Source organism: Pseudomonas sp. R1-18 (genome assembly GCF_051132095.1).
Taxonomy (GTDB): domain Bacteria; phylum Pseudomonadota; class Gammaproteobacteria; order Pseudomonadales; family Pseudomonadaceae; genus Aquipseudomonas.
Window position 1 is genome coordinate 399,742 of the sequence record NZ_CP071658.1, and the last position, 114,821, is coordinate 514,562.

At 60.0% G+C, this 114,821-nt stretch carries 99 protein-coding genes, 1 tRNA gene and 1 pseudogene (2 of these 101 only partly in view); 48 read left to right on the forward strand and 53 right to left on the reverse strand.

Annotation, left to right across the window (positions count from 1 at the left end; all coding sequences use genetic code 11):
- Nucleotides 1-587, reverse strand: partial view of an ArsR/SmtB family transcription factor gene (locus tag J3P77_RS01795; protein WP_434679213.1) — the 5' portion only. The gene continues 409 nt to the left of window position 1, outside the view; only the first 587 of its 996 coding nucleotides appear in the window; its start codon is at nucleotides 585-587; its stop codon lies beyond the left edge, outside the window.
- Nucleotides 588-843: 256 nt separating this feature from the next.
- Between J3P77_RS01795 and tkt the strand changes: the two genes are divergently transcribed.
- The 7 genes from tkt (at nucleotide 844) to fba (ending at nucleotide 7,298) form a co-directional block, all read left to right on the forward strand.
- A complete protein-coding gene (gene tkt, locus J3P77_RS01800) occupies nucleotides 844-2,841 on the forward strand; it encodes a transketolase (protein ID WP_434679215.1) in 1,998 nt (665 codons plus the stop codon).
- A 129-nt stretch (nucleotides 2,842-2,970) separates the two neighbouring features.
- Nucleotides 2,971-4,014 (forward strand): erythrose-4-phosphate dehydrogenase, encoded by a 1,044-nt coding sequence (gene epd / locus J3P77_RS01805; RefSeq protein ID WP_434679217.1) that lies wholly within the window; start codon nucleotides 2,971-2,973, stop codon nucleotides 4,012-4,014.
- A gap of 21 nt (nucleotides 4,015-4,035) precedes the next feature.
- Nucleotides 4,036-5,199 carry a phosphoglycerate kinase gene (locus J3P77_RS01810; RefSeq protein WP_434679219.1) on the forward strand — a complete coding sequence of 388 codons (1,164 nt, stop codon included), beginning with the start codon at nucleotides 4,036-4,038 and terminating at the stop codon, nucleotides 5,197-5,199.
- A 26-nt stretch (nucleotides 5,200-5,225) separates the two neighbouring features.
- Nucleotides 5,226-5,456, forward strand: a complete 231-nt coding sequence (locus J3P77_RS01815; RefSeq protein WP_434679220.1) for a hypothetical protein — start codon at nucleotides 5,226-5,228, stop codon at nucleotides 5,454-5,456.
- Between the two features lie 84 nt (nucleotides 5,457-5,540).
- The gene (locus J3P77_RS01820; RefSeq protein WP_434679221.1) at nucleotides 5,541-5,738 is read left to right on the forward strand and encodes a hypothetical protein; all 198 of its coding nucleotides are present in this window, start codon (nucleotides 5,541-5,543) and stop codon (nucleotides 5,736-5,738) included.
- A 53-nt stretch (nucleotides 5,739-5,791) separates the two neighbouring features.
- Nucleotides 5,792-6,118 carry an MliC family protein gene (locus tag J3P77_RS01825; RefSeq protein ID WP_434679222.1) on the forward strand — a complete coding sequence of 109 codons (327 nt, stop codon included), beginning with the start codon at nucleotides 5,792-5,794 and terminating at the stop codon, nucleotides 6,116-6,118.
- A 115-nt stretch (nucleotides 6,119-6,233) separates the two neighbouring features.
- Complete coding sequence (fba, locus tag J3P77_RS01830) at nucleotides 6,234-7,298, forward strand: class II fructose-bisphosphate aldolase (protein WP_434679224.1); 1,065 nt, start codon at nucleotides 6,234-6,236, stop codon at nucleotides 7,296-7,298.
- A gap of 258 nt (nucleotides 7,299-7,556) precedes the next feature.
- Here the strand turns inward: fba and J3P77_RS01835 are convergent, their stop codons facing one another.
- Nucleotides 7,557-7,976, reverse strand: a complete 420-nt coding sequence (locus J3P77_RS01835) for a DUF3010 family protein (RefSeq protein ID WP_434679225.1) — start codon at nucleotides 7,974-7,976, stop codon at nucleotides 7,557-7,559.
- 55 nt (nucleotides 7,977-8,031) lie between these two features.
- A complete protein-coding gene (locus J3P77_RS01840; RefSeq protein ID WP_434679226.1) occupies nucleotides 8,032-8,442 on the reverse strand; it encodes a lysozyme inhibitor LprI family protein in 411 nt (136 codons plus the stop codon).
- Between the two features lie 228 nt (nucleotides 8,443-8,670).
- Between J3P77_RS01840 and J3P77_RS01845 the strand changes: the two genes are divergently transcribed.
- From J3P77_RS01845 to J3P77_RS01870, 6 genes are all read left to right on the forward strand, one after another.
- Nucleotides 8,671-9,648: a dipeptidase gene (locus J3P77_RS01845; protein ID WP_434679228.1), complete on the forward strand. Its 978-nt coding sequence runs from the start codon at nucleotides 8,671-8,673 to the stop codon at nucleotides 9,646-9,648.
- Between the two features lie 81 nt (nucleotides 9,649-9,729).
- A complete protein-coding gene (locus tag J3P77_RS01850) occupies nucleotides 9,730-10,260 on the forward strand; it encodes a DUF5943 domain-containing protein (protein ID WP_434679229.1) in 531 nt (176 codons plus the stop codon).
- 15 nt (nucleotides 10,261-10,275) lie between these two features.
- A complete protein-coding gene (gene dgcA / locus J3P77_RS01855) occupies nucleotides 10,276-12,336 on the forward strand; it encodes a dimethylglycine demethylation protein DgcA (protein ID WP_434679231.1) in 2,061 nt (686 codons plus the stop codon).
- Between the two features lie 142 nt (nucleotides 12,337-12,478).
- Nucleotides 12,479-14,440, forward strand: a complete 1,962-nt coding sequence (gene dgcB / locus J3P77_RS01860) for a dimethylglycine demethylation protein DgcB (protein WP_434679233.1) — start codon at nucleotides 12,479-12,481, stop codon at nucleotides 14,438-14,440.
- Entirely contained in the window at nucleotides 14,440-15,660 is a 1,221-nt protein-coding gene (locus J3P77_RS01865) for an electron transfer flavoprotein subunit alpha/FixB family protein (RefSeq protein WP_434679235.1), read from the forward strand. The genes dgcB and J3P77_RS01865 overlap by 1 nt, the downstream gene beginning before the upstream one ends.
- Nucleotides 15,650-16,456, forward strand: coding sequence for an electron transfer flavoprotein subunit beta (locus J3P77_RS01870; RefSeq protein WP_434679237.1), 807 nt, complete (start codon nucleotides 15,650-15,652; stop codon nucleotides 16,454-16,456). The genes J3P77_RS01865 and J3P77_RS01870 overlap by 11 nt, the downstream gene beginning before the upstream one ends.
- 752 nt (nucleotides 16,457-17,208) lie before the next feature.
- Here J3P77_RS01870 and J3P77_RS01875 read toward each other — a convergent pair.
- Nucleotides 17,209-18,885, reverse strand: coding sequence for an ATP-binding cassette domain-containing protein (locus tag J3P77_RS01875; protein WP_434679238.1), 1,677 nt, complete (start codon nucleotides 18,883-18,885; stop codon nucleotides 17,209-17,211).
- A gap of 493 nt (nucleotides 18,886-19,378) precedes the next feature.
- The gene (gene gbcA, locus J3P77_RS01880) at nucleotides 19,379-20,677 is read right to left on the reverse strand and encodes a glycine-betaine demethylase subunit GbcA (RefSeq protein ID WP_434679239.1); all 1,299 of its coding nucleotides are present in this window, start codon (nucleotides 20,675-20,677) and stop codon (nucleotides 19,379-19,381) included.
- Between the two features lie 320 nt (nucleotides 20,678-20,997).
- On the opposite strand from gbcA, the gene gbcB reads away from it, so the two are divergent.
- Nucleotides 20,998-22,098: a glycine-betaine demethylase subunit GbcB gene (gene gbcB / locus J3P77_RS01885; RefSeq protein WP_434679241.1), complete on the forward strand. Its 1,101-nt coding sequence runs from the start codon at nucleotides 20,998-21,000 to the stop codon at nucleotides 22,096-22,098.
- A gap of 243 nt (nucleotides 22,099-22,341) precedes the next feature.
- On the opposite strand, the gene J3P77_RS01890 is transcribed toward gbcB, so the two are convergent.
- On the reverse strand, nucleotides 22,342-22,602 hold the full coding sequence (locus tag J3P77_RS01890) for a hypothetical protein (protein WP_434679243.1): 261 nt from the start codon (nucleotides 22,600-22,602) through the stop codon (nucleotides 22,342-22,344).
- A 179-nt stretch (nucleotides 22,603-22,781) separates the two neighbouring features.
- Here J3P77_RS01890 and J3P77_RS01895 point away from each other — a divergent pair, with 179 nt between their 5' ends.
- Both J3P77_RS01895 and alaC read left to right on the forward strand, forming a co-directional pair.
- Nucleotides 22,782-23,618, forward strand: a complete 837-nt coding sequence (locus tag J3P77_RS01895) for a 23S rRNA (adenine(2030)-N(6))-methyltransferase RlmJ (RefSeq protein ID WP_434679244.1) — start codon at nucleotides 22,782-22,784, stop codon at nucleotides 23,616-23,618.
- A gap of 154 nt (nucleotides 23,619-23,772) precedes the next feature.
- Nucleotides 23,773-24,987 carry an alanine transaminase gene (alaC, locus tag J3P77_RS01900; protein WP_434679245.1) on the forward strand — a complete coding sequence of 405 codons (1,215 nt, stop codon included), beginning with the start codon at nucleotides 23,773-23,775 and terminating at the stop codon, nucleotides 24,985-24,987.
- Between the two features lie 72 nt (nucleotides 24,988-25,059).
- Here the strand turns inward: alaC and J3P77_RS01905 are convergent, their stop codons facing one another.
- The gene (locus J3P77_RS01905) at nucleotides 25,060-25,779 is read right to left on the reverse strand and encodes a hypothetical protein (RefSeq protein ID WP_434679246.1); all 720 of its coding nucleotides are present in this window, start codon (nucleotides 25,777-25,779) and stop codon (nucleotides 25,060-25,062) included.
- 512 nt (nucleotides 25,780-26,291) lie between these two features.
- Between J3P77_RS01905 and glyA the strand changes: the two genes are divergently transcribed.
- From glyA to J3P77_RS01945, 8 genes are all read left to right on the forward strand, one after another.
- On the forward strand, nucleotides 26,292-27,545 hold the full coding sequence (gene glyA, locus J3P77_RS01910; RefSeq protein ID WP_434679247.1) for a serine hydroxymethyltransferase: 1,254 nt from the start codon (nucleotides 26,292-26,294) through the stop codon (nucleotides 27,543-27,545).
- 17 nt (nucleotides 27,546-27,562) lie between these two features.
- Nucleotides 27,563-28,813, forward strand: a complete 1,251-nt coding sequence (locus J3P77_RS01915) for a sarcosine oxidase subunit beta family protein (RefSeq protein WP_434679248.1) — start codon at nucleotides 27,563-27,565, stop codon at nucleotides 28,811-28,813.
- A 15-nt stretch (nucleotides 28,814-28,828) separates the two neighbouring features.
- Nucleotides 28,829-29,140, forward strand: a complete 312-nt coding sequence (locus J3P77_RS01920; RefSeq protein WP_434679250.1) for a sarcosine oxidase subunit delta — start codon at nucleotides 28,829-28,831, stop codon at nucleotides 29,138-29,140.
- Nucleotides 29,137-32,154: a sarcosine oxidase subunit alpha gene (locus J3P77_RS01925; protein WP_434679251.1), complete on the forward strand. Its 3,018-nt coding sequence runs from the start codon at nucleotides 29,137-29,139 to the stop codon at nucleotides 32,152-32,154. Before J3P77_RS01920 ends, J3P77_RS01925 begins: the two co-directional genes overlap by 4 nt.
- A gap of 164 nt (nucleotides 32,155-32,318) precedes the next feature.
- Nucleotides 32,319-32,951, forward strand: coding sequence for a sarcosine oxidase subunit gamma (locus tag J3P77_RS01930; RefSeq protein WP_434679252.1), 633 nt, complete (start codon nucleotides 32,319-32,321; stop codon nucleotides 32,949-32,951).
- Nucleotides 32,948-33,805, forward strand: a complete 858-nt coding sequence (locus J3P77_RS01935; protein ID WP_434679254.1) for a formyltetrahydrofolate deformylase — start codon at nucleotides 32,948-32,950, stop codon at nucleotides 33,803-33,805. Before J3P77_RS01930 ends, J3P77_RS01935 begins: the two co-directional genes overlap by 4 nt.
- A gap of 189 nt (nucleotides 33,806-33,994) precedes the next feature.
- Nucleotides 33,995-35,194, forward strand: a complete 1,200-nt coding sequence (gene fdhA, locus J3P77_RS01940) for a formaldehyde dehydrogenase, glutathione-independent (RefSeq protein WP_434679255.1) — start codon at nucleotides 33,995-33,997, stop codon at nucleotides 35,192-35,194.
- 241 nt (nucleotides 35,195-35,435) lie between these two features.
- Entirely contained in the window at nucleotides 35,436-36,002 is a 567-nt protein-coding gene (locus J3P77_RS01945) for a DUF2780 domain-containing protein (RefSeq protein WP_434679256.1), read from the forward strand.
- Nucleotides 36,003-36,009: 7 nt separating this feature from the next.
- Here the strand turns inward: J3P77_RS01945 and J3P77_RS01950 are convergent, their stop codons facing one another.
- Nucleotides 36,010-37,041 carry an RHS repeat-associated core domain-containing protein gene (locus J3P77_RS01950; protein ID WP_434679258.1) on the reverse strand — a complete coding sequence of 344 codons (1,032 nt, stop codon included), beginning with the start codon at nucleotides 37,039-37,041 and terminating at the stop codon, nucleotides 36,010-36,012.
- A gap of 72 nt (nucleotides 37,042-37,113) precedes the next feature.
- Complete coding sequence (locus J3P77_RS01955) at nucleotides 37,114-38,016, reverse strand: acyltransferase (RefSeq protein WP_434679259.1); 903 nt, start codon at nucleotides 38,014-38,016, stop codon at nucleotides 37,114-37,116.
- A gap of 204 nt (nucleotides 38,017-38,220) precedes the next feature.
- Between J3P77_RS01955 and J3P77_RS01960 the strand changes: the two genes are divergently transcribed.
- Entirely contained in the window at nucleotides 38,221-38,721 is a 501-nt protein-coding gene (locus J3P77_RS01960; RefSeq protein ID WP_434679260.1) for an ATP-dependent zinc protease family protein, read from the forward strand.
- Nucleotides 38,722-38,748: 27 nt separating this feature from the next.
- Here J3P77_RS01960 and J3P77_RS01965 read toward each other — a convergent pair whose 3' ends face one another.
- The 5 genes from J3P77_RS01965 to J3P77_RS01985 all read right to left on the reverse strand — a co-directional run bounded on the left by J3P77_RS01965 (nucleotide 38,749) and on the right by J3P77_RS01985 (nucleotide 43,732).
- The gene (locus J3P77_RS01965) at nucleotides 38,749-39,378 is read right to left on the reverse strand and encodes a glutathione S-transferase family protein (RefSeq protein WP_434679262.1); all 630 of its coding nucleotides are present in this window, start codon (nucleotides 39,376-39,378) and stop codon (nucleotides 38,749-38,751) included.
- A gap of 135 nt (nucleotides 39,379-39,513) precedes the next feature.
- A complete protein-coding gene (locus J3P77_RS01970) occupies nucleotides 39,514-39,687 on the reverse strand; it encodes a hypothetical protein (RefSeq protein ID WP_434679263.1) in 174 nt (57 codons plus the stop codon).
- Entirely contained in the window at nucleotides 39,684-40,817 is a 1,134-nt protein-coding gene (locus J3P77_RS01975; RefSeq protein ID WP_434679264.1) for a PepSY-associated TM helix domain-containing protein, read from the reverse strand. The genes J3P77_RS01970 and J3P77_RS01975 overlap by 4 nt, the downstream gene beginning before the upstream one ends.
- Before the next feature lie 270 nt (nucleotides 40,818-41,087).
- Complete coding sequence (locus J3P77_RS01980; protein ID WP_434679266.1) at nucleotides 41,088-41,801, reverse strand: 3'-5' exonuclease; 714 nt, start codon at nucleotides 41,799-41,801, stop codon at nucleotides 41,088-41,090.
- Nucleotides 41,798-43,732 carry a putative nucleotidyltransferase substrate binding domain-containing protein gene (locus tag J3P77_RS01985; RefSeq protein WP_434681834.1) on the reverse strand — a complete coding sequence of 645 codons (1,935 nt, stop codon included), beginning with the start codon at nucleotides 43,730-43,732 and terminating at the stop codon, nucleotides 41,798-41,800. Before J3P77_RS01985 ends, J3P77_RS01980 begins: the two co-directional genes overlap by 4 nt.
- 234 nt (nucleotides 43,733-43,966) lie before the next feature.
- Here J3P77_RS01985 and J3P77_RS01990 point away from each other — a divergent pair, with 234 nt between their 5' ends.
- Nucleotides 43,967-44,413, forward strand: coding sequence for a response regulator (locus tag J3P77_RS01990; RefSeq protein ID WP_434679267.1), 447 nt, complete (start codon nucleotides 43,967-43,969; stop codon nucleotides 44,411-44,413).
- 88 nt (nucleotides 44,414-44,501) lie between these two features.
- Here the strand turns inward: J3P77_RS01990 and J3P77_RS01995 are convergent, their stop codons facing one another.
- From J3P77_RS01995 to J3P77_RS02010, 4 genes are all read right to left on the reverse strand, one after another.
- The gene (locus tag J3P77_RS01995; protein WP_434679269.1) at nucleotides 44,502-44,957 is read right to left on the reverse strand and encodes a hypothetical protein; all 456 of its coding nucleotides are present in this window, start codon (nucleotides 44,955-44,957) and stop codon (nucleotides 44,502-44,504) included.
- The gene (locus J3P77_RS02000) at nucleotides 44,948-45,874 is read right to left on the reverse strand and encodes a DUF6402 family protein (protein ID WP_434679271.1); all 927 of its coding nucleotides are present in this window, start codon (nucleotides 45,872-45,874) and stop codon (nucleotides 44,948-44,950) included. The genes J3P77_RS01995 and J3P77_RS02000 overlap by 10 nt, the downstream gene beginning before the upstream one ends.
- Nucleotides 45,875-45,879: 5 nt before the next feature.
- Entirely contained in the window at nucleotides 45,880-46,464 is a 585-nt protein-coding gene (locus J3P77_RS02005; RefSeq protein WP_434679272.1) for a PAAR domain-containing protein, read from the reverse strand.
- A 260-nt stretch (nucleotides 46,465-46,724) separates the two neighbouring features.
- The gene (locus J3P77_RS02010) at nucleotides 46,725-48,902 is read right to left on the reverse strand and encodes a malate synthase G (protein ID WP_434679274.1); all 2,178 of its coding nucleotides are present in this window, start codon (nucleotides 48,900-48,902) and stop codon (nucleotides 46,725-46,727) included.
- A gap of 241 nt (nucleotides 48,903-49,143) precedes the next feature.
- On the opposite strand from J3P77_RS02010, the gene J3P77_RS02015 reads away from it, so the two are divergent.
- Complete coding sequence (locus J3P77_RS02015) at nucleotides 49,144-49,668, forward strand: glycine cleavage system protein R (RefSeq protein ID WP_434679276.1); 525 nt, start codon at nucleotides 49,144-49,146, stop codon at nucleotides 49,666-49,668.
- Nucleotides 49,669-49,889: 221 nt separating this feature from the next.
- Here J3P77_RS02015 and rarD read toward each other — a convergent pair whose 3' ends face one another.
- Both rarD and J3P77_RS02025 read right to left on the reverse strand, forming a co-directional pair.
- Nucleotides 49,890-50,777: an EamA family transporter RarD gene (gene rarD, locus J3P77_RS02020; RefSeq protein WP_434679278.1), complete on the reverse strand. Its 888-nt coding sequence runs from the start codon at nucleotides 50,775-50,777 to the stop codon at nucleotides 49,890-49,892.
- A 103-nt stretch (nucleotides 50,778-50,880) separates the two neighbouring features.
- On the reverse strand, nucleotides 50,881-51,855 hold the full coding sequence (locus J3P77_RS02025; RefSeq protein ID WP_434679279.1) for a serine/threonine protein kinase: 975 nt from the start codon (nucleotides 51,853-51,855) through the stop codon (nucleotides 50,881-50,883).
- Between the two features lie 201 nt (nucleotides 51,856-52,056).
- On the opposite strand from J3P77_RS02025, the gene J3P77_RS02030 reads away from it, so the two are divergent.
- The 6 genes from J3P77_RS02030 to J3P77_RS02055 are packed head-to-tail and all read left to right on the forward strand — an operon-like array spanning nucleotide 52,057 to nucleotide 57,647.
- Entirely contained in the window at nucleotides 52,057-53,115 is a 1,059-nt protein-coding gene (locus tag J3P77_RS02030) for a LacI family DNA-binding transcriptional regulator (protein ID WP_434679280.1), read from the forward strand.
- Nucleotides 53,099-54,100: an ABC transporter substrate-binding protein gene (locus J3P77_RS02035; RefSeq protein WP_434679281.1), complete on the forward strand. Its 1,002-nt coding sequence runs from the start codon at nucleotides 53,099-53,101 to the stop codon at nucleotides 54,098-54,100. Before J3P77_RS02030 ends, J3P77_RS02035 begins: the two co-directional genes overlap by 17 nt.
- Nucleotides 54,101-54,970: an ABC transporter permease gene (locus tag J3P77_RS02040; protein WP_434679283.1), complete on the forward strand. Its 870-nt coding sequence runs from the start codon at nucleotides 54,101-54,103 to the stop codon at nucleotides 54,968-54,970.
- Nucleotides 54,967-55,761, forward strand: a complete 795-nt coding sequence (locus tag J3P77_RS02045) for an ABC transporter permease (RefSeq protein ID WP_434679284.1) — start codon at nucleotides 54,967-54,969, stop codon at nucleotides 55,759-55,761. The genes J3P77_RS02040 and J3P77_RS02045 overlap by 4 nt, the downstream gene beginning before the upstream one ends.
- Complete coding sequence (locus J3P77_RS02050) at nucleotides 55,758-56,789, forward strand: ABC transporter ATP-binding protein (RefSeq protein WP_434679285.1); 1,032 nt, start codon at nucleotides 55,758-55,760, stop codon at nucleotides 56,787-56,789. Before J3P77_RS02045 ends, J3P77_RS02050 begins: the two co-directional genes overlap by 4 nt.
- Before the next feature lie 24 nt (nucleotides 56,790-56,813).
- Nucleotides 56,814-57,647, forward strand: a complete 834-nt coding sequence (locus tag J3P77_RS02055) for a phosphodiesterase (RefSeq protein ID WP_434679286.1) — start codon at nucleotides 56,814-56,816, stop codon at nucleotides 57,645-57,647.
- Between the two features lie 154 nt (nucleotides 57,648-57,801).
- Here J3P77_RS02055 and J3P77_RS02060 read toward each other — a convergent pair whose 3' ends face one another.
- From J3P77_RS02060 to J3P77_RS02070, 3 genes are all read right to left on the reverse strand, one after another.
- A complete protein-coding gene (locus J3P77_RS02060) occupies nucleotides 57,802-59,703 on the reverse strand; it encodes a PhoX family protein (protein ID WP_434681836.1) in 1,902 nt (633 codons plus the stop codon).
- Between the two features lie 117 nt (nucleotides 59,704-59,820).
- A complete protein-coding gene (locus J3P77_RS02065; protein ID WP_434679287.1) occupies nucleotides 59,821-60,585 on the reverse strand; it encodes a TOBE domain-containing protein in 765 nt (254 codons plus the stop codon).
- Between the two features lie 78 nt (nucleotides 60,586-60,663).
- Nucleotides 60,664-61,398: a phosphoribosyltransferase family protein gene (locus J3P77_RS02070; RefSeq protein WP_434679289.1), complete on the reverse strand. Its 735-nt coding sequence runs from the start codon at nucleotides 61,396-61,398 to the stop codon at nucleotides 60,664-60,666.
- Nucleotides 61,399-61,519: 121 nt separating this feature from the next.
- Here J3P77_RS02070 and bioB point away from each other — a divergent pair, with 121 nt between their 5' ends.
- The 10 genes from bioB to J3P77_RS02120 all read left to right on the forward strand — a co-directional run bounded on the left by bioB (nucleotide 61,520) and on the right by J3P77_RS02120 (nucleotide 72,657).
- On the forward strand, nucleotides 61,520-62,578 hold the full coding sequence (gene bioB / locus J3P77_RS02075; RefSeq protein ID WP_434679291.1) for a biotin synthase BioB: 1,059 nt from the start codon (nucleotides 61,520-61,522) through the stop codon (nucleotides 62,576-62,578).
- A gap of 28 nt (nucleotides 62,579-62,606) precedes the next feature.
- The gene (gene bioF / locus J3P77_RS02080) at nucleotides 62,607-63,797 is read left to right on the forward strand and encodes an 8-amino-7-oxononanoate synthase (RefSeq protein WP_434679292.1); all 1,191 of its coding nucleotides are present in this window, start codon (nucleotides 62,607-62,609) and stop codon (nucleotides 63,795-63,797) included.
- Entirely contained in the window at nucleotides 63,790-64,521 is a 732-nt protein-coding gene (locus J3P77_RS02085) for an alpha/beta fold hydrolase (protein WP_434679293.1), read from the forward strand. The genes bioF and J3P77_RS02085 overlap by 8 nt, the downstream gene beginning before the upstream one ends.
- Nucleotides 64,514-65,356, forward strand: a complete 843-nt coding sequence (bioC, locus tag J3P77_RS02090) for a malonyl-ACP O-methyltransferase BioC (RefSeq protein WP_434679294.1) — start codon at nucleotides 64,514-64,516, stop codon at nucleotides 65,354-65,356. Before J3P77_RS02085 ends, bioC begins: the two co-directional genes overlap by 8 nt.
- Nucleotides 65,353-66,033, forward strand: coding sequence for a dethiobiotin synthase (gene bioD / locus J3P77_RS02095; RefSeq protein ID WP_434679296.1), 681 nt, complete (start codon nucleotides 65,353-65,355; stop codon nucleotides 66,031-66,033). The genes bioC and bioD overlap by 4 nt, the downstream gene beginning before the upstream one ends.
- A gap of 154 nt (nucleotides 66,034-66,187) precedes the next feature.
- Complete coding sequence (locus J3P77_RS02100) at nucleotides 66,188-66,484, forward strand: pyrroloquinoline quinone biosynthesis protein PqqE (protein ID WP_434679297.1); 297 nt, start codon at nucleotides 66,188-66,190, stop codon at nucleotides 66,482-66,484.
- A 341-nt stretch (nucleotides 66,485-66,825) separates the two neighbouring features.
- Nucleotides 66,826-68,631 (forward strand): phenylacyl-CoA dehydrogenase, encoded by a 1,806-nt coding sequence (locus tag J3P77_RS02105; RefSeq protein ID WP_434679298.1) that lies wholly within the window; start codon nucleotides 66,826-66,828, stop codon nucleotides 68,629-68,631.
- Nucleotides 68,632-68,861: 230 nt separating this feature from the next.
- Nucleotides 68,862-70,160 (forward strand): diguanylate cyclase, encoded by a 1,299-nt coding sequence (locus J3P77_RS02110; RefSeq protein ID WP_434679299.1) that lies wholly within the window; start codon nucleotides 68,862-68,864, stop codon nucleotides 70,158-70,160.
- A gap of 224 nt (nucleotides 70,161-70,384) precedes the next feature.
- A complete protein-coding gene (locus J3P77_RS02115; protein WP_434679301.1) occupies nucleotides 70,385-72,163 on the forward strand; it encodes an acyl-CoA dehydrogenase C-terminal domain-containing protein in 1,779 nt (592 codons plus the stop codon).
- 332 nt (nucleotides 72,164-72,495) lie between these two features.
- The gene (locus tag J3P77_RS02120) at nucleotides 72,496-72,657 is read left to right on the forward strand and encodes a YqaE/Pmp3 family membrane protein (RefSeq protein ID WP_434679303.1); all 162 of its coding nucleotides are present in this window, start codon (nucleotides 72,496-72,498) and stop codon (nucleotides 72,655-72,657) included.
- Nucleotides 72,658-72,711: 54 nt separating this feature from the next.
- Here J3P77_RS02120 and J3P77_RS02125 read toward each other — a convergent pair whose 3' ends face one another.
- The 12 genes from J3P77_RS02125 to J3P77_RS02180 form a co-directional block, all read right to left on the reverse strand.
- On the reverse strand, nucleotides 72,712-74,535 hold the full coding sequence (locus tag J3P77_RS02125; RefSeq protein ID WP_434679305.1) for a S9 family peptidase: 1,824 nt from the start codon (nucleotides 74,533-74,535) through the stop codon (nucleotides 72,712-72,714).
- Nucleotides 74,498-75,658, reverse strand: coding sequence for a pyrroloquinoline quinone biosynthesis protein PqqE (gene pqqE, locus J3P77_RS02130; protein WP_434681838.1), 1,161 nt, complete (start codon nucleotides 75,656-75,658; stop codon nucleotides 74,498-74,500). The genes J3P77_RS02125 and pqqE overlap by 38 nt, the downstream gene beginning before the upstream one ends.
- A gap of 1 nt (nucleotide 75,659) precedes the next feature.
- A complete protein-coding gene (gene pqqD, locus J3P77_RS02135) occupies nucleotides 75,660-75,938 on the reverse strand; it encodes a pyrroloquinoline quinone biosynthesis peptide chaperone PqqD (RefSeq protein WP_434679307.1) in 279 nt (92 codons plus the stop codon).
- The gene (gene pqqC, locus J3P77_RS02140) at nucleotides 75,935-76,690 is read right to left on the reverse strand and encodes a pyrroloquinoline-quinone synthase PqqC (protein ID WP_434679308.1); all 756 of its coding nucleotides are present in this window, start codon (nucleotides 76,688-76,690) and stop codon (nucleotides 75,935-75,937) included. The genes pqqD and pqqC overlap by 4 nt, the downstream gene beginning before the upstream one ends.
- Nucleotides 76,691-76,736: 46 nt before the next feature.
- Nucleotides 76,737-77,648: a pyrroloquinoline quinone biosynthesis protein PqqB gene (pqqB, locus tag J3P77_RS02145; RefSeq protein WP_434679309.1), complete on the reverse strand. Its 912-nt coding sequence runs from the start codon at nucleotides 77,646-77,648 to the stop codon at nucleotides 76,737-76,739.
- A 94-nt stretch (nucleotides 77,649-77,742) separates the two neighbouring features.
- Nucleotides 77,743-77,817 (reverse strand): pyrroloquinoline quinone precursor peptide PqqA, encoded by a 75-nt coding sequence (gene pqqA / locus J3P77_RS02150; RefSeq protein WP_010444206.1) that lies wholly within the window; start codon nucleotides 77,815-77,817, stop codon nucleotides 77,743-77,745.
- Nucleotides 77,818-77,939: 122 nt separating this feature from the next.
- Nucleotides 77,940-80,441, reverse strand: coding sequence for a pyrroloquinoline quinone biosynthesis protein PqqF (gene pqqF, locus J3P77_RS02155; protein ID WP_434679310.1), 2,502 nt, complete (start codon nucleotides 80,439-80,441; stop codon nucleotides 77,940-77,942).
- 62 nt (nucleotides 80,442-80,503) lie between these two features.
- Nucleotides 80,504-81,304, reverse strand: a complete 801-nt coding sequence (locus J3P77_RS02160) for a carbon-nitrogen hydrolase family protein (protein WP_434679311.1) — start codon at nucleotides 81,302-81,304, stop codon at nucleotides 80,504-80,506.
- Nucleotides 81,305-81,319: 15 nt separating this feature from the next.
- Nucleotides 81,320-82,999, reverse strand: coding sequence for a flavin monoamine oxidase family protein (locus J3P77_RS02165; RefSeq protein ID WP_434679312.1), 1,680 nt, complete (start codon nucleotides 82,997-82,999; stop codon nucleotides 81,320-81,322).
- 144 nt (nucleotides 83,000-83,143) lie between these two features.
- Nucleotides 83,144-83,605, reverse strand: coding sequence for an Lrp/AsnC family transcriptional regulator (locus J3P77_RS02170; RefSeq protein ID WP_434679314.1), 462 nt, complete (start codon nucleotides 83,603-83,605; stop codon nucleotides 83,144-83,146).
- Between the two features lie 9 nt (nucleotides 83,606-83,614).
- Entirely contained in the window at nucleotides 83,615-84,688 is a 1,074-nt protein-coding gene (locus J3P77_RS02175) for an FUSC family protein (protein WP_434679315.1), read from the reverse strand.
- A 241-nt stretch (nucleotides 84,689-84,929) separates the two neighbouring features.
- A complete protein-coding gene (locus J3P77_RS02180; protein ID WP_434679317.1) occupies nucleotides 84,930-86,063 on the reverse strand; it encodes a Fic family protein in 1,134 nt (377 codons plus the stop codon).
- A 266-nt stretch (nucleotides 86,064-86,329) separates the two neighbouring features.
- Between J3P77_RS02180 and J3P77_RS02185 the strand changes: the two genes are divergently transcribed.
- Entirely contained in the window at nucleotides 86,330-86,581 is a 252-nt protein-coding gene (locus J3P77_RS02185; protein ID WP_434679318.1) for a helix-turn-helix transcriptional regulator, read from the forward strand.
- A 284-nt stretch (nucleotides 86,582-86,865) separates the two neighbouring features.
- Entirely contained in the window at nucleotides 86,866-90,417 is a 3,552-nt protein-coding gene (locus J3P77_RS02190; RefSeq protein ID WP_434679320.1) for an AAA domain-containing protein, read from the forward strand.
- 219 nt (nucleotides 90,418-90,636) lie between these two features.
- Here the strand turns inward: J3P77_RS02190 and J3P77_RS02195 are convergent.
- The 6 genes and pseudogenes from J3P77_RS02195 to rpsU all read right to left on the reverse strand — a co-directional run.
- Nucleotides 90,637-90,919, reverse strand: a pseudogene (locus J3P77_RS02195) (site-specific integrase); the annotation flags it as partial.
- A gap of 127 nt (nucleotides 90,920-91,046) precedes the next feature.
- Nucleotides 91,047-91,123: transfer RNA gene (locus J3P77_RS02200), tRNA-Ile, on the reverse strand.
- 15 nt (nucleotides 91,124-91,138) lie between these two features.
- Nucleotides 91,139-93,628 (reverse strand): EAL domain-containing protein, encoded by a 2,490-nt coding sequence (locus tag J3P77_RS02205; protein ID WP_434679321.1) that lies wholly within the window; start codon nucleotides 93,626-93,628, stop codon nucleotides 91,139-91,141.
- Between the two features lie 497 nt (nucleotides 93,629-94,125).
- Nucleotides 94,126-95,973, reverse strand: coding sequence for an RNA polymerase sigma factor RpoD (gene rpoD, locus J3P77_RS02210; RefSeq protein ID WP_434679322.1), 1,848 nt, complete (start codon nucleotides 95,971-95,973; stop codon nucleotides 94,126-94,128).
- 67 nt (nucleotides 95,974-96,040) lie between these two features.
- Nucleotides 96,041-97,996 (reverse strand): DNA primase, encoded by a 1,956-nt coding sequence (gene dnaG, locus J3P77_RS02215; protein WP_434679324.1) that lies wholly within the window; start codon nucleotides 97,994-97,996, stop codon nucleotides 96,041-96,043.
- Between the two features lie 454 nt (nucleotides 97,997-98,450).
- A complete protein-coding gene (gene rpsU, locus J3P77_RS02220) occupies nucleotides 98,451-98,666 on the reverse strand; it encodes a 30S ribosomal protein S21 (protein ID WP_002551877.1) in 216 nt (71 codons plus the stop codon).
- A 198-nt stretch (nucleotides 98,667-98,864) separates the two neighbouring features.
- On the opposite strand from rpsU, the gene tsaD reads away from it, so the two are divergent.
- Nucleotides 98,865-99,890 carry a tRNA (adenosine(37)-N6)-threonylcarbamoyltransferase complex transferase subunit TsaD gene (gene tsaD / locus J3P77_RS02225; RefSeq protein ID WP_434679326.1) on the forward strand — a complete coding sequence of 342 codons (1,026 nt, stop codon included), beginning with the start codon at nucleotides 98,865-98,867 and terminating at the stop codon, nucleotides 99,888-99,890.
- Between the two features lie 45 nt (nucleotides 99,891-99,935).
- On the opposite strand, the gene plsY is transcribed toward tsaD, so the two are convergent.
- On the reverse strand, nucleotides 99,936-100,505 hold the full coding sequence (gene plsY, locus J3P77_RS02230; protein ID WP_434679328.1) for a glycerol-3-phosphate 1-O-acyltransferase PlsY: 570 nt from the start codon (nucleotides 100,503-100,505) through the stop codon (nucleotides 99,936-99,938).
- A 74-nt stretch (nucleotides 100,506-100,579) separates the two neighbouring features.
- On the opposite strand from plsY, the gene folB reads away from it, so the two are divergent.
- Nucleotides 100,580-100,933 carry a dihydroneopterin aldolase gene (gene folB, locus J3P77_RS02235; RefSeq protein ID WP_434679330.1) on the forward strand — a complete coding sequence of 118 codons (354 nt, stop codon included), beginning with the start codon at nucleotides 100,580-100,582 and terminating at the stop codon, nucleotides 100,931-100,933.
- The gene (gene folK / locus J3P77_RS02240) at nucleotides 100,924-101,451 is read left to right on the forward strand and encodes a 2-amino-4-hydroxy-6-hydroxymethyldihydropteridine diphosphokinase (protein WP_434679331.1); all 528 of its coding nucleotides are present in this window, start codon (nucleotides 100,924-100,926) and stop codon (nucleotides 101,449-101,451) included. Before folB ends, folK begins: the two co-directional genes overlap by 10 nt.
- 62 nt (nucleotides 101,452-101,513) lie before the next feature.
- Here folK and J3P77_RS02245 read toward each other — a convergent pair whose 3' ends face one another.
- From J3P77_RS02245 to J3P77_RS02295, 11 genes are all read right to left on the reverse strand, one after another.
- Nucleotides 101,514-102,743, reverse strand: coding sequence for a multifunctional CCA addition/repair protein (locus J3P77_RS02245; protein WP_434679333.1), 1,230 nt, complete (start codon nucleotides 102,741-102,743; stop codon nucleotides 101,514-101,516).
- Between the two features lie 98 nt (nucleotides 102,744-102,841).
- On the reverse strand, nucleotides 102,842-104,401 hold the full coding sequence (locus J3P77_RS02250) for a SpoVR family protein (RefSeq protein ID WP_434679335.1): 1,560 nt from the start codon (nucleotides 104,399-104,401) through the stop codon (nucleotides 102,842-102,844).
- Nucleotides 104,398-105,669: a YeaH/YhbH family protein gene (locus J3P77_RS02255; RefSeq protein WP_434679336.1), complete on the reverse strand. Its 1,272-nt coding sequence runs from the start codon at nucleotides 105,667-105,669 to the stop codon at nucleotides 104,398-104,400. Before J3P77_RS02255 ends, J3P77_RS02250 begins: the two co-directional genes overlap by 4 nt.
- A 133-nt stretch (nucleotides 105,670-105,802) precedes the next feature.
- Complete coding sequence (locus tag J3P77_RS02260) at nucleotides 105,803-107,725, reverse strand: PrkA family serine protein kinase (RefSeq protein WP_434679337.1); 1,923 nt, start codon at nucleotides 107,723-107,725, stop codon at nucleotides 105,803-105,805.
- 283 nt (nucleotides 107,726-108,008) lie between these two features.
- On the reverse strand, nucleotides 108,009-108,329 hold the full coding sequence (glpE, locus tag J3P77_RS02265; RefSeq protein ID WP_434679339.1) for a thiosulfate sulfurtransferase GlpE: 321 nt from the start codon (nucleotides 108,327-108,329) through the stop codon (nucleotides 108,009-108,011).
- 20 nt (nucleotides 108,330-108,349) lie between these two features.
- Nucleotides 108,350-109,222, reverse strand: a complete 873-nt coding sequence (locus J3P77_RS02270; RefSeq protein ID WP_434679341.1) for a symmetrical bis(5'-nucleosyl)-tetraphosphatase — start codon at nucleotides 109,220-109,222, stop codon at nucleotides 108,350-108,352.
- Nucleotides 109,222-109,602 (reverse strand): Co2+/Mg2+ efflux protein ApaG, encoded by a 381-nt coding sequence (gene apaG, locus J3P77_RS02275; RefSeq protein WP_434679342.1) that lies wholly within the window; start codon nucleotides 109,600-109,602, stop codon nucleotides 109,222-109,224. Before apaG ends, J3P77_RS02270 begins: the two co-directional genes overlap by 1 nt.
- Before the next feature lie 116 nt (nucleotides 109,603-109,718).
- The gene (gene rsmA, locus J3P77_RS02280; RefSeq protein WP_434679343.1) at nucleotides 109,719-110,525 is read right to left on the reverse strand and encodes a 16S rRNA (adenine(1518)-N(6)/adenine(1519)-N(6))-dimethyltransferase RsmA; all 807 of its coding nucleotides are present in this window, start codon (nucleotides 110,523-110,525) and stop codon (nucleotides 109,719-109,721) included.
- On the reverse strand, nucleotides 110,522-111,511 hold the full coding sequence (pdxA, locus tag J3P77_RS02285; protein ID WP_434679345.1) for a 4-hydroxythreonine-4-phosphate dehydrogenase PdxA: 990 nt from the start codon (nucleotides 111,509-111,511) through the stop codon (nucleotides 110,522-110,524). Before pdxA ends, rsmA begins: the two co-directional genes overlap by 4 nt.
- Nucleotides 111,508-112,830 carry a peptidylprolyl isomerase gene (locus J3P77_RS02290; protein WP_434679346.1) on the reverse strand — a complete coding sequence of 441 codons (1,323 nt, stop codon included), beginning with the start codon at nucleotides 112,828-112,830 and terminating at the stop codon, nucleotides 111,508-111,510. The genes pdxA and J3P77_RS02290 overlap by 4 nt, the downstream gene beginning before the upstream one ends.
- Nucleotides 112,811-114,821: the 3' portion of an LPS-assembly protein LptD gene (locus tag J3P77_RS02295; RefSeq protein ID WP_434679347.1), read on the reverse strand. Its footprint extends 800 nt past the window's final position; only the last 2,011 of its 2,811 coding nucleotides appear in the window; the start codon falls outside the window, past its right edge — the gene reads right to left on this strand; its stop codon occupies nucleotides 112,811-112,813. Before J3P77_RS02295 ends, J3P77_RS02290 begins: the two co-directional genes overlap by 20 nt.

Sequence of the window (114,821 nt, forward strand, 5' to 3'; positions counted from 1 at the left end):
CTGTTATCCATGGCCGTGACGTGCTGGAAGCGGCGGGCCAGTTCCGGCAGGAATCCGCCATCACCCGGCCCGACTTCCAGCGCCGTCGCATCAGGCTCGAAGCTCAGTTTGTCGAGCAGCGCCAGCAGGCTTTCGCGGTATTGGGCAAGCCCCGCGATGAGATCCTGCTGGGCGCGGAATTTTTCCGCGGTGCGGGCGAAAAAATCCTGGCTGGCCAGTGCGCGCTGCCTATGCACCAGGCCGATCCGTTCCAGCACATCCGCGGGCAGTTCCAGCGAATCGACTTCGTCGAGCAGCGCTGCATGCAGTCGTCCGCCGGGCCGCCCGGTATGGGGCAGGGCGCGGCGGTAGAAAATTGCGTTGCCTTCGCGCCGGGTCGCGACCAGACCGGCCTGCGCCAGCACCTTGAGGTGATGACTCATGCCCGACTGGCCAATGGCGAAGATCTGCGCCAGCTCCAGCACGCCAAACGAATCGTTGGCCAGCGCTCGCAGAACATTCAGCCGCAGAGGATCGCCGCCCGCCTTGCACAAGGCAGAGAGGTCGTCGCAGTCATCAGGGCCGATTGCAGGTGCGCGCAGGTTCATGGAATCGCAGTCTAGAGAGCGATCCGGCGTGCCGCAAGGTCAATATCAAAAAGTTTTGATATTGGTCGATGGGTGGCGCCGGCCCGTTTCCTGACCAATGAGTCTGAGGGGAATACAGGCAACTACGACCCAATAACGACATCAACGCCGGAAAAAAGAACCTATGGTTACTAGTCTGTCATTGCCCCCGGGCAGCCCGTGAGGGAAAATGGCCGTCTTTTTCCGATCCCATCTCATACTTTCCAGGAGATCAGCGATGCCAAGCCGTCGTGAGCGTGCCAACGCCATTCGTGCCCTCAGCATGGATGCCGTGCAAAAAGCCAACAGCGGCCATCCCGGTGCCCCGATGGGCATGGCGGATATCGCCGAGGTTCTTTGGCGCGACTATCTGAAGCACAACCCGGCCAACCCGTCTTTCGCTGACCGTGACCGTTTCATCATGTCCAACGGACATGGTTCGATGCTGATCTACTCGCTGCTGCACCTGACCGGCTATGACCTGTCCATCGAAGACCTGAAGAACTTCCGTCAGCTGCACAGCCGTACGCCGGGCCACCCTGAATTTGGTTACACCCCGGGCGTGGAAACCACCACCGGCCCGCTGGGCCAGGGCTTCGCCAACGCGGTAGGTTTTGCGGCCGCCGAGAAAACCCTCGCCGCGCAGTTCAACCGTCCCGGCCACACCATTGTCGACCACAACACCTATGTGTTCATGGGTGACGGCTGCATGATGGAAGGCATCTCGCACGAAGTCGCGTCGCTGGCCGGCACGCTGCGTCTGGGCAAGCTGATCGCTTTCTACGACGACAACGGCATCTCCATCGATGGCGAAGTCGAAGGCTGGTTCACCGATGACACGCCCAAGCGCTTCGAATCCTACGGCTGGCAGGTAATCCGCAATGTCGACGGTCACGATGCCGATGAAATCAAGACCGCCATCGACACCGCTCGCAAGAGCGACCAGCCAACGCTGATCTGCTGCAAGACCACTATTGGTTTCGGTTCGCCGAACAAGCAGGGCAAGGAAGAATCCCACGGCGCGCCGCTGGGTGCCGACGAAATCGCCCTGACCCGCGCTGCCCTGAAGTGGACCCACGGCCCGTTCGAAATCCCGGCCGACATCTACTCGGAGTGGAACGCGAAGGAAAAAGGTCTGGCGGCCGAGGCCGAGTGGGACCAGCGTTTCGCTGCGTATTCCGCCGCTTTCCCTGAGCTGGCCAATGAGTTCATCCGTCGCATGAGCGGCGAGCTGCCTGCCGATTTCGCCGAAAAATCGGCTGCTTATATCGCGCAAGTCAATGAAAAGGGCGAAACCATCGCCAGTCGCAAGGCCAGCCAGAACGCACTGAGCGCCTTTGGCCCGTTGCTGCCGGAAATCCTGGGCGGTTCCGCCGACCTGGCAGGTTCCAACCTGACCATCTGGAAAGGCTGCAAGAGCATCACCGGCGAAGACGCCAACGGCAACTACCTGCATTACGGCGTCCGTGAGTTCGGTCAGGCCGCGATGATGAACGGCATCGCTCTGCATGGCGGTTTCGTGCCGTATGGCGCGACCTTCCTGATCTTCATGGAATACGCCCGCAACGCCGTGCGCATGGCTGCCTTGATGAAGAAGCGCGTGATCCACGTTTTCACCCACGACTCCATCGGTCTGGGCGAAGACGGCCCGACTCATCAGCCGATCGAGCAACTGACCAGCCTGCGCACCACGCCGAACCTGGACACCTGGCGCCCGGCCGATGCCGTGGAGTCGGCAGTAGCCTGGAAATACGCCATCGAGCGTAACGACGGCCCGTCCGCGCTGATCTTCTCCCGTCAGAACCTGCCGCATCAGGCGCGCGACGAAGCGCAACTGGCCGACATCGCTCGTGGCGGTTATGTCCTGCGCGACTGCGCCGGCGAGCCGGAGCTGATCCTGATCGCCACCGGTTCGGAAATCGGTCTGGCGGTTCAGGCATTCGATGCGCTGGCTGCAAAAGGTCGCAAGGTGCGCGTGGTTTCCATGCCATGCACCAGCGTCTTCGAAGCCCAGGACGCAAGCTACAAGCAATCGGTTCTGCCGCTTCAGGTCAGCGCACGTATCGCAATCGAAGCCGCCCACGCTGACTACTGGTACAAGTACGTCGGTCTGGAAGGTCGCGTGATCGGCATGACCACCTTCGGCGAGTCGGCACCTGCGCCAGCGCTGTTCGAAGAGTTCGGCTTCACGCTGGAAAACGTGTTGAGCACTGCTGAAGAGCTGCTCGAAGACTAAAGACGGCACACCGTAGGAGCGCGCTTGCCCGCGACCAGGGTTAACGCGAAATGTCAGACGATCCGCGTTGTATTTTGTCGCGGGCAAGCGCGCTCCTACAGGTTTTCAGCGAACACCCGCGAGACCCCCATGCCCCAGCCCCGCCCTTACAAAGTTGCTCTGAACGGTTACGGCCGCATTGGTCGTTGCGTCGTGCGCGCTTTGTGCGAGCGGGGGGCGAAGGCGGGTTTTGAAGTCGTTGCGATCAACGACCTGGCCGACATGGCCAGCCTTGAATACCTCACGCGCTTTGACTCCACACATGGCCGGTTCCCCGGCGAAGTGCGGGTTGAAGGCGATTATCTGCACATCAACGATCACAAGATCCGCGTGCTGCGCAGCCCGACGCCCGAAGGCATCGACTGGGCCGCGCTGGACGTCGATCTGGTTCTGGAGTGCTCCGGCGTCTACAACACCCGCGAAGACGGCCAGCGCTTTCTCGATGCGGGCGCGCCGCGCGTGCTGTTCTCCCAGCCGATGGCCAGCGAAGCGGATGTCGACGCGACCATCGTGTTCGGCGTCAACCAACAGAACCTGACCGGGCGTGAGTTGCTGGTTTCGGCTGCGTCCTGCACCACCAACTGCAGCGTGCCGTTGCTGCGCTTGCTGGATCAGGCACTGGGGCTGAATTACGTCACCATCACCACTATCCATTCGGCGATGAACGATCAGCCGGTCATCGACGCCTATCATCATGAGGACTTGCGGCGCACGCGCTCGGCGTTCCAGTCGATCATCCCGGTCTCCACCGGGCTCGCGCGCGGAATTGAGCGGCTGCTGCCGGAACTTGCGGGCCGAATTCAGGCCAAAGCAGTTCGCGTACCGACGGTGAATGTCTCGTGTCTGGACATCACGCTGCAAACCACGCGTGATACCGATGCTGTCGAGATCAACCGCATCTTGCGCGAAGCCGCTACTTGCGGCCCGCTCAAAGGCTTGCTGGCATACACCGAGCTGCCGCATGCCAGTTGTGATTTCAACCATGACCCTCATTCGGCCATCGTCGACGCCAGCCAGACCCGTGTCTCCGGCCCAAGGCTTGTGAACGTGCTGGCCTGGTTCGACAACGAGTGGGGTTTTGCCAATCGAATGCTCGACGTCGCGGACCACTTCCTGCGCGTCGCGGACCAATAACAGTAAAAACAGGAACGCCTCATGACCGTGTTGAAGATGACCGACCTCGATCTGCAAGGTAAGCGTGTACTGATCCGCGAAGACCTTAACGTCCCGATCAAGGACGGCGCCGTCAGCAGCGACGCACGTATTCTTGCGTCGCTGCCGACCATCAGGCTGGCATTGGAAAAAGGCGCGGCCGTCATGGTCTGCTCGCACCTTGGCCGCCCGACCGAAGGCGAGTTCTCGGCCGAAAACAGCCTCAAGCCGGTCGCCGACTACCTGAGCAAGGCCTTGGGCCGCGAAGTGCCGCTGGTTGCCGACTACCTGGATGGCGTCGACGTCAAGCCAGGCGACGTTGTGCTGTTCGAGAACGTGCGCTTCAACAAGGGCGAGAAGAAAAACGCCGACGAACTGGCGCAGAAGTATGCGGCGCTGTGCGACGTGTTCGTCATGGACGCGTTCGGCACCGCCCACCGCGCTGAAGGTTCGACCCACGGCGTGGCCAAGTTCGCCAAGGTTGCTGCGGCAGGTCCGCTGCTGGCAGCCGAACTGGACGCGCTGGGCAAGGCGCTGGGCGCGCCAGCCAAGCCGATGGCCGCGATTGTTGCCGGTTCCAAGGTCTCGACCAAGCTCGACGTGCTCAACAGCCTCAGCGCCATCTGCGACCAGCTGATTGTCGGCGGCGGCATTGCCAACACGTTCCTTGCAGCCGCTGGCCACAAGGTCGGCAAATCGCTTTACGAGCCGGACCTGCTGGACACCGCTCGCGCCATTGCTGCCAAGGTCAGCGTGCCGCTGCCGGTAGACGTCGTGGTAGCCAAGGCGTTTGCTGAAGATGCCGAAGCGACCGTCAAGCTGGTCGCCGACGTGGCGGATGACGACATGATCCTCGACATCGGCCCGCAGACAGCCGCCCGGTTCGCCGATTTGTTGAAATCTTCCAAGACTATCCTGTGGAACGGCCCGGTTGGCGTGTTCGAGTTCGATCAATTCGGCGAAGGCACCAAGACTCTGGCCAAGGCCATCGCTGAAAGCCCGGCGTTCTCCATTGCCGGTGGCGGTGACACGTTGGCGGCGATCGACAAATACAATGTCGCGCAGCAGATTTCCTACATCTCCACTGGTGGCGGTGCGTTCCTCGAATTCGTGGAAGGCAAGGTTCTGCCGGCGGTGGAAATGCTTGAGCAACGCGCCAAGGCCTGATGTGCGGCGGCGGCAAGGAGTGACACATGGTGAGGGCGTTACCGTTGTTTTTCATGACCGGCCTGCTGACCGGTTGTGCAAGCGGACCTGCGACTGACGAGGCAGAGCCTGTGCCCGAGACCCAACTGGCACAGCTGAGCTGCTACCAGGCGCGATGGCAGGCTGAAACCGTGCCTGTCATCTACAAGCGCGGCGGTCTCGAGGTTTGGGATCGGTATGAATTCATGCCGCAGGTCGGTAACGTCGCTTGTCGCTGAACCTGTTCTGAACTGTTGTCGGCAACATATACGGAGCCTGGCGGTCTTTAAGGGGTGGATTACTTTCCGGAAAGGAGTTTCGCCATGAAAATCGCCGCCTTGGCTCTTGTGAGTTGCTTTGTTGTAGCAGGCTGTACCGGTTCTGGCACCCATGCCAAGACCTGTGAAGTATTCAGCCCGGCTTCCGTGGATGTACCAACGACCGACAACACCCAGCGTGTCGAGGCGCGGGTCACCGGCGAGCCGGCCGATGATCGTAATCAGGAACAGAACTGCCCCTGACAGACTGAAGCGCTCGCAAGCGCCAGGTTTCGCCGGGCAGGCCAGGAGATGTGATGAAAGGCTTGTTTGCCCTAGCGGCACTGGCGGCGCTGGGTGGTTGCGCCAGCGGGAAAACTCCGCAGCAGGGCGATCCATGGAACCATTGGGTCTGTGACAGCAAGGCCGAGGTGCACTGGCGCTTCACCGATTCCAGCGAAAAGCAGGTCGACGTTCGACTGAACGAAAGCGACCAGGTGTTCCGCCTGCAGGCCCAGCCCGGCGCTGCCAGCGGCATGCTTTACAGCAACAATGTGTTGGCATTTGCCAACAAAGGCAGTGAAGGCGTTATCTATTGGGACGCCACCAATGATTTGATCGGTCGCGGCTGCAAGGCCAGGTAAATCGCAGCCGATGCCCCACCCGCACGGCTGAGTGGCCGCTGCGTATAACTTGAACAGCAGCCGCCACTACGGCAGGCTTGCACGATTAACGACCCTACCGGGAGAGAGACAGACAATGGCACTTATCAGCATGCGCCAGATGTTGGACCACGCAGCCGAATTCGGTTACGGCGTTCCAGCTTTCAACGTAAACAACCTGGAACAGATGCGCGCCATTATGGAAGCGGCCGACAAGACCGACTCCCCGGTGATCGTTCAGGCTTCGGCCGGTGCCCGCAAATACGCCGGTGCCCCGTTCCTGCGTCACCTGATCCTGGCGGCCGTCGAAGAATTCCCGCATATCCCGGTGGTCATGCACCAGGACCACGGCACCAGCCCCGACATCTGCCAGCGCTCGATCCAGCTGGGCTTCAGCTCGGTAATGATGGACGGTTCTCTGGGTGTGGACGGCAAGACGCCGACCACTTACGAGTACAACGTCGACGTAACCCGTCGTGTCGTTTCCTTCGCCCACGCCTGCGGCGTGTCGGTTGAAGGCGAGCTGGGTGTTCTGGGTTCCCTGGAAACCGGCATGGCCGGTGAAGAGGACGGCGTCGGTGCCGAAGGCGTTCTGGACCACAGCCAGATGCTGACCGACCCTGAAGAAGCCGCCGACTTCGTGAAAAAGACTCAGGTCGACGCATTGGCTATCGCCATCGGCACCAGCCACGGCGCGTACAAGTTCACCAAGCCGCCTACCGGCGACATCCTGGCGATCGAGCGCATCAAGGCGATCCACAAGCGTATCCCTAACACTCACCTCGTCATGCACGGTTCCTCTTCCGTTCCGCAGGAATGGCTGAAAATCATCAACGAGTACGGTGGCGACATCAAGGAAACCTACGGCGTGCCGGTCGAAGAGATCGTCGAAGGCATCAAGCACGGCGTGCGCAAGGTCAACATCGACACCGACCTGCGTCTGGCGTCCACCGGTGCCATCCGCGAATTCATGGCCAAGAACCGCAGCGAGTTCGACCCGCGTAAATACCTGGCCAAGACCGTAACCGCCATGCGCGACGTGTGCATCGCCCGTTACGAAGCCTTCGGCACCGCAGGCAATGCCTCGAAGATCAAACCGATCTCCCTGGACGCCATGTTCGAGCGCTACGCGCGCGGCGAACTGGATGCCAAGGTCAACTAAGTTGATGGCGTAATAAAAAACCCGCAGAGATGCGGGTTTTTTTATGGCTCGCTTGGGCGAGCGCGCTCCAGGGTTTTGTGCACTACTGTGGGAGCCAGCTTGCTGGCGAGGAGGCCGGTACGTCCACAAAAGGTGTGTCGCCTGGATTGTTCACATCGCCAGCAAGCTGCCTCCTCTGGGACAGCGACCGCGCTGCCTGAAATTGCTGCCGCTGCGCGCCAGATCGCAGGCAAGCCAGCTCCTACAGCCGTCGTGTGCTCAAGCGCTTTTCATCAGCCCCGCGCAAGCGGTCTTGAACGCTTCGTGCTGGTACTTGTTCAGGGTTTCGGGCAGCTGGAATGAATGTTTCTTGTTCTGGGCGTTGATGGTCTGGGGCGAGATTAGTGTCACGCTGCAATCGGAGATGAGCTGCAGGACCGTCTCGATCTTGAACGTGGTCGGGCCGCCGGCGAATTCGCCCTTTTTGCTGCGCTTCTTGATGGCGATATGGCTGATGCCGTTTTCCCGCAGGAAGCCGGCCACCTGGGTGGCGAACGCTTGAACGTTGGCCGCTTCGTCATCGTCCGCAAGCCCCAGTTTACGGGTCGCCAGGGGGACGTGAACGACGCTGCCGTTCTGGAGCGTCGCCAAAGCGAAGATCGCTTCGCTGCCTTTGATTTCTACACCGCAAATAATCATGAGAACGCCTGATACTTCTGGTTCAAGGATGAAACACAGGGTATCTCATTGCGGCTTATTCCTGCGCTATCGACTCCAGATACTCCGAACGCTCGTCGCTCATGCGCGCGATGCAGTCATTCTCGCTGATGGTATAGGCCTTGCTGCCCGCCGCGGAGGGGAAGACTTCAACCGCGCAGTCGGCATCACGCAGTTTTTCCCAGGCCTGCTGGGCGGTCTTGAGCTTGCTGGTGAAGTCGTTGAACTGGGTCTTGTTGGCGACGAATTGCGACTGTACGCGCGCCAGCAGGTTCTGGAAGTTTTCCTTGAGCAGCTCTTCGGCGGTGTGCCGGCTGTAGACCGAACATTCCAGGGTCTGGCTTTCGCTGTCGACGCCATCGCACGGCGTCGTTTCCGGGTCTTCAGCGGCATGGGCGACGGTCGCGGTCGTCGCCAGCAGGGCCAGGGTCAGAAAAAACGTTTTCATCGAGTCGCTCCGATCCATTGATGCGCTGGATTCTGTCTCAAGCGCGCGTTAAAGAACAGGTATACGACACAGCTCGATGCCGCACTGTCGTCGATTGTCGCGACTTGACGCTTTCGGCAAACCCCCTGTCGTTTTTGCACCCGGCTCGCCGCAGCTGGCGGCATATGCTGGCCCCAATAGCGCCGACAGCCGATTCGGTGCGCCAGCACTTGAACAGGGGACAGCCTGATGAGCCCAGCCGAACTGCACGCCGACAGCATCATTATCGACGGGCTGATTATCGCCAAATGGAACCGTGAGCTGTTTGAAGACATGCGCAAGGGCGGCCTGACCATGGCCAACTGCACCGTGTCGGTGTGGGAGGGCTTTCAGGCGACCATCAACAGCATCTGCACCAGTCAGAAGCTGATGCGCGAAAACAGCGATCTGGTCATGCCGGTGCACACCACCGCCGACATCCGCAAGGCCAAGGAGCTGGGCAAGACCGGCATCCTGTTCGGCTTCCAGAACGCCCATGCCTACGAAGACCAGATCGGCTACGTCGAGATCTTCAAGAAGCTCGGCGTCGGTATTGTGCAGATGTGCTACAACACCCAGAACCTGGTCGGCACCGGCTGTTATGAGCGTGATGGCGGCCTGTCGGGTTTCGGGCGCGAGATCGTCGCGGAAATGAACCGCGTCGGCGTGATGTGCGACCTGTCCCACGTAGGCTCCAAAACCTCCGAAGAAGTCATCCTCGAATCCAGGAAGCCGGTCTGTTATTCCCACTGCCTGCCTTCCGGCCTTAAAGAGCACCCGCGTAACAAGTCCGACGCCGAGCTGAAGTTCATCGCCGACCACGGCGGATTCGTCGGCGTGACCATGTTTGCGCCGTTCCTGGCCAAGGGAATCGACTCGACCATCGACGACTACGCCGAAGCCATCGAGTACACCATGAACATCGTTGGCGAGGACGCCATCGGGATTGGCACCGATTTCACCCAAGGCCATGGTCAGGAATTCTTCGAGTACCTGACCCACGACAAGGGCTACGCCCGGCGCCTGACCAGCTTCGGCAAGATTATCAACCCGCTGGGTATCCGCACCGTGGGCGAGTTTCCGAACCTGACCGAAACCCTGCTCAAACGCGGCCATTCCGAGCGCGTTGTCCGCAAGATCATGGGCGAAAACTGGATGAGCGTCCTGCAGAACGTCTGGGACGTCTGACGCCCCGCGCCACCTCACCGAACTGATAACCCCACCGCGCTTGAGCGATGGGCATGAACCCGAATGTCTGGAGTTTGACCCATGGCCAAGATCGCCCCGCAACTGCCCATCGAAGTCGATAGCGAAACCGGCGTATGGACGTCCGATGCACTGCCGATGCTGTACGTGCCGCGCCACTTTTTCGTCAACAACCACATGGGCATCGAAGAGGTTCTGGGTGCCGAAGCCTACGCCGAGATTCTGTACAAGGCTGGCTACAAGTCCGCCTGGCACTGGTGCGAGAAAGAAGCTGAATGCCACGGTCTGGAAGGCGTTGCGGTATTCGAGCACTACATGAAACGTCTGTCCCAGCGCGGCTGGGGCCTGTTCAAGATCCAGGACATCGATCTGGAGCGAGGCACCGCGAGTATCAAGCTAGAGCATTCCTGCTTCGTGTACGTCTACGGCAAGGTCGGTCGCAAGGTCGATTACATGTTCACCGGCTGGTTCGCCGGCGCAATGGATCAGATCCTCGCCGCGCGGGGCAGCCCGATCCGGACCGTGGCCGAGCAGGTCTACAGCGGCTCCGAACAAGGGCATGACGACGGTCTGTTTGTCGTTAAACCGGTGTAAGGCGAGGTTCGTGCTATGGCATTCGAAGCGATGTTTCAGCCTCTCCAGATCGGAAAGCTGACGATCCGAAACCGCGTACTCAGTACTGCGCATGCGGAGGTCTATGCGACTGACGGCGGCATGACGACCGAGCGCTACGTGAAGTACTACGAAGAGAAGGCCAAGGGCGGCATAGGCCTGGCGATCTGCGGCGGGTCCTCAAGCGTGGCTATCGACAGTCCGCAAGGCTGGTGGAAGTCCGTCAACCTGGCGACCGACCGCATCATCCCGCACTTCCAGAACCTGGCTGACGCCATGCACAAGCACGGCGCCAAGATCATGATCCAGATTACTCACATGGGCCGTCGCTCCCGCTGGGACGGCGATCACTGGCCGACCCTGATGTCGCCCTCGGGCATCCGCGAACCGGTGCACCGCGCGACCTGCAAGACCATTGAACCGGAAGAAATCTGGCGGGTGATCGGCAACTATGCCAGCGCCGCCGCCCGTGCCAAGGCCGGTGGACTGGATGGCGTCGAGCTGTCCGCCGTGCACCAGCACATGATCGACCAGTTCTGGAGCCCGCGCGTCAACAAGCGGACCGACGAATGGGGCGGCAGCTTCGAGAACCGTATGCGTTTCGGGCTGGAAGTCATCAAGGCCGTGCGCAAGGAAGTCGGCCCCGATTTCTGCGTGGGCCTGCGCCTCTGTGGCGACGAATTTCACCCCGATGGCCTGAGCCACGAGGACATGAAGCAGATCGCCAAGTACTACGACGATACCGGCATGATCGACTTCATTGGCGTTGTGGGTTCCGGTTGCGACACCCACAACACCCTGGCCAACGTTATCCCCAACATGAGTTATCCACCGGAGCCATTCCTGCATCTGGCCGCCGGCATCAAGGAAGTGGTCAAGGCGCCGGTACTGCATGCGCAGAACATCAAAGACCCCAACCAGGCTACCCGGATTCTGGAAGGCGGCTACGTCGACATGGTTGGCATGACCCGCGCGCACATTGCCGACCCGCACCTGATTGCCAAGATCAAGATGGGCCAGATCGACCAGATCAAACAGTGCGTCGGTGCCAACTACTGCATCGACCGCCAGTATCAGGGGCTGGACGTGTTGTGCATCCAGAACGCCGCGACCTCTCGCGAATACATGGGCGTGCCGCACATCATCGAAAAGTCCACCGGGCCGAAACGCAAGGTGGTGGTCGTGGGTGCAGGCCCCGCTGGCATGGAGGCCGCGCGGGTATCGGCCGAGCGTGGGCATGACGTGACGCTGTTCGAAAAGAAAGAGGCGATAGGCGGGCAGATCAGCACGGCAGCCAGAGCCCCGCAGCGTGACCAGATCGCCGGGATCACTCGCTGGTTCCAGCTTGAATTGGCGCGCCTGAAGGTTGATGTGCGCCTGGGGACTGCCGCCGACGCCGCCACCATCCTTGATCTGCGTCCCGATATCGTGGTGCTGGCGGTCGGTGGTCATCCGTTTCTGGAACAGAACGAACATTGGGGCGCAGCCGAAGGCCTGGTCGTCAGCAGTTGGGACGTACTGGACGGCAAGGTCGCGCCGGGCAAGAACGTGCTGGTCTACGACACGATTTGCGAATTCACAGGCATGTCCGTCGCCGATTACCTGGCCGACAAAGGCAGCCAGGTCGAGATCGTCACTGATGACATAAAACCGGGCGTGGCGATTGGCGGGACTTCATTCCCGACTTACTACCGCAGCATGTACCCCAAGGAAGTGATCATGACCGGGGACATGATGCTGGAGAAGGTCTATCGCGAAGGCGACAAGCTGATCGCTGTGCTGGAAAACGAGTACACCGGCGCCAAGGAGGAACGTGTGGTCGATCAAGTGGTTGTGGAAAACGGCGTGCGTCCCGACGAGGCGATCTACTACACGCTCAAGGAGGGCTCGCGCAACAAGGGGCAGATCGACATCGACGCCTTGTTCGCGATCCAGCCACAGCCCTGTCTCAGCCAGCCGGGTGACGGTTATCTGCTGTTCCGCATCGGCGACTGCGTGGCTCAGCGAAACACCCATGCGGCGATCTATGACGGGTTGCGCCTGTGTAAGGATTTCTAACGGCTTTTAGGTAACCCTGTGGGAGCGAGCTTGCTCGCGAATGCAATCTGTCAGTCGACATCAATGTGCCTGATCCACCGCTTTCGCGAGCAAGATCGCTCCCACAGAACCTCGAAATCATAGTGCCCCTGTGGGAGCCATCATGCTGAACACTATTCTCCCCATCCTGTTGTTCGCAGCCCTGGCCCTTGCGGTCCTTGGGGTGCGGAGGCGGGTCAGCCTGTGGCGCAACGGCCGGGCTGCAAAAGTCGATCTGCTCGGCGGGCTGCTGGCCATGCCCAAGCGCTACCTGGTCGATCTGCACCACGTGGTGGGGCGCGACAAATACATCGCCAACACCCACGTCGCCACGGCGGGCGGCGCAGCGGCATCCATTCTTCTGGCGGTGCTGGTCCACGGTTTCGGCATGCACAACCGCATTCTGGGTTATGCGCTTTTACTCACCACCGCGCTGATGTTCGTCGGAGCGATCTTCATCTATCGCCGCCGCATCAATCCCCCGGCCCGTTTGTCCAAAGGACCGTGGATGCGCCTGCCGAAAAGTCTGTTGGCGTTCTCCGTCAGCTTCTTTCTGGTCACGCTGCCGGTCGCTGGCGTTCTGCCGCAGGACTTCGGAGGGTGGCTGCTTGCTGCCGTCCTTGCGCTCGGCGTGGCCTGGGGCGTAAGCGAGCTGTTTCTGGGCATGACCTGGGGCGGACCGATGAAGCATGCGTTCGCCGGTGCGCTGCATCTGGCCTGGCATCGCCGCCCGGAACGCTTCGGCGGCGGTCGCTCCACCGGCCTCAAGCCGCTGGACCTGACCAATCCCGATGCGCCGCTTGGCGTGGACAAACCGAAAGACTTTACCTGGAACCAGCTGTTGGGTTTCGACGCCTGCGTGCAGTGCGGCAAGTGCGAAGTGGCATGCCCTGCCTTCGCGGCCGGCCAGCCACTCAACCCCAAGAAGCTCATTCAAGACATGGTCGTCGGTCTGGCAGGCGGCACCGATGCCAGGTTTGCCGGCAGCCCGTACCCGACACCTGACGGCAAGGGCAAGCCCATCGGCGAGCACGGCGGCAATCCGCATCAGCCAATCGTCAACGGACTGGTGGATGCCGAAACGCTGTGGTCCTGCACCACCTGCCGGGCCTGCGTGGAAGAGTGCCCGATGATGATCGAGCACGTCGACGCCATCGTCGACATGCGCCGCCACCTGACCCTGGAAAAAGGCGCAACGCCAAACAAGGGCGCAGAGGTGCTGGACAACCTGATCGCTACCGATAACCCCGGCGGCTTTGCGCCTGGTGGACGAATGAACTGGGCCGCCGACCTGAACCTGCCGCTGCTCGGCGAAAGGCAGACGGCAGACGTGCTGTTCTGGGTCGGTGACGGAGCCTTCGACATGCGCAATCAGCGCACTCTGCGTGCTTTCGTCAAAGTTCTCAAAGCCGCCAGTGTCGACTTCGCGGTGCTGGGTCTGGAAGAGCGCGACAGCGGCGACGTCGCCCGGCGCCTGGGCGATGAGGCCACATTTCAGATGCTCGCGCGCCGTAATATCCAGACGCTGTCGCGCTACAGCTTCAAGCGCATCGTGACCTGCGATCCGCACAGCTTTCATGTGCTGAAGAATGAATACGGTGCGTTCGGTGGCAGCTATCTGGTCCAGCATCACAGCACCTTCATGGCCGAACTGGTTCAGACCGGCACATTGAAGCTGGGGCAGCACAAAGGCACCAGCGTGACCTATCACGATCCCTGTTACCTGGGTCGCTACAACGGCGAGTACGAAGCGCCCCGCGCAGTGCTGCGCGCGCTGGGTATCGAGGTCAAGGAGATGCAGCGTTCCGGATTCCGTGCCCGATGCTGCGGTGGCGGTGGCGGTGCGCCGATTACCGATATTCCCGGCAGACAGCGGATACCTGACATGCGTATGCAGGACATCCGCGAAACCGGTGCCGAGCTGGTGGCCGTGGGTTGTCCACAATGCACCGCAATGCTTGAAGGCGTCGTCGAACCGCGTCCATTGATCAAGGACATCGCCGAACTGGTGGCTGACGCGCTGGTGGAAGAGGCGACCGTGAGCAAGCCCGTTCCGGCCAGACGTGAACCTGCGGAGGTGAATTGATGAGCGATGTTATCCGCCGCGATCCTCGTGCCGAATGGATTGCCCGTAACCGGCTGCACCCGCTGCATGCCGCCATGCAGCCGGCCCCGACTCGCTGGATGGGACCCAACGGCGTGATGCGCCGCAACGTTCATGGCATCGGTTTTATTGGCCCCAACGGCATCAAACGTATCGACCGCAGCGGCGCGCAGCAAGCCGCGGGTGGCAAGCGGTCGGTCACGGTCGAGGTACAGTTGCCTCTGCACCGGGTCCCGGAACCGGCGTTCCATATCTGCGTGGTTCCGGACATGGTCGGTGGCCGGCTTGGCAGCCATGATCGTGATCTGCTTGGGCTTGCCCGTCAGATGGCAGGCGACGACGGCGCAGTGCTTGCCGTGGTGTTCGGCGACCATAAGGAAGTCGCGTTCGACACGGCTGGCGTAGATCGCTTGCTGGTCATTGAAGGTGACGAATTCGACGGTTATGCGCCAGAACAGCGTGTACAAGGCTTGCGCGCTGTGGATAACCAGTTTGCCCCGCGTCATTGGCTGCTGCCTGATAGCCGAACCGGCGGCGGGGAGCTGGGAAGGCGTTTCGCGGCGAGTATGGGGGAGCGGCCTGCTACCCGTGTGTGGCAGGTCAAGGATGATCACTGCATCGGACGCGCAGGCGCCGGTCGTGAAGACATTGTGCGTCCGTTGGCCAAACTGATACTGGCCGCAGCCGAATGCGCCGAGCCGGTCAGCGAAACACGTCATGAAGTACTCGCCGTGGAGTTATCCACAAACGTTCCGCGCAGCCTCTCGCGTATCGAAGATCTGGGTGCTGTGGCAGTTGATCCGGCAGTTATCCCCATGGCGGAAGCCGAGTTCATCTTCTCTGGTGGCAACGGCGTCAAGGACTGGGAATTGTTCCACCGTACAGCCATGGCTTTAGGCGCGACCGAGGGCGCGTCGCGCGTCGCGGTGGACGATGGTTTCATGCAGCGGGACCGGCAGGTCGGCGCCAGCGGCACCTGGGTAACAGCGAGGGTCTACGTCGCCGTGGGTATCTCCGGCGCGATCCAGCATCTGCAAGGCATAGGCGCTTGCGACAAAGTGATAGCGATCAACCTGGATGCGGGCTGCGACATGGTCAAGCGCGCCGACTTGTCCGTAATCGGGGAAAGCGCCGGAATTCTTCAGGCACTGGTCACAGCGGTCGAAGCATGGCGCGGCGGGGAGAAACGTGATGCGGCTTGAGCAAACAACTGCAGTTGTGGATAACAATCCCGTACAGGTTATCAGCCTTGTATCCGTAGGCGCGCACCCGACTTCAGGCCGTACTCGAAGAGCGGAACAAGATGCGCGGGCTGTGGAACTTGGCTTGCGTCTGGTTGGGGATAACTTGCAGGTGCTGCACGCCGGCGAGGCTGATGAACCTGCGCTGCGCGCGTATCTTGGGATGGGACTGAGTGAGCTGCACATTCTGGAGCAGCCACCGGGCGCGGATGCATTGCCCGTACTCGCCGATTACATCAGACACAGCCCCGCGCAGATGGTACTTGCGGGCAGCCAGGCGGAAACCGGCGAAGGCTCCGGCATGCTGCCGTTTCTGCTGGCCGAGCAATTGGGCTGGCCGCTGGTGACAGGTCTCGCTGAGGTGGAATCGCTGGGTAACGGTACAGCCTTGGTGCTGCAAGCGTTGCCACGCGGGCAGCGTCGACGCCTCAAGGTTCGCCTGCCATTCCTCGCCACTGTGGATAACGCTGCACCCAAACCCCGACAAAGCGCCTACGGCCCCGCGCAACGTGGGACTCTGGATGTCGAGGAGGTGGAAATTCTGACCGACGATTTACTCACAGGCCAGGCATTGCAGCCGGCGAAGCCTCGTCCGAAGCGGCTGAAAGTCATCAAGGCAAAAAGTGGCGCGGATCGCATGAAAGCGGCCACCGCCAAGGCCAGTGGCGGCACAGGCCAAGTCCTCAAAGGCCTGACCCCTGAAGAAGGCGCAGCCGCCATTCTCAAGTTACTGATAGAAGAGGGCGTGGTCCGATAGCCACGCTCGTGGGGTCAGTTACACACATTGGCTGTGCGTCTCGCTGTGGATAAGGTGTTCGCGGGTTGCTGAACGCCTTGTGCTACGTGGCCTGTAGGCGGTAGATCATTTATTGATCACCCTAAGTGACGGATTTGCCGTGCTTTTTCTTCAGGTGGAAGGCCCGCTACCTTCGTAACTACCCACATTCTCTGTTGGCGCTTCTGTGGACAACTTGTTCGTGATCCTCCGCAGCTCCCGTGTCTAAAGGCGTTCAAGCAATTGATCATAAATTGATCACTACCCTTGGCTCATATGCATATCTCAGCCGAAGCATCGGTAAGACCCAGCTTTGGCAGGTTGTCCACAAACGAAATGCTGCCCAGGCGAAGTTGTACCCAAAGTCTGTTGGTCCTTCTGTGGATAAGATGTTCGTCATCCTCTGCGAGCCTTGCATCCATTGGCTTTTGTAGCCCTGGTCAAAAAACGTACAGCAACCAGCGGCTAGTTAAACCCTTGAGGAGATTGGAATATCTGCCGGATTGAAGGGATAACCACAAAGGTAATCCACAATTGCTGTGTGCTGCCGTGTGGATAACTTGTTCATGAAGCGAGGAACATCCAGTAGAAACGGACCTTCGCTACGGTTGGTTATTTTTTGACCACTTTCGATCCGGGAATCTGTTTACCTGGAAACCGCGCCGCGATCCTTGCGCGGCCCGCCGCTTGCCAGGAACGGCAGCGGTTCTGGCTCAAGGTCCGGCTCCTGAGCATCAACCGCCTCCTGCGATCTCTTTCACCGTTTCAGCAACCGGGCTATCGGTTACCAGTTCACTCCAGCGCCCATCTGCAATGACCTTTCCTTGGCTGATAACGATGACACGGTCGAAGCTCGGCAAGACTGCCAAATCATGAGTAGCGCAGATGAGCCCCCGACTGTTGAAAGAAGAAAAGATGACCTCCCAGACTTTCAACCTCATCTCTTCGTCCAGTGAGGCTGTGGGTTCATCGAACAAGTTGAACTCGCCCGGCCGATTGATCAGCCTCAGTAGCGACAGCCTTTTTGCTTCCCCGCCTGAGATGTTCTTGGCGCCTTCGGCAATGGATCGGTGCTCTACGACGTCTCGAAGCTTCAGCGCGTCGGTCGCGGACCTCACCGAAGGCGATATTTGCCGTCCGAAAAGCACTGAATGCTGAAAGGGTCCTTCAAGGAAAGTTGGATGTTGGGGGCAATAGCGGACGTGACCGAGATATTTGCCAATCTCGGATGAACCTATCTTCAAGCCGTCAGCGCTGAGGTGGCGACGTCCCGATGTCACGATTCCGGCCAATATCTCAAGCAGAGTCGTTTTCCCTCCACCGCTGGGCCCTGTGATCGCAACGGATTGATCGGCACGGAAACAAAGTGGTCGGTCGGTTACAGGAGGAAAGGCCGAAAGCTCAATATGCGAGAGAGAGTCCAGAAAAGCGGGCTCCGTGCTGTCGGCCAGGGCATCCAATGAAAGCGCCCTCTGAAGAGTTTTTTTATCCACGAGAAACTGATCCAGTGTTCTATAGGCCTCGGCCAGCGCACCAATATTGTTTACAAGCATTCCCGCAATCGAAAAGACAGCTATGAGTTCGCCAATCGTCAGCCGGGGCGCAGGCGATAACTGGTCATGGATGCCCCAGGCCAACAGCGCCGCAACGGTAAAACCAAGGTACAGAATTTTGACTGATCCCAGAATGGCGCCAATTCCTGCCACCTTGGTGGCAGCTCGCGCGTAACTTTCGTAGCTGGCGTAAAGCGGTTGAGGGGCACTGTCACAAGCCTGTTCCAGCTTGATGCTCTTGGCCGAATGAAAAGTTTCGTAAAGCTTCGATGACACCAGGTCTTCCTGCTCGTTTACGGCAAGCAAGAAAGGCCGCCGCCAATTGACCAGATGATGGTAGGTAAACAGGTAGCCGACCGACAGTAATGTCGTTATCAGAAGCGGTACGGTCCCTCCGATATAGCTGAAAATACACGCGATCAGAACGACCTCTATTATCAAAGGGAAGCCTGACGTTATCGCAAAGGTCAAAAATTTCTCATGGGCAGTGATTCCGCGCTCCAGCGATTTGATCAAACTACCCAGTCGAAGCGTTGAAAACTGCTCGAATTCTTTTCGCAATATAACGTCTGTCCACTGAATGGACTTGTCCTTCAAAGTGGTTTGTACGAGCTTGACCAATTGATAAGTTTGTAGTGGGTGAACTACCGATTGAAAGACGGCGGCAGCGCAAAGCAAAGATACAAGCAAGAAAGCATGCGACGTGTCTACCCCGTCGGGGACGGTCATGTTGTCAATGATTTTTCCAAGCAGCATCGCTGGCAAGATGGAAATTATTTTCAAAAGGACCGTCATGCTAGTCGCGGAAATAAACAGAGCCCGCTTGGCACGAAGCGTTTCGTTCAGGAAGTCAATCATGGTGGATGGTCTCTACACGAACGATTTATTCGCATGAAGCAGATGCTGCAGTACTGCAGTACTGCCGGCATGCCGGAACTGATCAGCGATAGGCGATGAAGAATCTATTAATAGCAGCCGAATATATCTGCGCCTAGTTCATGTCGCTTATTTGGCGTCTGACAATTCCGTAGGAGGATTCGCTGGTCGTGTAAGAGGGTTTTGGTAAATAACTGAATCTTCTAGATAACGCTTGTAGGACTTGCCTTTTGGCGGATTGAGTCCGTAAGGCGGAGAGAGTCTGAAGGTAGAGGCGAGGGCCTGATCGGTTTCTACGGAAGCTGACCCTGTGGGAGCGGATTTATCCGCGAAAGCTGCATTGCAGACGACGGAAATACCTTGGCTACAGCCGCCACTTCACGGACAAGCGGAGCGCCACCCGCTCCACTCTCACGGGTCCGCTCCGCTCTTGCATCGGTGAGGCAACGTCAATCACATCGAGCGGTTGCAGCACTCACTCGTGATTCACCGCCACGCCTCTCAGATACGGCGCAGGCTCGGCACCGAGGTTTGCCAGAACCCGGGCGCTGTACCAGTCAATGAAGTTCACCACGCCGAACTCGTACGTCTTGGAGTACGGACCTGGCTGGTACGCGGTGGAGTTGATGCCGCGCTGGTTCTCTTCGGCCAGCCGACGGTCCTGGTCGTTGGTCGCGTCCCACACTTCGCGCATGCGCTGCACATCGTAGTCGACGCCCTCAACGGCATCCTTGTGGACGATCCACTTGGTGGTGACCATGGTTTCCTGCGCGCTGATCGGCCAGACGGTGAACACGATGATGTGGTCGCCCATGCAGTGGTTCCAGGAGTGTGGCAAGTGCAGGATGCGCATTGAGCCCAGGTCCGGGTTCTGGATGCGGCCCATGAGTTTTTTGCAGCCGACCTTGCCGTCCAGGGTCATGGATAGCGTGCCTTTGAGCAGTGGCATGCGCACGATCCGGTTGCGTAGCCCGAAGCTTGCGTGGGCGTAAGGAATCTTTTCGGCGTCCCAGGCCGCTGCGGATGCGGCGACGTGATCCTTGAACGCCTGGTCGGCGCGCGGGTCGGTGACGTCGTCCCATTCGAGCAAGGTCTTCAACAGCTCGGGGTGCGAACCGTTGCAGTGGTAGCACTCGCGGTTGTTTTCCAGCACCAGCTTCCAGTTGGCCTTTTCCATCAAGGTGGTCTGCACCGCCACCTTGGTGTTTTCCATGTCGTAGGGTTCCATGTAGTGGCGCAGCGTCGACAGGAACTCGTCGATTGCCGGAGGGTTCTCGGCAAGGCTGATGAAGATATAGCCGCCCGCCGTCTTCACATGGATGGGCTTGAGGCTGAAGTTCTTCATGTCGAAGTCCGCGCCCATCTCCGTGCCGGCGTACAACAGACGCCCGTCCAGCTCGTACGTCCACTGATGGTAGGGACATACCAGCTTGGCGACCTTGCCCTTCTCGGCGGTACAGAGCCGCGACCCTCTATGCCGGCAGACGTTATGGAACGCATTGACGCTGCCGTCCGCGGCGCGCACCACCAGGATCGGGTTCTTGCCGATCTGCAGGGTCAGATAGTTGCCCTTGGCCGGGATTTCGCAGGTCATGCCCGCGATCAGCCATTCCTTGTGAAAGATCTCCTGCATATCGATTTCGAATACGCGTTCGTCGCAGTAGAACGGCTGCGGCAGCGAGAATGTGCGCTCACGATTCTGCAACATCTGCGCGGTTGCCTTGCGTGCAGGTTCAAGCGGATCGCCCAGGCTCAGGGTTGCGGTGACGTCCATTTTCAAAGTCCTCATGACCGCGCGTTTGGCGGCCTGCGAATGTGGCTGATACGGTCAGTGATTGCACGCAAGACGACCTGTGGTTCGTTCAGGCCTGTGAGTAAGGATTACGTAACGACCTGATGCGGAGTGTGGCGATGAGTGAAGCAAGAACCTTATCCATGGGCGACATGGCCGAATCCGTTCCCGACGCGGTAGCCCTGCTGGAGCGGGGCTGGTCGCCGTAAGCATGTGAATGTCGTTGATAGATAAATGGACCGCTCATGCGTTACGCAGAATTCGCTGCAAGAGAGGCCGATAGTCGGCCGTGGAGAGTCAGCATGTCTCAAAGTTTTCTCAGCCCGGTAACGACACAGACATGGGCCAACGGGCGCCACCTTGTCCGGGTCGTCAAAGTGATCCAGGAAACCTGGGACGTGCGCACCTTCTGCTTCATGGCGGACCAGCCGATCCTGTTCTTCTTCAAGCCCGGGCAGTTCGTGACACTGGAGCTGGAGATTGAGGGCATGCCGGTCATGCGCTCCTATACCATCTCCAGTTCACCGTCGGTGCCGTACAGTTTCTCGATCACCATCAAGCGCGTTCCGGGCGGTAAGGTTTCGAACTACCTGCACGACACTCTGCACGAAGGCCAGGAGCTGGCTGTGCACGGTCCGGTCGGGCTGTTCAACGCCATCGATTTTCCCAACCCGAAAATCCTCTACCTCAGCGGCGGGGTCGGTATCACGCCGGTCATGTCCATGGCGCGCTGGTTCTATGACACCAACGGCAACGTTGACATGGTGTTCGTACACAGCGCCCGCTCGCCCAAGGACATCATCTATCACCGCGAGCTGGAGCACATGGCGTCGCGTATCGATAACTTCAGCCTGCATCTGGTCTGTGAAAAGCACGGACTGGGCGAGCCCTGGGCCGGTTATCGCGGCTACTTGAACCAGAAGATGCTGGAACTGATGGCGCCGGATTTCATGGAACGCGAAGTGTTCTGCTGTGGCCCGACGCCTTACATGAACGCGGTCAAGCGGCTGTTGCAGGATAACGGCTTCAACATGGCGCAGTACCACGAAGAGTCCTTTGGAGCGACGCCGCCCGAAGCCCGCGCCGATGCGGTCGAGCAGGCCGAGATTGCAGCGGAGGCGCCGGATGTCGACGTGGCGGATCTGCATCAGGTGGAATTTACCGACACAGGCAAGAGCATCCGCGTTGCGCCGGGCGAAACGGTGCATGCCGCTGCGGCCAAGCTCGGGCTGATGATCCCCAAAGCGTGCGGTATGGGGATCTGCGGTACCTGCAAGGTCATGAAACTGAGTGGTGAAGTGGAGATGGAGCACAACGGCGGCATCACCGATGACGACGTGGCCGAGGGTTACATCCTCTCGTGCTGCAGCGTGCCGAAGGGCGATGTGCGAATTGAGTATTGAAAGGCGCCAGGCTGATCGGCGCATGCCTTGGAGCAACTGTGTTCTTGAGCCAGATGCGCGTCTGCCTGCAACGCCGCCTCGCCAGCAAGCTGGCTCCTACAGATTTGCGGCTCAGCACAAAACGTAGGAGCGCGCTTGCCCGCGACGAGGTCGGCCAACACCACACAGCTGCTGGTCAGTGCCGGCCCTTTCGCCAGCAAGCTGGCTCCCGCAAAAACAGGGTCGTTGCGTCCCCTCATACAATCAGGAGTGGGTTTGCTTATAGGCTGCCAGGGCGGGCAGCAATTGCTGGTCAATGGCCTGTCGCACGGCCGGCAGTATGGTTGCGCTGCCGGTCAGCAGTTGCTCGACCAGACGACGAAGCGCCGCCGCACGTTCGCTGGTCAGACCGCATACAGCCTGGGCGCAGGCCTGTTCCGCCGTGGCACCGCTGGGCATTTCGAAGCCCAGCGCGCGGAGCTGGCCCAGCAGGTCTTCCTGATCGATCAAATCGGCATGCATCATGGCGCAGGTTCCTGTCTGTCGGGTTTTGCTGATTCTGGTGGGCTCATATCGCTGCGGCAACCCCACCGCCGACTCATTGGCCGGAACACCTATGGTCAGGTCGTTTTCAGTTAAGTCGTGCCTGGCAAGATTGTTCCTGACCAAGTTTTGCTAAACTGCGCAGCCTTCCAGGAGTTGCCATGAATTACCGTCACGCCTTCCACGCCGGCAACCACGCCGACGTCTTCAAACATATTGTCCTGACCCGTCTGATCGCCCTCATGGCGCGCAAGGAGCAGCCGTTCGCGTATCTCGACACCCACGCGGGCCTCGGGCTCTATGATCTAAAGGGTGATCAGGCCACCCGCACCGGCGAATGGCTGGAAGGCATCGGCCGTCTGTGGGGCGCGTCGGACGTGCCATCGCTGGCCGCCGACTACCTTCAGGTGCTGCACGACATGAACCCCGATGGCGAGCTGCGCTACTACCCGGGCTCGCCGGAACTGGCCCGTCGCCTGACTCGCGAACGCGAGCGCGTGCTGCTCAACGAAAAGCATCCGGAAGACGGCCGGCTGCTCAAGGAGAACATGAAGGGCGATCGCCGCGTTGCAGTGCATCTGGGCGAGGGCTGGCATGTGCCGCGCGCCTTGCTGCCGGTAGCGGAGAAGCGCGCGGTGATGCTGATCGACCCGCCGTTCGAGCAGCTCGACGAAATGAAGCGCTGCGCGGTCGCGCTCAAAGAAGCCATAGGCCGCATGCGCCAGACAGTGGCCGCGATCTGGTACCCGATCAAGGACCCGCGCCAGCTCAAGCGCTTTTATCAGGATCTGGCCGAAACCGGCGCTCCAAAGCTGCTGCGCGTCGAACTGTACGTGCATCCGCTGGATACGCCCGCCAGCCTGAATGGCTCGGGGCTGGCCATCGCCAACCCGCCTTGGGGCCTCGAAGAAGAACTGCGCGAGCTCATGCCCTATCTGGCCGGCAAACTGGGGCAGACCCGTGGCGACTGGAAAATGGACTGGCTGATCGCCGAGTAAGCGTTCACTGATCCGCGACGAGCCCGAACCCTGCGCGACGGGCTCAAATCCTGATGGACAAACCCGGTCCACCCCAATTATCTTGCGCGGCAGGCCGCCTCATGTGGCCAACGTCGCTCGGACGGTTCCGGGCGCTTACGTACGCGAGATACTCATGGCAGACCAAGGTTCGCCGCGCCGCTTTGCGCGCATCGATCGACTCCCCCCTTATGTATTCAACATCACCGCCGAGCTGAAAATGGCTGCTCGTCGCCGTGGTGAAGACATCATCGACTTGAGCATGGGCAACCCCGACGGGGCCACGCCGCCGCACATCGTAGAAAAACTGGTCACCGTCGCCCAGCGCGAAGACACTCACGGCTACTCGACTTCGCGTGGCATCCCGCGTCTGCGCCGGGCGATTTCCAACTGGTACAAGAAGCGCTACGAGGTCGATATCGACCCCGAGAGCGAAGCCATCGTCACCATCGGCTCCAAGGAAGGGCTGGCGCACCTGATGCTCGCGACCCTGGACCAGGGCGACACGGTGCTGGTGCCCAACCCCAGCTACCCGATTCACATCTATGGTGCCGTGATCGCCGGCGCCCAGGTGCGGTCGGTGCCGCTGGTGCCGGGCGTGGACTTCTTCGCCGAGCTGGAAAAGGCCATTCGCGGCTCGATTCCCAAGCCAAAGATGATGATCCTTGGTTTTCCGTCCAACCCGACCGCGCAGTGCGTCGAGCTGGATTTCTTCGAGCGCGTGGTTGCGCTGGCCAAACAGTACGACGTTCTGGTGGTCCACGATCTGGCTTACGCCGACATCGTGTACGACGGCTGGAAAGCGCCGTCGATCATGCAAGTACCGGGCGCCAAGGACATCGCGGTTGAGTTTTTCACGCTGTCCAAAAGCTACAACATGGCTGGCTGGCGGATCGGTTTCATGGTCGGCAACCCGGAACTCGTTGGTGCATTGGCGCGAATCAAGAGTTACCACGACTACGGCACCTTCACGCCTTTGCAGGTGGCAGCGATTGCCGCGCTCGAAGGCGACCAGCAGTGTGTGCTGGATATCGCCGAGCAGTATCGCCAGCGTCGCAATGTGCTGGTCAAAGGTCTGCATGAACTGGGCTGGATGGTCGAGAACCCCAAGGCGTCCATGTATGTCTGGGCCAGGATTCCCGAGGCTTATGCGCATCTTGGCTCGCTCGAATTCGCCAAGAAACTGCTCGCCGAGGCCAAGGTGTGCGTCTCTCCGGGCGTCGGTTTTGGTGAGTACGGCGACGACCATGTGCGCTTCGCGCTGATCGAAAACCAGGACCGCATCCGCCAGGCCGTGCGCGGCATCCGCGGGATGTTCCGGGCGGATGGGCTGGTTGTGCAAAAAAGCTGAAAACAGGATGTGATCGGTCGCCAAGGTCGTGCCGGTGCCTTGGCGCGCCTTGGGTTTTTTAGCGATGGAACCTTAAGCGGGAAGCGGCCTGGCTGGCAGCGGCGTAGATTTAATGAACGGAGTAAACGGAGGTTCAAAGTGGGTGGTGACGCCGTACACGATGGACAATTCATCGGAGCCGCTATCCACGTAATAGTCGCCCGGTATTGCGCACCGGACAGCTTCAGCTTCCGTTACTGTTGTTGAGTAGCTTCGCCCTTCAACGGTACGGATGTTGACCGAGGCATGACGGTCTTCAGCAATCCTGATGGTTCTGTCCATCACAATGTCTTCTTCAGATGGACTTACGTAAAAAGTCGAGCCTTTAGGAAGATAAAGAGGCAGATCGGATTCAGTAGCGTCCGGTGCGACGGGTGAAGGTATTTCCCATACGTAGATATCTGATATCACTTCTTCATCCAAAGAAGAAACGACCTTGAAGATAACGGAGTGAAAGGCATCGTTCTGATGAACGATGTCTTGCGTGCTTGCGTAAAGCCTGGCCTCGGTTATAGAAACCGCGGTGGAGAACGTTTTCCCTGTGCCCTCAGTGTAGACGGTAATCTGCGCCTCAAGGCTCTGCAGTTCTTGAATGGTCCTTAGTTTGACGGCGCTAAGTAGTTCCGAATCATGAAGCACGCCCTGGGAAAGGAAGAGCAGTGGGTCAGTGGTGAATGCTCGATTGTTTTTTTGCGAAGTCAGCGTTCTCCATAGCGCCGGCGTCAAGATATGGGTTCTTGCGGTTGTGCCCATGATTGTCTCCTTCCTGGAGTGGCTGGTAGTCGATCCGTTGAACTAAAAATGGAATGGTCCAAAAACACTGTCGCATGACGGCAGCGGTTTTAAAGTTATTCAGACCTGATTCGTAAATAGAACAGGCATGGTTGTTACCGTGCCGTCGGCCTTTTTGCATAGACAGACTATGTTCCGATGCCTGACGCGTCTACTGTCAGAACTGGCAGGTCTTGCTTCCATGATCATGTTGTTCGCCAGTCATTACCGGACCGCACAGCGGCGGTAATCCTTGCACGCAGCTGGCTGGAGTGTCGAAACCGAAAGCATCGATATACGTCTGGGCCAGATACATGTGCATAACGCGCAGCATGAGGAACGATCAGCGTTTGGTGGTCCATGTCGTAAACGCGCCTTTGTGTGGCGTCCATAGGCAATTGACCGGTCCTGCCCAGCCCTACCATCGCTTGCAAAAGGGCACTTCATCGCCCCGATGACAAGCCAGGCGCAACGCCGCCGCTGGGAGAACCGCGATGTTCAGCAAGCAAGACCAGATTCAGGGATATGACGATGCATTGTTGGCGGCAATGAATGCCGAGGAGCAGCGTCAGGAAGACCACATCGAACTGATCGCTTCGGAAAACTACACCAGCAAACGCGTGATGCAGGCCCAGGGCAGCGGTTTGACCAACAAATATGCCGAAGGCTATCCGGGCAAGCGTTACTACGGCGGTTGCGAACACGTCGACAAGGTCGAACAACTGGCCATCGACCGCGCCAAACAGCTGTTCGGCGCCGATTACGCCAACGTCCAGCCGCACTCCGGCAGCCAGGCCAACGCCGCTGTCTATCTGGCATTGCTGCAGGCGGGCGACACCGTGCTGGGCATGAGTCTGGCGCACGGCGGTCATCTGACTCACGGCGCCAAGGTCAGCTTTTCCGGTCGGCTGTACAACGCGGTGCAGTACGGCATCGATACCGCAACCGGGCTGATCGATTACGACGAAGTCGAGCGCATCGCCCTGGAATGCAAGCCCAAGATGATCATCGCCGGGTTCTCGGCCTACTCCAAAACCCTGGATTTCCCACGCTTTCGTGAAATCGCCGACAAGGTGGGCGCTTACCTGTTCGTCGACATGGCGCACGTCGCCGGGCTGGTGGCGGCAGGTCTGTACCCCAATCCGCTGCCGTACGCCGACGTCGTCACCACCACCACGCACAAGACCCTGCGCGGTCCGCGCGGAGGGCTGATCCTCGCCAAAGCCAACGAGGAGCTGGAGAAGAAACTGAACTCCGCGGTTTTCCCCGGCGGGCAGGGCGGGCCGCTGATGCATGTCATCGCCGCCAAGGCCGTGTGCTTCAAGGAAGCCATGGAGCCGGGTTTCAAGACTTATCAACAACAGGTGATCGACAACGCGCGCGCCATGGCGCAGGTCTTCATCGACCGTGGCTTTGACGTGGTGTCCGGCGGAACCGACAACCATCTGTTTCTGGTCAGCCTGATTCGCCAGGGCCTTACCGGCAAGGACGCGGATGCCGCGCTGGGCCGCGCTCATATCACCGTCAACAAGAACTCGGTACCGAACGACCCGCAATCGCCGTTCGTGACCTCCGGCCTGCGCATCGGTACGCCGGCCGTTACCAGTCGCGGTTTCAAGGTCGCGCAGTGTGTCGAACTGGCCGGCTGGATCTGCGACATCCTCGACAACCTCGGCGATGCCGATGTCGAGGCCAACGTGGCTCGCCACGTTGCGGCGCTGTGTACCGATTTTCCGGTTTATCGCTGAGTCAGGAGTCGCCCCAGATGCAACATTACTCAGGCTTCGGCCTTCTCAAACACTCCCTCAGCCACCATGAAAACTGGCAGCGCATGTGGCGCACGCCCACGCCAAAGCAGGTCTACGATGTGGTCATCGTCGGCGGCGGCGGGCATGGTCTGGCGACCGCTTATTACCTGGCCAAGGAACACGGCATCACTAACGTCGCCGTCGTCGAAAAAGGCTGGCTGGGCGGTGGTAATACCGCGCGCAACACCACCATCGTGCGCTCCAACTACCTGTGGGATGAGTCCGCTCACCTGTATGAACATGCGATGAAGTTATGGGAAGGGCTGTCGCAAGACCTGAACTACAACGTCATGTTCTCCCAGCGCGGCGTCTACAACCTGTGCCACACCCTGCAGGACATGCGTGACTCCGAGCGCCGTGTCAGCGCCAACCGCCTCAACGGCGTGGATGGCGAACTGCTCAACGGCAAGCAGGTCGCCGAGGAAATCCCGTATCTGGACTGCTCGAAAAACACCCGCTACCCGATCATCGGCGCGACCGTGCAACGCCGTGGCGGCGTGGCGCGTCACGACGCAGTGGCCTGGGGCTTTGCCCGCGCTGCCGATGCTCTGGGCGTGGACCTGATCCAGCAGACCGAAGTGATCGGCTTTCGCAAGGAAAACGGCATCTGCGTCGGTGTGGAAACCAATAAGGGCTTCATCGGCGCCAAGCGCGTCGGCGTGGTGACCGCCGGTAACTCCGGACACATGGCAAAACTCGCCGGCTTCCGCCTGCCGGTCGAATCCCATCCGTTGCAGGCGCTGGTATCCGAGCCGATCAAACCCATCATCGACAGCGTGATCATGTCCAACGCGGTGCACGGCTATATCAGCCAGTCCGACAAGGGCGACCTGGTGATCGGGGCCGGTATCGACAGCTGGGTCGGCTATGGCCAGCGCGGTTCCTATCCGGTCATCGAGCACACCATCCAGGCCATCGTCGAGATGTTTCCGGTGCTGTCGCGGGTGCGCATGAACCGCCAGTGGGGCGGCATCGTCGACACCACGCCGGACGCCTGCCCGATCATCTCCAAGACGCCGGTCCCCAACATGTTCTTCAACTGCGGTTGGGGCACCGGCGGGTTCAAGGCTACGCCCGGCTCGGGCAACGTGTTTGCCGCAAGCCTGGCCAAGGGCGAGATGCATCCACTGGCCAAGCCTTTTTCAATCGAGCGCTTTCACAATGGCGCTCTCATCGACGAACACGGCGCTGCCGCTGTCGCCCACTAACAGGAGAGTCCGACCATGCTGCATATCTTCTGTCCTCATTGTGGCGAGCTGCGCTCCGAAGAGGAATTTCACCCGTCAGGCCAGGCCCATATCCCGCGTCCGCTGGACCCGGGCGCCTGCACCGACGAACAGTGGGGCGACTACCTGTTCTTCCGCGACAACCCGCGCGGGCTGCATCACGAGCTGTGGAACCACGTCGCCGGTTGCCGTCAGTACTTCAACATGACGCGCAATACGGTGACTTACGAGATTCTCGAAACCTATCCGATTGGCGCCAAGCCCGCTTTCACCGACAAGGCAGCCAGTGGCCAGGGAGACAAGGTATGAGCCAGAACAACCGATTGCCCAATGGCGGGCGCATCAACCGCAGCAAAGTGCTCAACTTCAGTTTCAACGGCCAGACCTACCAGGGTTATGAAGGTGACTCGCTGGCGTCCGCGTTGCTGGCCAACGGGGTCGATATCATCGGCCGCAGCTTCAAGTATTCCCGCCCGCGCGGCATTTTTGCCGCCGGTTCCGAAGAGCCGAATGCGGTTCTGCAGATCGGCGCTACCGAAGCGACGCAGATCCCCAACGTGCGCGCCACTCAGCAGGCGTTGTACTCTGGCCTGGTTGCCACCAGCACCAATGGCTGGCCAAGCGTGAACAACGACATGATGGGTATTCTCGGCAGAGTCGGCGGCAAGCTGATGCCGCCGGGCTTCTACTACAAGACATTCATGTACCCGCAATCCTTCTGGATGACTTACGAGAAGTACATCCGCAAGGCGGCAGGGCTTGGGCGTTCGCCAACCGAGAACGATCCCGACAGCTACGATGCGATGAACCAGCATTGCGACGTGCTGATCGTCGGCGCGGGCCCATCGGGTCTGGCGGCGGCGCTGGCGGCTGCGCGCAGCGGTGCCCGGGTGATTCTTGCCGATGAACAGGAAGAATTCGGCGGCAGCCTGCTCGACAGCCGCGAAAGCCTGGACGGCAAGCCCGCGGCTGAATGGGTTGCAGAGGTAGTCCGGGAATTGAAGAGCCTGCGCAACGTAACGCTGTTGCCGCGCGCCACAGTCAATGGCTATCACGACCACAACTTCCTGACCATTCATGAACGTCTTACCGACCACCTCGGCGACCGCGCGCCCATCGGCATGGTGCGCCAGCGTATGCACCGGGTCCGGGCCAAACGTGTAGTGCTCGCAACCGGCACCCATGAGCGCCCACTGGTCTACAGCAACAACGATGTACCGGGGAACATGCTTGCCGGTGCGGTCTCCACTTACGTGCGCCGTTACGGTGTCGCGCCCGGCAAGAAACTGGTGCTGTCGACCAACAACGACTATGCCTACCGCGTCGCGCTGGACTGGCTCGACGCCAGTCTGCAGGTCGTGGCTATCGCTGACGCGCGGCACAACCCGCGCGGCCCGCTGGTCGAGGAAGCGCGTGCCAAGGGCATTCGCATTCTGACCTCCAGCGCGGTGATCGAAGCGCGTGGCAGCAAACGAGTAAGCGCTGCGCGGGTTGCGGCCATCGACGTTGCCGCTCACAGCGTCACCAGTCCCGGCGAGTGGCTGGACTGTGACTTGATCGCAAGCTCCGGTGGCTACAGCCCGATTGTTCACCTGGCTTCGCATTTGGGCGGCAAGCCCGTCTGGCGCGAAGACATACTCGGCTTCGTGCCCGGTGAAGCGCCGCAGAAGCGTGTTTGTGTCGGCGGCGTGAACGGCGTTTATAGCCTGGCCGATACGTTGGCGGACGGTTTCGAAGGTGGCGCGCGCGCAGCAAGCGAAGCCGGGTTCAAGGCCGTGGAAGGCGTCATGCCCAAGGCCCTCAGCCGCGCCGAAGAGCCCGCCGTCGCGCTGTTCCAGGTGCCGCACGAAAAAGGTACGGCCCGCGCGCCCAAGCAATTCGTGGATTTGCAGAACGATGTCACCGCCGCCGCCATCGAACTGGCGACCCGCGAGGGCTTCGAGTCGGTCGAGCACGTCAAGCGCTACACCGCGCTGGGCTTTGGCACCGATCAGGGCAAGCTGGGCAACGTCAACGGCCTGGCCATTGCGGCTCGCTCGCTCAACGTTTCCATTCCGGAAATGGGCACCACCATGTTCCGCCCCAACTACACGCCCGTGACCTTCGGCGCGATTGCCGGGCGGCACTGCAAGCACATTTTCGAGCCGGTGCGCTTTACCGCGCTGCACGCCTGGCACGTGAAGAACGGCGCCGAATTCGAGGACGTGGGGCAGTGGAAGCGGCCCTGGTATTTCCCAAAACGTGGCGAGGACATGCACGCGGCGGTCGCTCGCGAATGCAAGGCCGTGCGTGACAGTGTCGGTCTGCTGGACGCATCCACGCTGGGCAAGATCGACATTCAGGGCCCGGACGCCCGTGAATTTCTCAACCGTATCTACACCAATGCCTGGACCAAGCTGGATGTGGGCAAGGCGCGCTACGGCCTGATGTGCAAGGAAGACGGAATGGTCTTTGACGATGGCGTGACCGCCTGCGTCGGCGACAACCACTTCATCATGACCACCACCACCGGTGGCGCGGCCCGCGTTCTGCAGTGGCTGGAAATCTATCAGCAGACCGAATGGCCCGACCTGAAGGTGTATTTCACTTCGGTCACCGACCACTGGGCGACGCTCACCCTGTCCGGCCCCAACAGCCGCAAGCTGCTGGCTGAAGTGACCGACATCGACCTGGGCCGTGAAGAGTTTCCTTTCATGACCTGGAAAGAAGGGCAGGTGGCCGGCGTTCCGGCGCGGGTGTTCCGGATTTCCTTCACTGGAGAGCTCTCGTACGAAGTCAACATTCAGGCCGACTACGCGATGGGCGTACTGGAAAAGATCGTCGAGGCCGGGAAGAAGTACAACCTGACGCCGTATGGCACCGAGACCATGCACGTACTGCGTGCCGAAAAGGGCTTCATCATCGTCGGTCAGGACACCGATGGCTCGATGACGCCTGACGACCTGAACATGGGCTGGTGCGTCGGGCGGACCAAGCCGTTTTCGTGGATCGGCTGGCGGGGCATGAATCGCGAAGATTGCGTGCGTGAACAGCGCAAGCAACTGGTCGGCCTCAAGCCCGTCGACCCGACCAAGTGGCTGCCCGAAGGTGCGCAACTGGTGTTCGACACCAACCAGACAATCCCAATGAACATGGTCGGCCACGTGACGTCCAGTTACGCGCATAACTCGCTGGGTTATTCGTTTGCGATGGGTGTGGTCAAGGGAGGCTTGAAGCGTATGGGCGAAAAAGTCTTCGCTCCGTTGGCGGACGGCAGCGTGATCGAAGCCGAGATTGTTTCCTCGGTGTTCTTCGATCCGAAGGGCGAGCGGCAGAACGTCTGAGGCTGATATCCCTGTAGGAGTGAGCTTGCTCGCGATCGGCTGCGAAGCAGTCGTGAAAACAGTTGATGCGCGCTTACCTGAAAGTCGTTCCGACTTTATCGCAAGCAAGCTAGCTCCCACAGGATCGGGTTCTCCGCAACAACAGAATTCATAACAGGTGATTCATGACCACAGTCAATGTTTACCAGCAACGTCCCACCACCGGTGCCAAGGCCGAATCGCCGTTGTTTCATGCCAGCCTGGAAAGCCTGGTCGGCAAAGGTCGCTCGAACCCCGGCGTGCTGTTGCGCGAGAAAAAACTGCTTGGCCATCTGACCATTCGCGGTGATGCCCGCGATCCGGCGTTCGCATCCGGGGTTCACAAAGCGCTGGGCATGGAGCTGCCGGCGGCGCTTACGCTCGTTGTCAGTGGTGAAAGCTCGTTGCAATGGATGGGGCCCGACGAGTGGCTGCTGATCGTGCCGACCGGCGAAGAGTTCGCAACAGAGCAAAAGCTGCGTGACGCGCTGGCCGGGCTGCATATCTCAATCGTCAACGTCAGCGGCGGCCAGTCGATTCTTGAACTGACCGGTCCGAAAGTGCGCCAGGTGCTGATGAAGTCCACCAGCTACGACGTGCATCCGGACAACTTTCCGGTTGGCAAGGCGGTGGGCACGGTGTTCGCCAAGTCGCAGCTGGTCATTCGGCGCACCGGCGAGGAAACCTGGGAATTGCTGATCCGCCGCAGCTTCGCCGATTACTGGTGGCTATGGCTGCAGGACGCAGCCGCCGAATACGGATTGGGAATTCAGGCATGAGTCGCGCGCCCGATACATGGATTCTGACCGCCGACTGCGCCAGCGTGCTTGGCACGGTAGACGCGGTGACGCGCTATTTGTTCGAGCAGGGCTGCTACGTCACTGAGCACCACTCGTTCGACGACCGGCTGTCCAACCGTTTCTTCATCCGCGTCGAGTTCCGCCAGCCCGATGGCTTCGACGAGCAGGGCTTTCGCGCCGGGCTTGCGGAACGTGGCAGGGATTTCGGCATGGTCTTCGAGCTGACCGCGCCCGACTACCGGCCCAAAGTCGTGATCATGGTTTCCAAGGCCGACCACTGCCTGAACGACCTGCTGTATCGCCAGCGCATCAACCAGTTGGCGATGGACGTGGTGGCCGTGGTGTCCAACCATCCCGATCTCGAACCGCTCGCCCGCTGGCATGGAATTCCCTACTACCATTTCCCGTTGGACCCCAATGACAAGCCGGCGCAGGAAGCCAGGGTCTGGCGTGTCGTCGAGGAGTCGGGCGCCGAGCTGGTGATTCTCGCCCGTTACATGCAAGTGCTGTCCCCGGAGCTATGCCGCAAGCTCGATGGCAAGGCAATCAACATCCATCACTCCCTGCTGCCCGGTTTCAAGGGTGCCAAGCCTTACCACCAGGCCTACAACAAGGGCGTCAAACTGGTGGGCGCGACGGCGCACTACATCAACAACGACCTGGACGAAGGTCCGATCATCGCTCAGGGCGTGGAGGTAGTGGATCACAGCCATTATCCAGAGGACCTGATTGCCAGAGGCCGTGATATTGAAGGCCTGACACTGGCCCGGGCGGTGGGTTACCACATAGAGCGTCGGGTGTTTCTCAACGCCAATAGAACCGTAGTTCTGTAGGAGCGAACTTGTCCGCGAAGACGTACTACAGGCAATGCACATGCTGTGGTGGCACTGCCCTCTTCGCGGACAAGTCCGCTCCCACAAAAAAATTTGGACGCAAGTCAAACAAGCAATCCATGCGTTGCCGCAACACCTGAAGCACGCAGCGTATTTCTCCGCGACAACAATAAAAGCGAGGTGAAAAGCATGTCTGACAATCGTGGTGTGGTGTATCTCGGCGCTGGCAAGGTCGAAGTACAGACGATTCCCTTCCCTAAAATGCAGGACCCACGCGGCAAGCGTATCGAGCATGGTGTGATCCTGCGCGTGGTCTCCACTAATATCTGCGGCTCGGACCAGCATATGGTTCGCGGTCGCACTACTGCCCAGACCGGACTGGTGCTCGGTCATGAAATCACCGGCGAAGTACTGGAAGCCGGACGCGATGTCGAGAATCTCAAGGTCGGCGATCTGGTATCGGTGCCATTCAATGTGGCGTGCGGCCGCTGCCGCAGTTGCAAGGAGCAACACACCGGCGTGTGCCTGACGGTAAACCCCGCGCGGGCCGGTGGCGCCTACGGTTATGTCGACATGGGCGATTGGGTCGGCGGCCAGGCCGAATACGTGCTGGTGCCTTATGCCGACTTCAACCTGCTCAAACTTCCGGACCGCGACGCGGCCATGGAAAAAATTCGCGACCTCACCTGCCTGTCCGACATTCTGCCGACCGGCTACCACGGCGCGGTGACGGCTGGCGTCGGCCCAGGCAGCACTGTGTACGTGGCGGGTGCCGGTCCGGTCGGGCTGGCGGCGGCAGCATCGGCACGGCTGTTGGGCGCGGCGGTGGTGATTGTCGGCGACGTGAACCCGGCGCGTCTGGTTCACGCCAAGGCGCAAGGCTTCGAGATCGCTGACCTGTCTCAGGACACGCCGCTGCACGAGCAGATCGCTGCGCTACTGGGCGAACCGGAAGTGGACTGCGCCATCGATGCGGTGGGCTTCGAGGCTCGTGGACACGGACACGCCGGCGCGCAGTCCGAGGCACCGGCCACTGTGCTCAATTCCCTGATGGGCGTCGTGCGCGTGGCAGGCAAGATCGGCATTCCCGGCCTGTACGTCACCGAAGATCCGGGAGCGGTCGACGCCGCTGCGAAGATGGGCAGCCTGAGCATCCGCTTCGGCCTGGGCTGGGCAAAATCCCATAGCTTCCACACCGGCCAGACCCCGGTGATGAAGTACAACCGGCAGCTGATGCAGGCCATCATGTGGGACCGTATCAAGATCGCCGATGTGGTCGGTGTCGAAGTCATCAGCCTCGACGATGCGCCGCGTGGTTACGGCGAATTCGACGCCGGCGTGCCGAAGAAATTCGTGATCGATCCGCATAAGCTGTTCAGCGCTGCGTAAAAACGCCGGGGTCTCCAGGAGCGCGTTTACCCGCGACCACGGTCGGCCAGTGACACATTTGTTCGCTGGCGCGACCGGGATCGCGGAAAACCGCGCTCCTGCGATGACTGTGGGCGTGCACTCCGGTAGGAAATAACCCCTATCCGGCCTCTCACGCTGGGAACAAGCCCTTGCCCGTCCAGTCAAACCGAGTGTTTTTCCGCCTACTCACGGGCGGTTCAGGTTTGATGAGGTCGAGCACATGAACACTGCACGCGGTATGGCACTGGCAACATTGATGGCGCTGGCGACAAGCCAGGCAATGGCCTTCAATCTCAACGACGCAGCGAATGCAGTCACCAACGCCACGAGCGGCAATCAGAAAGCAACGGCAGCGCCCGAGGCGGCCGGTCTGCTCAACACGCTGGGCACTCAGCTCAATGTCACGCCTGAACAGGCCGTCGGCGGCACTGGCGCGCTGCTGGGGCTGGCGAAGAACAAATTGACCGGCGCGGACTATTCGCAGCTGACGAAATCGGTTCCAGGCCTCGATCAACTCTCCGGCTTGTCGGCTCTCGACAGCCTCGGCGGCGGTGGGCTGGGCGGACTGCTCGGTGGCGCGAAAGAATCGGGCAACAGTTCGGTGCTCAATCAGGCCTTGGGCAACGTGCAGGACATGGGCGACGTAAACAGTGCCTTCAAGGCGCTTGGCATGGACAGCAGCATGGTCAGCCAGTTTGTCCCGGTGATTCTGCAATACCTCGGCCAGCAAGGCGCCAGCGGCTCGGCATTGCAGAGCCTGAGCGGGCTATGGGGCGCTGGCAGCTGATGCCGGGTTAGCGGGTGCCACCCATGCGAAGCGCTTGCCCGGTCGCGCGGAAATCGTGATCCTTGATTCCGGCAGAGAACGCTCCGCCATAATTGAATACGATGCCCACCAAAGCGCTGGGACTTCGCTTTTGCAGATACAAATTGATCCATGTCCCGGCCGCTTCGACATGGGCAGCGGTATTGCTGAGTTCGCCAGCAGCAACACTTTTTGCCAATTCAGCGTATTCCCGGGCATGAGACATCGAAAGGCCGCGGTCCCCATGACTGGCGAGATTGCGATTGACTGCATTGAGTTTCTCGATGAATGGGTTCTTGAGGCTCAAGGGGGCAATAGCGTCTTGCAGCGCTTGTCTGGCAGGTGACATGGGCGCAATCGGAGTAGGGTTGCGCGATAAAGCCTGAAACGTGGTACGCAGAATGCTGCTTTGCTGTGGGCTCCAGGCGGCTGCGATGTGGGTGCGGATCGCGAAACGCACTGTCGCTGCAACCTCCAGCAATTTCGAAACGAAGTGACCTGACGGGTCAGTACTGTTGACAGGATCACCCGAACAGTAGGCATATGCATTGATTCCGCCCTTGCCGAACGGGCTGAGGGTATCGGCGCTATTGAAACGCATCAGGACAGGATTAAACGCTCGCGCTCCGTTTCCCAGGAGGTAGTGCCCGGTGGTCGGATCGGCTTGCTGGCCGGTAAAGCCTGGCATCCCGGGCGCGCCTGCTGCCGGGTGTTGAACCCCGTAGGGCATATAGACATAGGATTGGGGTTTCAGATCTTCCATGCTGTGCAGAACAGAAGATGCCCTATCTGTCACCAGCAACGCATTTCTGGCTGCGCCTGCCTCGACCGTGCGCCAACCCAGTATCTGAGGACCCGCTCGAAAAAATCTCTGGTGGCATTGGCTTTGTACGGTAGAACTCAGTAGGTCAGAGAGATAGAAGTACCGAATAGTGAGCTGCCCGGCCGGAGTACGGCTCGCCAGTCGGTCTAGGGCGTCATAGTGATACACGATCGGCACGGCTGCCTGTGCGGTAGACATCACAGTATGCTCCATCATTGGCATGGAGGCAGTTTCAGCGGCTTATTGTGGGCTGTCTAGCTGTCAAAAGTGTCAGGTGTGCCCCCCTTTTTTTGATTCCCGCCGCAACTCTGCAATACGTGCGTTCTTCTCGATCCAGAGCTGGTTGACCCAGGTCTGGATCTTCTCGCGAAATACCGGGTCGTTCTCGTAGTCACCTTGCCATAGCGACGGGTCGAGCTCGCGGGTTCTGATATCGACGATGACTTCTGGGACCTGACCGCAGAGCATGTCCCAGAAACCCGGAATGCGGTTGCCCGGGTAAACCACCGTAACGTCGAGAATTGCATCCAGTTGCTCGCCCATCGCCGCCAATACAAAGGCGACGCCGCCCGCCTTGGGCTTGAGCAGGTCGGAGTAGGGCGAGGCCTGCGCGGCGTGCTTGGCAGCGGTGAAGCGCGTGCCTTCCAGATAGTTGACGATGGTCACCGGCTGGCGCTTGAACAGTTCGCAGGCCGCCTTGGTAATCTCCAGATCCTTGCCCTTGAGTTCCGGATTTCTGGCGAGGAATGCCTTGGTGTAGCGCTTCATGAACGGGTAATCCAGCGCCCACCAGGCCAGACCCAGCAACGGCACCCAGATCAGCTCTTTCTTGAGGAAGAACTTGAAGAACGGCGTTCGCCGGTTGAGCGCCTGGATCAGTGCCGGGATATCCACCCAGGACTGATGATTGCTGATGACCAGATAGGACGTATCGCTGCGCAGGCCTTCGTCGCCGCGAATGTCCCAGCGCGTCGGGATGCAGGTCGCGAAGATCAGCTTGTCGATCTCGGCCCAGGTTTCGGCAATCCACATGACGGCGCCTGAACAGCGGTCGCGCAGGCGACCCTTGAACAACAACTTGAGCAGTGCGAAAACCAGCAGCGGACCGATCAACACGAGCGTGTTGATGAGCAGGAGCAGGGTGACGAAACTGCCGGTGAGCACACGGCGCATAGAAGACTCTGAAGGGATCTGGGTCGGGTTCCGGGCCGGCAATGATAAAGATCCTCGCCAGCCACGCCAAATGCACAGGTGCTTACAAATGTTTCATGCGCTAACAATTTCGTGGGCGTGGCTTTTCGGTTCGCCGAACCAAAGGCTGCGCCGCTGTCTAAATTTCGCGTCATTCAGGCGCTGCCCCTCAGAGGAACCCATCACGTGAAACCGATACTGGCGCTTCTGTCTCTGCTGGCGTTGCCAGCCATGGCTGCTGACCCCACTTTGTACGGTCGTTACGAAAACATCAGCGTCCCCGAGATAGGCAAGACGTTCAAGGCCAAGATGGACACCGGTGCGCTGACCGCATCGCTGTCGGCCAAGGACATCGAACTGTTTCAGCGCGGCGGTGACGACTGGGTGCGCTTCCGTCTTGCTACCGAGGGCGCGGGCAACAAGGTCTACGAACACAAGGTGTCGCGGATCAGCAAGATCAAAGGCCGTTCCGACGGTGAAGAGGAAGACGAGGATATCGATCCGGTGAAACGCCCGGTGATCGACCTCGAACTCTGCCTGGGCGACAAGAAGCGCACCGTCGAGGTCAATCTGGTGGACCGCAGCCACTTCAACTACCCGCTGCTGATCGGCGCCAAGGCGTTGCGCGAGTTCGACGCGGCGGTCAACCCGGCCAGGCGCTATACCGCAGACAAACCCGATTGCTGATTGGCTGCGGCAGCTTGCCCCTGGCCGTCAGACGCGGGGTTGGGTCGCCAGCATCGAAGGACGCTGGCTGACCTCCAGATACCAACTGGCCAATCGCGGCCAGGTGCTGCGCCAGCCGAGTTCAGGCTGGCGGAAGTCCAGATAGCCAAGGGCGGCCGCGACGGTAATCGAAGCCACATCGAACGATGAGCTGAGCTCGGTGATGGCTTCCTGTTCGAAGTACGCGAGCGTGCGTTCGATTTTTTCCTGCTGATTCTGCAGCCACAGGTCCCAGTGTTTGTCTTCGGGGCGCAGGGCGGTTTCGTAACGGATCAGCAATGCCGCATCCATCAGCGCGTCGCCCAGTGAAGCCAGCGTCAAGCGTCTCCAGCGCGCCGAGCCTTCGCGAGGGATCAGCGGGTTGCCGACATGCTGGTGGTCCAGAAAGTCGAGAATCACCCGGCTGTCGTGGATCACATTACCGTCAGCCAGGCGCAGGGCCGGAAGCTTGCCGACGGGGTTCTCTGCGTTTAGCTCCGCCGAAGGGCTGACGGGCGTCAGCGTCGTGGGATGCAATGTAACCCGGTCGAGCTGGCCCGTTTCGTGGAGCAGCACGACCACTTTGCGGGCGAAAGGCGAGGCGGCATTGAAGTACAGCGTCATGGTGGGAGCTGACATGGATCTTCCTCGGGACGGGCGGATGCCTAGACTAGACAGCACAACGAGGCCGCGCAATCCCACCACTGTCCTGATTTCGAGCCATGGATGTTCGGGCTTTTTTGCGGACAGCGCGGAACGCTGCCCGGCCCGCGCCTAGCGAGCCAGCAGCCCTCTGATACCCAGCACCGCCGCAGCGCCCATGCCCAGCCACGCCAGCGCATCCCACCAGCCATCGCCCAGCAGCGCGGCGAACAGGCCAGCCGCGGTGAGCAGGCCGATCAGCGTGGGGACGGCGAAAGTTTTGCGCGTTGTCCGGCGCTTGCTCATTGCGTGACCTGCACCCTGGACGTCGCAGCCGAGACGGGCGCGCGGCGTCGGACCCACCACAGGTAGACCCCGCTGCCCAGCACGATGATGGTCAATACGTCGAGCACGGCCCAGAGGATCTTCATTGGCATACCGCCGTAGTCACCGAAATGCAGCGGCTGCGACATGCCAAGAGCGTCCATGTACCAGGGGCGCCCGACCACCGCAGTCACTTGCAGGGTCCGGGCATCGATCAGCACAGGCGTCGCCAGATGCGCGGTCAGATGAGTGTCGCCTTTGAGGAATACAGCGTAATGGTGCTCGCTGGAGAACCGCGTACCCGGGAAGGCAATGAAATCCGGCTCCATGCCCGGTGCCACGCTTGCGGCGATGTCCAGCAAGCGGTCGGCAGGGGCGCGCTGGGTCAGCGGCGGTGCGTCGCGGTACGGAGCGACCATTGCGGCCAGCGTATCGTTGCGCCATGAAGCGATCAGCAGATCGGCGCAAGCGCTAATCACGCCGGTTACGCCGACCACCAGTGCCCAGGTCAGCGTCACCACGCCGATCAGGTTGTGCAGGTCTAGCCATCGTGTGCGTCCTGATCTGCCGGCGCGCACGGTGCCGAAATCGAGTTTGCGCATGAAAGGCGCGTACAACACCGTCCCCGAGACGATCGCCACTATGAACAGCAGGCCCATGAACGCCAGCAGCAGCTTGCCCGGCAGTTCGGCGTACATGTCGACATGCAGGCGCAGCATGAACATCATGAAGCCGCCGTTGGCCGACGGCATTTCCAGCGCTTCGCCGGTGCGCGCATCGAGTGCGAAGGTGTGTGATGAATTGGGCTCGGTGCCTGCCGTGGCGGCGGTAATAGCCATGACGCCGTTCGGATCTTCCTCGTCCCAGCCGAAGTACTGCATGACCTCGCCCGGGCGATGCGCTTCGGCGGCTCTGACCAGCTGCTCCAGATTAAGGCGCGGCGTGTCGGCGGGCATTTCCCGATAGTGAGGCGCGTCACCCAGCAGATGGTCGATTTCATGGTGAAAGATCAACGGCAGGCCGGTAATCGCCAGCATCAGCAGGAACAGCGTGCAGATCAGGCTGCTCCAGGTATGGACCACCGACCAGCGGCGCACGGTTTGGCTCTTCATCGTCATATCCACAGGCGAAAGGCATATCGCGGGGGCGCTACTTTAATCCAATCAGGCTGTCTGTAGCGAAGAGGCCAGTGCAGATGATGGATCTATCGAACCCTGTACCGGCCCCTCGCCAGCAAGCTGGCTCCCACGAGATCGCAGCGCATTGCAATCGTGTAGGAGCCAGCTTGCTGGCGAGAGCTTTGACCAGGCGATAAAGACGGGTGATCCAAGCTGGCTTCCATAAGGACCGCGGTGTGCGCTGAACTTGTAGCGAACACGGAATCAGAACGAATGCGACTGCTTGCGTCTGCGCCATTGACCGAGGCGTTCTTCGAGAGCGGCCGGGCTGTCGAGCTGCTGTTTGCGCGCATGGCTGAACAGGATCAACGCCAGTTCTGCGGTCACCAGCGCGTCGGCACTGGCATTGTGGCGTTCCTCGGCATGCAGGCCGAAGAACCGCGTCCAGTCGTCCAGCGCGGCATGGCGCAGGTTGGCATGCTCGAACAGCATTGGCGCAATTTCCGCGACATCGAAAAAAGGATGCTGCAAGCGGTAGTCCAGGCTGTCTTTCAGCGCGCGGGCCAGCATGTGCTGATCGAATGGCGCGTGGAACCCCAGGATCGGGCTGCTTCCCACAAACTCCATGAAGTCCAGAAACGCCTCGACCGGTTCACTGCCCGCCGCGATAGCACTAGGCGCCAGCCCATGAAGCAGCACCGCTGGACTGACCTTGTTATCGACGCGCAGAATCGTGCGCTCGAATTGCTGACCCAGATCGATGGCGCCATCCTCGATCACCACGGCGCCTATCGACAGCACCTGATCACGATTCATGTTCAGGCCACTGGTTTCCAGATCCAGAACCACCCAGCGTTGCTGACGCAACGGCTGGTTGCTGAGCCTGGCGCACTCGGGCAACCGGGCAACACGCTGACGCTGCAGCTCGTCCAGCGGGGTTTTCTGCGGTCTGGGACGCAGCCAGTCGAACAGTTTCATAGCTGATAGCGCAGCGACAGGCTGGATTGCAGGCGCTGGGCCTGGCGAAACGATTCGCGCAGGATACGTCTGTCCAGATGGTTGAGCGTGTCCGGATCGATCCGGTTGGAATAGGGCAGATTCTGACGGCTCTGCAGCTGATGCTGCTGCATGCGTGCCTGCTGAATGAAATGGTAAGCCTCTTCATAGGCCGCGCCGTCCAGTGGATCAACCACCTCGCGCTCCACCAGCTGGCGCAGGCGCTCAAGGGTATTGATCGCGCCGATACCATTGGCCAGCGCCAGCAGCCGGGCGCCGTCGACAAAAGGTGTCAGGCCCTCGGTCTTCAAATCCAGCGTGTCTTTTTCCGCGCCCTTGCGGGCCAGCACGAAATCCTTGAAACGCCCTACAGGTGGTCGATGACGCAAGGCATTTTCCGCCATCATGCGCTGGAACAACCGGTTGTCACCGACCTGATCGAGGATCGAGCGGCGCAGCTGCTCGACGCCGCCTTCATCGCCCCACACCACGCGCAGGTCGAAGTAAATGCTCGACGCCAGCAGGTTCTCGGGCGTGGCTTCCCGAATGAAAGCCGCGAAGCGTCTCGACCATTCCGCGCGTGACAGGCAGAGTTCGGGGTTGCCCGCCATGATGTTGCCCTTGCACAGCGTGAATCCGCACTGCGCCAGAACCTGATTGATGCACTCGGCAATCGGCAGCAGCAGGCCACGTATTTGCGCCGCATGCGCAGCGTCCCGGGCTTCGAACAGAATGCCGTTGTCCTGATCGGTATGCAGCGTCTGTTCACGCCGGCCCTCGCTGCCGAAGCACAGCCATGTGAACGCGACCCCGGGGTCGCCTTTTTCTTCCAGCGTCAGCTCGATGACCCGGCACACGGTGTGATCGTTGAGCAGCGTGATGATCTGGGTAATCTGGGTCGACGACGCGCCGTGGGCCAGCATCCGGTCAACCAGTTGCACGATGTCGCCACGCAGGTTGGCCAGCGCCTCGATGCGCGGAGCATTGCGAATGGTGCGCGCCAGATGCACGAGATCGACCCGTTGCAGGGAAAACAGGTCGCGCTCGGACACGACGCCGCACAGACGCCCGTCGCGCACCAGACAAACGTGAGCGATATGGCGACTGGTCATGGCGACGGCTGCGTCGAACGCGCTGGCGTCAGGGCTGAGAAAAAAGGGTGAATGACTCATGCGCAGGCGAATCGGCTGGGCGAAGTCGACATTCACATCGGCAACTGCCTCGCGCAGATCGCGCAGGGTAAAGATGCCCAGTGGCGCCTGCTGCTCATCGATGATGACAATGCTGCCAACCTGCTGCTCATGCATCAGCTTGACGGCCTCGCGCATCGGCGTCTCGGGGCTGCACATCACCGGATGCCGCATGGCCAGCTCGCCCAGCCGGGTATTCAGCGAATACTGGGTGCCGAGGGTTTCCGCGGCGCGTTGCTGTACCTGCTGGTTGACCTGATCCAGCAGACTGCTGACGCCACGCAGGGCAAAATCGCGAAATACCGTGGACAGCGCAAACAGCTTGATGAATGCCTGCTTGTTCAGTTGCAGGCAAAAAGTGTCTTCGGCTGCCAGGTGCTCGGTTCGGGTGGCGCGTTCGCCCAGCAAGGCTGCCAGCGGAAAACATTCGCCCGCGCTGATCTCGAAGGTGGTTTCGGTGCCGCCTTTGGCCGAATGCGGCCGCTCACCCACGACTTGCCCTTGTTTGACGATATAGAAGTGTTCGACAGGGCCGTCGGCAGGTTTGATGATGCTCTCTTGCGCGGCGTAGAAACGCAGCTGGCATTGCTCGACCAGATACGCCAGATGAGCATTTTCCATCTGGTTGAAAGGCGGGTATTTCTGCAGGAACTGCATGGTTCCGTGGATGTTCTGCAGTACTGCCGTCTTGCCTGCCTGGGTGAAAGCATCTGCCTTGCTCATGGCCTTTACCGCGTTTTTGTTATTGGCGTTCATGGTCGGTCGCTTCCGATGCAGTGCCCATTGGACGTAAGTCTTACGCGTGCGAAGGCTTTCCGACGCGGCTCAGTTGTGTATAAGCTGTTTCGACAAGCGCACCGGATGGCGCTTGAACTCTGGCCAGGATGCCGACGAAATGCGCCGCAGGTTTACGTACCTTTGCGGTCAGAATGAAGTCCAGGGAAAGATGAGACCGTAATGATCGACCATGACATCCTGAGCGATGAAGAGCGTGACGCCTTGTCTCAGGTCATGCTGCAAGCCGGTTGCGATGCCCCGCAACGTGTCCTGATCGTCGATGACGACAGCGACGCCCGCGAGCTGCTGGCCGAAATTCTCAGCCTCAATGACATCAGTTGCCTCACTGCATCAGGCGGCGACAGTGCCATGCAACTGCTGCGCACACGACAATCGATCGGCCTGTTGATCACCGACCTGCGCATGGCACCCTGCGACGGCCTCGACCTTATTCGTCAAGTCCGGGAATCGGACCAGGCGGGACTGCCGATCATCATCGTCTCCGGCGACGCGAACGTGCGCGACGCCATCGACGCGATGCACCTGAGCGTCGTGGACTTCCTGCTCAAACCACTCAATACCAAGCAGTTGGTGAAACTGGTCAAGCGGGAATTGGGGATGAGCTGAGTGCATTGTTCCCGCAGACGAAACCGCTGTGGGCTCGCAGCCTTGATGCGCTGCGAGCAGGTTTGGTGGGTGGCCTGAGGATCTGCTACTACTTGCCGGACAGTGAATGCGCGGGCTGATCGCCAATGCAGTCAGCGGAGTTTGGGCCTAGATAGATCATGCCAGCGTACACGCCGGGTCTGGATCTATCGCCCCAAAAGATGCCATTGCCTCCCGAACGACCAAAGTCATAAATTTCGCTTTCACCAAGCTGAACGCCGCTTCTGTTGTCATACAAGCGGTCAAAGCCAGGCTGTATCCAGTTAATGAACCACTCCGGTTCGGATTGCTTATCAGGAGTAGTCCACGGATGAAGAAACGTCGGCATCACCCAGAATGGTTTGTAGCTGTCGATTCTGTAGCATTTTCCCGGGCTGATGATCGCCCCATCGATTTTTTCGGCCAGTCCTTTTTCCCACCAGCGCGAAGCGGCCCACAGGCTGATCGCGATAATTACGTAAGCCGTAGCGAGCAAGGCCCGTCTTGAATGAGTGCTCATGACCATTGGGTTAGCTCAATCTTCCGGTCGACTGTTCTCCAGAGTACGTCCGAATAAACGATGAAATCTCCGCCGTGTTCGTGTTTGCTACGAAACTTTCGGAAGTCGCTATTGGTTACTACAGCGAACGGACCTTCTTTCAGGCGCAAGATAACTTGCCCGTGCGCTGTCACGCTCATTATGGTCTCAGCTTTAGTTAAGACTCGATCCTCTGTCCAGCTGCCTAAGTATTGAAAGCCATTGAAATCATAATGATCGCGTATATAGAATCCGGCTTTTTCTATATGGAAAACATGACGTGATTGTTTGGTGGTAGCATTTTTTTCTTCTACAGTGCTTCCTATAACGCCAATTTTCAGTGTGGCCGATCCAAGCGCGCCATACATGTCGTCTAAGACATCCCATGCCCCGCCAAGGCTTGCGATATTTACCTGAGAAAGCCCGTCCATTTCCCGAGCTGATAAATGGCTGTGGCCTAAAGTGAAAGTGCCGGCCCCATCCCATCCAGCGCTTTTGAGCCGTTCTTTCAAAAGGCCGATGGCTGGGGCGCTGGCCAACCTGGTCTCTACTGACGCTACCGCGTCTTTGCAGCGATCGAACTTCATTGCCCAGTCCATTTTCACAATGGTCTCGTCGCACACTTCCGGGCGTAGTGTCACCGGCTCCGGTTTTGTTTTATCGCGCTTCCACTCCTCCGGCATCTCCCACGCCGGGCTGTCGAACCACCTTTGCATCAGCGCCGCCGCCGTGTGCCAGCCCATGTTGCGCATGGCGGCGGGCAGGCGGGTTAGGGCCAAGGGCTCGACGATGACCTCCTTGGGTGGCGTGTCGGTTGGGGCGTAAGTCTGCGAGGTTGCCTGTGGCAGGGCGAACAGGGTATCGGGGCCTATGGCATTGGTGCGTTGAAAATCACTCAGGGACATGGCGGTTACTCCAGAACAGGTGACGGGGCGCTAATGGCTATGTCCAGGGAAGCGGGGCCTCTGCTGCCTTGCCGCGGGCTCCGGCCTTCGCGATCAAGCACGCCTCGGGCGATGCACTGGCCGTCTTGCAGCAAGACGTAATTGAGGTGGCCGAGCGGCAGACGTCGAGTGCTGATGAACTGGAAGCACTCATTGCAATGGATGTCGCTGGGCGCGGTCCAGGTTGTGGCCGCAGGCGCTGCCGCCAAAGGCTGGATAAAAGCCTGGCCGGTCGACGACTCGGTCTCGCTGGGTGAGTAAGCCGCAACGCCCATGGCCGCAGGCTGACCGTCGATCCAGAAGCAGCTTTGCTGCTGTGAGATCAGGCGGGCTCCGCAACTGGTCAGGTCGCCTTCGATGGCGACCGGATGGCCCTCCACCACGAAGTGGTTCTGACCGGTGACGATGCGGGTCGGGCCATGCAATGGGCACAGCACCTCGCAGCCGATGTGGGCAACGGCAACGTTATCGATGAAAAAGGTTTTCGCGCCACTAATGACGCTTCCTCCATGGTCGGTGATATCGCCGATAACGATGGCAAGATGATTCATGTGGCTCTCCCTGAGTCCTGTTCGATGCACCTGCGATCACGCGTTCGGATGAACGGAGCGTGGCGGGTTAAGAATGAGCGGAGGGAGAAATAGCACTGGCGGACGCAGGCGAATACGGCGCGGGAGGGGGGCAAGGCAATTAAAGAAAGGTCTTACGACAATCTGTTGCGTTTCTTGTTTGTTGGTTGATTTGTTCTTACAGGATGCGGCCGAATGACGCCGACCTGTGGGAACGCCCCTCGGGCGCTCCCATAGATACATCAGCTTGCGAACCGGGCCTTGAACTCTCGGCGTCGACGGTGCAGCACCGGCTCGGTGTAGCCGTTGGGTTGTCGGGCGCCTTCGATGACCAGTTCGACCGCAGCCTGGAATGCGATGTTGCTGTCGAAGTCCGGAGCCAGCGGACGATAGGCCGGATCGTTGGCGTTCTGCCGATCCACTACCGTCGCCATGCGCTTGAAGCTTTCCAGCACCTGGGCCTCGCTGACCACGCCATGACGCAGCCAGTTGGCCATGTGCTGGCTGGAAATCCGCAGTGTGGCACGGTCTTCCATCAAGCCGATGTCGTTGATGTCCGGGACCTTGGAGCAGCCGACGCCTTGGTCAATCCAGCGCACTACGTAGCCGAGGATGCCCTGAGCGTTGTTGTCCAGTTCGTTCTGGATCTGCTCTGCCGTCCAGTCCGTCGCGGGTGCAAGCGGAATGGTCAGGATGTCGGCGACCGACGCCGGCGTGCGCTGGGCCAGTTCGGCCTGACGGGCGAACACATCGACCTTGTGATAATGCAGGGCGTGCAGCGCAGCGGCAGTGGGCGATGGCACCCAGGCCGTGTTGGCGCCGGACATCGGGTGAGCGATCTTCTGTTCGAGCATCGCCGCCATCAGGTCGGGCATGGCCCACATGCCTTTCCCGATCTGGGCACGACCCGGCAATCCACATTTCAACCCGATATCGACGTTGGAGTTTTCATAAGCGGCGATCCACGGCTCGGCTTTCATCTGCGCCTTGCGCACCATCGGGCCGGCTTCCATCGAGGTATGGATTTCGTCGCCGGTGCGATCCAGGAATCCGGTGTTGATGAACACCACTCGCTCGCGTGCCGCCTGTATGCACGCCTTGAGATTGACCGAGGTGCGACGTTCCTCGTCCATGATCCCGACTTTGAGGGTATTGCGCGGCAGGCTGAGCACCTGCTCGATACGGCCAAACAGTTCGTTGGTGAAGGCGACTTCTTCGGGGCCGTGCATCTTGGGTTTGACGATGTACACCGAGCCGGTACGGCTGTTGCCGCGTGAGGTCGTGCCGTCGAGGTTGTGGACGGCGGCGAGACTGGTCAGCAGGCCGTCGATGATACCTTCCGGCACCTCGTTGCCGTGCCTGTCGAGGATCGCATCGATGGTCATCAGATGGCCAACGTTGCGGATGAACAACAGCGAGCGGCCATGCAGAGTGACTTCTTCGCCCTCGGGCGTGGTGTAGACGCGGTCGGGATTCATGGTGCGCGTGAAGGTTTCGCCGCCTTTGGTCACCGACTCGGCGAGATCGCCCTTCATCAAGCCCAGCCAGTTGCGGTAGACAAGCACTTTGTCGTCGGCGTCGACCGCGGCGATGGAGTCTTCGCAATCCATGATGGTGGTCAGCGCGGCTTCGACCAGGATGTCCTTGACGCCCGCCGGGTCGGTTTGCCCGACAGGGCTGGCCGCGTCGACCTGGATTTCGAAATGCAGACCGTTGTGTTTGAGCAGTATTGCGAACGGCGCCGAAGCTTCTCCCTGAAACCCGATCAGTTGCGCGTCATCCTTGAGACCGGTATTGCTGCCGCCTTTGAGGCTGACGACCAATCGGCCATCGATCAATTTGTAGGCAGTGGAGTCGGCATGGGAGCCCGCGGCCAACGGCGCGGCTTCGTCGAGGAAGGCGCGGGCGAAGGCGATGACCTTGTCACCGCGCACCTTGTTGTAACCCGAGGCCTTTTCGGCACCGCCTTGTTCGCTGATGGCGTCCGTGCCGTAGAGCGCGTCATACAGCGAGCCCCAGCGCGCATTGGACGCGTTGAGCGCAAAGCGCGCGTTCATGACCGGCACCACCAGTTGCGGGCCGGCCATGCTGGCGATTTCTTCGTCGACGTCCTGCGTGGTGATCTGAAAGTCCGCCGCTTCCGGCAGCAAGTAACCGATTTCCTGCAGGAACGCCTTGTAGGCCGATGCATCGTGCGCCTGGCCGGCCCGTGATTGATGCCACGCATCGATTCTGGCCTGCAGGTCGTCGCGTTTGGTGAGCAAGGCTTTGTTTTTCGGTGCCAGGTCATGGATCAACTGATCCGCGCCAGCCCAGAAACCGGCTGCGTCGATGACAGTGCCGGGGATGGCTTCGTTCTGCACGAAGTCGAACAGGACTTTGGCGACCCGCAGGTCACCGACTTGAACGTACTCGGTCATTGCTATTGCCTCACTCTGCTCAGCAGGGGCGAGCTCACTCAGGGAGCGCTCTGTTATTGGTCTTGGATTATGTAGTGCGCGCCGCGGAATACTACATGAGGCTTGTCAGCGTGAAAATGCTTCTGGATATGTCCTTTCGCGACCATGCGCATCCGGCCAGCCAGCACGCCGCTCTTGCCTATACTTGCTCGACATTCGTCAGTTTCGCTGGCGGTGCCATGATCAGAAGAGGATATCGAGCGTGGAACATCTCGTCGTTACAGTGGTTGCTCCAGACAAACCCGGCCAGGTCGAGCGCATCGCCGATTGCATTGCCGTTCAGGGCGGCAACTGGCTGGAAAGTCGCCTGTCACGGCTTGCCGGCCAATTCGCGGGAATCCTGCGGGTCAGCGTTCCACCCGATAACAAAAATGCCTTGATCGATTCGCTCAACGCGCTTGCGGCTCACGGCATCCGGGTGTTGCTGGCGGAGAGCAGCGTGGACGCTGAGGCCGATAGCCGCTGGAAACCGATCAGCATGGAGTTGGTAGGCAACGACCGTCCCGGCATCGTGCGTGATATCACGCGGCTGCTGGCCGAGCAGGGCGTCAACGTCGAGCGACTGGTTACAGACGTCACGCCAGCGCCCATGAGCAATGAGCCGTTGTTTCATGCGAACGCCACGCTGGGGGTGCCCGTCGACCTGCTGCTAGACGACTTGCAGGCCCGACTCGAAACACTGGCCGATGACCTGATGGTCGAACTGGTCCTGCGTACGGATCTTTGAGCCGCTGAAGGGTTATCCAAGGTATCCGTGCATCCGCCTGTGGATAAGCTGGGGGAATAGCCTTGCAGACCGCAATACATAAGGGCTTGAAGCTTCTGATCAAAAAATGATCAGCGAGCAGGCTTGTGCACAATTAACATGAGCCTGCTTGTGGATAACCTTGGGAGAACGCTCTGCAGGCCAAGAGAATAAAGGCCTGCAGAGGTTTGTGCGTTTTTTGATCAGCCCCTGCGGCGCAGGTTTACCCAGGCATCGACGCTGTAGAGGGCCAGACCGGCCCAGATGAATGCGAAGGTGATCAGCGTGCTCGTGCTCAGGTGTTCTCCATAGAACGCCACGGCAAGCACCAGCACCAGGGTAGGTGCCAGGTATTGCAGGAAGCCAAGCGTCGTGAACGGCAAATGGCGGGCGGCGGCGTTGAAACACACCAGCGGTATCAGCGTGACCGGGCCGGCAGCCGCGAGCCACAAGGCTTCGGTCGTGGTCCAGAAGGCGGGCTGCGCACTCATCGCCATCGGATTGAACAACAACCACGCCAAAGCCAGAGGCACCAGCATCCAGGTTTCTACAACCAGGCCGGGCAGCGCCGCGACCGGCGCTTTCTTGCGGATCAGCCCGTAGAAGCCAAACGTCAACGGCAGCACCAGCGACACCCACGGCAGACTGCCGACGTGCCAGACCTGTTGCGCCACACCCGTGGCGGCCAGCACAACGGCCAGCCATTGCATCCGCCGCAGGCGTTCGCCCAGCAGCAACATACCCAACAGCACGTTGATCAGCGGGTTGATGTAGTAACCCAGGCTGGCTTCGAGCATGCGCCCGTTATTGACTGCCCACACGTAGACCATCCAGTTGGCCGCAATCAGCGTACCGCTGAACGCAAGCACCGCCAGCCGTCGCGGGTTGTCGCGCAACTCGCGCCACCAGTTAGGGTGCTTCCACACCAATAACAGCAGCGAACCGCACAGCGCCGACCACAACACGCGATGGATGATGATTTCGAGCGCAGGGACGCTGGCGATGGCTTTGAAGTAGATGGGGAACAGCCCCCAGATGATGTAAGCGCTCAGGCCAAGAATGTAGCCGCGGCGCAGGTTGGCAGTTTGCATGGGTCGTCCTTGCAGCAAAGATTATCTGTCTGTTTCAGGTCTGGTTTTTATGGTTGAAGCGCGGTGCGACACATGCGTTGCACATGCCGCGGGGTCGGGCGGTTCAGAACAGTTTGAGCGGCTCCTCGTTCAAGGCCGAGAGTTGCTCGCGCAGCGCCAGGATGTGGTCGCCCCAATACCGTTCGGTGCCGAACCAGGAAAAGCTGTGCGGGAAGGCCGGATCGTCCCAGCGCCGCGCCAGCCAGGCGCTGTAGTGCATCAGGCGCAGGGCGCGCAGCGGTTCGATCAGGGCCAGTTCGCGCGGATCGAAATCGTGAAATTCGTTGTAACCGTCCATCAGCTCAGACAGCTGGCCCAGGCATTCCTGGCGGTCGCCGGCCAGCATCATCCAGATGTCCTGCACCGCAGGCCCCATGCGACAGTCGTCCAGATCGACGATATGGAACATTTCGTCGCGACACATCATGTTGCCGGGATGGCAGTCGCCGTGCATGCGGATGTTGGTGTACGGGGTCGACGCATAGGCGTCTTCGACACGCTTGAGCAGGTCGCGGGCCACTGACTCGTAGGCCGGCAGCAGGCTGCGTGGAATGCATTCATTTTCCAGCAGGTAGTTGACCGAGTCGTGTCCGAAGTTTTTCACCCCAAGCGCTTCGCGATGCACGAAGGGCCTGGCCGCGCCGACTGCATGGATACGGCCCAGCAACTGGCCGAGGCGATACAGCTGATCGAGGTTGCCCGGCTCGGGCGCACGGCCGCCGCGTCGTGGAAACAGCGTGAACCGAAAGCCCGCATGCTCGAACAGCGTCGCGCCGTTGTGCACCAGTGGAGCGACCACCGGCACCTCCACCCCGACCAGTTCGGCAGTGAAACTGTGCTCTTCGAGAATCGCCTCGTTGCTCCAGCGCTGCGGACGATAAAACTTGGCGATCAGCGGCTGACCGTCTTCGATACCGACCTGATAGACGCGGTTTTCATAGCTGTTGAGCGCCAGGACGCGGGCATCGCTGAGAAAGCCGATGCTTTCCACGGCGTCGAGGACGAGATCTGGAGTCAGTGTTGCGAACGGGTGAGCCATGCGTACTCCTGCGCGCGGCAGGTTGCCGCGTCGGACCGCAGATGGTAACGCACCCGGACCGGGGTTCGGCAAATAGCCGGCGGTTAATTACTCATGGAGCTACGGATTGGCTGTCACGAAACAGTCATCGACCGGTCGTGGGATCGCCATGTTGCTCGGCTAATGTCGCCGCCAATGAGATCGATCTCAAGCGAGTGATCAATGCCTGATCTGAAAAAAGTGGCGCAGCTGGCGGGTGTTTCCCGAGCGACGGCGGCCCGTGCCTTTTCCAGCCCTGATGTGGTGCGGCCAGCGACCCGCGACCTGGTGTTCGCCGCCGCGCGCGAACTGGGGTTTCGCCCCAATCGGCTGGGCCGTCAGTTGCGTCTGCAAGCCACCAACCTGATTGGCGTGGTGGTGCCCAACCTGCTCAATCCGGTGTTTGCCGAGCAGTTTCAGGCCATGGAGCATGCCGCTCGGGCTCGTGGGTATAACTTGCTACTGGCGACTACCGATTACGCCAGCGAGCGCGAAAGCGAAGTCGTCGAAGAGCTGCTGCGTCAACGGGTCGACGGGCTGGTACTGACCGTGACCGATGCCGAGAGCAACGGTGTCCTGCAAAGCCTCACCCGCGAGGACACGCCGTTCGTGCTCGCCTACCACCAGACCGGCAACCCCGACTACAGCGCCGTTTCGGTAGACAACCGCGCAGGCATGGCCCTCGCCACCCGTTATCTGCTCGATGCCGGCCATCGGCGCATTGGCATGGTCGCGGGGCCTGCGATGCAGTCGGATCGGGCGCGCCTGCGTTACGCCGGATACTGCGATGCCATGCGCGAGCGAGGGCTGGTGCCGCAACCGATCATCGAAATGCCCGACCATACCCGAGCCGATTTCATTGCCCTCGAAGCCTTGCTCGCCAGCCACGAAGCGCCCAGCGCACTGGTCTGCTCCAACGATCTGCTTGCCATCAGCCTGATCGCCGAGCTGCGCCGCCACGGTTGCAGTGTCCCCGAGCGTCTTTCGGTGATCGGCTTTGATGGCATCGAGCTGGGCACCCAGATGCATCCGACGCTGTGCAGTGTGGTGCAGCCCATCGCCGAGCTGGCGCGAACCGTCATTGACCAACTGGTGGCGCAGATCGGCGGCGCCGCACCGGTTTCCCATTGTCTGCCGTGCCATATCCGGCCCGGTGAAAGCACCCGGTCTTACTCGCCACACCCCCAACCGCCCGGATCATCCGAGCCCCATCAGGAGACGCTTCATGCTCAGCTTCAGTAAAACCCTGGCAGCTCTGCTGCTGTGCGGCGCGGCCAGCCTTGCTCAGGCCGCAGAAACGGCGATCTGCTACAACTGCCCGCCGGAGTGGGCCGACTGGGGCACCCAGCTCAAAGCGATTGCCGACAGCACCGGCGTGCAGGTGCCGCTGGACAATAAGAACTCGGGCCAGTCGCTGGCCCAGATCGTCGCCGAGCAGGCCGCGCCGGTGGCGGACGTGGTTTATTACGGCGTGACCTTCGGCCTGCAGGCACAAAAGGCCGGTGTGGTTGACACTTACAAACCCAAACATTGGGATGACATTCCGGCGGGTCTGAAAGACCCAGCCGGTCACTGGTTCGCAATTCACTCCGGCACGCTGGGCATCATGGTCAACGTCGATGCGCTGGGCGGGTTGCCGGTCCCGCAAAGCTGGGCCGATCTGCTCAAGCCCGAGTACAAGGGCATGGTCGGCTACCTCGATCCGTCGAGCGCTTTCGTCGGTTATGTCTCGGCGGTTGCGATCAACCAGGCCATGGGCGGCACGCTGGACAACTTCGCGCCAGCCATCGATTACTTCCAGAAGCTGGCGAAAAACTCGCCCATCGTGCCCAAGCAGACCGCCTACGCGCGGGTGCTGTCCGGTGAGCTGCCGATCCTGGTGGACTACGACTTCAACGCCTACCGCGCGCGCTACAAGGATAAAGCCAACGTCGCGTTCGTCATCCCCAAGGAAGGCACCATCGGCGTGCCTTACGTAATGAGCATGGTCGCCAAGGCGCCTCACCGCGCAAACGCGGAAAAAGTGCTGGATTTCGTGCTGTCCGACGAAGGTCAGGCGTTGTGGGCCAAGGCTTACCTGCGTCCGGTTCGTTCGAAGATGCCTGCCGAAGTGGCAGCGCAGTTCCTGCCGGAAAGCGATTATGCGCGCGCCGGAGTGGTCGACTATCAGCAGATGGCCGGCGCTCAGGAAGCTTTCGCGGCCCGCTATCTGCGTGAGGTGAAATAAATGGCGGCCTCGCTGGAGCACGCGCCCGCCACGCGGCAGGTGGGTTTGTCGAGGCTGCGCCTGCGCCCGACCGCTGCGGTTGCGCTCGCTCCGGCGATGGCCGTGCTGGTCGCTTTCTGGCTGCTGCCGTTGGCGCACCTGTTCATTCTTGGTGGCCGCAGCGCCGAAGGCGCCGACAGCGGTTACTGGCAGGTGCTGAGCAGCGCTCAATACCTCGGCAGTCTGGCGCAGACCTGCGTGCTGGCCGTGGTCGTGACGCTCGCCGCTCTGGTGGTAGGTGGCATCAGCGGTGTGTTCTTGGCCCGACAACGGTTTTTCGGACGCTCGGCGCTGGTGGCGTTGCTCACCTTCCCGCTGGCATTCCCCGGTGTGGTCGTGGGTTTTCTGGTGATCCTTCTTGCCGGACGGCAGGGAATATTCGCGGCGCTGGGGCTGGAGCTGGCCGGAGAACGCTGGATCTTTGCCTACTCGCTGACTGGTCTGTTCATCGGCTATCTCTATTTCTCCATCCCGCGCGTGATCCTCACAGTGATGGCCGCGTGTGAAAGTCTCGACACAAGCCTTGAAGAAGCGGCGCGCTCGCTCGGGGCAGGGCACTGGCGGGTAGTCTGCGACGTGATAGTGCCGGGACTTGCGCCAGCACTGGTGTCTTGCGGCGCGATCTGCTTCGCAACCTCCATGGGTGCGTTCGGCACGGCGTTCACCTTGGGCACACGGCTGAACGTGACACCGGTCGCGATCTACAACGTGTTCACCAACTACGCCAACTTCACCGTGGCCGCGGCGCTGTCAGTGATTCTGGGTCTGGTGACATGGGCCGTGTTGCTCATCGCGCGGCGGCTGGTCAAGTCTTCTGGAGCTGCGCTGTGAAACGATCTTCGCTGTTTGTCCTGCAACTGGCCTTCACGCTGCTGGTGTGCGCCTTCATGCTGGTCCCGGTGGTGCTCTCGCTGCTCGCCGGGCTGACCCGCAACTATTTCCAGGGTCTGTCGAGCGGGCTGACCTTCGACTGGCTGATCCAGGTCTGGCAGGCCTACTCGCCAACCGTCTGGCTGTCACTGCAACTGGCGGTGGCCTGCGCGTTCTGCGTCTGCATCATTGGCGTGCCCGCTGCCTACGCGTTGGTGCGAATGAACAATCGCTTCAGCCGCGCCTTCGAAGAGTTGATGGTATTGCCTGTGGCGATGCCGGGCCTGGCCAGCGCCTTGGCGCTGTTGCTGACCTACGGCCACTTCGGCAGCTTTCGCGGCAGCTGGCTGTTCATCCTGGTAGGGCATGTGTTGTTCACTCTGCCATTTCTGGTCCGGCCGGTCATGGCAGTGATGCAGCGCCAGCATTTGCCGATCCTGGAGGAAGCGGCGGCCAGCCTCGGCGCGGGGCCTGTCAGACGCTTTTTTACTGTGGTGGTGCCCAATTGCCGTGCCGGGATTCTCGCCGGCGTGCTGATGGTAGTGACTCTTTCGCTGGGTGAATTCAACCTGACCTGGATGCTGCACACGCCCATGACCAAGACGCTGCCGGTCGGGCTGGCCGACAGCTACGCCTCGGCGCGGCTGGAAGTCGCCAGCGCCTACACCCTTCTTTTTCTGTTGCTGATCGTGCCGCTGCTCATTGCGTTGCAGGCCATCAGCGCCCGTCTTTCCCGTGGAGAAAGCCGATGAGTGGAACGACCCTTCGCCTGCGCGGCTGTCGCAAGGCATTTGCGGACGGCACCGTCGCCGTACACGATCTGAACCTGACCATCGAGCCCGGTGAGACCCTGGCGATCCTCGGCCCTTCGGGCTGCGGCAAGACCACCACACTGCGCCTGATCGCAGGCCTTGAACGGCCGGATGCCGGTCAGGTGCTGTTCGATGATCAGGACGTCACGCGGTTGCCCATCGAACGTCGGGACGTGGGCATGGTGTTCCAGAACTATGCGCTGTTTCCCAACCTGGATGTAGCGGGGAACATCGTCTATGGCCTGAAGATTCGCGGCGTGTCGCCGGCGCTGCGCACCAGGCGCTGCGAGGAACTGCTGGAGCTGGTCGGTCTGCAGGACCACGGCAAGCGCGGCATTCATGAGCTGTCCGGCGGCCAGCGCCAGCGGGTTGCGCTGGCTCGCGCGCTGGCACCGCGACCGCGGGTCCTGCTGCTCGATGAACCGCTTGCTGCGCTGGATGCGCAGCTGCGTGAACGGCTGCGCAGTGAGCTGGATCAGCTGCTGCGCGGGCTGGGCATCACGTCGGTGTTCGTGACCCACGATCAGGGCGAAGCGATGGCGCTGGGCGACCGCATTCTGGTGATGGAAAAGGGCCGTATCGCACAGTTGGGCAGCCCTCGGGAAATCTATCAGCAACCGGCCAATGCTTTTGTCGCAGGTTTCGTCGGCAACCTGAACGCATTCAACGTGGTGGAGCGCACGCCATTCGGTCTGAAGGTCGACGGCGGCGTGCTGCCGTGGCATGGCGCGCAGGTGCCTGCAACGGTGTATTGCCGCCCCGAACATTTGCGCGTAACGACTGCGCAAGGAGACCTCAACGGGCGGCTGGTCGGGCAATTCTTTCAGGGCGCGCAAAACCGCTTGCTGGTCGACGTGGGTGCCGGGCAACCGTTGCTGGTGGACAGTAGCGACAACCTGATCCACGCCGCCGGCGCCTCCATTGCACTGAGCATCGACCCTCAGGTGCTGTTCACCCTGCATTCGTAATTTCGTTTTTGTAGAGAGATCACCTTGAATCAACCGTTTCTAATCGCTCAGATCAGCGACCTGCACCTCAAGGCCGGCGGCCGCCTGACCTATGGCGTGGTCGACACGCTGGCCGCATTGCGCCGGGCTGTCGACCATATCAATGCCAGCAAGCAGCGCCCGAATGTGGTGGTCATCAGCGGCGATCTGGTGGATTTCGGCCGTGCAGACGAATACGCCGTGCTCCGGCCCGAGCTTGAGCGCTTGCGCATGCCGTTCTATCTGGTGCCGGGCAACCATGACGACCGCGAGAATCTGCTGGCGGCGTTCGCTGACCATGCATACCTGCCATTGTCGGCGACCGGTCCGCTGGACTGGGTAGTGGAAGAGCATCCGGTGCGCCTGATCGGGCTGGATACGACCATCCCCGGTGAGCACGGCGGCCGACTGGATTATTTCCAGCTCGACTGGTTGAACACCCAGCTGTCGCGCCGTCCGGATGTACCGACCGTGCTGGTTCTGCATCACCCGCCGTTCATCACCGGGATCGGTCATATGGACCTTGCGCCATTTGGCAACGCGGCGGCGCTGGAAGAGGTCATCGCGCGACATCCGCACGTGGAGCGCCTGCTATGCGGCCATCTGCATCGGCCGATGCAGCGCCGCTTCGGCGGTAGTCTGGCGTGCATCTGTCCCGGAACCTCACACCAGATCGTGCTCGACCTGGATGAAGCAGCGCCTGCGCATTTCAATCTGGAGCCTGCGGGATACGTGCTGCACCGCTGGCATCCGCAGCAGGGGTTCGTGAGCCATAACGCGGTGCTTGGCGAATACGAAGGGCCATATCCGTTCTATGACGTGAACGGCTTGATCGATTGATATCAACAGCTTGCAGGAGCGCGCTTGATGGGAGGTGAGCCTTTTCGCGGACAAGTCCGCTCCCACGGCCGTAACACAGCTCCTGTGGGAGCGGACTTGTCCGCGAAGAACCAGGCTCAGCGCTCCTGCGATGCTTGCGAGGTTCACCGTATTCTCAGGTGCCGATAATCCCGCCGTCGTCACGGGTGATGACCATTACCGAGGAGCGGGGTTTGCCGTCGGGCAGGTGTTCAGGAAAGGTCGAGCCGCCGTTTTCGCCGGGGTGCTGGATGCCGATGAACAGGGTCTTGTAGTCCGGCGCGAAGCTGATGCCGGTGACCTCGCAGCCAACCGGGCCGACCATGAAACGGCGTATTTCGCCGGTAGCCGGGTCGGCGCAGAGCATCTGGTTGTTGCCCATGCCGGCAAAGTCGCCCTTGTTGCTTGAGTCGCCATCCGTCTGGATCCACAGACGGCCGGCCGCATCGAAGCTCAGGCCGTCCGGGCTGTTGAACATGTTCTGCGGGTTGATGTTGCTCGAACCGCCCTGCGGCTTGCCGGCGTGGACCGTCGGGTTGCCGGCCACCACGAACAGATCCCACTCGAACTCCATGGCCGAGGCGTTATCTTCCGCTTCGCGCCAGCGCAGGATCTGCCCGTACTGGTTCTTGGCTCTGGGGTTCGGGCCGCCGACCGGCTGACCGTCCTCGCCGCGCTTGGCGTTGTTGGTCAGGGTGCAGTAGACCTGGCCGTCTTTAGGGCTGACGACAATCCATTCCGGGCGGTCCATGCGCGTCGCTTTCACGACGCTGGCCGCCAGCCGCGCATGAATCAGCACTTCAGCCTGACTGTTGAAGCCCGCCTCGGCGTCCAGCCCGTTCTTGCCGTGTGTCAGTTCGATCCACTGTCCCTTGCCTTTGGGGCGGTCCGGATTGCCGTCGCCCGCATCGAACTGAGCGACATAAAGCGTGCCCCGGTCAAGCAGGTCGCGGTTGGCCTTGGGGTCGTCATGATCAATCTTGTCGCGGCTGATGAACTTGTAGATGAACTCGCCTCGCTCGTCATCGCCCATGTAAACCACCGCGCGGCCGCCTTTGGTCTGCGCCAGCGCAGCGTTCTCATGCTTGAAACGGCCGAGCGCGGTGCGCTTGACGGGCGTGGATTTCGGATCGAACGGGTCAATCTCCACCACCCAGCCGTGACGGTTGACCTCGTTGGGCGTCCTGGCAACGTCGAAGCGCGGATCGTGAGCATGCCAGCCGATCTCTTTACTGGCCGCCACCACGCCGTAACGCTTGAGACCCGCATCGAATTTCTGTTGCGGATCGCTGCTGCCGAAGCAGTCGGTGAAGTTCTCCTCGCACGTCAGATAGGTGCCCCACGGCGTCTTGCCGTTTGCACAGTTCTGAAAGGTGCCCAGCACATGAGTGCCGCTTTTGTCGGCCTCGGTCTTGAGCCAGTCGTGGCCGGCGGCAGGACCGCTCAGTTCGATGGGCGTATTGCCATGAATGCGGCGGTTATAGCTGGAGCCCTGGACGAACTGCCACTGGCCGCCCCTGCGCTGGATTTCGATTACTGACACGCCTTCGGCAGCCAGCGCCTTGCGCACCTCTTCAGCCGATTGCGGCTCCTTGCCGTGGTCGAACAGGTAACGGTAATTGGTGTATTCGTTGTTGATAGCCATCAACGCCCGGTCATCGTGGCCTGGCATCGGAAACAGGCTCATGCCGTCATTGTTGTCACCGAACTGCACTTCCTGCGCTTGGGCCGTGCCTTTGCCGCTGGGGTCGAATGCGGGACCTGAGGCATGCAACGGCTGCCCCCAACTGATCAGCACCGAAGCCCGATAGCCCGCAGGCAGGCTGATGTCGTCGGTGGTAGCAGTCGCAATGCCGGTGAAACCCAGCAAACTGCCCGACGCGGCGCCGACGCTGTCGGCCAGAACGCTGCGGCTGAGCAGATTGCCGCCCAGGAACATCGCGGCGCCGCACAGAGCGCCCGCGCTGATGAAACCCCGGCGGGTAAGGCCGACCATGTTTTCCAGATCGGTGGACTGATTGTCTTCCAGTAATTTCATCATCGCGGCTCCATCGGGTATGCCAGCTACATTAGTGCGCGCGTATGACGAAATTGTGTCCGGATGATGACTGGGCCGGCCCAGGCAGCAACCATTGTAGGAGGGAGCGGAGCAGGTCTAGAGCAGCGTACCGATCAACACTTGAGATGGAGCGAATCGGACCTGTACTTTGCAGCCGCTCGTCAGTTGCAGACCGACGAGGTGGTCAGATGGCGCGAGAGCGCACAGCGTCTGGCCTCCGGGTAAGCCGATACGCACCTCGCTAGGGCCGTCTTCGGCGGCGATCACCTCGTCGATCAGGCCGAACAGGGCGTTCTGCTCGTCCGGCTTCGACTGGCCCCAGGCCAGTACCTGCAGCGAACCGGCCTTGATCAGCGCGACGACATCGCCGCCTGGTTCCAGGTCCAGGCGCATGGTGCTGTCATGGGTGATCTGCGCTTGCAGATATTGCTCGCCCGCCAGCTGCAAGCGGATCAGGTCGTTGTGCCCGTGGCGATTGATATCCACGATGCGCCCAAGCAACTGGTTGCGAGCGCTGGTGCGCAGCGTCAAGCGATTGAGCAGGTCAAGATCGCCGCTTTCTTCGGCGGCCTCCAGTACCTGAGCCTGCAAGGTCTGCAACCGTTGATACAGGCGCAGCAGGCGTTCGCCTTCCTGCGACAGGCTGGCACCGCCGCCGCCACGTCCACCGACGGCGCGAACCACGAGCGGTTGTTGCGCCAGATTGTTCAGCTCGTCGATGGCGTCCCAGGCAGCCTTGTAACTCAGCCCGGCGCTTTTTGCGGCGCGGGTGATGGAGCCTTGCTCGGCGACATGCCGCAACAGCTCGATGCGTTGCGGTCGGCGCGACAGATGCTGGGTCAGCAGAGAGGGCAGGGGCATGGCGACGGGTTCTGTGGCCTTGGTGGACTGCCAGTGTAAGACAGATTCTGATTTGCCCGTCAGCACGCTAGTAGCCGCTCAGTCTTCGGGTCGCGGCGTTCTTGCCAGACAATACACGTCTACGCGCTGGGCGCCGGCGTTGAGCAGCAGACGGGCAATGCCCTCGGCGGTGGAGCCAGTGGTAACCACATCATCCACGAGGGCGAGGTGTTTGCCGTCAAACCATGCGAGTTCTTTCAGGGCAAAGGCACCGTTCAGATTGCGTTTCCGCGCGCGGGCATCCAGACCTTGCTGGGTCGGCGTTTCCTTGATGCGTTGCAACTGTTGCTCATTCACCGGCAGCTCCAGCGACTTGCCGATCCATCCGGCCAGCATCGCGGCCTGATTGTAGCCCCGCTCGCGCAAGCGCTTCTTCGCCAACGGCACCGGTAGCAGGGCGTCCGGCCTGGGCAGGCCTTCATCGAAACGATGCTGCAGGTGTTGCACAAGAAGCTCGCCCAGCAATCGCCCTATCGGCCAGTTGGCCCGATGTTTGAAACGGGTAATCAACGCGTCGACCGGGAAATCATAACGCCATGGCGCAACGACTTGAGTGAATGCCGGAGGTCGCTGCAGACATCCTGAGCAGGTTACCTGCGCTGTCTGAAGCGGCAAGGCACAGGTTTCACATTGAGCGCCCAACCAGGGTAGTTCGGATTCACAGGGCACGCACATGGGGGAAGGTGTATCGCTGAGTTCATCGCAGAGCAGACAGGTTTGGTTGCTTCTTAACCAGATGTAAACCTGATGCTCGCTAGCAGGTTGACAGCTCATGACTCTTCCTTAAATATGCCGGTCATCCGTGTCGCGTGTGGAAGGCTGTCCCGCGCGCGTTCCCACAGGCATGCCGCTGAAACATGCCAGAAAAAATAGTGCCCAGAAAAGGAGCCGCCCGATGAGCGCCAGCACCACTGCCACCCTGCGTCATGACTGGACTTTAGCCGAGGTTCGGGCGCTGTTTGAACAGCCGTTCAATGACCTGCTGTTTCAGGCGCAGACTGTGCACCGCGCTCATTTCGACGCCAATCGCGTGCAGGTTTCCACGCTGCTGTCGATCAAGACCGGCGCCTGCCCGGAAGACTGCAAATACTGTCCGCAGTCCGGCCACTACAACACCGGACTGGAAAAGGAAAAGCTGCTCGAAGTGCAGAAGGTGCTGGAAGAGGCTGCTCGCGCCAAGGCAATCGGTTCGACCCGCTTCTGCATGGGCGCGGCCTGGAAGCATCCGTCCGCCAAGGACATGCCCTATGTACTGGAAATGGTCAAAGGCGTAAAAGCCATGGGCATGGAAACCTGCATGACGCTTGGGCGTCTGGATCAGGAGCAGACCGAGGCGCTGGCTCAGGCCGGTCTCGATTACTACAACCACAATCTGGACACCTCGCCGGAGTTCTACGGCAGCATCATCACCACGCGTACTTACGGCGAACGCCTGCAGACGCTGGCCTACGTGCGGGACGCGGGGATGAAGATCTGCTCCGGCGGGATTCTGGGCATGGGCGAGTCGCTGGATGACCGCGCCGGGCTGTTGATTCAGCTCGCCAACCTGCCTGAGCACCCTGAATCGGTGCCGATCAACATGCTGGTCAAGGTCGCCGGCACGCCGCTGGAAAATGCCGACGATGTCGACCCGTTCGATTTCATCCGCATGCTGGCGGTGGCGCGGATTCTGATGCCCAGATCCCATGTGCGTCTGTCGGCCGGTCGTGAAGCCATGAATGAGCAGATGCAGGCACTGGCGTTTCTGGCCGGCGCCAACTCGATCTTCTACGGCGACAAGCTGCTGACCACCGCCAACCCTCAGGCCGACAAGGACATGCTGTTGTTCTCGCGCCTGGGCATCAAGCCCGAGGCTCGCGAAGAACACGCCGACGAGGTGCATCAGGCCGCCATCGAGCAAGCACTGGTCGAGCAGCAGAGCAGCAGTCTTTTCTACGACGCGGCTTCGGCCTGAGTCCTCTTTCCTGACTACAGAGGCCTTGATGTCCTTCAATCTCCGCGCCCGGCTCGACGTCCGGCGCGATGCGCAGCTGTACCGCCAGCGCCCGACGCTGCAAAGCCCGCAAGGGCCTCAGGTGGTGGTCGACGGCCAGCCGTTGCTCGCGTTCTGCAACAACGATTACCTGGGGCTGGCCAATCATCCTGAAGTCATCGGCGCCTGGCGGGACGGCGCTGAGCGTTGGGGCGTGGGCGGCGGCGCTTCGCATCTGGTGATCGGCCACAGCACGCCGCATCACGAACTCGAAGAAGCCCTCGCCGAATTCACCGGGCGCCCGCGCGCGCTGCTGTTCTCCAACGGCTACATGGCCAACCTTGGTGCGGTAACGGCCTTAGTCGGGCAAGGTGATACGGTGCTCGAAGACCGGCTCAACCACGCTTCGCTGCTGGATGCCGGTTTGCTCAGCGGTGCGCGGTTTTCACGCTATCTGCATAACGATGTCGCAAGCCTGAACTCGCGCCTGGACAAGGCGGTTGGCGATACGCTGGTGGTCACCGACGGTGTGTTCAGCATGGACGGCGACGTCGCGGATCTGCCGGCGCTGGCCAGAGCGGCCAAGGCCAGGGGCGCGTGGCTTATGGTGGACGATGCTCACGGCTTCGGGCCGCTTGGCGACACTGGGGCCGGAATTGTCGAGCATTGCGGCCTGGGCCTGGACGATGTGCCGGTGCTGATCGGCACGCTGGGCAAATCGTTCGGCACGGCCGGTGCCTTTGTCGCGGGCAGTGAAGAGCTGATCGAAACGCTGATCCAGTTCGCCCGGCCTTACATTTACACCACCAGCCAGCCGCCCGCGCTGGCCTGCGCCACCTTGAAAAGCTTGCAGCTGCTGCGCACCGAGCACTGGAGACGCGAGCATCTTGCGCGGCTGATTCAGCTGTTTCGCAGCGGTGCCGAACAGATTGGTTTGCAGCTGATGGACAGCTTCACGCCCATCCAGCCGATCCTGATCGGCGACGCTGGCCGGGCCCTGCGCTTGTCGCAGATGCTGCGTGAAAAAGGCTTGCTGGTCACCGCCATACGCCCACCGACCGTGCCCGCCGGCGGCGCGCGCTTGCGGGTAACGCTGTCCGCCGCCCACAGCGAGGCGCAGGTGCAGCTATTGTTGGATGCATTGGCGCAGTGCTACCCACAATTGGGCATTGGCGAACCGATGGAGGCTGATCATGCGTAATCGTTTGATCCTGCTACCTGGCTGGGGGTTGGGCACTTCGCCTCTTGAGCCGCTGGCAGCGGCATTGCGCGGGCTCGATGAGCACCTGCGTGTCGAAATCGAACCGCTGCCGGAACTCGACAGCAGCGATCTCCAGGAATGGCTCGCCGAGCTGGACGCCAATATCGCCGATGACGCCTGGCTTGGCGGCTGGTCGTTGGGTGGCATGTTGGCTGCGGAACTGGCGGCCCGGCGTGGCGAACGCTGCTGCGGCCTGGTGACGCTGGCCAGCAACGCCTGTTTCGTTCCCCGTGGCGCCTGGCCGAACGCAATGCCCGAGGGCGATTTCGGAGCCTTCCTGGCTGGTTGCGAAGCCGACCCCGATGCGACCCTCAAGCGTTTCAGCCTGCTGTGTGCGCAGGGTGCGCAAGACCCACGCGGTCTGGCGAGGCTGCTCAAATCAGCCGCGCCGCATGGTGCTACGCGTGCATTGCTCAACGGCCTGAAAGTCCTTGAGCAGATGGACACCCGCAGCGCCTTGCAGACGTTCCGCGGCCCGCAACTGCATCTGTTTGCAGGGCTCGATGCATTCGTGCCTGCAGAGGCCGCTGGAGATCTGCTGGCGTTGCTGCCGGATATCGAAGTGGGCCTCATCGAACAGGCCAGCCATGCGTTCCCACTGGAAAACCCCCACGGCGTGGCTGCGGCGATCCAGGCTTTCTTGCATGAGTCCGGTGATGACTGATCTATCCAACCCTGAATTACCAGGCGCGCTGCCGGACAAGCGCCAGGTGGCAGCATCATTTTCACGAGCAGCGGCCACCTACGACAGCGTCGCCGAGTTGCAACGTGCAGTCGGCAGCGCCTTGTTGACGCGTTTGCCCGTCGACTTGCTACCCAGGCGCTGGCTCGACCTGGGCTGCGGCACGGGGCATTTCAGTCGCGCGCTCGCCCAGGCATTTCCACACGCTGAAGGCATCGCGCTGGATATCGCCCAAGGGATGCTTCGTCACGCCAAGCCCTTGGGCGGTGCCCGGCATTTTGTGGCCGGCGATGCCGAGCGTCTGCCGCTGCAGGACGACTGTTGCGAGGTGATTTTCTCCAGCCTCGCGGTGCAATGGTGCTCGGACTTCGCTGCGGTGCTGAGCGAGGCCCGGCGCGTATTGCAACCGGGCGGCGTGTTCGCCTTTGCGAGCCTGTGCGTTGGCACCCTGCGAGAACTGCGTGAAAGCTGGCAAGCGGTGGATGGGCTGGTGCACGTGAACCGCTTTCGTGAGAGCGAGGACTACCAGCGCTTGTGCGCCGCCAGCGGTCTGCGCATTCGCAGTCTGGAAGTTTGCCCACATGTGCTGCACTACCCGGACGTGCGCGGCCTGACCCATGAGCTCAAGGCGCTCGGCGCGCACAATATCAATCCCGGCAGGCCTGGCGGCTTGACGGGACGGCAACGGATTCTAGGCTTGGTCCAGGCTTATGAGTGCTATCGCGAGGACGCCGGGCTGCCGGCCACTTACCAAGTGGTTTATGCAGTGCTGGAAAAGCCTGTCGAATCCATCTCCCCAGGGAAGGCTGCCAGATGAGTGTTGCGTATTTCATCACCGGGACCGACACGGACGCTGGCAAGACCACGATCGCGGCCGGCCTGCTGCATGCGGCGCGCCTCGCGGGCCTGAGCACCGCGGCAGGCAAGCCGGTTGCCTCTGGCAGCGCAATGACGCCTCACGGGCTGCGCAATTCCGATGCCTTGGCATTGCTTGCCGAGTGCTCGCTGCCGCTGGCTTATGACGAGGTAAATCCGGTTGCGTTCGAGCCGGCCATCGCGCCGCATCTCGCCGCTCGGGAAGCGGGAGTCGCGCTCAGCGTCAGTTCGTTGCTGCAACCTATGCGAGCGCTACTTGAGAAACGGGCCGATTTCACGCTGATCGAAGGTGCCGGCGGCTGGCGCGTGCCGCTGGCCGATCAGAGCAATCTGTCCGATCTGGCGATTGCGCTGGGGTTGCCGGTCATTCTGGTAGTGGGCGTACGGTTGGGCTGCATCAATCATGCGCTGCTGACCGCCGAAGCCATCGCGCGGGACGGGCTGCAACTGGCGGGCTGGGTAGCCAATATCATTGAACCCAAGACCTCACGGCTGGAAGAAAATCTCGCGACGCTCGCCGAGCGTTTGCCGGCTCCGTGCCTGGGGCGCGTGCCACACATGAAAAAGGCCAGCGCCGAGAATGTGGCGTCCTGGCTGCATCTGGAGCTGCTTGAGTGATCAGGCGCTGCATCTGACTGACAGCGTTAGAGAATGTGGGATTTCCATGGCTCAGCCTATCGGGCGGCTTTGTGCCATTAGTCTTTTTGTCGGGCAATTTGTCGATTTTGCTGGTTCAATAGCGCTTGTTCGCCATATGAACTGAGGACGGCTTATGCAAATCTCCATGAATAACACCCTTTTCCCAGGCCTGAGTGCAATCCAGGTCGGGCAGGATCGTGTGGATCAGGCAGCCACTCAGATCGCGAGCACCAACATCGAAGTTTCCGGCAGAAGCCAGTCTTCGGACTTCCAGCTGGAAAACCTGCGCTCTGTGGAACGCAGCCAGCGTTCCGATCTGTCGGCGAACATCGTTGAGCTTGCCGCCGGTAAAGAACAGATTCAGGTCGGCCTCGCCGCCCAGAAAGCCAGCGATGAAGCGCTGGGTACATTGATCGATACTTACGTCTGATCACGCCTGACCTGCGCTTGACCCTGTGACGCCGTGCCTTTGAGCACGGCGTTTGTGTTTCTATCGGCCTGTATCACCGCGCTGTATCTTCCCCGTTCGACTTCCTGCCTCAACTAGACTCACAGCGTCGCCAAGACGGCGCTGACGGCATTCACCTGCCCGATTCGGATACGTCGGAGACGAATGGCGTGCGTCGCGCTATTGACAAGAATTGGGCTTAAACGTAAGTTTCAAACACCTGTTTGACCGTAACGCATGCGAGATCCTCGTGTGCCTTGGGCCAGCGCCCGGCGATCGCTTCGGTCATTCGTTCCAGGATTCATCAGCAGAGGTTTATCGCTATGCCTGAATACAAGGCTCCCTTGCGTGATATTCGTTTCGTTCGTGATGAGCTGCTCGGTTACGAAGCCCACTATCAAAGTCTGCCCGCTTGCCAGGACGCAACGCCTGACATGGTCGATGCCATTCTTGAAGAGGGCGCGAAATTCTGCGAGCAAGTTCTGGCGCCGTTGAATCGGGTAGGCGATATCGAGGGCTGCACCTGGAGCGAAACAGGCGTGACCACGCCGACCGGTTTCAAACAGGCGTACAAGCAATTCGTCGAAGGCGGCTGGCCAAGCCTCGCCCATGACGTCGATCACGGTGGTCAGGGCCTGCCTGAATCGCTGGGTCTGGCGATCAGTGAAATGGTTGGTGAAGCCAACTGGTCGTGGGGCATGTACCCAGGCCTGTCGCACGGTGCGATGAACACCATTTCCGAACACGGTACGCCCGAGCAGCAAGAGGCTTACCTGACCAAGCTGGTTTCCGGCGAGTGGACCGGCACCATGTGCCTGACCGAGCCGCATTGCGGCACCGACCTCGGCATGCTGCGCACCAAGGCCGAGCCGCAGGCCGATGGCAGCTACAAAGTGACCGGCACCAAGATTTTCATCTCCGCTGGCGAACATGACATGGCCGATAACATCGTCCATATCGTGCTGGCGCGCCTGCCGGACGCTCCGGCCGGCACCAAGGGGATTTCGCTGTTCATCGTGCCCAAGTTCGTACCGGCTGCCGACGGAAGCGTAGGCCCGCGCAACGCAGTGAGCTGTGGCTCGCTGGAACACAAGATGGGCATTCACGGCAACGCGACCTGCGTGATGAACTTCGATGCAGCCACCGGCTTCCTGATCGGCCCGCCGAACAAGGGCCTCAACTGCATGTTCACGTTCATGAACACCGCTCGCCTGGGCACCGCATTGCAAGGTCTGGCGCATGCCGAGATCGCTTTCCAGGGCGGCTTGAAATACGCCCGTGATCGCCTGCAAATGCGTTCGCTCACAGGCCCGAAAGCGCCGGATAAAGCTGCTGACCCGATCATCGTCCACCCGGACGTGCGCCGCATGCTGCTGACCATGAAAGCGTTCGCCGAAGGCACGCGGGCCATGGTGTACTTCACCGCCAAGCAGGTCGACATCGTCAAGTACAGCCAGGACGAAGAACAGCGCAAGGCCGCTGACGCGCTGCTGGCGTTCATGACTCCGATCGCCAAGGCATTCATGACTGAAGTCGGCTTCGAAGCGGCCAACCACGGCGTGCAGATCTATGGCGGTCACGGCTTCATTGCCGAGTGGGGCATGGAGCAGAACGTGCGCGACAGCCGCATTTCGATGCTCTATGAAGGCACCACCGGTATTCAGGCCCTGGACCTGCTGGGTCGTAAAGTGCTGATGACTCAAGGCGAAGCGCTCAAGGGCTTCACCAAGATCGTCCACAAGTTCTGCCAGGCCAACGAAGGCAGCGAAGGCGTTCAAGAGTTCGTCACACCGCTGGCCGCGCTGAACAAGGAATGGGGCGAGCTGACCATGAAGGTCGGTATGGCCGCCATGAAGGACCGCGAAGAAGTCGGTGCCGCTTCGGTGGATTACCTGATGTTTTCCGGCTACGCATGCCTGGCCTACTTCTGGGCGGACATGGCGCGGCTGGCGACCGAGAAGCTGGCAGCCGGCACCTCCGACGAGGCGTTCTACCGCGCCAAGGTGCAGACCGCGCGCTTCTACTTCCAGCGCATCCTGCCGCGTACCCGCACTCATGTGGCGGCGATCCTGTCGGGCGCCGCTAACCTCATGGACATGAAAGAAGAAGACTTCGGCCTCGCTTACTGAGTCCGGCGTAACACACCAGACCGCTTGGCCTTCGGGTCAGGCGGTTTTTTATTGCCTGCCGTTCCGCCGTGTAAAACAACGTTCATAAGGAATCAATAAACCTTTCCGGCTTCCTGCCGTTACAGGAAAGTGGCCATCAGATTGCCTCTGCTGAATGCATTGCTCGCTGGATGAGGGCACAATGCCACCAATCCGGCCATTTACTCCGATGCCAGTAGGAGAGGTTCCCCTTGCTTCGTTTGTCCGCTGCACGAATCAGCCACTTTCTGCCCTCTCTGGCATTGCTGCTTGCCGGGCTGGCGGCTGCCTACGTCAGGGACTTGAGCGTTTTTTTCACCTCCCTGTTCAACGTGTTGCCTACGCTGGTTCTGCTTCTTGGTGGCGCTTACTGCGGCGTATACAGACGACAGCGCGAGCTGTTTCTGATGATCACCGTTTACGTTGCCTATTTTCTGCTCGACACACAGACCGATTTCTATCGCGATAACGGCAAGGTCCGTGAGGATGCGGCGGTAATCTTTCACTTGGTTTGTCTGTTGCTGCCAGTCATGTTCGGCGTATACGCCGCTTGGGAAGAGCGCACGCACCTGTTTCAGGATCTGGTCGCGCGACTTGCCGTGCTGGTGGCGGTAGGTGGTGTGGCGCTGGGCCTTGAGCAGAGCTATCCGGTGGCGTTGCAGGCCTGGCTGGCCGAGATTCGCTGGCCTGCGTTACACGGCGCGTGGATGTCGCTGGTGCAGTTGTCCTACGCAATGTTCCTGGTCTCCTTTGCCGTGCTGGTGTGGCAGTACCTGGAAAAGCCACGGCCGCTGCATGCGGCCCAGCTGGTGGGGCTGCTCGGATTGTTCTGGGCACTGCCCAAGACATTCATCCTGCCGTTCACGCTCAATATCATATGCAGCCAGGTCATGCTGATGATTGCGGCGGCGGTTGCCCATGAAGCCTATCAAATGGCCTTCCGCGACGAGCTGACCGGTCTGCCGGGCCGCCGGGCGCTCAACGAGCGCATGCAGCGGCTGGGACGCAACTACGTGCTGGCCATGAGCGACGTCGATCATTTCAAGAAATTCAACGATACCCACGGCCACGACGTCGGCGATCAGGTGCTGAAGCTCGTGGCCAGCAAGCTCTCGCGGATCACCAGCGGCGGCGGCAAGGCCTACCGCTATGGCGGCGAGGAGTTCGCCATTGTCTTCGCGGGCAAGACCATCGAAGAATGCATGCCGCACCTTGAGGCGATTCGTGAGCTGATTGCCAATTACGAGATCCTGCTGCGCAACAAGGACAACCGTCCTCAGGATGATCAACAAGGCCGGCAGCGTCGAGGTGGCGCACAAGCAGGCAGCGTGTCGGTCACGGTGAGCATCGGCGTGGCCGAGCGTCAGCCCGAGCATCGTACGCCTGAGGAAGTTCTCAAGGCGGCCGACCAGGCGTTGTATGCCGCCAAGGGCGCTGGCCGTAACTGCGTGATTGCGCACGGCCAACAGAACAAGCGCGGCGCCGTCCGCACCGCAGAAGCCTTCGGCTGAATCGACACGCCGATCTGAAACCCGTTTCTCCTTTATCTCCACGGCCTTGGCGCAGCGAGTCGAAGCCGGCCATTGGTCGGCGTGACCGGCCCAGACCGTACGGTCATGTCACGACCCTATGTGTCTGAAATAGTGTTCGGTTAGACTCGACTGCATTGACCCACCTGGCGCGGTCGCCGCGCCGACACTATCTCGATGTCTCTGCTCCGTTTGCGAGGTTTGCCATGGCTGATTACCAAGCGCCGTTGCGCGATATGCGCTTCGTTCTCAATGAAGTGTTCGAAGTCTCAAAACTTTGGGCCCAGCTGCCGGAGCTGGCCGAGACGGTGGACGCCGAGACGGTGGAAGCCATCCTTGAAGAAGCCGGCAAGGTCACCAGCAGAAGTATTGCGCCATTGAGTCGCAATGGTGACGAAGAAGGTTGCCACTGGAACGATACCGCTGTGACAACCCCGACAGGTTTTCCTCAGGCGTACCGGGCTTATGCCGAAGGCGGCTGGGTGGGCGTCGGCGGTAATCCCGAGTTCGGCGGCATGGGTATGCCAAAGGTTGTGTCGGCTCAGGTCGAGGAGATGCTCAACTCCGCAAGCCTCGCGTTCGGCCTCTATCCCATGCTGACCTCGGGCGCGTGCGTCTCGATCAATACGCATGCCACCGAAGAGCTCAAGGTCAAATACCTGCCGAACATGTACGCGGGGATCTGGTGTGGTTCGATGTGCCTGACGGAGGCGCACGCCGGTACCGATCTGGGCATCATCCGCACCAAAGCCGAGCCGCAGGCCGACGGGTCCTACAAGATCACCGGCAGCAAGATATTCATCACGGGCGGTGAGCACGACCTGACCGAAAACATCATCCATCTGGTGCTCGCCAAACTGCCGGACGCACCTGCCGGCCCCAAAGGCATTTCGCTGTTTCTGGTGCCCAAGTTCATGGTGGGCGACGACGGCAGCCTGGGCGAGCGCAACACGGTCAGCTGCGGTTCGATCGAACACAAGATGGGCATTCAAGCGTCCGCGACCTGTGTAATGAACTTCGACGGTGCCGTGGGTTATCTGATTGGCGAGCCAAACAAGGGCCTGGCCGCCATGTTCACCATGATGAATTACGAGCGTCTGGGCGTGGGGATCCAGGGGCTGGCGTCCGGCGTGCGCTCTTATCAGAACGCAATCGAATACGCCCGTGATCGTCTGCAAAGCCGGGCCCCGACCGGCGCGCAGAACCAGGGCAAGGTTGCCGATCCGATCATCGTCCACCCGGACGTGCGTCGCATGCTGCTGACCATGAAAGCCTTCAACGAAGGCGGACGAGCCTTCTCCAGTTACGTGGCTTTGCAGCTGGATATCGCCAAGTTCAGCGAAGACGAAGTCGCACGCAAGCGTGCCGATGACCTGGTGGCGCTGCTAACGCCGGTCGCCAAGGCGTTCCTGACCGATGTCGGGCTGGAGACGACGGTACATGGTCAGCAGATCTTCGGTGGCCATGGCTATATCCGCGAATGGGGCCAGGAACAACTGGTCCGCGACGTGCGCATCACGCAGATCTACGAAGGCACCAACGGCATCCAGGCGCTGGATCTGGTCGGCCGCAAAGTCGTCGGCTCGGGTGGCGCCTTCTATCGCCTGTTCTCGGACGAAGTGCGACAGTTCGTTGGAGCCAACGAAGGTCACCTGGCCGAATTCACCAAGCCGTTGAGCGCCGCGCTCGATACGCTGGATGAGCTCACCAACTGGATACTCGACCGCTCGAAAACCAACCCCAATGAAATCGGGGCGGCATCGGTGGAGTACTTGCACCTGTTCGGTTACACAGCCTATGCCTATATGTGGGCTCTGATGGCCAAGGCTGCGGCGGGCAAAGAGGATCAGGACAGCTTCTACGTCAGCAAACTGGGCACGGCGCGGTTTTATTTCGCCCGGTTGCTGCCGCGCATCCATTCTCTGGATGCTTCGGTACGTGCCGGTAGCGAGTCGCTGTTTCTGCTGGATGCCGAAGGCTTCTAAGAAAGCGCTTGTAAGCATTTGCTTACGTGATATACCGGCGATTCGCCTCTACCGCAAAAATGGATCCAAAGTTAATCTAGCTACATGGACGTCGCGCAGGAAGCGCAACCACATAACAGGGACACGTAGGGATACCTGCCAGGATGGCGGGAAGAAAGGGAAATCAGGGAAACAGTCTGGAAAACCCCGCTTCGGCGGGGTTTTCTTTGCGCGTGTGTTTTTGCTGTCATCTCAGCTGCTGGCTGTATGCCAGAGCAGGCGGAACCCTCACGGACGCACAGGGTCGATTAGCTGTCTGGTCTTTTCAAAGGCCACTAATCAGGAGCTGACTCATGGACATCATTCGCATCATCTTCGCTATCCTGCTGCCCCCGCTGGGTGTGTTCCTGCAAGTAGGCCTGGGCGGCGCGTTCTGGCTGAACATTCTGCTGACGCTGCTGGGTTACATTCCGGGCATCATCCACGCGATCTACATCATCGTGACGCGAAAATGACGCAGGGGGCCTGAGCTCATTGCACGGCCTTTCGGGCCGTGCGCAGTGCGTCGATCAGTTGAGTACGTCCCGATAGAACCGCCATTCGGCTTCCAGCGCATGAGCCTGATTGCCGGCCTTGCGGAAGCCGTGACGTTCGTCGGGGTAGAAATGGGCCTGCGCCGGGATGCCTTTGCGCACCAGGGCATCGAGCATGGCGCGGGTCTGTTCCGGCACCACCACCGCATCCAGCTCGCCCTGGAAAAACACCACCGGCACCGTGATCCGGTCGGCATGCAATAGCGGTGTCCGGGCGTTGTAGCGTTCAACGTCCTGTTCAGGGTCGCCGATCAGCCAGTCCAGATAATCGCCTTCGAACTTGTGGGTCGCTTTAGCCAGTGCAATCGGGTCGCTGACTCCATAAAGGCTGGCACCTGCTCTGAAAACCTTCTGGAACGCCAACCCGCACAAGGTCGTGTAGCCGCCGGCGCTGCCGCCGCGAATGAATGCCTGTTCTTTATCTATCAAGCCACGTTCGGCCAGATAACTGACGACCGCGCAGGCGTCTTCGACGTCCACCACGCCCCAGTTCAGATGCAGACTCTGCCGATATTCGCGTCCATACCCCGAGCTGCCCCGATAATTGAGATCGGCCACGGCGAAACCGCGCTGGGTCCAGAACTGAATGCGCGGGTCCAGCACCGGGTAGCATGCCGACGTCGGGCCACCGTGGATAAACACTACCAGCGGCGGCTTCTCTGCCCCGTTCATGGCCGGGTAGAAATAGCCATGAGCTTCGGCTGTTCCACTCGGATAGCGCAGCGTTTGCGGGCGGCTGATGCGTTCAGCCGGAAGCGGCGCGCCGCCGCCCGCCAGCACTTGCACGCTGTGATCGCTGCGTGAAATGGCGAGCACTGCCGAGGTGCTGAGCGCCGACGCGGCGATGCAGTAGATGAACTCCTCGTCCAGCGCCAAGTTGCGGAAGCGACAGTACTCGCCGCTGTAGTCTTCGACGCTTCCGTCCGGGAGACGCATGCCCAGAACGCCCATGCCGTCCTCGAACCAGCTGGCGAGATAGCCGCTGTTGACCGGTAGCCAGGTGCAGCTGCCCAATTGCCAGGGTGCGGATGAATGGTCTGCGGCGGGTGCCGGTAGCGGCGCAAAGCCGGAGGCGGTTTCAACCCAGGGCTGCCAGAACCCGGCGCGGTCGGTCAGACAGTACAAAAGCCCCTGACTGCCGAAGCGAGGTTGCTGCAGCGACTCTTCCTCTCCATCACCGGCAATGCAGCGAGGGCTCGACCACTGGCCGTCATCCTGGCGCTCCGCGCACATCAGACGAGTACTGGTCCATGGCTGATGCGGGCGCTGCCATTCGATCCATGCCAGCCTGCTGCCGTCTGCACTGACCACCGGTGATGCGTAGAAGTCCGCACCTTCGGCCCACACGCTACGCTGGCCGTCAGCCAGATCCACAGCCACCAGCCGATGAGTGATGTGCTCCTCCTCAACGGCGAGAACCAGGCCGTTGCTGAAGAACACGCCGCCGTAGCGTCGTTCGCCCTGGGTCAACGCGACCGGCGCACTGCCATCAAGGGCCTGGCGGTACAGCTGTTGATCGCTTTCGTTGACGAACACCACCGCATCGTCAGCCAGGCAGAACGAACCGCCTCCATACTCGTAGACACGGCTGCGCGCGCTGAAGCCGTCCGGTGTCAGGCACTGGGCCTTACCTGCGCACCAACGCCAGATCCGACAGGCGCCGTCTTCAGGCCGATATTCATTCCAGAACAGCCCGGCCGAGTTGACGTCCAGTTCAGCGAAGTCGGTGCCGGCTGCTACGGCCTGCGCCGCGGAAAGAGGCTCAGGAGGATTTTGCGATGAGGCGTGAGTTTCGTTCATTGCGGAAGGCCAACTGCTCGATGGATTGGGTGGCTGTCTCTGCTTCGTCGCGTGCCTGGGTGATTATTCCGTGGTGCGGGGATTTGCTGCACACCGGATCGGCATTGGCAGCGTCGCCGGTCAGCATGAACGCCTGGCAGCGACAACCGCCGAAATCCTTTTCCTTCTCGTCACAAGAGCGGCACGGCTCGGGCATCCAGTCGTAGCCACGGAAGCGATTGAAGCCGAACGAGTCGTACCAGATGTGCTGCATGCTGTGCTCGCGCACGTTGGGAAACTGGATCGGCATCTGCCGGGCGCCGTGGCAGGGCAGCGCGGTGCCGTCCGGCGTCACGGTGAGGAAGATGCTGCCCCAGCCATTCATACACCCTTTGGGGCGTTCTTCATAATAGTCGGGGGTGACGAAGATCAGTTTGCACGGGTGATTGTCGGCTTCGAGCTTCTCCCGGTACTGGTTGGTGACTGCTTCGGCACGCACCAGCTGGTTTTTAGTGGGCAGCAGGCCGACCCGGTTCAGATGCGCCCAGCCGTAAAACTGACAGGTCGCGAGTTCGACGAAATCCGCTTCCAGTGCCAGACACAGCTCGATGATCTTGTCGATGCGGTCGATGTTATGCCGGTGGGTCACGAAGTTGAGCACCATCGGATAACCATGTTTCTTCACCGCCTGAGCCATTTCCAGCTTTTGCGCGAAAGCCTTTCTGGAGCCGGCGAGCATGTTGTTCACCTGCTCATCGCTGGCCTGAAAGCTGATCTGGATATGGTCCAGACCGGCTTTCTTGAAGTCGATGATCTTCTGCTCGGTGAGGCCGATGCCGGAGGTGATGAGGTTGGTATAGAAGCCCAGGCGCCGCGCCTCGGCAATCAGCTCTGCCAGGTCCTGCCGCACCAGCGGCTCGCCTCCGGAAAAACCGATCTGTGCCGCGCCCATTTCCCGCGCTTCGCGCATGACCTTGAACCACTGCTCGGTGGTCAGTTCCTGGCCCTGCCTGGCGAAATCCAGCGGGTTGGAGCAATACGGGCACTGCAACGGGCAGCGGTAAGTCAGCTCGGCAAGCAGCCACAACGGCAGGCCGGTTTCCGGCCTGGGCGGCATCAACGGGTTGGGTGTAGCCAGTGCCATGTCAGTCAAGATTGATCCAGTGCTTGTCGTGGGCGACCTTCATGAAGTCATCAACGTCGAAACCCAGCTCAGGGATGTTGGGAAACTTGCGCTCCAGCTCGCCGATGATGGCGGCAATGCTGCGTTGCCCGTCGATCAGCTCGCCGATCCAGCCAGCGCTGTCGTTGAGCTTGATCATGCCTTCGGGATACAGCAACACGTTGCCTTTCTGGGCTGGCTCGTACTGAAAGCGATAGCCCTGGCGCCAGACAGGAACGAGCTGACGATCGAACTTCTTCATAAAGCAATCCCCTTATGCCAGACCCGCTGGTCTGTGACGCTGTGATACGGCGGGCGGTTCAACTCGTAGGCCATGCTCATCGCATCGAGCATGCTCCACAAAATGTCGAGTTTGAACTGCAGAATCTCCAGCATGCGCTGCTGGCTCTCGTAAGTAGTGTAGTGCTCAAGCGTGATCGCAAGGCCATGTTCGACATCGCGACGTGCCTGCGACAAGCGCGTGCGGAAATATTCGTAGCCGTTCGGGTCGATCCACGGGTAGTGCTGCGGCCAGCTGTCCAGACGCGACTGGTGGATCTGCGGCGCGAACAGCTCGGTCAGCGAGCTGCTGGCCGCTTCCTGCCAATTGGCGCGCCGCGCGAAGTTTACGTAGGCGTCGACGGCGAAGCGCACACCCGGCAGCACCAGCTCCTGCGAGCGCATCTGGTCGGGATCGAGACCGACGGCCTGGCCCAGACGCAGCCAGGCCTCGATGCCACCGTCCTCACCCGGCGCGCCGTCATGGTCGAGCAAGCGCTGAATCCACTCGCGACGCACTTCGCGGTCGGGGCAGTTGGCCAGAATCGCGGCATCCTTGAGCGGGATGTTGACCTGATAATAAAAGCGGTTGGCGACCCAGCCCTGGATCTGCTCACGGGTCGCGCGGCCTTCATACATCGCCACATGAAACGGATGATAGATGTGGTAGTAGGCACCCTTGGCGCGCAGGGCCTTCTCGAATTCGTCGGGGGACAGTGCAGTGACTTCGCTCATGTCGGTTCCTTGCTCCAAAAGAGGTTCCAAGACGTCGGGCTTATGGCTAGAGTTCGATGCTCATACCGTCGAACGCGACCTCGACGTTGCGGCGAACCAGCTCGGCGCGCTCCACGGAGTCTTCGTCGAGGATCGGGTTGGTGTTGTTGATGTGGATCAGCACCTTGCGCTGGTCCGGGAAGCCTTCGAGCACTTCCAGCATGCCGCCCTGTCCATTCTGCGCCAAGTGGCCCATCTCCCTTCCGGTTCGAGTACCGACGCCGCGGCGCTGCATCTCGTCGTCTTCCCACAAGGTGCCATCCACCAGCAGGCAATCGGCGGCGTGCATTTTTTCGCGCAGGGCGTCGTCCACCTGGCCCAGGCCGGGCGCGTAGAACAGCTTGCCGCCGGTGCGGGTGTCTTCAACGATCAGACCGATGTTGTCACCAGGGTGCGGATCAAAACGATGCGGTGAGTAGGGCGGTGCGGCACTGCGCAGCGGGAACGGCGTGAAGCGCAGGTTGGGACAGGCCGGGATCGTGAAACTGCCTTGCAGCTCGATTCGGTTCCAGGTCAGGCCGCCGTTCCAGTGCTTGAGCATCTCGAACAGCGGAAACCCGGTGCTGAGGTCTTCGTGGACCATATCGGTACACCAGACCTGGTGCGGGCAGCCTTCACGCAGGCTGAGCAGGCCGGTGGTGTGGTCGATCTGGCTGTCCATCAACACGATGGCACTGATGCCGGTATCTCGCAGCGCGCGGCCCGGTTGCATGGGAGCAAAGCCTTGCAGCTGGGCCCGGATATCCGGCGAGGCGTTGCACAGCACCCAGTTCACGCCATCGTCGGAAATCGCGATGGACGACTGGGTCCGCGCCTGCGCGCGCAAGCTGCCATCGCGAAAGCCCGCGCAATTGACGCAGTTGCAGTTCCACTGCGGGAAACCGCCGCCGGCGGCCGAGCCTAGAATCTGGATGTACATGTCAGCTTCCTAACGTGACCTGAAACGCAAAATAAAGAACCGCTGCAACAAATAAAAAAGCCCCGGCGAACCGAGGCTTTCCTGCGCTTTGAAATCAACGGTTAGCGAAGTACATGGTGACTTCGAAGCCGATACGCAGATCGGTGTAAGCAGGTTTAGTCCACGACATAGGAGACTCCTTCATTGAGTACAGCGGTGGGTGACATCATCTTAGTGCGCCCGTGGGGGAATACGTTCAGATGGTTAGGGAGCTATGTTACTCAATTTAACAATTTCGTAGTGCCAGAATCTTCATGAAAGACCGTTACCGTTCAGGTAAAGATCCGGCCAGGCGCTCGGAGCGGGACGATTGGCCAGGATCAGCCAGCCTGCTGCGGCGCCTGCCAGATTGCGGGCGGCCTCGGTTAATCCCTCGCAATCCAGCGCTGCCAGTGCGTTGCGCAGCTGGATGAGGTAATTGTCATCGTGGCCTGCCAGATGCGCTTGCCAAAGGAGCTGGGCCAGCTGTTCGTTCGGCAGAGCATGCGGGTCGAATTGTGCGATCAGGGCGCGCTTCTGCTCTTCCAGGTCGGCGACCGCGATCATTTCCGCAATACTGTCGATCAACGTCTCGATATGCCGCACCAGCTGTTCGGCGCCACAGGCGGGCGACTGAACCCCGAACAAAAGACCGGTTAGCCCGCCGATCTGACGCAGGCCGCTGAACACCGCGTAACCCAACTGAAGTTCCACGCGCAGGCGCTGGTAGAACGGCCCTTGTACCAAATGACCGAGCATACGCCAGGCGGCCTCATCTGTGATGGATGCGCCAGCCGTCGGGCAGAACACCAGCACGGCATCCTCTGAAGATTCTGTGGCTTCATTCAGCCAGCATTTGCCGGGTTGCCGCTCAATGAGCCGCAATGCTCCGGACTGCGGGCTGCCGGGAGCCAGGCTCAACGCCGCGCGGACTGACGGTTCGTCGGTTGGCGGCAGGCCAGTGACAAACGCCGACCATCGGGCACGGGACCAGATTGTTTGCGGATCATCCGCCTGAGAAGTGGTTTGCGCTGCCACGACCCGATCCGGCAGCACCTTGAGCAATTGGCGGATCGGTATCAAAGGCGGCTCGCTGTGGGCGGACGTGTACCGGGCCAGGGATTTTGCGTCGGCCGCTACTAGCTGGCGCAAGACATGTTCGATGATTGCGACCATCGGCTGGCGAATGCCATTCAGCTTCATCTCCCAGTAAGGGCCGTAGGCGCTGAATGACAGATCGACCCCAGCCTGCCGTGCGTCCTCGCTGGTCGTTTGCAAGCTCTCATTGAGCATGCGCCACACGCGAGGCTGGGCGTCGGCCAGCTGCCATCGCAGGAACACCGCTGCTTCGTCGCTCTGCGTCGGCAGGGCGCGATGGAAAACCACCGAGTCAGCTGTTTGCGGAACCGGCGTGGCGTCAGTGCGCGCTGGCGCTAGCAGGAACGGGTTGGGTGGCGGCAGTTGCCATTTCACCGATGCGTCTGCATCGTCTTGAAGTGTTTCCGGACCGAGCAAGGATTCAGGCGTCAGTTGCGCGATGAGCGCTTCCAGCGCCGAGCGGCCGTTCCGGCTCAATGTGCCGGGCAAGTCACGACAGTAATGATGCGCCAGCTCCAATGCACCGCAGGTCTGCAACCTGCGTTGCTGCATGGCACCGAACTCGGCGACCCGTTCAGGCCAGTGCAGCTTGAAGAACGCCAACCAGCTGAAGAACAGCCGGGCGACAGCGTTTCGCTTGTCTGGCCTGGACCCCTGGAAGTCGATGTCCAGCAGCAATTGGCCGTTGAACTGATACAGCGGCGCGGCTTTCAGCGAACTGATCAAGCCTCTGTTCACCAGTTCGCTTTTCAATCCACCAGGTTTGGGCGTATTCAGCCAGTGACAGAGATACGCTACGGCCTCATCAGCCTGCGCGGGCAGCCCTTCGCAGGCGAACAGCAGGTGCAGCCGATCGTTGTGGGGGAGGTTTCTTGTGCTCTTGCCGTCCCTGTCGCGCGCAGGCTCCCTCTCACATGAATCGGGCAGACCTCCGTGGAAGGCAGCTTGCTCGCAATTGCTTGCCTGGAATGGAGCAGCCAACAGCGGAGGCGCTTGCCTGGCGGCTGGTTCGCCTGTCCTGAACACCGCGCCGTGTTGAGTCGCCAACTCTCTTAACGCGACCAAGGGCTGTGGCCCGGCCAGGCACAGCGTCAACTGCCCGGCCTGATAGAAGCGGACGTAAAAGTCCTTCAGCGCCTGCTGAAACGCCGGGTTGGGTACAACAAGGCTGTAACGGTTACCGGCGTGAAAGCCTCGAAGCGGATGCCGCGGATTGAGCGACGTCAATAGATCGGTCTGGTGACGCGCTTCAGCGTCGCGGCTCCAGGCAATGAACTCTGCGTGCAACACCTCACGCTCGCGAAGCTGATCAGCCATGTTCATACGAGGGTTGGCGAGCATGTCACACAGGCGTTCCACTCCCTCGGCAAACGCCGCCACCGGCAGCTCGAAAAAGAAATCGGTGGTGCGTTCCCGGGTGCTGGCGTTGATCTGCCCGCCGTGGCGCTGCACGAAGGTCATCAGCTTCTGGTCGGCGCAAAAACGCTCGGTGCCGAGAAAGAACAGGTGCTCAAGAAAGTGCGCCAGCCCCGGCCATGCAGCAGATACATCGTGGCTTCCGGCCGCCACCCGCAACGAAGCCGCGCAGCGCTTGAGCCGTGGCGCATGGCACAGCACAACCTTCAAGCCATTGCCCAAGGTGAATCGTTCAGTATCCAGGGTGTTCAGCGCAGGCATGACCGCTTCCGCAACGCATTTGAAAGACAGGACGCCATGCTAGCGGATAACCGCCTGGCTGGTCAGGCTTTGATCAACGCACCATAGAGTTCGGGTCGCCGGTCGCTGAGATACGGGTTGAGGGTTCTGGATTCGCTGACCCATTTGCGGTCCAGCGTGGCGAGCGCGAGGGTTTCATCACGTCCGGCGAGCGCAGCGCGACTACCATCCGGCGCGCAGATGCTGCTCTGCCCGCAATACTGAATATCGCCTTCACTGCCGCAGTAGTTGGCGTATACCAGATAGCACTGGTTCTCGAAGGCACGGGCACGTACCGTCACTTCGCAGACAAAATCGTAGGGCGTCATGTTTGCGGTCGGCACCAGAATCAGTTCCGCGCCGGCCAAGGCAAGGCGTCGGGTATTTTCGGGAAATTCGACGTCGTAGCAGATCAACAGGCCGACGCGCCAACCGTTCAGTTCGACCACCGGAAACTCATCGCCTCCGGCAGCGAATATGGCTTTGTCCAGACCGCCGAACAGATGGGTCTTGCGGTAGTTGCACAGGCTGTGACCGCCAGCGTCGATCAACTGCGCCGCGTTGTAAATCTGCCCATCGGCGCCCAGTTCCGGATAGCCATACACGATAGCGATCCCATTGGCCTGCGCGATGGCCGCTACCTGCGCCGCCGCCCGTCCATCCCGCGCCTGCGCCAGACGGGTGACCGCTTCGGCCCCAATGTTGTAGCCGGTCAGAAACATCTCCGGGCAAATCAGCAATTGCGCGCCCTGACGCGCGGCCGCTCGGGCCTGCTGCTCCAGCCTCAGCAGATTGCCGTCGACGTCCAGCGCAAGCGGCGGACATTGATAAAGCGCAACGCGCATGATGGTTTCCTTCTGTCAGTTGGGCAGCGCGATGGGGCCGATGTCACGGAACACGTCGCCCGGGCCCGGGTTCTCGGCGTGGGTCTTGCCGCCGAAGTGGGTCATGATGCCCCATACGGCGTTCAACGACGTCTGTACCGCGCCCTCGACCCAGGCTGGGGTCCAGGACACGTCATCACCGGCAATGAACATCCCGCGTTGCTCGCTCGGCATGTCCTGCTGCATGAAATGCGCGTACATCCGTTGGTTATAGCGGTAATGGCCCGGCAACGCGCCTTTGAAGGCACCGAGGAAATGCGGATCCGCCTCCCACGAGACAGTAATCGGGTCGCCGATGATTCGCGCCGCGATATCCACTTTCGGGTAGATCTTCTTCAACGCATCGAGCGCCAGTTTTACGCGCTTGTCGATGGGCTGCGGCAGCATTTTCAGCGCATCGCTCATCCACGAATACGACAGGCAGATCACGCCGGGCTTGTCGTCGCCGTTATCGAACAGATAGGTGCTGCGGGTGAGGCGGTCGGTCAACGTCATGCTCATCAGGTCGCGACCGGTTTCCGGGTCCTTGTCCTTCCAGAAAGGTCGGTCGACCATCACGAAGGTTTTCGACGACTGCATGTAACGGGTGCGGTCCAGCGCCATCCACATCTTCTGTGAGAACAGCGACTCTTCGCACTCGATCTGCGTGGTCAGCAGCCAGCTCTGGCAAGTGGTAAGCACCGCCGCGTAGTTGCGGGTGTCGCCCCAGTTGTCAGTCACCGCCAGCGTGCCGTCTTGCGCACGGGCAATGCGTTTTACGCCAGGTCGTGGCGCGCCACGGTGCAACGACGACAGGCTGGTGCCTTTCGGCCAGTGAACGCAGCGCTCGGGTACGTGATTCCACAGCCCTACTGGAACCTGCTGCACGCCACCGACGATCAGGTGTTGATGCTCGTCGCAGTTGGTCATCACGACGCGAAAGATCTCCAGCATGGAATTGGGAAAGTCCGAGTCCCAGCCGCCAGTCCCGAAACCCACCTGACCGAATACTTCGCGGTGGTAGAAAGACAGCTTGGCGAATGCCTTGGAGGTGGCGACAAAGTCGTAGAAAGTGCGGTCGTCCCACAGCGGCACCAAGGTATTCCACAGCTCTTTGAGGCGCGGAACGTCACGGTCGCGGATGGCCTGCTGAATGTCGGAAAACTGCGCGCCGGTCTCAAGGGCATCCGCCCAGGCGTCGGCGACTTCCTGAAAGAGGTCCGGCAAGTCCGAGAGCATTTGCGCGTAATGCGTCGTGCCTTCGAGGTCGATGACGGTGCTGCCGGACGCCGCTGTCAGAGGGTTGGGAAAGGGTCTGGACTCAAGCCCGAGCTTGTCGACGTAATGGAAGAACGCGGTCGATGACACCGGAAAGCGCATTCCGCCCAGCTCGGCGATGATGCCCTTGGCGCCCTCGAATTCTTGGGAGCGCAGACGGCCGCCCATTTTCGAGGCCTCGTACACCACCGGCTTCAGGCCCAGCTTCATCAGCTCATAAGCGGCAACCAGCCCGGCGATGCCAGCACCAATGATCGCCACTTCGCTGCCATGGTTTTCCTTTGGAATACTGCCCAGCCCGGCGGGATGCTCGATCCAGTCATCGAAAGGAAAGGGGAAGTCCGGACCGAAGATCGTGATTGGCTTCTTGCCGTTTGCGGGGTGGCGATTGGTTTTCATGAACGACCTTGTTCTGGCAACTGCGAAAGGCATCAGTCTAGTGAAGGTCGAGGAAGTTAATAAGACGCAATGTGTCGTCGTTATGCATGGCTACGCTGCAAAGTGACGAGCCAGACAGTCATTTTGCAGCGGTCGGCTGATTGATCAGACTGGCTGACCCCGATCGATCTTGCTGCTGAGGATGATCGACGTGGTGGTCTTCTCCACACCGTCGACACTGCCGATCAGGTCCAACAGCTGGTCCAGCTGCTCCGGTGAGTCGGTGCGCAGCCAGGCAACATAATCGAATTCACCGCTCACAGCGCACAACTGCTGGACCTGAGCGATGGCGCTGAGCCGGCGCACGACTTCCTTCCCCGAGCGCGGCTGCACGGTAATGCCGACATAAGCCTGCAAACCGCCATCCACCACGCGCTGGCTGAGCCGCACACCATAGCCGCTGATGATCTTGCTGCTTTCCAGCCTGGCGAGCCGAGAGGTCACGGTCGTGCGCGCGATACCGAGCTGGCGAGCCAGGGTCGCGACGCTTTCGCGCGCGTTGATCTGCAAGGCCGCAATGAGTTGGCGGTCGATGTCATCGAGCATGGGGGCGCGTAGTTCCGGCACGGCCATTCCTCAGAACTTCCAGCGCTTGGCCGTTTTGGCCAGGCGCGCCTGCAGACCATCGAGGTTATGCGCCAGCTGAACATTCATCAGGTGGTAGCCAAGCAGTTCGGCGGGCACCGGCGCATCTGGCTCGGGGGACGCGGTTTCGGCAGGCCTTGCCAGACGCTCGATGGCGCCGGTCTGCAGAGCGCGCGCCATGCCGATCAGTTGCCGACGGATCTGCCGATAGTCGGCGTCCAGCGAGGCTTTCAACGAACTGCCTGCTGCTTCATCAAGATTCGTCGGGCGAATGTTGGCCAGGATCTCCAGCGTGCTCAGGCACATGCGGAAATGCCCCTGAATGGCGTCCAGTTCGACCATGGAAATCTTTACTTCTTTGGACACCGAAGGCAGCAGCGAGCGCAACTGCAACATCGTGCTGTTGAGCCGGGCAGTCAGTTTCAAGTGTTCATCGGCAGTCACCGGCTGGCCCTGGCTGATACGGCCATAGACCTTGGCGCAATCGCGCAAGCCGCTGGCCAGGTTGTAACGCCAGGAAAACACTGCATACAGCGGCAGCGCGAAGGAAAAAGCCAGCGCCAGGGCGATCCCTATCAGGATATCCACCGTGCGCCACAGCCCGTCGCTGATCGGGTTGTAACCGTGACCGGCGACGATGAACAGAGTGATCGCCGACAGCAACGCCGTATAACCGCCCTTGCCAATGGCGTGATAGGCAAAGAAACCGCACATCACCGCCATCATCGAATACGTCAGCAGCGGCATCTCCAGATAACCCTGCTGCACCACCACAAACAGCCCGAGCCCCGCGCCGATCAGCGTTCCATACGCCCGCTCGACCGACTTCTTGCCAATATTGCCGTGGTGCTGCAACCCACCAATCACGATAAGCATCGTCACGGATGCCCACTCGCCATGCGGCAGATTCAGGCCGGTAGTCAGCAGAATGGTCACCAGCAAACCCACCGCAATCCGCGCCGCATGAATCAGCCGCGCGTGCCTGTAACGGCGGTACGGGTCCAGCAACGGACGCAGAACAGGGCGGAGCCAGGAAGGTATGAAAACAGAGCGCGAATTGGTCATGCGTTAAAAGACCGCAAGGGAAGGGAAGAAGTCCGTGATTGGATGTTGATGGGCGGTAGTAAGCCACATCGGGAGCTGGAATAGGAGTAGGTGAGCGGGGCCGGCCGGGTTCTTTGCACCGAGCCCGCGTGGACCTCTGGGGAAATTGATGAGGCTGCCGATAATTCCCAAAAAGAGACCGAAGGGGCCTTTTCAGGGACTGTTCCGGCATCCATGTACTTTCAGTTTTCCATTCCGGTTTTTACGTCCCTGGCGACCAGTTAACCCGGTAACGAGTGCTACGTCCTGCGCCCGGCAGGCGAGTCAGGCACTCTTTTTTGAGCAAGTCGGCGAGGTGGCGAGTGGCGGTCGCTTTGGAAACCTTTGCAACTGCCTGATACTGGGCCGCGTTAATGCCTTCCTCAAAGCCACGCTCGCCCCCGTCAAGCAGACGGTTTAGCACTTTGACCTGTTCGGCGAGCAAACCGTCTCCACGATGCAATTCCCAAAAACGGGTCTTGGCAAGTACGCGTTCAATGCGCAACAGCGCATGTTCCATACTGCGCAGCAGTGTGAGCAAAAACCATTCAAGCCAGGCGGAAATATCAGGCGTGCCTTTCTGGCTGGTTTCCAGAATGTGGTAATAGCCAGATCGGTCGCCGAGAATGCTCACCGACATGGCATAGAACCGGATCGCCTGTTGATCGCCTTGGGCCAGCGCAAGATCGGTCAATGCGCGCGTCATGCGGCCGTTTCCGTCATCGAAAGGGTGCAATGTCACAGACCAGAAATGAGCAATCCCTGCTCGGATCAGGGGGTCGATATTCGGATCGTTCCGGCTGACGGTAAACCAGTTCAGGAAGTCGGTCATTTGCTGGTGCAGAACCGCGCGTGGTGGTGCTTCGAAATGCACGGTAGGGCGGTCGATCCGTCCGGAGATCACTTGCATGGGCTCATCGCCACGCAGCTGCCCGACGCGGATTGGGTTGGCGAGCAGACTGTTGTTCGTTGGGAACAGCCACTGATGCCACGCAAACAGACGCTCAAGCGTAAGGGGTTTATCGTGCCGGCGAGTTGCATCCATCATCAGCTCAGCCAGGCCTTCGCTGCGTGGGCTCGGCTTGCCCTCGTCAGCCAGGCCCAAGCGGCGAGCCAAAGAGGAGCGCACCGAAGCTGCGTTCAGTTGCTCACCTTCGATAGCGGAGGAGGTGATGATGTTCTGTAGCATTGTGTCGAGGCTTTCCAGCAACTCGGCACTTCCACCAGCCACACCCGACATGCCAAGCAGACGGCCCTGTGCCTTGGCGCACTCACGCAACAGCGGTGCAAGGCGCTCGCCGTCCCAATGAAAACGCGGCCAGTCAGAGTGCTGCCAGATCCAGAGCTTTTCAGACATAGATAATCCCGTCTGAGCCGAATACCGGATTTAATCGGCTCACATAATGAGCCGATTGTGGCGTGTAATCGGCTCAGCGTCCAGACGGGATGAGAGATGCTGGTCAGGCGCGTATTCGAACCGTTGAGCAAAGGATTACGAGTCGGCTGAAAATGCTGCATGCCTACTGACCCTCGCGATTCAAACTCAGTCGCCCGCATCTGCTGTGACTTTTTTGAGCGTTCCTTATACGTTACATTCATCTCAATTTGTTACGTATATAGAACATGGACTATTTTCTGATTGCATCGCGTCTTGGCGAGCAGATTCGGCAGCGCCGCCTTAATCGAGGCCTTACGCAAGCCATGCTCGCGGCACTGGCCGCTGTCACCAGGCAAAAGATCATCGCCATCGAGAAGGGTGATCTGTCGGTAGGCATGACGGCGTATGCACGAGTGGTTGGAGCTCTGGACTGTGAACTAGCGGTCATACCTGCCGTTATGCCCACACTGGATGATATTCAGGGAATCTTCGACTAGCCGTCATCCTGATGCAGGCGGTGATCTCCGAGGGGCATAGCGGGAAGATCCTGATTAGCGCAGGTTGTTAGCGCGAGTGACCGAGCAGGCGCCGCAGGTCACTGCGGGGGCTTTTACTCTACCCTGCCTGAGCAAACTGAACGCTTTGGCCCACCGAGCGCCCTTAACGTAAGATCGCCTACATTAAGGTGATCTCTGCCTCAAACTGTCTGGGACGGCAATGGCCGGCAGGCTTCTATTTGCACGTGTGGCGGTATTGCTGCGCGGATTAAAGAATCAGGACGATGAACGATAACGCTCTTAAATTTGCACAATACTGGCGCAACTCCCTGGCGGATGCCGAACGAGGTCAAGGTGGCCTGCGCGTAACTGACCTTAAAGAATTTATCCGTCTCCCTGTTAGCATCCTGCACTCAGGAACGGTAGGAGATGAAGTCGTCGAAGCGCTTTTTGCCGGCGAGTCAGAGCAAACGAATACGGTCGAGGTGACGGTTAGACCAATGGTCTACCGGGCCCAGCTAGAGCACGGTGTAGCAAGCGGCGATAGCCGCCCGGCTGTTGTTACCCCCATCGTGAGTCGTGCCTTGGTGAGTCGTGACGGTCAGCTTTTTCCGACAACAAGCACTGTCATTCCACGAGATATTTTGGAACCGCTCGAGGCCGGTTCTTTTGCGTTAGGGACTGTCGAGAACGTAGACATTTTTTTGACCGAAAATCCGGTTCAGCACTTTGATCCGCCTGCAGATGGCGGCAAGCCAGATGATCACTGGTATGCCGAGCACTGGAGTAAATATCTGCAGTTCTGCGATCGGTTTCTAGCTCAGGTCGGGCAAGGGTGGCCCGGCACGGAGGATCGATTCCTGCTGGGGAACGAGTGGTACCTCTTCAAGGAGCAGAAGATCGACGGTGCTAGCCAGCATATTGTTCGGCTATACGATCACCTGCGGACGGTTGATCCGTCAGTGCCGCTCTTTGAGCGTTATGCCGAGCAGACTCCGCGCGCCCTTGAACCATGTCTGCCGACAACCGCCGGTTTTGCTGCCCGCCTGGGGCACGCTAGCGACACTCACTCATTGGCTGTCGCTCAGCGCGATGCGCTGACTCATCTTTTGGTTGCAGATGACGGCGATATCCTAGGGGTAAATGGACCACCTGGCACCGGCAAGACGACCCTGCTGCTGTCTGTGGTCGCTTCACTGTGGGCTAAAGCCGCATTGGCAGGTGCCGAGCCGCCGGTAATTGTTGCTAGCTCCACTAACAATCAGGCGGTAACCAACATCATTGACGCCTTTGGTAAAGATTTTTCGACCGGTAATGGGCCATTTTCGGGACGCTGGCTACCAGACATCAAAAGCTTCGGCGCTTATTTTCCCTCTTCGTCTAAAGAGGCAGAGATGGCTGAGAAGTATCAGACGCGCAGTTTTATTGAGGCAGTTGAGTCCGCTGACTATCTGGCAAAAGCGAAAAGTACCTACCTTGGCAAAGCTACAGACGCTTTTCCGACTGAAAATCAACTGACTATTCAAGTAGCGGTAGATCGACTGCAGCAAGAGATCCAGGCTCGAGCCAGGACACTTGGAAATATTGAGGCAGCCTGGCAGGTTCTGACCAAGGCCCGTGAAGCTGTGCGTGTTGAGCTGGGCAACGACCCACATGCGCTCCTTGAGAAGCGCCGACATCTGGTGTCACGTCAAGCCACTTATCTCGCTGGCATCAGAGGCATATCTCTAGGCTTCGAGCAGTACTTGGCTAATGAGTCGGTTTTGTTTGCATTATTCAGTTGGCTGCCTCCTGTGGCCGACAAGCGATTGCGATTAGCCAAGCTGTACATCAAGTCAAATCTGCCGTCGGGCGAAAGTGGTTCCTTACAGACGTTTCACGATGACTTGGAGGCGTTGGACTCTTGGAGCAGTGTCCGTGACATAGAGAATGGGTTGGTAGGGTGGAGTTCCAAAGCTGCTGCTCTCTTGGCGGCTTCGCAAGCACTCCTACTAAAAGGTGAACAGGTCATAGCCGATGAACAGCGCTGTGTATCAAATTGGGGCTCTGCGCTGGCAGCGTTGAGGCTGCCCCTTGGGTTAGACGAGAAAAATATCCGCATTGAGGATTGCGATGCGCTGGCTGATACACAGATACGCTTTCCGATTTTCTTACTGACTACGCATTACTGGGAAGGACGCTGGCTGCTGGAGGTCGAGGAGTCGCTGGAGGAAATTCTTAAGTCAGGAAAGAAAAACGGCCGTAAGACGCTCGAAAAGCGCTGGCGTCGTTGGATGAAGCTGACTCCTTGCATCGTATCGACCTTCTTCATGCTGCCCAAGGAAATGAAAGGTAGCAGGCATGATGGAAATGGTCTGGTACTGGACTATATGTACAATCTTATCGATCTGCTGATTGTTGACGAGGCTGGCCAGGTATTGCCTGAGGTCGCAGGGGCGTCATTTGCGCTCGGTAAGCAATCTTTGGTTATTGGCGACACGCTACAGATAGAGCCTATCTGGTCTGTCCCTGCGTCGGTCGACATTGGTAATCTCGTTAGCGCCGAGTTGCTTCCCCGTAATGATATTGCTCACTCTTATGATGTGCTTTGCTCCACTGGTAAAAGCTCTGCTTCGGGCAGCGTGATGCAAATTGCTCAAGCCGCTAGTCGGTATCACTATGATGCAGACATGGAGCGAGGCATGTTTCTCTATGAACATCGTCGGTGTTATGACTCCATCATCGATTACTGCAACAGACTCTGTTACAACGGTAAATTACAGCCTAAGCGCGGCGTTAAGCCGGCGGTAGGGCTCCCAGGGCTTGGGTATCTGCATGTCGATGGTCTTTGTCAGCAGAGTGGCGGTCGCAGTCGGATTAACCGACTGGAGGCCGAAACTATTGCCGCTTGGCTCGGAGCTAACCGTGCTCAACTTGAAACCCAGTACAAGAAAGATATCTCTGAGATTGTGGGGGTCATTACTCCCTTCGGTGCGCAGACTCAAGTGATTGCCGACGCTTGTAGTAGTCGGGGCATAAAAACAGGCAAGGGGAATGGGGAGCTAACGGTTGGCACCGTGCACTCATTCCAGGGCGCAGAACGCCCTGTTGTAGTATTTTCTGCCGTGTACTCCAAGCATGCCGACGGTGGCTTCATAGACCAGCGCGAGAGCATGCTGAATGTAGCAGTGTCGCGAGCCAAAGATAGCTTTCTGGTATTTGGCGATATAGATGTTTTCGGTGCTGTGGTTCCTACAAAACCACGCGGGTTGCTGGTCGATTATCTGCTGCGCGATTCTGCCAGCGAGCTTCATTTTGACTATCAGCCTCGCACTGATTTACACACTACCTTGACCAGGCTGGAGCACCTGCATGAAGCTGCTGAACACGATAGGTTTCTGTTGCAAACGCTGAACAGCGCATTGCGAGAAGTGCACATTGTCACACCGTGGCTTCTACTAGACCGCATTAAAGAAATTCGTGCTTGGGAGGCTATGCTTGAAGCAGTAAAACGAGGCGTCCGAGTCTCTATATATACGGACTTTGAATTTAATATTAAAAATCAGAATAACGCCTCCGAGGCTACTACAAGGCGGACTTATTTCAAGCAGGCAATTGATGCGCTCAGAGAACAACGTATCGACGCGCATTTGATGCACAAAGTTCACAGCAAAATCGTGATGGCCGACGATAATCTGCTTTGCATCGGCTCGTTTAACTGGTTCTCAGCTAGTCGCAAAGAAGAGTATGCGCGTCACGAGACCTCCATGGTCTATCGAGGGCCCGACGTTGTCAGCGAGATTGAGGTCAATCGGCGCAGTCTTACTAAACGCATGCTCTCTGCACAGACAGTTTGACCTAAGCCAATCGACCAGATGACGGGGCGACTCTCCACATAATCCGAAATATGGATTCTTCATTCCACGTTATGAAGCTTGAACAGGTGACTCACCAAAGCCGGCTCCAGCCGAACGGTGTTGTTGCTCCTGGGTTGCCGCCGTTGGTCAGCGAACCGAGATGAGTATCGCCATAGTTCACAATCACCTCGATGACAAAGCGGCAAGGGAATATTTTCGCAGGGTGCCGGATCAATTGCTCAGCTTTGGTGGCCTCGTCTGCCTGCGTGGTGGGATTCTTGGCGGGGCTGACCTCGCGCAGGTATCGCTGCAGGGCATTTTCGAGTCTCAGTCGCTCGGATCCGCTGCGCTGGATATACACCTCGCACCATTTCATCCTCGGTGCGCTGTGACCAATCCTCGGCGTCGCGTTTGGTACGAAAGGCTTTGGCTACTGTTGGCCAGCCGGTTTACGGATCAAAGCCTTCCAGCTGCCGGAAGGGGCCTTAACTAGTGTCGCCATCTGAGAGGACTCCACGAGTGTACTGGCGCACCAGCACTGTACCGATTTTGCACCTTTGGACCATAGGACTGTATCTGACGTGTTTACCCCAGAAACACAAAAGCCGCGCAATGCGCGGCTTTGGAGTTGGTGGGCCCACACGGACTCGAACCGTGGACCAAAGGATTATGAGTCCTCTGCTCTAACCAACTGAGCTATAGGCCCTCAGTAGGCCGCGGATTATAACGACGGTTTCGCGGCTGTGCTATCCGAAAAGTCGGAAAGGTTCGTCGGAAGAAAATTGGCGCAGAAGGTGTCCGGGTGCAGGGGCAGGCTGACGATGTAGCCCTGGATCTGTTCGCAGCCTTCGGCAGCCAGGAATTTCTGTTGTTCGGCGTTCTCGACGCCTTCGGCGATCACGGTCAATTGCATGCTGCGTCCGAGTGCGATGATGGCGCGGACGATGGCGGCGTCGTGGGTGTCCTCTGGCAGGCCGCGGACGAAGGACTGGTCGATCTTGAGGATGTCCAGCGGCAGGCGCTTGAGGTAGCTCAGCGATGAGTACCCGGTGCCGAAGTCGTCTATTGCCAGCTGAACGCCGAGTTTCTTCAGCTTATGCAGCACGGACAGCGCTTCTCCGGTCTGGCTCATGATGAAATTTTCGGTGATCTCCAGCTGCAGGCACCCGGGCTCCAGGCCGTTGTCGTCCAGCAACTGCTCGATGCGTCGGACCAAGTTGGGCTGGCGCAGCTGGGCGCCGGCAAGGTTCACCGAAACCGCCCCGAACGGTTGGTAGGTCTTGCGCCATTCGAACATCTGGCGGCAAGCGCTTTCCAGCACCCAGTCTCCGATCTGCAGGATCATGCCGTTCTCTTCCGCCAGCGGGATGAAGTGCTCAGGCGGGACTTCACCAAAGATCGGGTGGCTCCAGCGTATCAACGCTTCAGCGCCCACCAGTTGGTTGGTCAGCAGGCTTATCTTCGGCTGGTAGGACAGGCTCAGCTCGTTGCGCTCCAGCGCTCTCCGGAGCTCCTGCTCAAGGGCGATCCGCTCGCTCGCCTGCGAGGTAAGGTCGCGGGTGTAGCTTTCGATCCGGTTGCGGCCCTTGGCCTTGGAGCGATACATCGCGGCGTCGGCGTTCTTGACCAGTGTGGCGACGTCGGTGCCATCCGTGGGGAAAAGGCTGCTGCCGATGCTCGCGCTCATGAAGAACTCGTGCTCGCCGGCCTGGAAGGGTGCGCTGAAACATGCGAGCAGCTTGTTGGCGATGGTTTCGGCGTCGCTTGGCTGAAGAAGCCCCGGAAGCAGCACGATGAATTCGTCGCCGCCGAGTCGCGCCACCGTATCGATGTCGCGCAGGTTCTCTTTGAGGCGTAGCGCGATGCCCTTGAGCAGCAGATCGCCGACCGGATGGCCGAGGCTGTCGTTGATGTGCTTGAAACGGTCCAGATCCAGAAACAACACCGCGCCGAGGCTGCCCGACTCTTCACTGTGCAACAGCGCCGTCTGCAGGCGGTTCTCGAACAGGGTGCGGTTCGGCAGCCCGGTCAGCGGGTCGTGATGGGCCTGATAGTCAAGGCGCGCCTGAGCGTGCTTGAGGCTGGATATGTCGGCGAACACGGCGACGAAGTGCGTGATGGTCTGGTCCTTGCTGCGCACAGCGCTGATCGTAAGCCAGCTGGGGTACAGCTCACCGTTCTTGCGGCGATTGCAAATCTCGCCCTGCCAATGGCCCTCGGCCGTCAGCTGGTACCACATGGCCGCGTAGAACGCGCTGTCGTGCTGGCCCGAAGCGAGGAGGCGAGGGGTGTGGCCGATCGCTTCCTGTTCGCTGTAGCCGGTGATCTCGCTGAACGCCCGATTGACGGCGTTGATGCGCTGCGAGGTGTCGGTAATCAGGACACCCTCGGCTGTGCTTTCGAAAACCGTCGCCGCCAGATGCAGCTTTTCCTGCATCTGCTGACGTTCAGTGATGTCGCGGGTGATGGTCAGAATGCAGTCCTCGCCCCCGATCAGCACCGGGTGCGCCGACAGCTCGCATATCCGCAAGCGCCCGTCGGCGCCGCGGATCTGTACCCGGAAATCACGAACGAAGCCGTGTCGCTTCAATTGCTCACGTAGATGCAGTCTTTCTGTCGGGTTGGCCCATAGGTCCAGGTCGAATGTCGAGCGGTCCAGGCACTGCCGCTCGCTGTAGCCGGTCAGGCGGCTGAACCCCTCGTTGACCTCCACGACCATGCCGTCATGCTCACGGGTAATCGCCATGCCATCGGGCGAAGCGTGGAACGCTTTGGCGAACTTCTCTTCAGAGAGCTGCAGCTGTTGCTGCGCCTGCTTGAGCGGGGTGATGTCCCGGATGACCACCAGCACGGCTGGAATGGAACTCAGGTCGAAGGGCTCGGCGGAGATAAGCCCGGAAAATGTTCGACCGTCCTTGCGCCGCAGCGGCATTTCCAGATTGCGGATATTGCCCTTTTGCAGTCGCTCGATCAGCGCGGGTCCAACCCCGGGTACTGCCCAGAGGTTGATCTGGGCAGGCGTCTTGCCGACCACTTCCTCTGCAGTCAGCCCGGTCTGTTCCACGAAGGCTTTGTTGGTGTCCAGAATGCTGCCGTCCGACAGGCGGGCGATCATCATGATGTCCGGGCACTGGGCGAACACCGATGCAAATTTCCCCTCGGAAAGACGCAATGCTTCTTCAGCCTGTTTGCTGTCACTGATATCGATCATTAATCCACGCATAAGTGGCTCACGTCCGTGCTCTGTCAGGCTGTGATCTTGCGGGGTCGTGACATGGACTCAATACCCGAGGGGGGCCAAGTCGAGGTCTGGACTTCACCGCATTGACTGTTTTTTTCGAGACGTCTTCACATCTGCTGAATGCACGTTATTGCGCAACTGCTCAGGCAGGGTTTCTTTCAGGAATGACACATAGTTGTAGGTCAATTTGCGAGGCTTTGCCGTTCCAGCGACGACTGACAGGGGGGTGGATTCGATGAGCCAGGTCGAATGGCACCCGATGCCGTACGGTCGATGGCGCGCGGCATGGAGCGATCTCCAGGGTTGCGGGCGACTCGTCCAATATAGACCCGCCACAGCATTTCAGAGGTCAATTTAGCGTTGGCGTAGGAAATTTTTTGCCCAGGACGGGCGGGGCGCTCTGGCGCAGCATTCGCCAGAAAAGCAAAACCCCCGGAAAGCCGGGGGTTCTGGAGTTGCTTGCTCGATTACTCGTCAAGGAACGAGCGCAGGTGCTCGCTTCTTGTCGGGTGGCGCAACTTGCGTAGCGCCTTGGCTTCGATCTGACGGATCCGCTCGCGGGTAACGTCGAACTGCTTGCCGACCTCTTCCAGAGTGTGGTCGGTGTTCATGTCGATACCGAAACGCATGCGCAGAACCTTGGCTTCCCGAGCGGTAAGGCCCGACAGCACTTCGCGCGTCGCTTCCTTCAGACTTTCAACCGTGGCGACATCGATTGGCGACTGCATGGTCGAGTCTTCGATGAAGTCACCCAGATGCGAGTCTTCGTCATCACCGATCGGGGTTTCCATGGAGATCGGCTCTTTGGCGATCTTGAGTACCTTGCGGATCTTGTCCTCAGGCATTTCCATGCGCTCGCCCAACTCTTCCGGAGTAGGCTCGCGACCCATTTCCTGCAGCATTTGCCGGGAAATACGATTCAGCTTGTTGATCGTCTCGATCATGTGCACCGGAATACGGATGGTGCGTGCCTGGTCGGCAATCGAGCGAGTGATCGCCTGACGGATCCACCAGGTGGCATAAGTCGAGAACTTGTAGCCGCGACGGTATTCGAACTTGTCCACCGCTTTCATCAGGCCGATGTTGCCTTCCTGGATCAGGTCGAGGAATTGCAGGCCGCGGTTGGTGTACTTCTTGGCAATGGAGATCACCAGACGCAAGTTCGCTTCGACCATCTCTTTCTTCGCGCGGCGGGCCTTGGCCTCACCGATCGACATGCGACGGTTGATGTCCTTGATCTCGGCGATTTTCAGGCCGGTTTCTTCTTCGAGCGCGGTCAGCTTCTGCTGGCAACGCTGGATGTCAGGCTGCAGGCGACCGATGGCTTCGGCGTATTTGCTCTTGCCTTTGGCCAGCGATTCGGTCCAGCTCTGGTCGACTTCGTTACCAGGGAACTGGCGCAGGAAGTCGGCACGTGGCATGCGAGCATCACGCACGCAAAGCTGCATGATGGCGCGTTCCTGGGCGCGGAGGCGGTCCAGGGCGCTGCGTACACGTTCTACCAGGCCTTCGAACTGCTTGGGCACCAGCTTGATCGGCATGAACAGCTCGGCCAGCGCAGCCAGCTCGGCAATGGCATGCTTGTCGTCTCGACCAAACTTCTTCAGCGCCTTGCGGGTGATCTCCATCTGCTCGGCAACTGCGCCGAAGCGCTGCTGAGCGATGACCGGATCCGGACCGCTTTCGGTTTCTTCTTCATCGTCGGCGTCGGCCGATTCTTCCTCGTCGTCGTCAGCGTCGTCAGCCTTGACTGTTTTCGGATCGACAGGAGGAGGAACTTCCGCAGGCGGCGCAATGCCGTCATCCGGATCGATGTAGCCGCTCAATACGTCGGACAGGCGGCCACCTTCGCTGGTAACCCGCGTGTATTCGGAGAGGATATGGTCAACCGTGCCAGGGAAGTGCGCGATAGCGCTCATCACTTCACGGATACCTTCTTCGATACGCTTGGCGATTTCGATCTCGCCTTCACGGGTCAGGAGCTCAACGGTACCCATTTCCCGCATGTACATGCGAACGGGATCGGTGGTGCGTCCGATGTCGGTTTCAACCGCTGCCAGTGCTGCGGCCGCTTCTTCCGCGGCTGCCTCATCGGTATCGGCATCGGCCAGCATCAGGGCGTCTGCATCCGGAGCACTCTCGTGTACCGGGATCCCCATGTCGTTAATCATGCGGATAATGTCTTCCACCTGCTCCGGATCTGAAATATCCTCAGGCAGGTGGTCGTTGACCTCTGCGTAAGTCAGATACTTCTGCTCACGGCCCAGAGTAATCAACTCTTTGATACGAGACTGCTGTTGCGCTTTTCCGGACATAACACCCTATCCACTGAAGGTCTTGGCGGGCAAAAAACAAGCCGAGGATTATACCCGAGCTAGGACCTCACGCGCCAGTTGAGGTCGGGTTTTGTGCAGAAACATCGCGATTTAGCAGCTTGAGCAACAGAGCTTTTTCTTCTGTCGTCAAACCGGTTTGACGTTCCTTGCTGATCAATTGATCGAGGCTCCGCTCGCGTTGGCTCGCCGATAACCTAGTTATAGTGTCGAAAAACTGTTGTTCAAGGTTGTCGGCCTCGATCAACCATTCCTTCTCTGCCAATGCGCGCAGCAACCGGCCCTGTTCGGTGCCATGCCAACGCGCTATCAACTGTAACGACCGAAGGTTCGGATTCTTTTGCCTCGCCTCGATCAATGCGACCAGCAATTGTGCCTGTGCATGGTCTTCTGCGGCGAAATGGCTTGCATTCTCGACCTTTTCGGCCAACTCGGGGTGATGCAGCAGCGTCCGTAGCGCCGCTTGCATCGGCGGTTCGACCGCTGTCGGGACGCGAGGCGCGCGAGGCTCGAAGTCCTGGCGCTTGCCTTTTTTGTCCCAGGGCTTCTTGTCCCATTTCTTCTGATTCGGACCGCCGGTTTTCTTCGGCGTCCATTCCTGTTGCGCTTCGTAGCCGCCGTGCTGTTGATAATCGGCAAAATCGGGGGCTGCATCGTAATCGATATACGGGTCGTAGCCGGGTGGTGCGTCGGCGGGTGCGCTCTGGACCAGCTGGTTGACTGCGTCACCACTCAGGCCGGTGATCTCGCTCAGCCGCTGGCGCATCAGGGTGCGCAGATTGGCGCCCGGCACCTTGTCGATCAGCGGAGCGGCCAGCGTCGCCAGGTGCGCCTTGCCTTCCAGCGAGCGCGGGTCCGCCTCTTTGGTCAACTGCTCGAAGAAGTAATCGGCCAGCGGCTGGGCGTGCTGGTTGATGCGCGCCTTGAACGCATCCGTGCCTTCGGAGCGCACCAGGGTATCCGGGTCCTCGCCTTCGGGCAGAAACAGAAACCGTGCACGTCTGCCGTCCTGCAGGCTGGACAGCGTTGCTTCCAGCGCGCGCCATGCGGCGTTGCGGCCTGCCTGGTCGCCGTCGAAACAGAACAGCACGCTCGGGACCACTCGGAACAGCCGTTTCAGGTGCTCTTCACTGGTTGCGGTGCCCAACGTGGCCACGGCATTGCGCAGACCTTGCTGAGCCAGCGCGATGACGTCCATGTAGCCTTCGACGACGATGATTTCGTCGAGATTGCGATTGTACTTGCGTGCCTCGAACAGCCCGTAAAGCTCCTGGCCCTTGTGGAAAACCGGAGTTTCCGGGGAGTTCAGGTATTTGGGCTTGTCGTCGCCCAGCACTCGGCCGCCGAACGCGATGACCCGTCCGCGCGAATCGCGAATCGGGAACATCACACGATCACGGAAGCGGTCGTAGCGCTTGCCGGTCTCGGCATTCTCGATCAGCAGGCCGGCGTCGATCATGACCTTCTGTTGAAGCGTGTCGCTGCTCAGGTGCTTGTACAGGTTGTCCCAGCCGGGCGGCGCAAAGCCAAGCCCGAAATCCCGAGCGATTTCACCCGACAGGCCTCGGCCCTTCAGATAGTCCACCGCAGCCTTGCGCGCCGGGTGGCTTTTCAGTGCCTGACGATAGAACTCGGCCGCCGCCGTCAGTAACGGATAGAGCGGGGAGTCAGTAGGCTGCCGAGGCTTCTGGCCTTTGACGCCTTGCTCGCGCGGTACTTCCATGCCCGCTGCCTTGGCAAGGTCCTCGACCGCCTGGGGAAAATCCAGGTTGTCGTGGTCCATGATGAAGCCAAGGGCGTTGCCGCCTGCGCCGCAGCCGAAGCAGTAGTAGAACTGCTTGTCGGGGCTGACGCTGAACGAAGGCGTTTTCTCTTTGTGAAACGGGCAGCAAGCGGTGAAGTTCTTGCCCGCTTTTTTCAGCTGCACACGCGAGCTGACTACATCGACGATGTCGGTGCGGTTCAAAAGGTCGTCAATGAAGCTCTGGGGTATCAGCCCGGCCATGGCGTTCTCGTCATCAGGCGTATCGCGAAAGTATCGTGGTGACTCTACGAGTCTCGCGTCAGGCTGTCAGCCGTCTTTTTCAGATGAAGTGGCGACAGGCGAGCGTACACATGGATATATGGACACGTTCGTCGACCGGGCGATGGCTTCGAGAAAAACAAGCGACACGGAGTCTCGCGAATTCACGCCAGAAGTGTCACGGGAGACGCTGCCTTGGCTGAGTTTCTTGCGAAAGTCATCAAGGCATACTCGTCTTGCACATCGATCGTCATGCTTGTCCGGGCGGACGTGACCGATATCGCCTGGAAACAGGCTGGACGTGCTTTGACGGACTCGGCCATTGTCGCGTCTGCGACCCGGCAGGATCAGTCAATCAAGCGTGATGCTGAAACTGCAACTGCCGACAGCCCGGCTGTGAGCCGGGCAAGGCAGAAGCTTGCGACGTCAGACTGTATTAGTACAGACGAACGGCGCGGCGCTGTTCGCGCTGGACTTTCTTGGCGTGACGCTTGACAGCAGCAGCTGCCTTACGCTTACGCTCGGAAGTCGGCTTCTCGTAAAATTCGCGGCTACGAACTTCAGCCAGAACACCGGCTTTTTCGCAGGAGCGCTTGAAACGACGCAGAGCTACGTCGAAGGGTTCGTTCTCTTTAACTTTGACGGCTGGCATCCAGAGCTACCTTCATTCATTACCGGGGTCGACGCTCTATGCAAACACTGCACAAAAGTACGTCGGTTTTTAAGGGTTGCGGATGTTAACCCCTCATTGAGAGGAATGCAAAGCCTCTGATCGAAAACCGCTGGTCGGCGCCTTGGGTGACGACTATCATGCGCGCCTTCAAATCTGCCCCCTACAAGGCGCAAACCCATGTTAGTACTGGGATTAGAAACTTCCTGCGACGAAACCGGCGTCGCGCTCTACGACAGCGAACGCGGTCTGCTGGCTGATGCATTGTTCAGCCAGATCGACCTGCACCGGGTCTATGGTGGCGTGGTCCCCGAGCTCGCCTCGCGCGATCACGTGAAGCGCATGCTGCCCTTGATTCGCCAGACTCTGGCGGAAGCGGACTGCGTTGCCACCGACATCGACGCCATCGCCTATACAGCCGGGCCTGGCCTGGTCGGCGCGTTGCTGGTCGGCGCATCCTGTGCGCAGGCTCTGGCATTCGCCTGGGATATCCCGGCGCTGGGCGTGCATCACATGGAAGGCCACCTGCTGGCGCCGATGCTGGAAGAACAGCCGCCGCAGTTCCCGTTCGTCGCTTTGCTGGTTTCCGGTGGCCACACGCAGCTGGTTCGCGTCGATGGCATCGGCCGTTACGAGCTGCTGGGTGAGACGCTGGATGACGCCGCCGGTGAAGCGTTCGACAAGACCGCGAAAATGATGGGGCTGCAATACCCTGGCGGTCCGGAGATTTCCAGGCTGGCTACGCAAGGAGTGGCCGGGCGTTTTTCATTTCCGCGTCCCATGACCGATCGTCCCGGCCTGGATTTCAGTTTCAGCGGCCTGAAGACATCGGCCCTCAACACCTGGCAGCAGTGCCAGAGCGCCGGGGACGACAGCGAGCAAACCCGTAGCGACATCGCTCTGGCCTTCCAGCAGGCGGTGGTGGACACTCTGACCATCAAATGCAAGCGCGCGCTGAAGCAGACCGGCCTCAAGAGCCTGGTCATCGCTGGCGGGGTGAGCGCTAACAAGGCACTGCGCCTGTCACTGGAAAGCATGCTTGGCGAGTTGCGCGGCAACGTCTACTACGCGCGTCCGGAGTTCTGCACCGATAACGGCGCGATGATCGCTTTTGCCGGTTGTCAGCGTCTGCAGGCCGGGCAGAAAGAAGATCTGGGCATCAGCGTCCAGGCGCGCTGGCCAATGGAGCAACTGCCGGCGATCTGAGCGGTTCGGGGTGTCGGGCGGCTTGAGCGGTTTTCAGTCAGGTCTTCAGAAATGCCGTTCGCGCCCGGCGAGCAGGTCGCGTAGATTGCCACGGTGGCGCCAGACGATCAGCAAGGTCAGAACGGTCATCGGCAGCAAGGCGCGAGGTTCCTGCCAGGCTAACAAGGGCAAGGTCAGCGGCGTGGCGATCAAGGCGGCGAGCGAGCTGGTCCGGGTCAGGTAGAACGTCAGCAGCCAGGTTATTACCGCAAGCGCCGCAGCAGGCGGGTAAAGGGCCAGAAGCATGCCGGCCGCTGTCGCGACGCCCTTGCCGCCCTTGAAACGGAAGTACAGCGGAAACATGTGGCCCAGGACCGCGCAGACGCCGATCCAGGCCTGTTGCATCGGGTCGAGGCCGCACAGGTTGGCGAGCAGGACGGGAAGCAGGCCTTTGCAAAGGTCGCCGAGCAAGGTCAGCACAGCCAGTCGCTTGCCGGCCAGGCGCAACATGTTGGTGGCACCGGCATTGCCCGATCCGCTGACACGCGGGTCCGGGCTACCGGTCAGACGGCTGAGCAGGATGGCGAACGAAAGTGAGCCAAGCAGGTAGGCGAAAGCCGCCAGTAACCAAAACATGCTAACCATTCCGGGCGAGGATGCCCTGATTCTAACGGCGCATCGCGCCCTTGTCGTGCAGTGGAGAGTAGGGCTTGGACAGAGTTTTCATCGACGGACTCGAGGTCGATACGGTGATCGGCGCTTACGACTGGGAGCGCGGCATTCGCCAGTGCCTGCGTCTGGATCTGAGTTTCGCCTGGGACAACCGGCCCGCCGCCGCGGGTGATGACCTGAGCAAGGCACTCGACTACGCAAGCGTTTCGACACGGATTCAGGCCTTCGCCGAACAGGCGCAGTTCCAGTTGGTGGAAACCTTCGCCGAGCGTCTTGCCGAAGTCCTGATGAGCGAGTTCGCGATCACCTGGATGCGCCTGAAAGTGACCAAGCCCGGTGCCGTTCCAGCCGCTGCCGGCGTGGGTGTGGAGATTGAGCGCGGATGTCTCTGACCCGGATCTTCCTGGGGCTCGGAAGTAATATCGAGCGCGAGAAGCACTTGCATGCGGGGCTCGATGCCTTGGATACCTTTCTGAGCGACCTGAGCTGCTCGCCGGTTTTCGAGAGTCATCCGGTGGGCATCAAGAGTGGCCCGTTCTTCAATCTGGTGGTTTCGGCGCTGACCGACCTGCCGTTGATGGAACTGGATCGGCGCCTGAAATTCATCGAAGCCGACAACGGCCGTTACGCCCCGGACCGCAAAGGTCTGCCGCTGGATATCGATGTACTGCTCTACGACGAGCAGGTGGGTAATTTCGACGGCCTGATCCTGCCCCGCGCCGAAATCCTGAAGAATGCTTTCGTGCTGTGGCCGCTGTCGCTGATCGCGGCGGATCGCCTGCATCCTGGCGTCGGTGTGCCCTTTGGCAGGCTCTGGGCCGAGGCGCAGATCGATCAACAGCTCTGGCCGGTGAGCTTCGAATGGCGGGGCGTGCAACTGACGCCGTCTGAGTTGCTCGCTTCGCGGTAAAGCCCGGCCCATGTGGGAGCGAAGCGGGTGGCGCTCCCACGGGTCTGACTTACAGGCCGGTCTCAGGCGTTGTACTCAGCCTTGTAAATCTTGAGCGCGTCCAGTCGCTCGCTTTTCAGCGCGTTGCCCAGATCCTGGCCTTGTAAACCTTTCTCCAGCAACGGTTGCACCGAGACCGCCCGTGCGGCTTGCGCCGCGCCGCGCAGGTACTCGGCCTGTGGGTAGCTGCGTTGCTCGAAACCGTCGCGCCCTCGGGCGTCCATCTCGCACGCGGCAATGAACTCCTCAAACCGCTGCGGCCGACGGTACACGTCGAAGCTGTGAAGCAGGTCCAGCAGCGTCGAAGGCTTCAATTCCAGAGCCCGGTGCCCGTGCGTGTGATACTGGCCGACCAGCAGCGCCAGCTCCTGACACTCCCTGGGCACCCGGAAACGTTCGTTGACGGCTTTTATCGAGCGCAGGCCGGTGTGCTCATGAGCGATGTGTTGTGGCCATTCGGATTCAGGGGTCAGCCCCTTGCCCAGATCGTGGAGCAGGCAGGCCCAGCGCACGCTCAACGGATGCTTGTGCAGCGCTGACTGACCCAGCACGCTGAGTACATGCAGGCCGGTGTCGACTTCAGGATGATGCGCCGGCGGCTGGGGCACGCCAAACAAGGCGTCGACTTCCGGCAGCAGCTCCTTCAGCGCGCCGCATTCGTGCAGGACTCGAATGAACACCTGAGGCTGCTCTTCCATAAGCGCACGGGAAATTTCCTTCCAGCTGCGCTCCGGCGTCAGTGCCTTGAGTTCCCCTGATTCACTAAGCTGTCGCATCAGCTGCAACGTCTCGGGTGCAATGCTGAAACCCAGCGGTGCGTAACGCGCCGCAAAGCGTGCGACACGCAAGACTCGGAGCGGATCTTCGGCGAAAGCGGGGGAAACGTGACGCAGAATTCGCGATTCCAGATCTCTCAGGCCGCCGTATGGATCAATCACGACGCCCTGCGTATCCTCGGCCATCGCATTGATGGTCAGGTCGCGGCGAATGAGGTCATCTTCGAGGGTAACGTCAGGGCTGGCGTGAAAAACAAACCCGCCGTAGCCGACGCCGCTCTTGCGCTCTGTGCGAGCCAGCGCGTATTCCTCGCCCGTCAGCGGGTGGAGAAACACCGGAAAGTCAGTGCCGACAGGGCGATAGCCCTTGATCAGCATTTCGTCGGCGGTGGCACCGACCACTACCCAATCGATGTCGGTAACGGGTTGCCCCAGCAGACGGTCACGAACGGCACCGCCAACTTTATAAATCTGCATAAAAGAACCTCCGTGAGCACGACAGGATAAACCTTGTCTCGCCCTCGCGGAGGTTAAAACCGAACCACGTACTTTAAATACCGCCAGTGCTCACATGGTCACAGGTGAACAACCGCCAGATCGAGCCGCGGATATTCGCTGCCAGCATGTTCGCCACGAGGCGGAACATGATGGGTCTTGACTACTTGGTCTCCCTGCAGGGTTTCCAGATGAATGTCGAAACCCCATAGACGATGCAGGTGCTTGAGCACCTCGTCGGTGGAGTCGCCCAGCGGCTTACGATTGTGCTGTTGATGGCGCAAGGTCAGCGAACGGTCGCCGCGGCGGTCGATGCTGTAGATCTGAACGTTGGGTTCGCGATTGCCCAGGTTGTACTGCGCCGCCAGTGTCTCGCGAATGGTGCGATAGCCTGACTCGTCATGGATGGCCGGGACCAGCAGATCCTCTTTCTGATCGTCGTCGAGGATGCTGAACAGCTTCAGGTCGCGAATGACCTTCGGCGACAGGTACTGCAGGATGAAGCTCTCATCCTTGAAGCTCGACATGGCGAATTTGACAGCAGTCAGCCAGTCGGTACCTGCGATATCCGGGAACCAGCGACGATCCTCCTCGGTGGGGTGCTCGCAGATGCGCCGGATGTCCTGATACATGGCGAAGCCCAGCGTGTAAGGGTTGATGCCGCTGTAATACGGGCTATCGAAACCAGGCTGATAAATCACACTGGTATGCGATTGCAGGAATTCCAGCATGAAGCCATCGGTAACCAGGCCTTCGTCGTACAGATCATTCATCAAGGTGTAGTGCCAGAACGTCGCCCAACCCTCGTTCATCACCTGCGTCTGACGCTGTGGATAAAAGTACTGCGCGATCTTGCGTACGATCCGCACCACTTCGCGTTGCCAGGGTTCCAGCAGCGGGGCGTGCTTCTCGATGAAATACAGAATGTTTTCCTGTGGCTCGGCGGGGAAGCGGGCGCTGTCTTCCTTGCCCATCTTGTCAGCGCTCTTGGGGATGGTGCGCCACAGGTCGTTGATCTGCCGCTGGAGGTGTTCCTCCCGATCCTTCTGGCGGCGCCGCTCTTCCTCGGCCGAAATAGGGTAGGGGCGCTTGTAGCGGTCCACGCCGTAGTTCATCAACGCGTGGCAGGAGTCGAGCAAGTCCTCCACAGCGTCGATACCGTGGCGCTCTTCGCATTGCATGATGTACTGCTTGGCGAACACCAGGTAATCGATGATTGAACTGGCGTCTGTCCAGGTGCGGAACAGGTAGTTGCCTTTGAAAAAGCTGTTGTGCCCGTAGCAGGCATGCGCCACCACCAGAGCCTGCATACAGATGGTGTTTTCTTCCATCAGGTAAGCGATGCACGGATCCGAGTTGATCACGATCTCGTAAGCAAGGCCCATCTGGCCTCGGGTGTAGGACTTCTCAGTACTCAGGAAGTGTTTGCCGTAGGACCAATGGTGGTAACCCAGCGGCATGCCGACCGACGCGTACGCGTCCATCATCTGCTCGGCGGTGATCACTTCGATCTGGTTGGGATAGGTATCCAGGGCATAACGCTCGGCAATGCGACTGATTTCCTTGTCGTAAGCCTGGATCAGTTCAAAGGTCCACTCTGAGCCCGTGGACAGGGGCTGGCGCTGCTCTCTAGCGGTCATGACACTAACCTGCGCTGGAAGAGTTCACGGAATACCGGGTAGATATCACTGGCAGACACCAGTTGCTGCTGGGCGAACGTGTCGGCGAACTGCTCACCGATGCGTTCATACTCGAACCAGAGCGCCTGATGCTCGCGCGGAGTGATCTCCACGTAGGTGTAATACTGCACGAACGGCATGATCTGCTTGGTGAGGATATCCCGGCAGATCGGCGAGTCATCGTTCCAGTTGTCGCCGTCCGACGCCTGGGCGGCGTAGATGTTCCACTCGTTGGCCGGGTAACGCTCGGCCATGATCTCCTGCATCAGTTTCAACGCACTGGAAACGATGGTGCCGCCGGTCTCGCGCGAATAGAAAAATTCCTCTTCGTCGACTTCCCGGGCACTGGTGTGGTGGCGGATGAACACCACTTCGATTTTGTCGTAATTACGTTTCAGAAACAGATACAGCAGGATGAAGAAGCGTTTGGCGACGTCCTTGGTGGCCTGGGTCATGGAACCCGAGACGTCCATGAGGCAGAACATGACCGCCTTGGAACTCGGGTTGGGCTGTTTGACCAGCAGGTTGTATTTGAGGTCGAACGTGTCCAGATACGGAACCCGGCGGATGCGTGCGCGCAACCGCTCGATCTCGACTTCCAGTTCCTGGATATCGCCAAAGTTGTCCGGCTCTTCACGTTTGAGTCGCTCAAGTTCGCTGACCGCTTGCTTGAGCTTGGCACGGCTGCTGCCGGACAACGCAATACGCCGCGCGTGGGCCGAGCGCAGCGTTCGAATGATGTTGATGCGAGAAGGGTTGCCTTCATTGCTGATGCCGGCACGCACCGTCTTGAAGGTGTCGGTGCCGGTCAGGTTGCGTTTGACCAGGTTGGGCAGTTCGAGGTCCTCGAACATGAATTCGAGAAACTCTTCCTGGGTGATCTGGAAGACAAACTCATCCATGCCTTCGCCGGAATTGCTCGCCTTGCCCGGCCCTTTGCCTCCGCCGCCACCTTGTGGTCGGGGGATGTGCTCGCCGGTGGTGAATTCCTTGTTACCAGGATGGACCACGGTCTGTTTGCCGCCGCGACCATGATGCAAAACCGGCTCGTCGATATCCCGGCCGGGAATGCTGATCTGTTCGCCATGTTCCATGTCGGTGATGGAACGGCGGCTGACGGCTTCTTCCACTGCCTTCTTGATGTGATCACGGTAACGCCGCAAAAAACGCTGACGGTTCACCGTGCTCTTGTTCTTGCCATTGAGACGTCGGTCGATCACATAGCTCATAGGCCCTCCGGGCAGCTCCGAGTTACAGCTTCAAGCCGCCAGCTTGAAGCTCAAAGGCAAGCGGTGGCACAACAGCACCTCAGGCGCGCCGTCCGGCCCGCCTGAGGCTTGCAACTTGCCGCTTGCTGCTGCCTTACTGCGACTTGCGAACGCGCAGATACCACTCGGAGAGTAGACGCACCTGCTTATCGGTGTAGCCCCGTTCGACCATTCGAGTGACGAAGTCGTTATGTTTCTGTTGATCCTCTTTGCTGGCTTTGGCGTTGAAGCTGATGACCGGCAACAGGTCTTCGGTGTTAGAGAACATTTTCTTCTCAATCACCACCCGCAGTTTTTCGTAACTGAGCCAGGTCGGATTCTTGCCGTTGTTGTTGGCGCGGGCGCGAAGCACGAAGTTGACGATCTCGTTACGGAAGTCTTTGGGGTTGCTGATTCCAGCTGGCTTCTCGATCTTCTCCAACTCCTCGTTGAGCGCCACGCGGTTGAGGATCTCGCCGGTTTCCGGATCACGATATTCCTGGTCCTGAATCCAGAAGTCCGCGTACAGCACATAGCGGTCAAAGATGTTCTGCCCGTACTCACTGTACGATTCCAGATAGGCCGTCTGGATTTCCTTGCCGATGAACTCGATATAGCGCGGCGCCAAGTATTCCTTGATGAACCGCAGATAACGCTCGCGGGTTTCGGCCGGGAACTGCTCCTGCTCGATCTGCTGCTCCAAAACATAAAGCAGATGGACCGGGTTGGCGGCGATCTCGTGGGGGTCGAAGTTGAAAACCTTGGAGAGGATCTTGAACGCAAAGCGTGTGGACAGACCGTTCATGCCTTCGTCGACCCCCGCGCTGTCGCGGTATTCCTGGATGGACTTGGCTTTCGGGTCGGTGTCCTTGAGGTTCTCGCCGTCGTACACGCGCATCTTGGAGTAGATATTGGAGTTCTCCGGCTCCTTGAGGCGTGACAGCGTGGTGAACTGCGCCAGCATTTTCAGTGTGTCGGGCGCGCAGTGCGCCTTGGACAGCGAGCTGTTGAACAGCAGCTTGTCGTAGATCTTGATCTCATCGCTGACGCGCAGGCAATACGGCACCTTGACGATGTAGATACGGTCGATGAAGGCTTCGTTGTTCTTGTTGTTGCGGAAGCTATGCCATTCCGATTCGTTGGAGTGCGCGAGCAGAATCCCGGTGAAAGGAATTGCCCCCAGACCTTCGGTACTGTTGTAGTTCCCTTCCTGAGTGGCCGTCAGCAACGGGTGCAAGACTTTGATGGGCGCCTTGAACATCTCGACGAATTCCATCAGGCCCTGGTTGGCCCGGCACAGTGCGCCCGAATAGCTGTAAGCGTCGGCGTCGTTCTGTGGGTATTCTTCGAGCTTGCGGATATCGACCTTGCCGACCAGAGCGGAAATGTCCTGGTTGTTCTCATCACCAGGTTCGGTCTTGGCTACAGCGATTTGATTGAGAATCGAGGGATACAGCTTCACAACTTTGAACTGACTGATATCGCCCCCGAACTCAGCCAGACGCTTGGTCGCCCAGGGCGACATGATCGTGCTCAAGTAACGTCGGGGAATACCAAAGTCCTCTTCGAGGATCGCGCCGTCTTCGCTGGCGTTGAACAGCCCTAGCGGCGACTCGAAGACCGGTGATCCCTTGATGGCGTAGAACGGGACCTTTTCAATCAGTTGCTTGAGCTTTTCAGCCAGCGAGGACTTGCCGCCGCCAACCGGGCCGAGCAGATAAAGGATTTGTTTCTTCTCTTCCAGACCTTGAGCGGCATGGCGGAAATACGAAACGATCTGGTCGATGCATTCTTCCATGCCATGGAAGTCCGCAAAGGCCGGATAGCGACGTATCACTTTGTTGGAAAAGATTCGCGACAGCCTGGAATTGGTCGACGTATCGACCAGCTCCGGTTCGCCAATAGCCAGCAGCAGACGCTCTGCTGCCGAGGCGTATGCGCTGCGATCCTGTTTGCAGAGCTCAAGGTACTCCTGTAACGAGAGCTCTTCCTGACGTGTGGCTTCAAAGCGTTGTTGGAAGTGGCTAAAAATACTCATGACGTCACCTCGCTCGATACGTAGAGCCGGCAGCGGATCGTCAGTCGATGCTGGCAGCAGCTGAGTATCCAGATGCTGTTACCCCCCAGAACACCATAAGTAACTACCGATGACCCACGCGCCGGTGTACCGGCTCTCCCCTGATTACGGATGGCCTGTCGCTAAGGATAGTTCGGTTTCTGAAAGATAAAGGCAGGATGAGCGAGAAGTAGCGCGGACCGTTCGTCACTTTCGGCGCGAGCCCGCGTGGCACGCGGGATCGAACGTCAGAAAATTTTTTCGCTCAGCCTTGTGCAGTTTCGTCTGGATAGGTAGCGCGCCAGAGCTCGAAACCGCCATCCATGCTGTACACCTCGGAGAAGCCCTGGCCGACAAGGTAGGCTGCCGCGCTCTGGCTGGAGTTGCCGTGGTAACAGACCACCACCAGCGGTTTGTCCAGATCGGCATTGGCGATGAAGTCCGCCAGCGAGTGATTATCCAGATGCAGCGAGTCAGGAATATGACCGCTTTCGAACGTTTGCGGATCGCGCACATCGACCAGCACGGCACCTTGCTCGCGCAGGGCGTGGGCCTCTTGTGGAGGAATGCGTTTGAAGTCTGTCATCAGAGGCTCCCGGTTGAAAGTTAATGCCGGACCACAGAGGTCTGGGTCGAAGAAATATCGGGCGATGTCGCCTTGCCCTGGGGGGTGCAGTCGCACTGATGCCGCTCGAACGTGTCGAGATTGAGCATGGTCAGCGAGCCGCCCCAGACGCAGCCGCTGTCGAGTGCATAGACGTCTGGCTCATCGCAGCGCCCTTCAAGGGCTGCCCAATGGCCGAAGACGATCTTCACGGATTTGGTCTTGCGCTGCTTGTGGCTGAACCACGGCGCGTAGCCAGGCGGCGCCGTTTCGATCCCTTCCTTGGCCTTGAGATCGAGCTTGCCATCGCGGTTGCAGAAACGCATTCGGGTGAAATAGTTGGTGATGACCCGCAGTCGCGTGACGCCCCGCAGGTCACCGCTCCACTTCGCCGGTTCGTTCCCGTACATGCCATTGAGGAACGGCTCGATCAATGCGTCATCGCGCAATGCGGCCTCGACCTCACCGGCGTATTTGAGGGCCTTTTTCAATGACCACTGCGGTGGAATCCCGGCATGTACCATGGCCACATTGCGTTCTGCGTCATAGTGCATGAGCTTCTGTTGGCGAACCCAGTCCAGCAGTTGGTCGCGGTCCGGTGCCTGCAGAATGTCGTCCAGCGTGTCGCCTTTCTTCAGCCGGTCGATCTTGCGTGAGGCAGCCAGCAAGTGCAGGTCATGGTTCCCCAAAACACAGATCACCGAATCCCTGATGCCATACAGGTAACGCAGGGTTTCGAGCGACTCAGGGCCGCGGTTGACCAGATCGCCAACCAGCCACAGGCGATCCCTGGCCGGATCGAAGCTGACGTGTTCAAGCAGGCATTTCAACGGTTCCAGGCAACCTTGCAGGTCGCCGACTGCGTAATCCGCCATCAGTGGAGCGCACCCGGTACTGCGAGACGAAAGGGTGCGATGACCGCGTCGAAGCGCTTACCGTCTTCGGCGAGCATCTGATAGGTGCCTTGCATGTTACCGACCTTGGTCGTCATCACCGTGCCGCTGCTGTAAGTGTGGCTCTGGCCTGCCTGAATCAGCGGCTGTTGCCCGACAACACCTTCGCCGCGTACCTCCTCGACATGGCCGTCGCCATCGGTGATGACCCAATGGCGAGACAGCAGCTTGGCTGGCAACTGGCCGTTGTTCTGCACCGTGATGGTGTAGGCGAAAGCGAAGCGGCTCTGCTCGGGCTGCGACTGTTCTGCGAGAAAGCGGGTGACGACGCTGACGTCGACCTGATAACGGGAATCGGACATGCAGTAGGCCTTGGAAGCTATGGCGAAACAACTGGGGCGCGCCCCGGAACGCTCAGTCTAGGACAAGTCGACGGAAAATGACTAATTGCCAGCCGCCGTCGACCTGTCTCCAGGCGTCACTCCGACGCTGTTTTCTCGCTCAATTTGTCGGCCAGACGCACGAACGCGGCCAGATCCAGCTGTTCGGGACGCAGGCTGCCGTCTACGCCGGCGGCTGTGATGTCCTCGGCGCTGAGCAAAAGTTTCAAAGTGTTGCGCAGGGTCTTGCGGCGCTGGTTGAAGGCCTCGCGAACGATGCGCTCCAGCAGGCGATGATCCTTGGCCGGATGAGGCAGCGTTTCGTGCGGCACCAGACGGACAATCGCCGAGTCGACTTTGGGCGGGGGATTAAATGCACCCGGGCCGACGTTGAACAGATGTTCCACGCGGCAGTGGTACTGAACCATGATCGACAGACGGCCCCAGTCACCGCCGCCCGGACCTGCAGCCAGACGCTCGACCACTTCCTTTTGCAGCATGAAATGCATGTCGCGGATCAGACTGGCGTTCTGCAGCAGATGGAAGATCAGCGGCGTGGAAATGTTGTATGGCAGGTTGCCGACCACGCGCAGCGTATGGGGCTCGGCACCCAGGCTGTTGAAGTCGAACTTCAACGCGTCGCCCTGGTGCAGATTGAAGTTCGGCTTGGTCGCGAACTGGGCGTTGAGGATCGGGATGAGGTCTTTGTCGAGCTCGACCACGTCCAGACGCGCGCCGCTGTTCAGCAGGCCTTCGGTCAGAGCGCCCTGGCCCGGCCCGATTTCCAGCATGCGGTCTTCGGGTCTGGCACGAATGGCACGCAGGATCTTGTCGATAACGCCCGCGTCGTGCAGGAAGTTCTGCCCGAAGCGCTTGCGCGCCCGGTGCTGGTATTGCTCGGTCATGAATGAGTCTCGGCCATCTGGTAGGCGGTTTGCAGAGCGACCTGCAGGCTTCCGGTGTCGACGTTTCTGGTACCGGCCAGATCCAGCGCGGTGCCGTGATCGACGGAGGTCCGGATGATCGGCAGCCCGAGCGTCACATTGACCGCGGCACCGAAGCCTTTGTACTTCAGCACCGGAAGGCCCTGGTCGTGATACATCGCCAGCACCGCATCGCAGTGCTCCAGATATTTGGGGGTAAACAGAGTGTCGGCGGGCAGCGGGCCGCGCAGATCAAGGCCCTCGCTGCGCAGACGCTCCAGGGTAGGTTCGATGATGTCTATTTCTTCGCGGCCCAGATGCCCGCTTTCGCCTGCATGCGGATTGAGGCCGCAAACCAGAATGCGCGGGTGAGCAAGGCCGAACTTGTTGACCAGATCCGCGTGCAGGATACGCGTCACACGTTCCAGCCGGTCTGCTGTGATGGCGTCGGCCACGTCACGCAAGGGCAGGTGAGTGGTCACCAGTGCCACGCGCAGACTGCCGGTCGCCAGCATCATCACGACTTGCTCGGTCCGGGTCAGCTCGGCCAGAAATTCGGTGTGCCCGGAAAACGCGATACCGCCGTCGTTGATCACGCCCTTGTGCACAGGGGCGGTGATCATTGCGGCGAAGCTTCCATCCAGGCAGCCTTGTCCGGCGCGTGTCAAAGTCTGCAGGACAAAGGCAGCGTTAGCCTTGTCCAGCTTGCCGGCCACCACTGGAGCCGCCAACGGCGTGTCCCATACGTACAGGCTTCCAGCGGGCGCCGGAGCATCGGGAAACGCGTCGGGAGTCACAGTCAGCAGGCGGACGTCCACGCCCAGCTGCGCGGCCCGCTCTGCGAGCAGGTCACGGCTGGTTATGGCAATCAGAGGATAAGGCTGGGGTTGCGTGGCGAGCAGCAGGCAAAGGTCAGGACCTATGCCGGCCGGCTCGCCGGGTGTCAGTGCGAAACGCCTGGGTTTCACTGGGCAGCCTGTGGCGCGCCAGGGAGTTTGATTTCGACGTACGCTTCGTCACGGATCTGACGCAACCAGGTTTGCAGCTCTTCGTCGTACTTGCGGTTACGCAGCACGGTCAGCGCCTGCTGGTCGCGAGCCTGACTGGTGGCGTCGGTGGCGCGGCGGCCAATGACTTCGAGAACGTGCCAGCCGTAGGCGGTCTTGAACGGCTTGGACAGCACGCCCTGAGGGGTCTGCGCCATGACTTCACGGAACTCGGGAACCAGAGAGTTGGGATCTACCCAGTTCAGGTCGCCACCGTTGAGTGCCGAGCCCGGGTCTTCCGAAAAGCTCTTGGCCAGCTCGCCGAAGTCTTCGCCGTTCTCGATACGGTCATAGAGCTTTTCCGCGAGGCGACGGGTTTCTTCTTCGCTGCGGATTTCGCTTGGCTTGATCAGAATGTGACGGACATGAACTTCGTCACGCATCTGGGCCTGACCCTGACCACCGCGTTTTTCCAGCAGCTTCAGGATGATGAAGCCGCCTGGAGTCCGCGCGGGCGGCGTAACGTCGCCTACCGGCATCGAGCTGAGCATGTCGCCGAAAGCAGGGGGCAGTTGAGCCGCCTTGCGCCAGCCCATGTCGCCGCCTTCCAGTGCGCTTTCGCTCGCCGATTTGGCAATAGCCATCTGGGCGAAATCAGCGCCTTTCTTGAGCTGAGCGTAGATGTCCTGTGCCTGACGTGCCGCCGCCTGGATCGCGTCCGAGGACGCGCTGTCCGGAGTGGCGATCAGGATGTTGGCCAGGTGGAATTCTTCGGACAGCTGAGCCTGACCCTGGCCGGAAGCCAGGAAGTTTTTGACTTCCTGCTCGGACACCTGGATACGCTCGGCGACGCGACGCTGACGTACGCGGCTGATGACCATTTCACGACGAACCTGCTCGCGGGCGTCGTTATAGGACACGCCGTCATGCGCCAACGCGGCGCGGAACTGTTCCACGCTCATGTTGTTGCGCTGAGCGATAGTGCCGATGGCCTGGTTCAGCTCTTCATCCGTGATACGAATGCCGGAGCGTTCGCCAATCTGCAGCTGCAGGTTTTCCAGAATCAGGCGATCCAGAACCTGCGGCTGCAGTGCTTCGGCAGGCGGAGTACCGCCGCCACGCTTGGCAATGGTTTGCTGAACTTCACGAACGCGCTGGTCCATCTGGCTTTTCATGATCACGTCGTTGTCGACGATGGCCACTACGCTGTCCAGAGGTTGAACCGCTGCATGCACGGCGCCGCTCAGGAGTAACGCGCCCAGCATCAGCGGGCGCAGACAATCAGAAAGCTTGGTCTTCACGTTCACGATAACCTTGGATGCCTTGGTCGAGGAAACTCTCTACTTTGGCGCCGGTAACGCCGCCGAGTCCTTTCAACACAATTTGTAGGAATATGCCGCGGTCGCCTTTTTCGTTCTCAGGCGCGTCCTGGCTGAACTCGTCATAGTCAATCCAGTAACGGTTGATCAGGCGCAGTTTCCAGCAGCAGTTGTCGTATTCGAAACCACCAAAGGCCTCAATGGTACGGTCGCGGTTGTAGTCATACTGCCAGCGGCTGATAAGGCTCCACTGCGGCACGATAGGCCAGATGACCGAGAAGTCGTGCTGCTGGATCTTGTAGTAATCCTCGACGTAGCCCGGTTGACCTGGCGTACCGTAGTCACCGCCGCCCACAGTCCACCGACCGGTGGTCTGGTCGTAACGTACCTGGTCGTTGCGATAGCGGTAGCCGGCGTTGATCACCTTGCCTGGGTTGTCTTCCGGCTGGTAATGGAACATCGCGCTACCCGAACGGGTGCTGTGGCTGTCCGGGTCCCAGTTGAAGTCGGAACTCAGACGCCAGTCGCGGTTGAAGCGATATTCGTATTCCAGTGCGTAAGGCGAGACGTTAGCCTGGGCATCATCTCGATCAGCAAACTCGATGCCAGGCAACTGCACCTTGCGATCAGCAAAGTAAATGGCCTGACCGATGCTGAAGCGCTGACGCTCGAAGCCGTTTTCTTCGATCCAGCGGTTGGTAATGCCCAGCGACAGTTTGTTTTCGTCGCCGATGCGGTCCGAGCCGGAGAACCGGTTGTCGCGGAACAGCGACGCGTAGCTGAACGTGCTTTCGCCGGTGTCGAATACCGGGATGTCGTCCTGGTCCTTCTCTGGAACATAGAGATAGAACAGGCGCGGCTCCAGGGTTTGGCGATAATCCTTGCCGAACCATTGAGTGTTGCGATCGAAATACAGACCGCTGTCCACGCTGAAGATCGGCACGCTGCGATTCACGCTGCTGTCGAACTGACCGCCCGCAGCCAGCAAGTCCCGCTTGCCTCTGCCGTCAAGGTCCAGATCATACTGGGTGTAGGCGTACTTCAGCTTCGGCGTGAGGAACCCGTAGGTCCAGTTCATCGGCAGGCTGATGGATGGAGCCAGATTGAGTCGGGTACCGTTCGCACGGTCCAGGCCTGAAATGTTTTCGTCCAGGCGCGTTTCGCCTACTGGAAACCCGTTCGCGTCGAACGGGCCGCCGTTCTCATCAAAGTAGTTCCCCGTTCTGAGATCACGCTCGAAACGTACCAGCTCGGTCTGGTAGTCGAAGCGCAGGCCAGCCGGATTGAACGGCAGCGTGCCGTCCAGTGCCAGCTGCGGCATGCGGTCGTACGGTGTAATCCGGGTCACGGTCGCCAGCTTGTATGCCTGAGCGTTGACCAGTGCGCGGAAATTATCGCCACGATAGGTCAGAGAGCCCTGCTGGTTGACGTAGTCGGTGCTGGTGACGCCGATCTGGTCGGTTTCGAGATCCTGGAAGTAGTACGGATCGCTGATGTCGGTGTAGTCGACCTTGGCCAACCAGCGCGAATCCAGGCCGCTCACGTGCTGCCAGTTGATCATCCAGCGCTTTTCTTCGTAATCGGACTGCAGCTTGCGTTCGTCTTCCTCATCGTTGAGGTAAGCGCCGCCAATCTGACCTTCACTGCTTTCGGTCAGATAACGGAATTCGCCTTCCATCAACAGGCCGCGCTTGGTCATGTAGCGCGGATACAACGTGGCGTCGTAGTTGGGCGCCAGGTTGAAGTAGTAAGGCGTGACCAGCATCATGCCGGTGTCGGTGCTGGTAGAGATCGACGGTGGCAGGAAACCGGACTGGCGACGGTCATCGATCGGGAAATAGATATACGGTGTATAGAACACCGGCACATCCTTGACCCGCAGGGTGACGTTGGTCGCGGTGCCGAAACCGGTGGCCGGGTTCAGCGTGATGTTGTTGCCTTTCAGCGTCCAGGCGTTGCTGCCTGGTTCGCAG

Excerpts from the sequence above, each read along its gene's own strand:
- tkt (WP_434679215.1), top strand. The coding sequence starts at position 844 with ATGCCAAGCCGTCGTGAGCGTGCCAACGCCATTCGTGCCCTCAGCATG.
- epd (WP_434679217.1), top strand. The coding sequence starts at position 2,971 with ATGCCCCAGCCCCGCCCTTACAAAGTTGCTCTGAACGGTTACGGCCGC.
- J3P77_RS01810 (WP_434679219.1), top strand. The coding sequence starts at position 4,036 with ATGACCGTGTTGAAGATGACCGACCTCGATCTGCAAGGTAAGCGTGTA.
- J3P77_RS01815 (WP_434679220.1), top strand. The coding sequence starts at position 5,226 with ATGGTGAGGGCGTTACCGTTGTTTTTCATGACCGGCCTGCTGACCGGT.
- J3P77_RS01820 (WP_434679221.1), top strand. The coding sequence starts at position 5,541 with ATGAAAATCGCCGCCTTGGCTCTTGTGAGTTGCTTTGTTGTAGCAGGC.
- J3P77_RS01825 (WP_434679222.1), top strand. The coding sequence starts at position 5,792 with ATGAAAGGCTTGTTTGCCCTAGCGGCACTGGCGGCGCTGGGTGGTTGC.
- fba (WP_434679224.1), top strand. The coding sequence starts at position 6,234 with ATGGCACTTATCAGCATGCGCCAGATGTTGGACCACGCAGCCGAATTC.
- J3P77_RS01835 (WP_434679225.1), bottom strand. The coding sequence starts at position 7,976 with ATGATTATTTGCGGTGTAGAAATCAAAGGCAGCGAAGCGATCTTCGCT.
- J3P77_RS01840 (WP_434679226.1), bottom strand. The coding sequence starts at position 8,442 with ATGAAAACGTTTTTTCTGACCCTGGCCCTGCTGGCGACGACCGCGACC.
- J3P77_RS01845 (WP_434679228.1), top strand. The coding sequence starts at position 8,671 with ATGAGCCCAGCCGAACTGCACGCCGACAGCATCATTATCGACGGGCTG.
- J3P77_RS01850 (WP_434679229.1), top strand. The coding sequence starts at position 9,730 with ATGGCCAAGATCGCCCCGCAACTGCCCATCGAAGTCGATAGCGAAACC.
- dgcA (WP_434679231.1), top strand. The coding sequence starts at position 10,276 with ATGGCATTCGAAGCGATGTTTCAGCCTCTCCAGATCGGAAAGCTGACG.
- dgcB (WP_434679233.1), top strand. The coding sequence starts at position 12,479 with ATGCTGAACACTATTCTCCCCATCCTGTTGTTCGCAGCCCTGGCCCTT.
- J3P77_RS01865 (WP_434679235.1), top strand. The coding sequence starts at position 14,440 with ATGAGCGATGTTATCCGCCGCGATCCTCGTGCCGAATGGATTGCCCGT.
- J3P77_RS01870 (WP_434679237.1), top strand. The coding sequence starts at position 15,650 with ATGCGGCTTGAGCAAACAACTGCAGTTGTGGATAACAATCCCGTACAG.
- J3P77_RS01875 (WP_434679238.1), bottom strand. The coding sequence starts at position 18,885 with ATGATTGACTTCCTGAACGAAACGCTTCGTGCCAAGCGGGCTCTGTTT.
- gbcA (WP_434679239.1), bottom strand. The coding sequence starts at position 20,677 with ATGGACGTCACCGCAACCCTGAGCCTGGGCGATCCGCTTGAACCTGCA.
- gbcB (WP_434679241.1), top strand. The coding sequence starts at position 20,998 with ATGTCTCAAAGTTTTCTCAGCCCGGTAACGACACAGACATGGGCCAAC.
- J3P77_RS01890 (WP_434679243.1), bottom strand. The coding sequence starts at position 22,602 with ATGATGCATGCCGATTTGATCGATCAGGAAGACCTGCTGGGCCAGCTC.
- J3P77_RS01895 (WP_434679244.1), top strand. The coding sequence starts at position 22,782 with ATGAATTACCGTCACGCCTTCCACGCCGGCAACCACGCCGACGTCTTC.
- alaC (WP_434679245.1), top strand. The coding sequence starts at position 23,773 with ATGGCAGACCAAGGTTCGCCGCGCCGCTTTGCGCGCATCGATCGACTC.
- J3P77_RS01905 (WP_434679246.1), bottom strand. The coding sequence starts at position 25,779 with ATGGGCACAACCGCAAGAACCCATATCTTGACGCCGGCGCTATGGAGA.
- glyA (WP_434679247.1), top strand. The coding sequence starts at position 26,292 with ATGTTCAGCAAGCAAGACCAGATTCAGGGATATGACGATGCATTGTTG.
- J3P77_RS01915 (WP_434679248.1), top strand. The coding sequence starts at position 27,563 with ATGCAACATTACTCAGGCTTCGGCCTTCTCAAACACTCCCTCAGCCAC.
- J3P77_RS01920 (WP_434679250.1), top strand. The coding sequence starts at position 28,829 with ATGCTGCATATCTTCTGTCCTCATTGTGGCGAGCTGCGCTCCGAAGAG.
- J3P77_RS01925 (WP_434679251.1), top strand. The coding sequence starts at position 29,137 with ATGAGCCAGAACAACCGATTGCCCAATGGCGGGCGCATCAACCGCAGC.
- J3P77_RS01930 (WP_434679252.1), top strand. The coding sequence starts at position 32,319 with ATGACCACAGTCAATGTTTACCAGCAACGTCCCACCACCGGTGCCAAG.
- J3P77_RS01935 (WP_434679254.1), top strand. The coding sequence starts at position 32,948 with ATGAGTCGCGCGCCCGATACATGGATTCTGACCGCCGACTGCGCCAGC.
- fdhA (WP_434679255.1), top strand. The coding sequence starts at position 33,995 with ATGTCTGACAATCGTGGTGTGGTGTATCTCGGCGCTGGCAAGGTCGAA.
- J3P77_RS01945 (WP_434679256.1), top strand. The coding sequence starts at position 35,436 with ATGAACACTGCACGCGGTATGGCACTGGCAACATTGATGGCGCTGGCG.
- J3P77_RS01950 (WP_434679258.1), bottom strand. The coding sequence starts at position 37,041 with ATGTCTACCGCACAGGCAGCCGTGCCGATCGTGTATCACTATGACGCC.
- J3P77_RS01955 (WP_434679259.1), bottom strand. The coding sequence starts at position 38,016 with ATGCGCCGTGTGCTCACCGGCAGTTTCGTCACCCTGCTCCTGCTCATC.
- J3P77_RS01965 (WP_434679262.1), bottom strand. The coding sequence starts at position 39,378 with ATGTCAGCTCCCACCATGACGCTGTACTTCAATGCCGCCTCGCCTTTC.
- J3P77_RS01970 (WP_434679263.1), bottom strand. The coding sequence starts at position 39,687 with ATGAGCAAGCGCCGGACAACGCGCAAAACTTTCGCCGTCCCCACGCTG.
- J3P77_RS01975 (WP_434679264.1), bottom strand. The coding sequence starts at position 40,817 with ATGAAGAGCCAAACCGTGCGCCGCTGGTCGGTGGTCCATACCTGGAGC.
- J3P77_RS01980 (WP_434679266.1), bottom strand. The coding sequence starts at position 41,801 with ATGAAACTGTTCGACTGGCTGCGTCCCAGACCGCAGAAAACCCCGCTG.
- J3P77_RS01985 (WP_434681834.1), bottom strand. The coding sequence starts at position 43,732 with ATGAGCAAGGCAGATGCTTTCACCCAGGCAGGCAAGACGGCAGTACTG.
- J3P77_RS01990 (WP_434679267.1), top strand. The coding sequence starts at position 43,967 with ATGATCGACCATGACATCCTGAGCGATGAAGAGCGTGACGCCTTGTCT.
- J3P77_RS01995 (WP_434679269.1), bottom strand. The coding sequence starts at position 44,957 with ATGGTCATGAGCACTCATTCAAGACGGGCCTTGCTCGCTACGGCTTAC.
- J3P77_RS02000 (WP_434679271.1), bottom strand. The coding sequence starts at position 45,874 with ATGTCCCTGAGTGATTTTCAACGCACCAATGCCATAGGCCCCGATACC.
- J3P77_RS02005 (WP_434679272.1), bottom strand. The coding sequence starts at position 46,464 with ATGAATCATCTTGCCATCGTTATCGGCGATATCACCGACCATGGAGGA.
- J3P77_RS02010 (WP_434679274.1), bottom strand. The coding sequence starts at position 48,902 with ATGACCGAGTACGTTCAAGTCGGTGACCTGCGGGTCGCCAAAGTCCTG.
- rarD (WP_434679278.1), bottom strand. The coding sequence starts at position 50,777 with ATGCAAACTGCCAACCTGCGCCGCGGCTACATTCTTGGCCTGAGCGCT.
- J3P77_RS02025 (WP_434679279.1), bottom strand. The coding sequence starts at position 51,855 with ATGGCTCACCCGTTCGCAACACTGACTCCAGATCTCGTCCTCGACGCC.
- J3P77_RS02030 (WP_434679280.1), top strand. The coding sequence starts at position 52,057 with ATGCCTGATCTGAAAAAAGTGGCGCAGCTGGCGGGTGTTTCCCGAGCG.
- J3P77_RS02035 (WP_434679281.1), top strand. The coding sequence starts at position 53,099 with ATGCTCAGCTTCAGTAAAACCCTGGCAGCTCTGCTGCTGTGCGGCGCG.
- J3P77_RS02040 (WP_434679283.1), top strand. The coding sequence starts at position 54,101 with ATGGCGGCCTCGCTGGAGCACGCGCCCGCCACGCGGCAGGTGGGTTTG.
- J3P77_RS02050 (WP_434679285.1), top strand. The coding sequence starts at position 55,758 with ATGAGTGGAACGACCCTTCGCCTGCGCGGCTGTCGCAAGGCATTTGCG.
- J3P77_RS02060 (WP_434681836.1), bottom strand. The coding sequence starts at position 59,703 with ATGAAATTACTGGAAGACAATCAGTCCACCGATCTGGAAAACATGGTC.
- J3P77_RS02065 (WP_434679287.1), bottom strand. The coding sequence starts at position 60,585 with ATGCCCCTGCCCTCTCTGCTGACCCAGCATCTGTCGCGCCGACCGCAA.
- J3P77_RS02070 (WP_434679289.1), bottom strand. The coding sequence starts at position 61,398 with ATGAGCTGTCAACCTGCTAGCGAGCATCAGGTTTACATCTGGTTAAGA.
- bioB (WP_434679291.1), top strand. The coding sequence starts at position 61,520 with ATGAGCGCCAGCACCACTGCCACCCTGCGTCATGACTGGACTTTAGCC.
- bioF (WP_434679292.1), top strand. The coding sequence starts at position 62,607 with ATGTCCTTCAATCTCCGCGCCCGGCTCGACGTCCGGCGCGATGCGCAG.
- J3P77_RS02085 (WP_434679293.1), top strand. The coding sequence starts at position 63,790 with ATGCGTAATCGTTTGATCCTGCTACCTGGCTGGGGGTTGGGCACTTCG.
- bioC (WP_434679294.1), top strand. The coding sequence starts at position 64,514 with ATGACTGATCTATCCAACCCTGAATTACCAGGCGCGCTGCCGGACAAG.
- bioD (WP_434679296.1), top strand. The coding sequence starts at position 65,353 with ATGAGTGTTGCGTATTTCATCACCGGGACCGACACGGACGCTGGCAAG.
- J3P77_RS02100 (WP_434679297.1), top strand. The coding sequence starts at position 66,188 with ATGCAAATCTCCATGAATAACACCCTTTTCCCAGGCCTGAGTGCAATC.
- J3P77_RS02105 (WP_434679298.1), top strand. The coding sequence starts at position 66,826 with ATGCCTGAATACAAGGCTCCCTTGCGTGATATTCGTTTCGTTCGTGAT.
- J3P77_RS02115 (WP_434679301.1), top strand. The coding sequence starts at position 70,385 with ATGGCTGATTACCAAGCGCCGTTGCGCGATATGCGCTTCGTTCTCAAT.
- J3P77_RS02120 (WP_434679303.1), top strand. The coding sequence starts at position 72,496 with ATGGACATCATTCGCATCATCTTCGCTATCCTGCTGCCCCCGCTGGGT.
- J3P77_RS02125 (WP_434679305.1), bottom strand. The coding sequence starts at position 74,535 with ATGAACGAAACTCACGCCTCATCGCAAAATCCTCCTGAGCCTCTTTCC.
- pqqE (WP_434681838.1), bottom strand. The coding sequence starts at position 75,658 with ATGGCACTGGCTACACCCAACCCGTTGATGCCGCCCAGGCCGGAAACC.
- pqqD (WP_434679307.1), bottom strand. The coding sequence starts at position 75,938 with ATGAAGAAGTTCGATCGTCAGCTCGTTCCTGTCTGGCGCCAGGGCTAT.
- pqqC (WP_434679308.1), bottom strand. The coding sequence starts at position 76,690 with ATGAGCGAAGTCACTGCACTGTCCCCCGACGAATTCGAGAAGGCCCTG.
- pqqB (WP_434679309.1), bottom strand. The coding sequence starts at position 77,648 with ATGTACATCCAGATTCTAGGCTCGGCCGCCGGCGGCGGTTTCCCGCAG.
- pqqF (WP_434679310.1), bottom strand. The coding sequence starts at position 80,441 with ATGCCTGCGCTGAACACCCTGGATACTGAACGATTCACCTTGGGCAAT.
- J3P77_RS02160 (WP_434679311.1), bottom strand. The coding sequence starts at position 81,304 with ATGCGCGTTGCGCTTTATCAATGTCCGCCGCTTGCGCTGGACGTCGAC.
- J3P77_RS02165 (WP_434679312.1), bottom strand. The coding sequence starts at position 82,999 with ATGAAAACCAATCGCCACCCCGCAAACGGCAAGAAGCCAATCACGATC.
- J3P77_RS02175 (WP_434679315.1), bottom strand. The coding sequence starts at position 84,688 with ATGACCAATTCGCGCTCTGTTTTCATACCTTCCTGGCTCCGCCCTGTT.
- J3P77_RS02180 (WP_434679317.1), bottom strand. The coding sequence starts at position 86,063 with ATGTCTGAAAAGCTCTGGATCTGGCAGCACTCTGACTGGCCGCGTTTT.
- J3P77_RS02185 (WP_434679318.1), top strand. The coding sequence starts at position 86,330 with ATGGACTATTTTCTGATTGCATCGCGTCTTGGCGAGCAGATTCGGCAG.
- J3P77_RS02190 (WP_434679320.1), top strand. The coding sequence starts at position 86,866 with ATGAACGATAACGCTCTTAAATTTGCACAATACTGGCGCAACTCCCTG.
- J3P77_RS02205 (WP_434679321.1), bottom strand. The coding sequence starts at position 93,628 with ATGATCGATATCAGTGACAGCAAACAGGCTGAAGAAGCATTGCGTCTT.
- rpoD (WP_434679322.1), bottom strand. The coding sequence starts at position 95,973 with ATGTCCGGAAAAGCGCAACAGCAGTCTCGTATCAAAGAGTTGATTACT.
- dnaG (WP_434679324.1), bottom strand. The coding sequence starts at position 97,996 with ATGGCCGGGCTGATACCCCAGAGCTTCATTGACGACCTTTTGAACCGC.
- rpsU (WP_002551877.1), bottom strand. The coding sequence starts at position 98,666 with ATGCCAGCCGTCAAAGTTAAAGAGAACGAACCCTTCGACGTAGCTCTG.
- tsaD (WP_434679326.1), top strand. The coding sequence starts at position 98,865 with ATGTTAGTACTGGGATTAGAAACTTCCTGCGACGAAACCGGCGTCGCG.
- plsY (WP_434679328.1), bottom strand. The coding sequence starts at position 100,505 with ATGTTTTGGTTACTGGCGGCTTTCGCCTACCTGCTTGGCTCACTTTCG.
- folK (WP_434679331.1), top strand. The coding sequence starts at position 100,924 with ATGTCTCTGACCCGGATCTTCCTGGGGCTCGGAAGTAATATCGAGCGC.
- J3P77_RS02245 (WP_434679333.1), bottom strand. The coding sequence starts at position 102,743 with ATGCAGATTTATAAAGTTGGCGGTGCCGTTCGTGACCGTCTGCTGGGG.
- J3P77_RS02250 (WP_434679335.1), bottom strand. The coding sequence starts at position 104,401 with ATGACCGCTAGAGAGCAGCGCCAGCCCCTGTCCACGGGCTCAGAGTGG.
- J3P77_RS02255 (WP_434679336.1), bottom strand. The coding sequence starts at position 105,669 with ATGAGCTATGTGATCGACCGACGTCTCAATGGCAAGAACAAGAGCACG.
- J3P77_RS02260 (WP_434679337.1), bottom strand. The coding sequence starts at position 107,725 with ATGAGTATTTTTAGCCACTTCCAACAACGCTTTGAAGCCACACGTCAG.
- glpE (WP_434679339.1), bottom strand. The coding sequence starts at position 108,329 with ATGACAGACTTCAAACGCATTCCTCCACAAGAGGCCCACGCCCTGCGC.
- J3P77_RS02270 (WP_434679341.1), bottom strand. The coding sequence starts at position 109,222 with ATGGCGGATTACGCAGTCGGCGACCTGCAAGGTTGCCTGGAACCGTTG.
- apaG (WP_434679342.1), bottom strand. The coding sequence starts at position 109,602 with ATGTCCGATTCCCGTTATCAGGTCGACGTCAGCGTCGTCACCCGCTTT.
- rsmA (WP_434679343.1), bottom strand. The coding sequence starts at position 110,525 with ATGACCGAGCAATACCAGCACCGGGCGCGCAAGCGCTTCGGGCAGAAC.